Annotated in this window: 106 protein-coding genes, 1 tRNA gene and 1 riboswitch (1 of these 108 only partly in view); of the genes, 46 read left to right on the top strand and 61 right to left on the bottom strand. The window is 70.4% G+C overall.

From position 1 onward, the window contains the following. Positions 1-1,116 carry the 3' portion of a bifunctional metallophosphatase/5'-nucleotidase gene (locus AC4D2C_RS11555; protein ID WP_490914986.1) on the top strand. Its footprint begins 687 nt before the window's first position, so the window shows 1,116 of its 1,803 coding nt (coding positions 688-1,803); its start codon lies off the left edge, out of view; its stop codon occupies positions 1,114-1,116. 99 nt (positions 1,117-1,215) lie between these two features. Then, positions 1,216-1,779, top strand: coding sequence for a GNAT family N-acetyltransferase (locus tag AC4D2C_RS11550; RefSeq protein WP_490914984.1), 564 nt, complete (start codon positions 1,216-1,218; stop codon positions 1,777-1,779). Positions 1,780-1,798: 19 nt separating this feature from the next. On the opposite strand, the gene AC4D2C_RS11545 is transcribed toward AC4D2C_RS11550, so the two are convergent. The 3 genes from AC4D2C_RS11545 to AC4D2C_RS11535 all read right to left on the bottom strand — a co-directional run bounded on the left by AC4D2C_RS11545 (position 1,799) and on the right by AC4D2C_RS11535 (position 5,401). After that, positions 1,799-2,119, bottom strand: a complete 321-nt coding sequence (locus AC4D2C_RS11545; RefSeq protein ID WP_490914983.1) for a putative quinol monooxygenase — start codon at positions 2,117-2,119, stop codon at positions 1,799-1,801. 96 nt (positions 2,120-2,215) lie between these two features. Continuing rightward, a complete protein-coding gene (locus AC4D2C_RS11540) occupies positions 2,216-4,558 on the bottom strand; it encodes a YhgE/Pip family protein (protein WP_490914982.1) in 2,343 nt (780 codons plus the stop codon). A gap of 3 nt (positions 4,559-4,561) precedes the next feature. Further along, entirely contained in the window at positions 4,562-5,401 is an 840-nt protein-coding gene (locus AC4D2C_RS11535; RefSeq protein WP_490914980.1) for an ATP-binding cassette domain-containing protein, read from the bottom strand. 64 nt (positions 5,402-5,465) lie between these two features. Between AC4D2C_RS11535 and AC4D2C_RS11530 the strand changes: the two genes are divergently transcribed. Continuing rightward, positions 5,466-6,107, top strand: coding sequence for a TetR/AcrR family transcriptional regulator (locus AC4D2C_RS11530; protein ID WP_490914979.1), 642 nt, complete (start codon positions 5,466-5,468; stop codon positions 6,105-6,107). 109 nt (positions 6,108-6,216) lie between these two features. Beyond that, complete coding sequence (locus AC4D2C_RS11525; protein WP_490914977.1) at positions 6,217-7,245, top strand: isopenicillin N synthase family dioxygenase; 1,029 nt, start codon at positions 6,217-6,219, stop codon at positions 7,243-7,245. A gap of 90 nt (positions 7,246-7,335) precedes the next feature. Here AC4D2C_RS11525 and AC4D2C_RS11520 read toward each other — a convergent pair whose 3' ends face one another. Both AC4D2C_RS11520 and AC4D2C_RS11515 read right to left on the bottom strand, forming a co-directional pair. Beyond that, positions 7,336-9,192 carry a glycoside hydrolase family 2 protein gene (locus tag AC4D2C_RS11520; RefSeq protein WP_490914975.1) on the bottom strand — a complete coding sequence of 619 codons (1,857 nt, stop codon included), beginning with the start codon at positions 9,190-9,192 and terminating at the stop codon, positions 7,336-7,338. Positions 9,193-9,264: 72 nt separating this feature from the next. Continuing rightward, positions 9,265-10,347 carry a LacI family DNA-binding transcriptional regulator gene (locus tag AC4D2C_RS11515; RefSeq protein ID WP_490914973.1) on the bottom strand — a complete coding sequence of 361 codons (1,083 nt, stop codon included), beginning with the start codon at positions 10,345-10,347 and terminating at the stop codon, positions 9,265-9,267. 190 nt (positions 10,348-10,537) lie between these two features. On the opposite strand from AC4D2C_RS11515, the gene AC4D2C_RS11510 reads away from it, so the two are divergent. The 3 genes from AC4D2C_RS11510 to AC4D2C_RS11500 are packed head-to-tail and all read left to right on the top strand — an operon-like array spanning position 10,538 to position 13,775. Then, a complete protein-coding gene (locus AC4D2C_RS11510; protein ID WP_490914971.1) occupies positions 10,538-11,866 on the top strand; it encodes an extracellular solute-binding protein in 1,329 nt (442 codons plus the stop codon). A 15-nt stretch (positions 11,867-11,881) separates the two neighbouring features. After that, complete coding sequence (locus AC4D2C_RS11505) at positions 11,882-12,847, top strand: carbohydrate ABC transporter permease (RefSeq protein ID WP_490914969.1); 966 nt, start codon at positions 11,882-11,884, stop codon at positions 12,845-12,847. A 1-nt stretch (position 12,848) separates the two neighbouring features. Next, positions 12,849-13,775 (top strand): carbohydrate ABC transporter permease, encoded by a 927-nt coding sequence (locus AC4D2C_RS11500; RefSeq protein WP_490914967.1) that lies wholly within the window; start codon positions 12,849-12,851, stop codon positions 13,773-13,775. A 79-nt stretch (positions 13,776-13,854) separates the two neighbouring features. Here AC4D2C_RS11500 and AC4D2C_RS11495 read toward each other — a convergent pair whose 3' ends face one another. The 5 genes from AC4D2C_RS11495 to AC4D2C_RS11475 form a co-directional block, all read right to left on the bottom strand. After that, complete coding sequence (locus AC4D2C_RS11495; RefSeq protein WP_490914965.1) at positions 13,855-14,364, bottom strand: DUF3253 domain-containing protein; 510 nt, start codon at positions 14,362-14,364, stop codon at positions 13,855-13,857. Beyond that, the gene (locus tag AC4D2C_RS11490; RefSeq protein WP_490914963.1) at positions 14,357-14,761 is read right to left on the bottom strand and encodes a 2-polyprenylphenol hydroxylase; all 405 of its coding nucleotides are present in this window, start codon (positions 14,759-14,761) and stop codon (positions 14,357-14,359) included. Before AC4D2C_RS11490 ends, AC4D2C_RS11495 begins: the two co-directional genes overlap by 8 nt. 6 nt (positions 14,762-14,767) lie before the next feature. Then, positions 14,768-15,226, bottom strand: a complete 459-nt coding sequence (locus tag AC4D2C_RS11485) for a DUF3817 domain-containing protein (protein WP_490905290.1) — start codon at positions 15,224-15,226, stop codon at positions 14,768-14,770. An 88-nt stretch (positions 15,227-15,314) separates the two neighbouring features. After that, positions 15,315-15,518: a cold-shock protein gene (locus tag AC4D2C_RS11480; protein ID WP_026533290.1), complete on the bottom strand. Its 204-nt coding sequence runs from the start codon at positions 15,516-15,518 to the stop codon at positions 15,315-15,317. A gap of 211 nt (positions 15,519-15,729) precedes the next feature. Then, positions 15,730-16,719, bottom strand: a complete 990-nt coding sequence (locus tag AC4D2C_RS11475; protein ID WP_490905289.1) for an LLM class flavin-dependent oxidoreductase — start codon at positions 16,717-16,719, stop codon at positions 15,730-15,732. A gap of 150 nt (positions 16,720-16,869) precedes the next feature. Between AC4D2C_RS11475 and AC4D2C_RS11470 the strand changes: the two genes are divergently transcribed. Continuing rightward, complete coding sequence (locus tag AC4D2C_RS11470; protein ID WP_490914961.1) at positions 16,870-17,031, top strand: hypothetical protein; 162 nt, start codon at positions 16,870-16,872, stop codon at positions 17,029-17,031. Beyond that, complete coding sequence (locus tag AC4D2C_RS11465) at positions 17,028-18,206, top strand: benzoate/H(+) symporter BenE family transporter (RefSeq protein WP_490915271.1); 1,179 nt, start codon at positions 17,028-17,030, stop codon at positions 18,204-18,206. The genes AC4D2C_RS11470 and AC4D2C_RS11465 overlap by 4 nt, the downstream gene beginning before the upstream one ends. 40 nt (positions 18,207-18,246) lie before the next feature. On the opposite strand, the gene AC4D2C_RS11460 is transcribed toward AC4D2C_RS11465, so the two are convergent. Then, positions 18,247-19,548: a cation:proton antiporter gene (locus tag AC4D2C_RS11460; RefSeq protein WP_490914959.1), complete on the bottom strand. Its 1,302-nt coding sequence runs from the start codon at positions 19,546-19,548 to the stop codon at positions 18,247-18,249. Between the two features lie 166 nt (positions 19,549-19,714). Between AC4D2C_RS11460 and AC4D2C_RS11455 the strand changes: the two genes are divergently transcribed. Continuing rightward, positions 19,715-23,008, top strand: coding sequence for a DEAD/DEAH box helicase (locus AC4D2C_RS11455; protein WP_490914957.1), 3,294 nt, complete (start codon positions 19,715-19,717; stop codon positions 23,006-23,008). Between the two features lie 30 nt (positions 23,009-23,038). On the opposite strand, the gene AC4D2C_RS11450 is transcribed toward AC4D2C_RS11455, so the two are convergent. The 8 genes from AC4D2C_RS11450 to AC4D2C_RS11415 form a co-directional block, all read right to left on the bottom strand. After that, positions 23,039-23,977 carry an alpha/beta fold hydrolase gene (locus tag AC4D2C_RS11450; RefSeq protein ID WP_490914956.1) on the bottom strand — a complete coding sequence of 313 codons (939 nt, stop codon included), beginning with the start codon at positions 23,975-23,977 and terminating at the stop codon, positions 23,039-23,041. A gap of 10 nt (positions 23,978-23,987) precedes the next feature. Next, positions 23,988-25,487, bottom strand: coding sequence for an ABC transporter ATP-binding protein (locus AC4D2C_RS11445; RefSeq protein WP_490914954.1), 1,500 nt, complete (start codon positions 25,485-25,487; stop codon positions 23,988-23,990). Continuing rightward, entirely contained in the window at positions 25,484-26,233 is a 750-nt protein-coding gene (locus tag AC4D2C_RS11440; RefSeq protein ID WP_490914952.1) for an energy-coupling factor transporter transmembrane component T, read from the bottom strand. Before AC4D2C_RS11440 ends, AC4D2C_RS11445 begins: the two co-directional genes overlap by 4 nt. Positions 26,234-26,236: 3 nt before the next feature. After that, positions 26,237-27,088, bottom strand: coding sequence for an ECF transporter S component (locus AC4D2C_RS11435; RefSeq protein ID WP_490914951.1), 852 nt, complete (start codon positions 27,086-27,088; stop codon positions 26,237-26,239). Between the two features lie 136 nt (positions 27,089-27,224). Then, entirely contained in the window at positions 27,225-28,265 is a 1,041-nt protein-coding gene (locus tag AC4D2C_RS11430; RefSeq protein ID WP_490914949.1) for a nucleoside hydrolase, read from the bottom strand. 2 nt (positions 28,266-28,267) lie between these two features. Then, the gene (locus tag AC4D2C_RS11425; protein ID WP_490905274.1) at positions 28,268-28,933 is read right to left on the bottom strand and encodes a GntR family transcriptional regulator; all 666 of its coding nucleotides are present in this window, start codon (positions 28,931-28,933) and stop codon (positions 28,268-28,270) included. Positions 28,934-29,028: 95 nt separating this feature from the next. Beyond that, positions 29,029-31,869: an aconitate hydratase gene (locus AC4D2C_RS11420; protein WP_490914948.1), complete on the bottom strand. Its 2,841-nt coding sequence runs from the start codon at positions 31,867-31,869 to the stop codon at positions 29,029-29,031. Positions 31,870-31,990: 121 nt separating this feature from the next. Further along, positions 31,991-32,251: a YegP family protein gene (locus AC4D2C_RS11415; RefSeq protein WP_490905272.1), complete on the bottom strand. Its 261-nt coding sequence runs from the start codon at positions 32,249-32,251 to the stop codon at positions 31,991-31,993. Positions 32,252-32,457: 206 nt separating this feature from the next. On the opposite strand from AC4D2C_RS11415, the gene AC4D2C_RS11410 reads away from it, so the two are divergent. Then, positions 32,458-32,901 (top strand): hypothetical protein, encoded by a 444-nt coding sequence (locus AC4D2C_RS11410; protein WP_490914947.1) that lies wholly within the window; start codon positions 32,458-32,460, stop codon positions 32,899-32,901. 130 nt (positions 32,902-33,031) lie between these two features. Here the strand turns inward: AC4D2C_RS11410 and AC4D2C_RS11405 are convergent, their stop codons facing one another. Further along, positions 33,032-33,859: an SDR family NAD(P)-dependent oxidoreductase gene (locus AC4D2C_RS11405; RefSeq protein WP_490914946.1), complete on the bottom strand. Its 828-nt coding sequence runs from the start codon at positions 33,857-33,859 to the stop codon at positions 33,032-33,034. Between the two features lie 188 nt (positions 33,860-34,047). Here AC4D2C_RS11405 and fdhA point away from each other — a divergent pair, with 188 nt between their 5' ends. After that, positions 34,048-35,271, top strand: coding sequence for a formaldehyde dehydrogenase, glutathione-independent (gene fdhA, locus AC4D2C_RS11400; RefSeq protein ID WP_490914944.1), 1,224 nt, complete (start codon positions 34,048-34,050; stop codon positions 35,269-35,271). 389 nt (positions 35,272-35,660) lie between these two features. Next, positions 35,661-36,359: a transglycosylase family protein gene (locus tag AC4D2C_RS11395; protein ID WP_490914943.1), complete on the top strand. Its 699-nt coding sequence runs from the start codon at positions 35,661-35,663 to the stop codon at positions 36,357-36,359. 107 nt (positions 36,360-36,466) lie between these two features. Here AC4D2C_RS11395 and AC4D2C_RS11390 read toward each other — a convergent pair whose 3' ends face one another. Together AC4D2C_RS11390 and AC4D2C_RS11385 are read right to left on the bottom strand one after the other, a co-directional pair. Continuing rightward, positions 36,467-37,153, bottom strand: a complete 687-nt coding sequence (locus AC4D2C_RS11390) for a hypothetical protein (protein WP_490914942.1) — start codon at positions 37,151-37,153, stop codon at positions 36,467-36,469. 117 nt (positions 37,154-37,270) lie between these two features. Beyond that, on the bottom strand, positions 37,271-38,170 hold the full coding sequence (locus AC4D2C_RS11385) for an SDR family oxidoreductase (RefSeq protein WP_490905266.1): 900 nt from the start codon (positions 38,168-38,170) through the stop codon (positions 37,271-37,273). 91 nt (positions 38,171-38,261) lie between these two features. Here AC4D2C_RS11385 and AC4D2C_RS11380 point away from each other — a divergent pair, with 91 nt between their 5' ends. From AC4D2C_RS11380 to AC4D2C_RS11370, 3 genes are read left to right on the top strand one after another with little or no spacing between them, the layout of a single operon-like run. Further along, positions 38,262-39,506 carry a type III polyketide synthase gene (locus AC4D2C_RS11380; RefSeq protein ID WP_490914941.1) on the top strand — a complete coding sequence of 415 codons (1,245 nt, stop codon included), beginning with the start codon at positions 38,262-38,264 and terminating at the stop codon, positions 39,504-39,506. Further along, positions 39,503-40,234: a class I SAM-dependent methyltransferase gene (locus AC4D2C_RS11375; RefSeq protein WP_490914939.1), complete on the top strand. Its 732-nt coding sequence runs from the start codon at positions 39,503-39,505 to the stop codon at positions 40,232-40,234. The genes AC4D2C_RS11380 and AC4D2C_RS11375 overlap by 4 nt, the downstream gene beginning before the upstream one ends. Beyond that, on the top strand, positions 40,227-41,363 hold the full coding sequence (locus AC4D2C_RS11370; RefSeq protein WP_490914937.1) for an FAD-dependent oxidoreductase: 1,137 nt from the start codon (positions 40,227-40,229) through the stop codon (positions 41,361-41,363). Before AC4D2C_RS11375 ends, AC4D2C_RS11370 begins: the two co-directional genes overlap by 8 nt. A gap of 121 nt (positions 41,364-41,484) precedes the next feature. Here the strand turns inward: AC4D2C_RS11370 and AC4D2C_RS11365 are convergent, their stop codons facing one another. Further along, positions 41,485-42,024, bottom strand: a complete 540-nt coding sequence (locus AC4D2C_RS11365; protein ID WP_490914935.1) for a hypothetical protein — start codon at positions 42,022-42,024, stop codon at positions 41,485-41,487. Between the two features lie 135 nt (positions 42,025-42,159). Between AC4D2C_RS11365 and AC4D2C_RS11360 the strand changes: the two genes are divergently transcribed. Then, positions 42,160-42,504 carry a DUF3140 domain-containing protein gene (locus tag AC4D2C_RS11360; protein WP_490914934.1) on the top strand — a complete coding sequence of 115 codons (345 nt, stop codon included), beginning with the start codon at positions 42,160-42,162 and terminating at the stop codon, positions 42,502-42,504. A gap of 73 nt (positions 42,505-42,577) precedes the next feature. Here AC4D2C_RS11360 and AC4D2C_RS11355 read toward each other — a convergent pair whose 3' ends face one another. From AC4D2C_RS11355 to speB, 3 genes are all read right to left on the bottom strand, one after another. Continuing rightward, entirely contained in the window at positions 42,578-42,781 is a 204-nt protein-coding gene (locus AC4D2C_RS11355; RefSeq protein ID WP_490914932.1) for a hypervirulence associated TUDOR domain-containing protein, read from the bottom strand. A 63-nt stretch (positions 42,782-42,844) separates the two neighbouring features. Further along, positions 42,845-44,536, bottom strand: a complete 1,692-nt coding sequence (locus AC4D2C_RS11350) for a thiamine pyrophosphate-binding protein (RefSeq protein ID WP_490914930.1) — start codon at positions 44,534-44,536, stop codon at positions 42,845-42,847. Beyond that, complete coding sequence (gene speB, locus AC4D2C_RS11345) at positions 44,536-45,537, bottom strand: agmatinase (protein ID WP_490915270.1); 1,002 nt, start codon at positions 45,535-45,537, stop codon at positions 44,536-44,538. The genes AC4D2C_RS11350 and speB overlap by 1 nt, the downstream gene beginning before the upstream one ends. Positions 45,538-45,901: 364 nt before the next feature. Between speB and AC4D2C_RS11340 the strand changes: the two genes are divergently transcribed. Then, a complete protein-coding gene (locus AC4D2C_RS11340) occupies positions 45,902-47,710 on the top strand; it encodes an APC family permease (protein ID WP_490915269.1) in 1,809 nt (602 codons plus the stop codon). Between the two features lie 6 nt (positions 47,711-47,716). On the opposite strand, the gene AC4D2C_RS11335 is transcribed toward AC4D2C_RS11340, so the two are convergent. Then, positions 47,717-48,295: a cupin domain-containing protein gene (locus AC4D2C_RS11335; protein ID WP_490905259.1), complete on the bottom strand. Its 579-nt coding sequence runs from the start codon at positions 48,293-48,295 to the stop codon at positions 47,717-47,719. A 169-nt stretch (positions 48,296-48,464) separates the two neighbouring features. Between AC4D2C_RS11335 and AC4D2C_RS11330 the strand changes: the two genes are divergently transcribed. After that, entirely contained in the window at positions 48,465-49,964 is a 1,500-nt protein-coding gene (locus AC4D2C_RS11330) for a sodium:solute symporter family protein (RefSeq protein WP_490914928.1), read from the top strand. A gap of 113 nt (positions 49,965-50,077) precedes the next feature. Here AC4D2C_RS11330 and AC4D2C_RS11325 read toward each other — a convergent pair whose 3' ends face one another. Both AC4D2C_RS11325 and AC4D2C_RS11320 read right to left on the bottom strand, forming a co-directional pair. Next, positions 50,078-51,559 carry an AI-2E family transporter gene (locus tag AC4D2C_RS11325; RefSeq protein WP_490914926.1) on the bottom strand — a complete coding sequence of 494 codons (1,482 nt, stop codon included), beginning with the start codon at positions 51,557-51,559 and terminating at the stop codon, positions 50,078-50,080. Next, the gene (locus AC4D2C_RS11320; RefSeq protein ID WP_490914925.1) at positions 51,556-53,286 is read right to left on the bottom strand and encodes a long-chain-fatty-acid--CoA ligase; all 1,731 of its coding nucleotides are present in this window, start codon (positions 53,284-53,286) and stop codon (positions 51,556-51,558) included. Before AC4D2C_RS11320 ends, AC4D2C_RS11325 begins: the two co-directional genes overlap by 4 nt. Positions 53,287-53,558: 272 nt before the next feature. Here AC4D2C_RS11320 and AC4D2C_RS11315 point away from each other — a divergent pair, with 272 nt between their 5' ends. Together AC4D2C_RS11315 and AC4D2C_RS11310 are read left to right on the top strand one after the other, a co-directional pair. Beyond that, positions 53,559-54,689, top strand: a complete 1,131-nt coding sequence (locus tag AC4D2C_RS11315; RefSeq protein WP_490914923.1) for a VIT1/CCC1 transporter family protein — start codon at positions 53,559-53,561, stop codon at positions 54,687-54,689. A 74-nt stretch (positions 54,690-54,763) separates the two neighbouring features. Then, positions 54,764-55,687, top strand: coding sequence for a S1C family serine protease (locus AC4D2C_RS11310; protein ID WP_490914921.1), 924 nt, complete (start codon positions 54,764-54,766; stop codon positions 55,685-55,687). A 30-nt stretch (positions 55,688-55,717) separates the two neighbouring features. On the opposite strand, the gene AC4D2C_RS11305 is transcribed toward AC4D2C_RS11310, so the two are convergent. The 6 genes from AC4D2C_RS11305 to pcrA form a co-directional block, all read right to left on the bottom strand. Then, a complete protein-coding gene (locus AC4D2C_RS11305) occupies positions 55,718-56,185 on the bottom strand; it encodes an SRPBCC family protein (protein ID WP_490905252.1) in 468 nt (155 codons plus the stop codon). A 76-nt stretch (positions 56,186-56,261) separates the two neighbouring features. Beyond that, the gene (locus AC4D2C_RS11300; RefSeq protein ID WP_490905251.1) at positions 56,262-57,317 is read right to left on the bottom strand and encodes a zinc-dependent alcohol dehydrogenase family protein; all 1,056 of its coding nucleotides are present in this window, start codon (positions 57,315-57,317) and stop codon (positions 56,262-56,264) included. Between the two features lie 74 nt (positions 57,318-57,391). Further along, positions 57,392-58,813, bottom strand: coding sequence for a sugar porter family MFS transporter (locus AC4D2C_RS11295; protein WP_490914920.1), 1,422 nt, complete (start codon positions 58,811-58,813; stop codon positions 57,392-57,394). A 272-nt stretch (positions 58,814-59,085) separates the two neighbouring features. Then, positions 59,086-59,988 (bottom strand): succinate--CoA ligase subunit alpha, encoded by a 903-nt coding sequence (gene sucD / locus AC4D2C_RS11290; protein WP_490914919.1) that lies wholly within the window; start codon positions 59,986-59,988, stop codon positions 59,086-59,088. Between the two features lie 10 nt (positions 59,989-59,998). Then, positions 59,999-61,165, bottom strand: coding sequence for an ADP-forming succinate--CoA ligase subunit beta (sucC, locus tag AC4D2C_RS11285; protein ID WP_490914918.1), 1,167 nt, complete (start codon positions 61,163-61,165; stop codon positions 59,999-60,001). A 233-nt stretch (positions 61,166-61,398) separates the two neighbouring features. Continuing rightward, positions 61,399-63,858 (bottom strand): DNA helicase PcrA, encoded by a 2,460-nt coding sequence (pcrA, locus tag AC4D2C_RS11280; RefSeq protein ID WP_490915268.1) that lies wholly within the window; start codon positions 63,856-63,858, stop codon positions 61,399-61,401. 84 nt (positions 63,859-63,942) lie between these two features. Between pcrA and AC4D2C_RS11275 the strand changes: the two genes are divergently transcribed. The 3 genes from AC4D2C_RS11275 (at position 63,943) to AC4D2C_RS11265 (ending at position 65,209) form a co-directional block, all read left to right on the top strand. Then, on the top strand, positions 63,943-64,581 hold the full coding sequence (locus AC4D2C_RS11275; protein ID WP_490914917.1) for a hypothetical protein: 639 nt from the start codon (positions 63,943-63,945) through the stop codon (positions 64,579-64,581). 31 nt (positions 64,582-64,612) lie between these two features. Next, positions 64,613-64,686: transfer RNA gene (locus tag AC4D2C_RS11270), tRNA-Arg, on the top strand. A gap of 109 nt (positions 64,687-64,795) precedes the next feature. Beyond that, complete coding sequence (locus tag AC4D2C_RS11265; protein ID WP_490914915.1) at positions 64,796-65,209, top strand: NUDIX hydrolase; 414 nt, start codon at positions 64,796-64,798, stop codon at positions 65,207-65,209. 3 nt (positions 65,210-65,212) lie between these two features. On the opposite strand, the gene AC4D2C_RS11260 is transcribed toward AC4D2C_RS11265, so the two are convergent. Continuing rightward, the gene (locus tag AC4D2C_RS11260) at positions 65,213-67,120 is read right to left on the bottom strand and encodes an ABC transporter ATP-binding protein (protein ID WP_490914913.1); all 1,908 of its coding nucleotides are present in this window, start codon (positions 67,118-67,120) and stop codon (positions 65,213-65,215) included. Between the two features lie 220 nt (positions 67,121-67,340). Between AC4D2C_RS11260 and AC4D2C_RS11255 the strand changes: the two genes are divergently transcribed. The 3 genes from AC4D2C_RS11255 to AC4D2C_RS11245 are packed head-to-tail and all read left to right on the top strand — an operon-like array spanning position 67,341 to position 69,610. Then, on the top strand, positions 67,341-68,156 hold the full coding sequence (locus AC4D2C_RS11255) for an amino acid ABC transporter substrate-binding protein (protein WP_490914912.1): 816 nt from the start codon (positions 67,341-67,343) through the stop codon (positions 68,154-68,156). 43 nt (positions 68,157-68,199) lie between these two features. Beyond that, entirely contained in the window at positions 68,200-68,859 is a 660-nt protein-coding gene (locus tag AC4D2C_RS11250; protein ID WP_490914910.1) for an amino acid ABC transporter permease, read from the top strand. Then, positions 68,846-69,610 carry an amino acid ABC transporter ATP-binding protein gene (locus AC4D2C_RS11245; protein ID WP_490914909.1) on the top strand — a complete coding sequence of 255 codons (765 nt, stop codon included), beginning with the start codon at positions 68,846-68,848 and terminating at the stop codon, positions 69,608-69,610. Before AC4D2C_RS11250 ends, AC4D2C_RS11245 begins: the two co-directional genes overlap by 14 nt. A 4-nt stretch (positions 69,611-69,614) precedes the next feature. On the opposite strand, the gene fdhD is transcribed toward AC4D2C_RS11245, so the two are convergent. The 8 genes from fdhD to AC4D2C_RS11205 all read right to left on the bottom strand — a co-directional run bounded on the left by fdhD (position 69,615) and on the right by AC4D2C_RS11205 (position 76,280). Beyond that, positions 69,615-70,442 (bottom strand): formate dehydrogenase accessory sulfurtransferase FdhD, encoded by an 828-nt coding sequence (fdhD, locus tag AC4D2C_RS11240; protein ID WP_490914907.1) that lies wholly within the window; start codon positions 70,440-70,442, stop codon positions 69,615-69,617. Positions 70,443-70,549: 107 nt separating this feature from the next. Then, on the bottom strand, positions 70,550-71,818 hold the full coding sequence (locus AC4D2C_RS11235) for a molybdopterin molybdotransferase MoeA (RefSeq protein ID WP_490914906.1): 1,269 nt from the start codon (positions 71,816-71,818) through the stop codon (positions 70,550-70,552). Beyond that, positions 71,815-72,099, bottom strand: a complete 285-nt coding sequence (locus AC4D2C_RS11230) for a DUF6457 domain-containing protein (protein ID WP_490914904.1) — start codon at positions 72,097-72,099, stop codon at positions 71,815-71,817. The genes AC4D2C_RS11235 and AC4D2C_RS11230 overlap by 4 nt, the downstream gene beginning before the upstream one ends. Positions 72,100-72,116: 17 nt before the next feature. After that, positions 72,117-72,737, bottom strand: coding sequence for a molybdenum cofactor guanylyltransferase (mobA, locus tag AC4D2C_RS11225; RefSeq protein WP_490914903.1), 621 nt, complete (start codon positions 72,735-72,737; stop codon positions 72,117-72,119). Further along, the gene (locus AC4D2C_RS11220) at positions 72,734-73,231 is read right to left on the bottom strand and encodes an HNH endonuclease (protein WP_490905236.1); all 498 of its coding nucleotides are present in this window, start codon (positions 73,229-73,231) and stop codon (positions 72,734-72,736) included. The genes mobA and AC4D2C_RS11220 overlap by 4 nt, the downstream gene beginning before the upstream one ends. A gap of 224 nt (positions 73,232-73,455) precedes the next feature. Beyond that, positions 73,456-74,325, bottom strand: a complete 870-nt coding sequence (locus AC4D2C_RS11215; protein ID WP_490914901.1) for an NlpC/P60 family protein — start codon at positions 74,323-74,325, stop codon at positions 73,456-73,458. Between the two features lie 25 nt (positions 74,326-74,350). Further along, complete coding sequence (locus AC4D2C_RS11210; protein ID WP_490914900.1) at positions 74,351-75,241, bottom strand: NlpC/P60 family protein; 891 nt, start codon at positions 75,239-75,241, stop codon at positions 74,351-74,353. Between the two features lie 5 nt (positions 75,242-75,246). Continuing rightward, positions 75,247-75,399, bottom strand: a riboswitch (cyclic di-AMP (ydaO/yuaA leader). 182 nt (positions 75,400-75,581) lie between these two features. Next, positions 75,582-76,280, bottom strand: coding sequence for an iron-dependent transcriptional repressor DtxR (locus AC4D2C_RS11205; RefSeq protein ID WP_490905233.1), 699 nt, complete (start codon positions 76,278-76,280; stop codon positions 75,582-75,584). A gap of 248 nt (positions 76,281-76,528) precedes the next feature. Between AC4D2C_RS11205 and serC the strand changes: the two genes are divergently transcribed. Further along, positions 76,529-77,653: a phosphoserine transaminase gene (gene serC / locus AC4D2C_RS11200; protein WP_490914898.1), complete on the top strand. Its 1,125-nt coding sequence runs from the start codon at positions 76,529-76,531 to the stop codon at positions 77,651-77,653. Between the two features lie 107 nt (positions 77,654-77,760). Next, positions 77,761-78,552, top strand: coding sequence for an HNH endonuclease signature motif containing protein (locus tag AC4D2C_RS11195; protein WP_490914896.1), 792 nt, complete (start codon positions 77,761-77,763; stop codon positions 78,550-78,552). A 60-nt stretch (positions 78,553-78,612) separates the two neighbouring features. On the opposite strand, the gene AC4D2C_RS11190 is transcribed toward AC4D2C_RS11195, so the two are convergent. From AC4D2C_RS11190 to AC4D2C_RS11180, 3 genes are read right to left on the bottom strand one after another with little or no spacing between them, the layout of a single operon-like run. Then, positions 78,613-79,890: an MFS transporter gene (locus AC4D2C_RS11190; RefSeq protein ID WP_490914894.1), complete on the bottom strand. Its 1,278-nt coding sequence runs from the start codon at positions 79,888-79,890 to the stop codon at positions 78,613-78,615. 34 nt (positions 79,891-79,924) lie between these two features. Next, positions 79,925-80,476: a DUF3027 domain-containing protein gene (locus tag AC4D2C_RS11185; protein ID WP_490914892.1), complete on the bottom strand. Its 552-nt coding sequence runs from the start codon at positions 80,474-80,476 to the stop codon at positions 79,925-79,927. Positions 80,477-80,485: 9 nt separating this feature from the next. Continuing rightward, a complete protein-coding gene (locus tag AC4D2C_RS11180; RefSeq protein ID WP_104051854.1) occupies positions 80,486-80,869 on the bottom strand; it encodes a cold-shock protein in 384 nt (127 codons plus the stop codon). A gap of 187 nt (positions 80,870-81,056) precedes the next feature. Between AC4D2C_RS11180 and AC4D2C_RS11175 the strand changes: the two genes are divergently transcribed. The 6 genes from AC4D2C_RS11175 (at position 81,057) to AC4D2C_RS11150 (ending at position 88,244) form a co-directional block, all read left to right on the top strand. Beyond that, positions 81,057-81,341, top strand: a complete 285-nt coding sequence (locus AC4D2C_RS11175; protein ID WP_490914890.1) for a hypothetical protein — start codon at positions 81,057-81,059, stop codon at positions 81,339-81,341. Between the two features lie 79 nt (positions 81,342-81,420). Continuing rightward, complete coding sequence (locus tag AC4D2C_RS11170) at positions 81,421-83,862, top strand: helicase-associated domain-containing protein (protein WP_490914888.1); 2,442 nt, start codon at positions 81,421-81,423, stop codon at positions 83,860-83,862. Next, positions 83,855-85,537, top strand: a complete 1,683-nt coding sequence (locus AC4D2C_RS11165; RefSeq protein WP_490914886.1) for a DNA repair helicase XPB — start codon at positions 83,855-83,857, stop codon at positions 85,535-85,537. The genes AC4D2C_RS11170 and AC4D2C_RS11165 overlap by 8 nt, the downstream gene beginning before the upstream one ends. Before the next feature lie 71 nt (positions 85,538-85,608). Then, positions 85,609-86,319 (top strand): response regulator transcription factor, encoded by a 711-nt coding sequence (locus AC4D2C_RS11160; protein ID WP_490905225.1) that lies wholly within the window; start codon positions 85,609-85,611, stop codon positions 86,317-86,319. Between the two features lie 9 nt (positions 86,320-86,328). After that, entirely contained in the window at positions 86,329-87,891 is a 1,563-nt protein-coding gene (locus AC4D2C_RS11155; protein WP_490914884.1) for a sensor histidine kinase, read from the top strand. A 62-nt stretch (positions 87,892-87,953) separates the two neighbouring features. Then, complete coding sequence (locus AC4D2C_RS11150) at positions 87,954-88,244, top strand: WXG100 family type VII secretion target (RefSeq protein WP_490914882.1); 291 nt, start codon at positions 87,954-87,956, stop codon at positions 88,242-88,244. 150 nt (positions 88,245-88,394) lie between these two features. Here AC4D2C_RS11150 and groL read toward each other — a convergent pair whose 3' ends face one another. After that, positions 88,395-90,029 carry a chaperonin GroEL gene (gene groL / locus AC4D2C_RS11145; RefSeq protein WP_490914880.1) on the bottom strand — a complete coding sequence of 545 codons (1,635 nt, stop codon included), beginning with the start codon at positions 90,027-90,029 and terminating at the stop codon, positions 88,395-88,397. A 337-nt stretch (positions 90,030-90,366) separates the two neighbouring features. Between groL and AC4D2C_RS11140 the strand changes: the two genes are divergently transcribed. After that, a complete protein-coding gene (locus tag AC4D2C_RS11140; protein WP_490914879.1) occupies positions 90,367-91,011 on the top strand; it encodes a TM2 domain-containing protein in 645 nt (214 codons plus the stop codon). A gap of 55 nt (positions 91,012-91,066) precedes the next feature. Here AC4D2C_RS11140 and AC4D2C_RS11135 read toward each other — a convergent pair whose 3' ends face one another. Continuing rightward, entirely contained in the window at positions 91,067-91,696 is a 630-nt protein-coding gene (locus AC4D2C_RS11135; RefSeq protein WP_490914878.1) for a LytR C-terminal domain-containing protein, read from the bottom strand. 40 nt (positions 91,697-91,736) lie between these two features. Continuing rightward, positions 91,737-92,036, bottom strand: coding sequence for a DUF3263 domain-containing protein (locus tag AC4D2C_RS11130; RefSeq protein ID WP_104051863.1), 300 nt, complete (start codon positions 92,034-92,036; stop codon positions 91,737-91,739). Between the two features lie 109 nt (positions 92,037-92,145). Between AC4D2C_RS11130 and AC4D2C_RS11125 the strand changes: the two genes are divergently transcribed. Then, the gene (locus AC4D2C_RS11125; protein WP_490914876.1) at positions 92,146-93,006 is read left to right on the top strand and encodes a uracil-DNA glycosylase; all 861 of its coding nucleotides are present in this window, start codon (positions 92,146-92,148) and stop codon (positions 93,004-93,006) included. On the opposite strand, the gene AC4D2C_RS11120 is transcribed toward AC4D2C_RS11125, so the two are convergent. From AC4D2C_RS11120 to AC4D2C_RS11110, 3 genes are read right to left on the bottom strand one after another with little or no spacing between them, the layout of a single operon-like run. Beyond that, entirely contained in the window at positions 93,003-94,694 is a 1,692-nt protein-coding gene (locus AC4D2C_RS11120) for a threonine/serine exporter family protein (RefSeq protein WP_490914874.1), read from the bottom strand. The two genes, AC4D2C_RS11125 and AC4D2C_RS11120, sit on opposite strands and share 4 nt — an antisense overlap. 51 nt (positions 94,695-94,745) lie before the next feature. Next, a complete protein-coding gene (locus AC4D2C_RS11115; RefSeq protein WP_490914872.1) occupies positions 94,746-95,819 on the bottom strand; it encodes a lipid II:glycine glycyltransferase FemX in 1,074 nt (357 codons plus the stop codon). Positions 95,820-95,821: 2 nt separating this feature from the next. Beyond that, positions 95,822-96,862: a lipid II:glycine glycyltransferase FemX gene (locus tag AC4D2C_RS11110; protein WP_490914870.1), complete on the bottom strand. Its 1,041-nt coding sequence runs from the start codon at positions 96,860-96,862 to the stop codon at positions 95,822-95,824. A 111-nt stretch (positions 96,863-96,973) separates the two neighbouring features. Here AC4D2C_RS11110 and AC4D2C_RS11105 point away from each other — a divergent pair, with 111 nt between their 5' ends. The 3 genes from AC4D2C_RS11105 to AC4D2C_RS11095 all read left to right on the top strand — a co-directional run bounded on the left by AC4D2C_RS11105 (position 96,974) and on the right by AC4D2C_RS11095 (position 99,394). After that, complete coding sequence (locus AC4D2C_RS11105) at positions 96,974-97,978, top strand: aldo/keto reductase family protein (RefSeq protein WP_490914868.1); 1,005 nt, start codon at positions 96,974-96,976, stop codon at positions 97,976-97,978. 17 nt (positions 97,979-97,995) lie between these two features. After that, entirely contained in the window at positions 97,996-98,841 is an 846-nt protein-coding gene (locus tag AC4D2C_RS11100; protein ID WP_490915267.1) for an NAD-dependent epimerase/dehydratase family protein, read from the top strand. Positions 98,842-98,941: 100 nt separating this feature from the next. Next, positions 98,942-99,394 carry a hypothetical protein gene (locus AC4D2C_RS11095; protein ID WP_490914867.1) on the top strand — a complete coding sequence of 151 codons (453 nt, stop codon included), beginning with the start codon at positions 98,942-98,944 and terminating at the stop codon, positions 99,392-99,394. A 69-nt stretch (positions 99,395-99,463) separates the two neighbouring features. On the opposite strand, the gene AC4D2C_RS11090 is transcribed toward AC4D2C_RS11095, so the two are convergent. Further along, a complete protein-coding gene (locus AC4D2C_RS11090; RefSeq protein WP_490914865.1) occupies positions 99,464-100,960 on the bottom strand; it encodes an MFS transporter in 1,497 nt (498 codons plus the stop codon). Positions 100,961-101,151: 191 nt separating this feature from the next. On the opposite strand from AC4D2C_RS11090, the gene AC4D2C_RS11085 reads away from it, so the two are divergent. Continuing rightward, a complete protein-coding gene (locus tag AC4D2C_RS11085) occupies positions 101,152-102,243 on the top strand; it encodes an alkene reductase (protein WP_490914864.1) in 1,092 nt (363 codons plus the stop codon). Positions 102,244-102,310: 67 nt separating this feature from the next. Here the strand turns inward: AC4D2C_RS11085 and AC4D2C_RS11080 are convergent, their stop codons facing one another. Beyond that, the gene (locus AC4D2C_RS11080; protein WP_490914862.1) at positions 102,311-102,835 is read right to left on the bottom strand and encodes a hypothetical protein; all 525 of its coding nucleotides are present in this window, start codon (positions 102,833-102,835) and stop codon (positions 102,311-102,313) included. 124 nt (positions 102,836-102,959) lie between these two features. Here AC4D2C_RS11080 and AC4D2C_RS11075 point away from each other — a divergent pair, with 124 nt between their 5' ends. Further along, positions 102,960-103,091, top strand: coding sequence for a hypothetical protein (locus tag AC4D2C_RS11075; protein WP_490914860.1), 132 nt, complete (start codon positions 102,960-102,962; stop codon positions 103,089-103,091). A 103-nt stretch (positions 103,092-103,194) separates the two neighbouring features. Here the strand turns inward: AC4D2C_RS11075 and AC4D2C_RS11070 are convergent, their stop codons facing one another. Continuing rightward, a complete protein-coding gene (locus tag AC4D2C_RS11070; protein ID WP_334208751.1) occupies positions 103,195-103,404 on the bottom strand; it encodes a hypothetical protein in 210 nt (69 codons plus the stop codon). Between the two features lie 170 nt (positions 103,405-103,574). On the opposite strand from AC4D2C_RS11070, the gene AC4D2C_RS11065 reads away from it, so the two are divergent. Further along, positions 103,575-104,729: a baeRF2 domain-containing protein gene (locus tag AC4D2C_RS11065; protein WP_490914858.1), complete on the top strand. Its 1,155-nt coding sequence runs from the start codon at positions 103,575-103,577 to the stop codon at positions 104,727-104,729. A 3-nt stretch (positions 104,730-104,732) separates the two neighbouring features. Continuing rightward, entirely contained in the window at positions 104,733-106,535 is a 1,803-nt protein-coding gene (locus AC4D2C_RS11060; RefSeq protein ID WP_490914856.1) for a thiamine pyrophosphate-requiring protein, read from the top strand. A 58-nt stretch (positions 106,536-106,593) separates the two neighbouring features. Here AC4D2C_RS11060 and AC4D2C_RS11055 read toward each other — a convergent pair whose 3' ends face one another. The 4 genes from AC4D2C_RS11055 to AC4D2C_RS11040 all read right to left on the bottom strand — a co-directional run bounded on the left by AC4D2C_RS11055 (position 106,594) and on the right by AC4D2C_RS11040 (position 108,693). Continuing rightward, entirely contained in the window at positions 106,594-106,866 is a 273-nt protein-coding gene (locus AC4D2C_RS11055; RefSeq protein ID WP_490905207.1) for a hypothetical protein, read from the bottom strand. Positions 106,867-106,985: 119 nt separating this feature from the next. Continuing rightward, positions 106,986-107,903, bottom strand: coding sequence for an SDR family NAD(P)-dependent oxidoreductase (locus AC4D2C_RS11050; RefSeq protein WP_490914854.1), 918 nt, complete (start codon positions 107,901-107,903; stop codon positions 106,986-106,988). A 176-nt stretch (positions 107,904-108,079) separates the two neighbouring features. Beyond that, entirely contained in the window at positions 108,080-108,460 is a 381-nt protein-coding gene (locus tag AC4D2C_RS11045) for a hypothetical protein (protein ID WP_490914852.1), read from the bottom strand. Between the two features lie 41 nt (positions 108,461-108,501). Then, on the bottom strand, positions 108,502-108,693 hold the full coding sequence (locus tag AC4D2C_RS11040) for a hypothetical protein (RefSeq protein WP_490905204.1): 192 nt from the start codon (positions 108,691-108,693) through the stop codon (positions 108,502-108,504). A gap of 130 nt (positions 108,694-108,823) precedes the next feature. On the opposite strand from AC4D2C_RS11040, the gene AC4D2C_RS11035 reads away from it, so the two are divergent. After that, a complete protein-coding gene (locus AC4D2C_RS11035; RefSeq protein ID WP_490914851.1) occupies positions 108,824-109,327 on the top strand; it encodes a metallophosphoesterase family protein in 504 nt (167 codons plus the stop codon). A 93-nt stretch (positions 109,328-109,420) separates the two neighbouring features. Beyond that, a complete protein-coding gene (locus tag AC4D2C_RS11030) occupies positions 109,421-110,746 on the top strand; it encodes a multidrug effflux MFS transporter (RefSeq protein ID WP_490914849.1) in 1,326 nt (441 codons plus the stop codon). 21 nt (positions 110,747-110,767) lie between these two features. Here the strand turns inward: AC4D2C_RS11030 and AC4D2C_RS11025 are convergent. Next, on the bottom strand, positions 110,768-111,715 hold a 948-nt coding region (locus AC4D2C_RS11025), incomplete at its 5' end, for a universal stress protein (protein ID WP_490914847.1).

Genomic DNA, 111,715 nt, shown 5'->3' with positions numbered 1-111,715 from the left:
GTGGAGCAGGCGCGCACGTACGTCCCCGAGATGAGGTCCGCCGGCGCCGACGTCGTCGTCGTCAGCTCGCACTCGGGCCCCTCCGGCACGTCATCCTACGGCGGGGCGCTGCCGGTCGAGAACGCCTCCACGCTGATCGCCGAGCAGGTCCCCGGGATCGACGCGATCCTCGCGGGCCACGAGCACCAGGAGATCCCGGAGCGCTTCGTCACGAACAAGCAGACCGGCGAGCAGGTGCTCCTCACGGAGCCCAAGAACTGGGGCATGCGCCTGTCCGTCATGGACTTCGAGCTCACGAAGGTCCGCGGCCAGTGGGACGTCACGTCGGCGAACTCGGAGCTGCTCAACACCAACACCGTGCCTGCGGACCCGAAGATCTCGGCGATCGCGGCCGACCAGCACCAGCGCACCATCGATTACGTGAACACCCCGATCGGCATTGCGACCGAGACGATGTCCGCCGCCGAAGCGCGCATCCGCGACACGGCCGTCATGGACTTCGTCAACGAGGTCCAGGCCGGCGCCGTGGACAGTGCGCTCGACGGGACACCGAACGCGGACCTCCCGGTCCTGTCGATCGTGGCGCCCTTCAACCGGGCGGCCGTGATCCCGCAGGGTCCCGTGACCATCCGCGACATGGCGGGACTGTACGTCTTCCCGAACACGCTCTTCGGCGTCGAACTGACCGGCTCACAGGTCAAGGACTACCTCGAGTACTCGGCGAAGTACTTCACGCAGACCGCTCCGGGAGCACCCGTCGATCCCGCCGCGCTGACCAACGCCGGGGGGACCCCCGACTACAACTACGACATGATGTCCGGTGTCTCCTACGACATCGACATCAGCAAGCCCGTGGGCGAGCGCATCGTGAACCTCAGCTATGCCGGTGCGCCGATCGACCCGGCCCAGCGCTTCGCCGTGGCCACGAACAACTACCGGCAGTCCGGCGGCGGCAACTTCCCGCACATCGCGACGGCCCCCGTGCTCGTGAACCAGACCACCGAGATCCGGCAGCTCCTCATCGACTACCTGATCGCGAAGGGCACCATCGACCCGGCCACGTTCTTCGAGGAGAACTGGAAGCTCACCCGCAACGGCGAGCCGGTCTTCGGCTAGTCCCCCATCGGCGCGGGTCCCTGCCCGTTCCGACGCCTTCCGACAGCAGGACGCGGACCCCGGTCCGCGTCCTGCTCTCGTTCGTCCTAGATTGGAAGCATGACCATCGACATATCGACGGCGACGGCCGACGACGCCGCAGCGCTCGCCGCCTGCGCAGCCGTCACCTTCCCCCTCGCCTGCCCCGCGGATTCACGGCCCGAGGACATCCGGCAGCACATCGAGACGCATCTGTCGGCCGAACGGTTCGCGGCCCTCGCCGACCTCCCCGGGCACACCATCCTCTGCCTGCGCGAGCAGGGCGGGATCGCCGGCTGGAGCATGATCGTCCTGGACCAGCCCACGGACGCCGACGTCCTGTCCGCGCTGTCGATCTCGCCCGTCGTCGAGCTCAGCAAGTTCTACGTCCACCCGGGCCACCACGGCCGGGGCTCGGCCGCGGCCCTGATGACCGCGACCCTCGACCTCGCGGCCGCCTCGGGCCTGTCGGGTGTCTGGCTCGGCGTGAACCAGGAGAACGCCCGTGCCATCCGCTTCTACGGGAAGCACGGCTTCCGGAAGGTCGGCACCAAGCGGTTCCGCCTCGGCGACCGCTTCGAGGACGACTTCATCCTGCAGCAGGCACTGCCCACGGGCGCCACGGGCGCGGGAAGCACCGCCTGACGCCCGTCACGCGGGAGCGTCAGGCGATCGTCAGCTCGCCCATGCGGCCCCAGCCCTCGGCGCCGATGCGTTCGCTGATGATCTCCGGCGTCTCCACGAGGGCCTGCGGCATGTCCCGCATAGCCTGGGAGAAGTGGTCGCTGTTCACGTGGGCCTCCGCGGCATCGTCCTGGAACGCCTCGACGAGGACGAACTGGTTCGGGTCCTCGACGCTGCGCGACCAGTCGAACCACAGGTTGCCCGGTTCCTGGCGCGTGGCCTCCGTGAAGTCCCGCGTGAGGTCGATCCAGCGGTCGCTCCATTCGGGCTTCACGGTGAACTTGACGACGATGAAGATCATGGGATGGTGCCTTCCTGACGGGAACGGGTACCTACCCAACCTAGGCGGTCCTCCCCCGGAACGCATGCGCTCCAGGAGCCTGTGGACGCATGGTTGTCAGATCGCGAGGCTGGGGTGCAGCTTCTCCATGGACCAGGAACGGCGACGGTGGGACGCCAGCACCGAGACCACCGCTGCGAGCACGAAAAAGACCCCCAGCTGCGCGGCGGCGAGCCAGACGACGCCGACGTCACCGCCTGCGATCAGGTGGCGCAACCCCTCGACGGCGTGCGTCATGGGCAGCAGAGGGCTCAGGAACCGGAAGAAGCCCGGCGCGGTCTCCACGGGATACGTGCCGCCCGCGGAGGTGAGCTGCAGCATCAGGAGCACCAGTGCCACGAGGCGGCCGACGCCCCCGAGGAGCGCGACCAGCGCCTGGTGGATCGCCGTGAACACGAGGGCGGTGAGGACGGTGAAGGCCAGTAGCCCCAGCGGATGGGGTGTGGTCAGTCCGACGGCGGCGACCAGGACGCCGAGGAGCACGAGGGCCTGCAGCACCGCGAAGAGCGCACCCTGCAGGTAGCCGGCAGCCGAGACACGCCAGGAGGCGGCCGTCGACGCGAGCGCCCGCGGCGAGACGGCCCGGAGCACGGTGTAGGTGATGATGCCGCCCACCCAGAGCGCCAGCGGGATGAAGTACGGGGCCATGCCCTCGCCGTACGCGTCCACGGCGTTGGCGTGCGTCCGTTCGATCGCGACGGGCGACGCCGCGACGCCGCTCAGCGTGGAGCGCTGCGCCTCGTCGTAGTCCGGGACCTGCCCTGCGCCCTGGTCGAGCTGCCGGGCGAGGTCGGAGGATCCGGTGGACAGCGCCCCGAGCCCGTCCTCGAGTCGGGTGGCGCCGTCGTACGCCTGGGCGGAGCCGTCGGCGAGGCCTGCCACTCCCCCGGCGACCTGCCCGGCACCGCTGCTCAGCGTCGACGCCCCCGCTGCGAGCTGGTCGGCGCCGTCGGACGCGGACACGATGCCGTCCCGCAGTGCGGGTGTGCCGTCGGCGAGTGCTGCCGTCCCGGTCCGTAGCTGCACGAGCCCGTCGGCGAGGCCTGCGGCACCCTCGGACACCTGCGCGGCCCCGCCGGCAGCGGCGCCCGCAGCCTGGGAGAGGTCGGAGGCACCCGCTGCCAGCGACGCGGCGCCGTCGGCTGCGGCGGATGCACCGGCCGCAGCGCTCCCGGCTCCCACGGAGAGGTCGGAGGCCGAGGCGGCGAGGCTCCCGGCGCCGCCTGCGATTCCCTCGCTGCCCGTGACGGCGGCATCGGCGCCCGCGGCCAGCTGCTGGAGGGCGGCGAGCCGCTCGGCGTCGGAGAGGGAGCCGTAGTTCGCGGCAAGCCCGGCGAGGCCGTCGGCGACGGTCCGCGAACCGGCCGCCGCCTCGTCGGCTGCGGCCCGGAGCCCGGTGGCTCCCGCTGCGAGGGCGCCTGCCCCGTTCCCGACCTGCGTGACGCCGTCGGCCGCACGCCGGGTGCCGTCCGCCAGGGTGGTCGCCGAACCCGAGAGCTGCGCGGCGCCGTCGGCCACCGCCCGGGTCCCGGTGGCGAGTCCGGCGGCACCATCACGCAGTGTCGCTGCGCCCGTGCCGGCGGACGCCGTGCCGTCCGCCAGCTGCTGCGACTGCGGCTCGAGGTCCGCCGTCGCCGTGTCGAGTCGGTCCAGGCCGGCGGCGAGATCGCCCGTCCCCGTGGCGAGGTCGGCCGCGCCGGCCGCCACCTGGGCGCTGCCGGAGGAGAGCTGGGAGCTGCCGTCGACGAGGCTCCCGAGCCCCACGACGAGCGACGCGGACCCTTCGTCCGCGCTCCTGGCGCCGTCCGCGATCCTGCCGGCGCCGTCGCCGGCCTCGGTGAGCTTGCCGTGCAGCGAGGAGAAGCCGAGGTAGATGCTGTCCAGATAGTCCTCCGTGGCGCCGGACTGCACCTGCCGCTGCAGGTCGGCGGCGACGGTGTTGCCCACCTGGCCCACGATGTAGCTGTCGGCATCGTCGGTGGTGATGTCGAGCATCGCCCGGGCCGGGGTGTCGCCGCCCACGGAGGCCAGGGTGGACGAGAACCCCGACGGGATGGTGAGCGTGGCGGCGTAGGTGCCGTCGTCGAGGCCCTCCTGAGCCTCGTCCCTGCCGACCTCGACCCAGGTGAAGCCCGCGTCGGCCGAGGAGGTGAGCGACCCGGCGAGGTCGGCGCCGGCCGAGATGGTGCTCTCGGCGCCGCCGGGACCGGCTGCGGTGGCAGGCCGGTCCTCGTTCACGACCGCAGCGGTCAGGTGGTCGAGGTGGCCCGTGGGGTCCCAGTTCGCGGCGAGATAGAGACCTCCGTAGAGGGCGGGGATGATCGCGATGACCAGCAGGGCGGCCTTCGCGGTGAGGGTGATGCGGAAGCGGGAGAGTTCCGTGCGGAGCAGGGAGAACACGCGTTACCTGATTTCGGGTACCGGGGACGGGAGTGCCCCGAGGGTGTGGGCGGTGACGGGGCGCAGGGGCAGCGCACCGAGGTGGTGTCCGGAGTCGAGGACGTCGTCGAGCTCCCGCCGGTCCTGGCAGGTGGCGACGACGGTGAGCGGCTTCCCGTGCCCGCCGGTCCGTCCGAGCGTGAGCAGTGCGGCCCAGGCGGCGCGCCGCTCGTGGACGGTGCGGAGCTGGTCCACGTCGTCCACCACGAGGATGTCCGGGTCGGAGGCGAGTGCGAGGACGAGCCCGAGCGTGAAACGCGCCGCGGGGGCGGCGTCCCGGACGAGCTGGCTCCGGTGGAGCCGGGCCCTGATCAGGGGCGTCACGGCATTCCCGTCCACGTCCTCGAACACGCCCTCGAGCACGCCGAGCAGGTCGTTGGCCGCGGTGATGGTGCGGTCCACGTGCGCGGCGGACGCCGAGGGCCTCCACCACGGGCCGGCCAGCTCCAGCGCCTCGGTCACGTGGTGCTTCACGGTGAGCGTCTCGTCGAGCGGCGTCACCGTGGCGTTGCCGGTGATACCGACCCGGCGGCGTACGGCGCCGGCGTGCCGAGGCAGGGCGAGCCCGAGCACGGTCGCGCGCCCGGCGGTCGCGGTGAGCCGCCCGGCGACCGCGAGCGCCAGTGGGCTCTTGCCGGTTCCGGACGGACCGGCGAGGACGGCGAGGGCACCGGCGGGGACCTCGAAGGTGACGTCCTCGAAGATCGTGCGCTGCCCGGCGCGCAGGCTGAGTCCCTCCACGGCGACGGCGGGCGCGCCGTCAGCCGGCTGGTCGGCGGACGGGACAGGCGGGGAGAGGGTCACGGCATCCTTCATTTCAATACCAAGAGTATTCAGTACCAATGGTATCCTAGCTCGAGGAGGTCGGATGACGACGAGCACGGACAACGGCAGCACGACGGCGGGGCGGCCACGACGGCGCCCCCGCCGCGAGGACGTCCGGGCGGGCCTGCTCGTCGCGGCCCTGGAGGTCTTCGAGGAGATCGGCTACGTCGCCGCACGGCTGGACACCATCGCCGAGCGCGCGGGGTACACGAAGGGCGCCGTCTACTCCAACTTCGGCTCGAAGCAGGAGCTGTTCGCCACGCTGCTGAGCGAGCGCCTCGCCGACACCGCCGCCGACGTACTCAGCCAGGTGGACCACATCAGCTCCCTCGACGAGACCGTCCTGCACACCGCCCGCTACCTCGCCCGCGGCGTCCTGCGGGAGCGTCGCTGGCACGCGCTCGTGGTCGAGTTCGCCCTCCAGGCCGGCCGGGACCCCGAGGTGGGGGCCGTGTTCCGCGAGCACCGGCGCACTCGCCGCACCCTCCTCGCCACCACCCTCGCCGAGCGGGCGGGCGCCTTCGGAGCGCCGTCGGACCCCGAGCACTACACCGTCTTCGCGACCATCCTGCTGGCCACGGTGAACGGCATGGCCGTGGAGTGCGCGGCCGATCCCGAGGCCGTCACGGAGGAACAGGTCACGGGGAGCATCGCGGCGGTCCTCCGCGCAGCGCTCGCACCCTAGGCGACGGACGCCGGACGACCCCGAGGGGTCGCGACACGCGAGGGGCGAGCCGCAATACTGCGTAACGTAAAGGCGAACGGGCCTTTTCAACGGGCGTAACGTCCTGCGCATGCAGCACTCTCCGGGATCGATCCCCACCCTTGACCTCAGTACCGCACGTTCCGCCGATGGCTCCTTCAACCCCGCGTTCATCGACGAACTGCGCGAAGCAGCCCACACCGTCGGCTTCTTCCATGTCATCAACTACGGCGCCGCCCCCACCCAGGTGGACGACCTGTTCTCCATCACGCGCCGCTTCTTCGACCTCCCGCTCGAGGAGCGACTGAAGCTCCACAACCGCACGAGCCCCCACTTCCGCGGGTACGCAGGCCTCGGCACCGAGATCACGCGCGGACGCCCCGACGCCCGCGAGCAGATCGACTTCTCCCCCGAGCGCGAGCCGGTTGCCGACTACCCGGCCGACGAGCCCTTCTGGCTGCTCCAGGGGCCCAACCTCTGGCCCCGGCAGTCCCTGCCCGGGCTCGAGGAGCAGGCCATGGCGTGGGCGGGCCTGATGTCAACGGTCGGCGCCGAGCTGCTCTCCGCCATCGCCGTCGCCCTCCGCCTGCCCGAGGACTACTTCGCCGAACCCTTCGAGGGGAGCCCGGCCTGGATGGCCAAGCTCGTCCACTACGTGGGCGGCGTCGTCGAGGGTGCCGGCTCCCAGGGCGTCGGCGCGCACGCCGACTACGGGTTCGTGACCCTCCTGCTGCAGGACGAGGTCGGCGGCCTCGAGGTCCTCCCCCACAGTGCGAGCGAATGGGTACCCGTCACGCCGATCCCCGGCGCGCTCGTGGTCAACCTGGGCGAGATGCTCGAGGTCGCCACCGAGGGCTACCTCGCGGCGACCATCCACCGCGTCACCGCGCCTGCGCCCGGAGTGGACCGTTACGCCGTCCCGTTCTTCTGGTCGCCCCGTCTCGATGCCGTGATCAAGCCGGTGCCCCTCGCCGAGGACCTGAAGGCTGCAGCCCGCGGCCTGTCGGACGACCCCGACAACCCCATGCTGTCCTCCTACGGCTCGAACATGCTCAAGGGCCGCCTCCGCGCCCACCCGGACGTCACCGAGATCCACTACCCGGAGCTGGCCCGGAAGTAGGCACCCGGGCGTCGGCCCCTCGAAGCACAGACGACGGCGGCACCCATCCGGGTGCCGCCGTCGTCTCCGTACGGGTCTTCTCGGGTACTGCTAGGCGTCGGCCTTCTGGGCGGCGAGCTCGATGGCGGCCACCCGGTCCTGGATCGCACGGATCCGGGGGATGTCGAGCTTGGAGGTCCGGTCGAAGTTGTAGATGCCGTTCTTCTCCTGGAACGTGTCGGTCAGCTGCGTGTAGCAGTAACCGAACATGTCGGGGTTGTCGAGCAGCACCGTGCAGAGGCCCTCGAACCGGTGGTAGAGGTCCTCCTCGTTCGCCACCCGCTGGCCGTAGCCCCACGACTCGGACTCGTCGTCGCCGGAGACCGCGGCGGCGGCCTCCTCGGCGTTCCACCAGATGCCGCCGAACTCGGAGATGAAGAAGGGCTGCCCGTTGTAGGGCACCGAGTAGTCCTCGTCGGCGTGGTTCCGGTTCACGTAGGGCCTGCCCTCCCCGAGCCCGCCCTGCTCGAGGGCGAATGCCGCGGCGTCCTGCTCGTAGGAGTGCGAGTCGTAGATGTCCGTGGTGGCGACGCGGTGCGAGTAGCCGCTGGCGTCGATCACGGGCCGGGTGGGGTCCGCGAGCTTGGTCGCGAGGAACATGCCGTGGGTGACGTCGTCGAGCACCGTGATGCGGTCGTGCAGCTTCTGGTGCGTCTCGTTCAGCGGGCACCACCCGATGATCGCCGGGTGGTTGAAGTCGCGCTGCAGGGCCTCGAGCCACTGCGTGATGAAGCTCGCCGTCGGCGCCTGGTTGTGGCCCACGGTGCCGGCACCGGAGACGCCCCAGTCGCCGAACTCGCCCCACACCAGGTAGCCGAGACGGTCCGCGTGGTAGAGGAAGCGCTCCTCGAACACCTTCTCATGCAGGCGTGCACCGTTGAAGCCCGCCTCCATGGACAGCTGGATGTCCTTGAGCAGCGCGGCCTCGTCGGGGGCCGTCATGAGGGAGTCCTCCCAGTAGCCCTGGTCGAGGATGAGCTTCTGGAACACCACCTCGCCGTTGATGAGCACCTTCTTCCCGTCGAGCGCCACCGAGCGCACCGCAGCGTAACTGAGCACGGTGTCGACGGGCGCGCCGTCGGCGTCGAGCAACTCCACCGTGAGGTCGTAGAGATGCGGCGTCCCGATGGACCAGGGCACGAATCGGTCCTCCGGGATCACGAGCTGCAGTTCGGGCGCGAGGTCCAGGTCGGCGGCGATGCCCGCGACGACGACGGTGCCCTGGGCGTCCGCGAGCGTGGCCCGGACCGTCTGTCCGGGGCGGTTGTTGGTCACGGGGACGGTGAGGCGGATGCTGCGCGCGGCCAGGTTGGGCACCATCTGCAGGCGCCGGATGCTCACCTCGGGTACGGCCTCGAGCCAGACGGTCTGCCAGATGCCCGTGGTGCGGGTGTACTGGCAGTGCGTGTTGTCGTACCAGGTGGCCTGCTTGCCGCGGGCCTGCATGCCGTGGCGTGAATCCCTCGCACGGACCACGATGAGGGCTTCCTCCCCGGGGGCCGCCACGCCCGAGAGGTCGGCCGTGAAGGGGGTGAACCCGCCGCGGTGTCGGGCCACCTCGACGCCGTTCACCCACACGGTCGCGTCGTGGTCCACGGCACCGAAGTGCAGCAGCGCCTTCCTGCCGGCCCATGCCGCCGGGATGGTGACGGTGCGCCGGTACCAGACGGCCTCCATGAAGTCGACGTGCTCGATGCCGGACAGGCGACTCTCGGGCGCGAACGGCACGAGGATCTCGCCGCCGAGCTCGCGGCCGGCGACGCCTCGCTCGAGGCCGGAATCCCCGGCGTCGATCTCGAACTGCCACATACCGTTCAGGTTCAGCCAGTCCTGGCGCACGAACTGGGGCCGGGGGTGCTCGGGCCTGGGCACCGTGGACGGGATGACGGCGGGATCGCTGTGCGGCATCGGAACTCCTGGATCGAAAAGCGTGGTACTTCCAGTGAAGCCCAGAAGACCCAGAAATGCAACGTTGTAAAACTAGGGCGCCGACTCCCGCACACGGAGTACGTAGCCCGCCTCGGTCTCGGCGTCGCCGTCGCGCGTCCCCTCGATCTCGGCGACCAGCAACGCGCTGGCGACGGCGGCGATCTGCGCTATGTCCGGCGCGATCGTGGTCAGCGACGGGAAGCCGAAGGACGCCTCCGGGATGTCGTCCCACCCCGCGACAGCGATGTCCCCGGGCACCGAGATGCCACGCGACCGGAAGGCGCGCAGTGCACCGACGGCCAGGAGGTCGTTGCCGCAGACCACGCCGTCGCACGGCAGGCCCAGGTCGAGGAGTCGGTGGGCGAGACGCTCCCCCTCCTCCCGCGTGAAGTCGACCGCCGCCAGCCGCAGCTCGGCGGGCGCCTCGAGCGACGCCTCGGCGAGCGCATCGAGGAAACCGTGCACGCGCAACTGGGCCGCGCCCTCCCCGAACGAGGTCTGCGAACCGAAGAAGGCCAGGTGCCGTCGCCCGCTGTCGATGAGGTGGCGCGTGAGCACGTTCCCGGACCCGCGGTTGTCGATCGCGACGTGCGGCAGGCCCGAGTCGACGAGGCGCTCCCCCAGCAGGACCAGCGGCGTCGTGTCACGACGCGCCAACACCTCTTCCGGGGCCACCCTCTGGGGACTGTAGATGATGCCGTCGATCAGTCTGTCCCGGTAGCCCTCCAGGACGCGGCGCTCGTCGGCGACGTCCATACCGATCTCCTCCACCGTGGTGGAGTAGCCGAGGGCGCGGCAACTCCGGATGACCTCGTGCGCGAGGGTGCTGAAGTACGGCGAGCGGATGTCCGGCAGGGCGAGGACGAGGGCCTTGCTCGAGCCCTGACGCAACTGCCGTCCCGCGAGGTTCGGCCGGTAGTCGAGCTCGATGATGGCCTGCTCCACGCGCTCGCGGAGGGCCGGCTTCACGTGCGCCTTCCGGTGCACCACGTTGGAGACGGTCTTCCAGGAGACACCGGCGCGTGCGGCGACGTCCTTCACGCTGACGGGGCGACGGCGCGACGGCGCCTGGACCGCCCCCGCCGCCCCCGCTTCCTCGGGCACGCCCTGCTCCATCTCCGGCGAATTGTCCATCCCGGATTTCCCCCTCGTCGTCGTCGTTCTCCGATCATGCCACCGGAGCCACGTGGGACCATAAGGGTGTTGACAAGGTCGGCGCTAGCGCCCATATTTTTTACAACGTTAGATTTTTAATGTGGTACCTCCGCAGGAACAATGAAGTTCGGCCCATCGCTCCGTGCCGGGCTGACGGGAAGGACACTCGATGGGACACGATCCCACTTTCAGGACACCGGTATCCCGGCGCTCCATCCTCCAGGGATTCCTCGGCGCGGGAGGGCTTCTGGCCGCCGGCGGATCCCTGGCGGGCTGCTCCACCTCCGCGACCGCCCCCGGCGGGGTGCAGCTCTGGGACCTGTTCCAGGGTGCGGACGGCGTCAAGATGCGCTCGATGATCGATGAGGTGAGGACCTCGGTCTCCGGCCTCTCGGTCAGGGCCGTCACACTCGCCTGGGGTTCGCCCTACTACACCAAGCTCGCCATGTCCTCGGCGAGCGGCAAGGCGCCGCAGACAGCGATCATGCACGTCTCGCGGCTCGCAGGGTACGCGCCCGGCGGCCTGTTGGAGCCCTTCGACCTCGACCTGCTCGCCGAGCAGGGCATCCGGGAAGATGACTTCGCTCCCGCGGTGTGGGAGAGCTGCCAGTACGACGGGAAGCTGTACGCGGTGCCGCTGGACACGCACCCGTTCATCCTCTTCTACAACAAGGACCTCGCGAAGACCGCGGGCCTGCTCGGCGCCGACGGCAACCTCACACCGATCGAGACCCCGGACGCGATGATCGATGCCGGCACCAGGATGGCCGAGGCCACCGGCGCCCAGGGCATCTCCTTCGGCCACGTCACCGACACCGGGCAGTCCTGGCGCCTCTTCTGGGGACTCTACGGCCAGACCGGCGGCGACTACACGATCAGCGTGGGCAGCCCGGCGTCGATCGACCGGGACAAGGCCCGCGAGGTCATCGAGTTCGTCGTCCGCCTCATGGACGGCAAGGCGATGGCGGCCACGCAGAACTACCCCGGCGCCATCTCGGCCTTCACCTCCGGGCAGACCGGCATGATCTTCTCCGGCGAGTGGGAGCTCCCGGCTTTCGCGGAGGCCATCCCGAACCTGGGTGCGGTGCCGATGCCGACGATGTTCGGCACCCCGGCCTCCTACGCCGACTCGCACGCGTGGGTCCTCCCCCGGCAGCTCGAGCGCGATCCGGAGACCACCCGGCGGACGTACGAGCTGGTGGCAGGGATCCTCAAGCAGAGCGGCACCTGGGCCGGGGCCGGTCACATCCCGGCCTATGCACCCATCCGGGACACCCCGGAGTACGCCGCGCTCACCCCGCAGACCGAATACGCCAGCGCCGGCGACAACCCGGTGTTCGACCCCGCCGTGTGGTTCGCGGGGGCGGGCACCGAGTTCCAGAACCAGATGAGCCAGGTGCTCACCGGCGCTTTCACCGGGGACGTGACCCCCGACGCAGCCATCGACTCCCTGCTCAGCCGCATCGACGCGATGCTGCTCGCTCCGAACCCGACGTAGGACTGAGGCACCGCCATGAGTTCCCTGACCAGCAGCAACCAGGCGCAGGCACCCGCCACCACGAGTGGCGCCTCGTCCGGCCCGCCTTCCCCTTCCCGCAGCAAGAGCGCCCGTGAGCGCAGCATCCAGGGCCGCAGCGGCGTCTGGTTCGTGCTGCCCTTCACGGCCGCGTTCGCGATATTCCTGATCTGGCCGATCCTCTCCGGCCTGTGGATGTCCTTCACCAACCAGAGCCTCACCGGCAGCGGGTCCGAGTTCGCCGGTTTCGACAACTACTCCGAGGCCCTGGGAGACGCCGCCCTGTGGCAGGCGCTCGGCAACACCGTGATCTTCACGCTCCTCACCGTCGTGCCGCTCGTGGTGCTGTCCTTCGTCCTCGCCTATCTCGTGTACATCGGGCTGCCGGGTCAGTGGCTGTGGCGCCTGTCCTTCTTCGCGCCCTACCTGCTGCCCGTCTCCGTGGCGGTCGCGATCTGGCAGTGGATGTTCCAGCCGGACTTCGGCCTCTTCAACGGACTCCTGCTGCGCGCCGGATTCGCGCAGATCCCGTTCCTCAGCGAGCCGAGCCTGGCAATGTTCTCCGTGGTCATCCTCACCGTCTGGTGGACCCTCGGGTTCAACTTCCTGCTGTACCTGAGCGCGCTCAACAACATCCCGGACCACCTGTACGAGGCCGCGTCGATCGACGGTGCCGGACCCTGGCGCCGGCTGTTCTCCATCACCATCCCGATGATCAACCGCACCACCATCATGATCATCGCCCTCCAGGTCCTGGCGTCGCTGAAGGTCTTCGAACAGATCTTCCTGCTCACCAACGGCGGGCCCAACGGTGCCACGCGGTCGGTGCTCGAGTACATCTACGACGTCGGCTTCACCGGCTACCGCCTCGGCTACGCCTCGGCGATCTCGTACCTGTTCTTCGCCCTCATCATCGTCATCTCCATCGTCCAGCTCCGCGTCATGAACAGAAAGTCGGCCTGACATGTCCTCGACCGTGACTCCGACCCCGACGTCGGCCCGACCCCTCGCGAAGGCCGACGAGACGCGCAACGAGCGCAACAAGACGCTCGCCGCGACCGTCGGCAAGAACAAGGGTGTCCTGGCCGCCGGCATCATCGCCCTCGTCATCGCCGCAGCCCTCTGGCTCATCCCCCTCTTCTGGGCCATCCTGACCTCGCTCAAGAAGGAGTCGGACGCGTCCAACGCGGATTTCGCGATCCTCCCGCGGGAGGGCCTGACGCTCGAGTCCTACAGTGCCGTCATCGCCGCGGGCGACGTCCCCATCTGGATGATGAACTCGTTCCTCGTCTCCGTGGCGGTCACGGTGCTGACCGTGACCATCTCGGCCCTCGCGGCATACGGCTTCTCGCGCACCACCTTCCGTGGCCGCAAGTGGCTCTACGCCGTCACGATCGCCTCGATCATGGTGCCCGGCCAGATCCTGATCGTGCCCCTGTTCCAGCAGATGAACGCCCTGCGGCTCATCGACACGTACCCGGGCATCATCCTCCCCCAGATCGTGGCGCCCATGATGGTGTTCATCCTCAAGAACTTCTTCGACACGGTGCCCATCGAACTCGAGGAGGCCGCGCGGCTCGACGGCGCCTCACGGTTCCGGACGTTCCTGACGATCGTGCTGCCGCTCTCGCGCCCCATCCTGATCGCGGTCTCGATCTTCGTGTTCATCGGCGCCTGGAACAACTTCCTGTGGCCGTTCATCGTCATCAACAACCCGGATCTGCTGACGCTGCCCGTGGGCCTTGCCACGATCCGGAACGCGTTCGGCGTGCAGTACGCGCAGACCATGGCGAGCGCCATCCTCGCGGCCCTGCCGCTGCTGATCGTGTTCATGATCTTCCAGCGCCAGATCGTCAAGGGCTTCGCCACCTCGGGCCTCGGCGGCCAGTAACGCCGGGCCTCCCCGCACAGCACTGAACGACGGCGCCTCCTCCGGGGGGGGGGGGGGGCGCCGTCGTTCGTCGTCGTGATCACCGGGGATCTCCCGGCGCCGGTGGGTTCCTGCGCTCGTGTTCCTCGCGGAGGAGCCGCACGGCCTTCGGACCGACGCCGTGCAGATCCGCCGGGTCCTCCTCCGGGATCCCCTCGAGGTCCGCCATTGTGCGGTAGCCCGCCTCGTGCAGGGCACGCAGCGCCGGGGCGCCCACGGCGGGCAGGTCCTCGGCGTCGCTCGCGGACCGGCCGATCCGGCCGATGCGGATGGGGCCGCGGACGCCGGGCTCCACGCGGTCGCCGTGCTGGGTCACGTCCACCAGCCCTTCGGCTGCGAGCTCGAACGCGATGCGGCGTGCCGCCGGCATGAGGTTCCGCCAGGCGTCTCCGCCGATGCTGCGGGCGGCATCGGACGGGCACAGCGTCTTGCCGCTTCCCCGGAGCTCCGCGATGCGAAGGATCTCGGTGCGCAGCTCGGCGTCGGACGGCCTGCGGTCCGCGGGCGGCGCGTCGTTGCCGCCGCGCAGCTCCTCGGGCCGCTCAGACACCGTCGGAGTGCGGGCCGGCCGCGTCGTGGGACGGAGCGCCTGTCGGGGGCCGGCCGGTGTCGTCCTGCCGTGGCGCCGACCGCTTCGCCTGCAGCGCGTCGAGTTCCTCGAGGGCGGCACTCCACCGCGCCGTGCGTTCCGCCGCCGACTGCTCCCACCACGGAGTCCCCCGTTCGCCGAGGCCCTCCTTCGCCAGCTGCACGGTGCGCCGGGCGCGCGGGAGTGCTGCGCCGTCGTCGCCCCTGGCGCTGTTGCGCACGCCCGAGCGGCCGCGCCCGAGGTGGGACATCAGGCGCTTCCTGACGTCCTCGGGCAGCGAGGGGTCGGTCTTCCGCCAGCGGCGCCCGCTGTGGAGGAAGAACCGCTCGTCGTCGCCGGTGTCCGCGAGGTCAGCCACGACGCCTCAGCTCGAGGATCCGGGAGGCCCGACGAGCAGCAGGACGGAGAAGACCACGGAGATCCCGACGACCGCGACGAGCAGGGCCGCGATCGGGCTCCGCAGCACCCACGCCTGCACCCTCTCGAGGGGGTTGCGGGGTGTCTCCGCGCCGGGGGCGAGCCGCCACGCGCCGGCGAGCTGTCCGCGGCGCTCGATCCACCACTCGTACGGGACCGTGGCGAACGGCACGATCGCGGAGGCCAGCCCGAGCAGGCCCGTGGCCGGCGACCAGCGCTGGTTGATCCAGACGAACACGAGGGTCACGACGAAGCAGAGGAACACGAACCCGTGGACGGCGCCGGCCGGCGGCACGAGCGCCTCGGTGGAGCGTGTGACGTACTTGAGGAACATGCCCAGCAGCAGGAAGGCCCAGGTCACCGCCTCTGCGACGGCGACGAGGCGGAACAGCGTGCGGGGATTCATGGGGAGCTCCTGGTCGGAGAAAGAAGAAGCAGGCCGGACCGGGGTCCGACCTGCTTCGTCAAGGAAGATCTAGTAGAAGATCCGAACCCTAGAGGGGCTGGATGTTCGACGCCTGAGGACCCTTGGGGCCCTGCTCGGTGTCGAAGCTGACCTTCTGGTTCTCATCAAGCGAGCGGTAGCCGCTTGCGTTGATGGCGGAGAAGTGTGCGAACACGTCTGCGCTTCCGTCGTCGGGAGCAATGAATCCAAAGCCCTTTTCAGCGTTGAACCACTTCACGGTACCTGTTGCCATTATTTTTCATCCTTCTGAAAATCAGACGCACTCCGACTTTCGGAATGCCCCAGTCGCGGCGTGCTTGTCCGCTCTTTCAGAGACGCGGCCTACCCCGCAAGGGCCAGGCCGTGCGAAATACAAATGCGCAACACTACAACTGCGTCCCACTAAACCAAACCCGGGAGGGTAATGGCAAGCAGGAGTTCCAACTCTCTTCGTTCCGTGACCTTCAGACCGTCACGGGGAGCATGGCGCCGGCCAGCAGTTCGAAGGACCGGAGCCACGTCTCGGTGGAGCCTGCCTGGGTCGCCACGATGAGTTCGTCCGCCCCGATCTGGGCCGCGAAGCGCTCCAGGTAGTCCCGGACCACCTCGGGCGTCCCCACGGCGCTGTAGCGCGCCATGTCCGCCATCTGCTGGCCTCCGGGGGATGCGAGGATCGCCTCGGACTCTTCCCGGGTGAAGGTCTGGCCACGCCCGAGGAGCAGGGTCACGCGGCGCAGCATGGCCTCGTGGAACTCGTGGTGCGCATCGCTCGCGGTGTCGGACGCGATGACGTTGACCCCGGCGATGAAATGCGGCTTCTCCGACTGCGCGGAGGGCCTGAACTCGCGACGGTAGATCGAGGCGGCGTCCTGCAGTGCCTGCGGGGCGAAGTGGGACGCGAAGGCGAACGGGAGGCCGAGGGCCGCGGCGAGCCGGGCGCCGAAGAGCGACGAGCCGAGGATGTACAGCGGCACGTTGGTGCCCTTGCCGGGGGTGGCCTGGACGCCGGGGACGCGCGTGTCGCCGGTCAGGTAGCCCTGCAGTTCCAGGACGTCCTGCGGGAAGCTGTCGGCGGACATGGGGTCGCGCCGCAGCGCGCGCGCCGTGGTCTGGTCGCTGCCGGGGGCCCGGCCGAGCCCGAGGTCGATCCTGCCGGGGTGCAGGCTCTCGAGGGTGCCGAACTGCTCGGCGATGGTCAGCGGCGAGTGGTTGGGGAGCATGACGCCGCCCGAGCCGAGCCGGATGGTCGAGGTGTGCGCGGCGACGTGGGCGATGAGCACACTGGTGGCCGAGGACGCGATGCTGCCCATGTTGTGGTGCTCGGCATACCAGATGCGGCGGTATCCCCAGGTCTCGGCGTGCTGCGCCAGCGAAACGCTGGACGCGAACGTCTCAGCCGGCGTCGAGCCCTCGGCGACCTGCGCGAGATCCAGGATGGACAGGGGGACGGACATGGGTGCACCTTCCGATCGAGCACCGCGGCGGGATATGCCGTGGGTCTTCTGAGGGAACGGTTGCCCGGGCCCATCTATTTCCCGGAGCGGCGGGAACGGTGCCGCGCGTGGTGCGGCTCACGCCGCGCGGCGCTCTGCCAGACTGTGCGTATGCCGAACAGCGACCAGCCCGTCTCCGAAGCCGAACTCCGCGAACGCCAGGACGTGCTCGTCCGGCAACTCGCCGTGGAGCAGAACACGGCCCGGCTGCAGTCCCTCAGTGACGAGCTCGAGGCCGTGCAGCGCATCCTCGAGCAGGGCCGCGGCGCCTGAACCGGCAGTCCGGCCTGCAGGAGCCGATCCTCGCGGGCATCGTCACCGCGCTCGTCGGGTTCACGTCGTCGTTCGCCGTGGTCCTCGCGGGGCTGCGGGCCACCGGGGCGACGCCCGAGCAGGCGGCGTCGGGCCTGCTGGCCCTGACGGCCGTCGTCGGGCTCGGGATCGTGCTGCTGGCCGTCCGCTACCGCATCCCGGTCACCCTGTCCTGGTCCACGCCCGGCGCCGCCCTGCTCGCGGGGGCGGCCATGCCTGCCGGCGGGTGGCCGGCGGCGGTGGGGGCGTTCCTCGTGACAGGCCTGCTGATCGTGCTGACGGCCGCCGTGCCGTGGCTCGGTGGTCTCGTGGCGCGGATCCCCCAGCACCTCGCGCAGGCCATGCTCGCCGGAGTGCTGCTGCCGCTCTGCCTGGCACCCTTCCAGTCGCTCGGCACCATCCCGCTCCTCGTGCTGCCGGTCATCCTCGTGTGGCTGGCCGCGTCCGCGCTCCTGCCCCGCTGGGCCGTGCCGCTCGCCCTCGTCACGGCGCTGGCCGTGATCGGGGTCCGGCTCGCCGTCGACGGGACCGTGATCGCCGCCTCCTCGCTCGCCCCGTCCGTCGCGGTCACCGTCCCGGTGCTCGATCCCGCGGCCGTGGTGGGCATCGCCCTGCCGCTCTACGTGGTGACCATGGCGTCACAGAATCTTCCCGGGGTCGCCGTCCTGTCGTCCTTCGGCTACACCGCGCCCTGGCGGCCGGCGCTCGCTGTGACGGGACTGGGCACGGCCGTCGTCGCGCCGTTCGGCGGTCATGCCGTCAACCTCGCGGCCCTGTCCGCCGCCCTGGCCGCCGGTGAGGGTGCCGGCGAGGACAGGGACCGACGCTGGGTCGCCGCCCTTACGGCAGGGATCTCCTACCTGGTGCTGGCAGCGGGGTCGGGCGCGCTCGTCGTCGTGGTCGGTGCCGCACCGGCGGGTCTCGTGGAGGCGGTCGCAGGGCTCGCCCTCATCGGCACCATGGCCACGGCAGTGACGGCGTCCTTCAGCGATGCAAGGGGCCGCATGAGCGGAGCGGTGACGTTCCTCCTGGCGGCATCCGGCCTGTCCGTCCTCGGCATCGGCGGGGCATTCTGGGCGCTGGTCGGCGGACTGCTGGTCCGGGCGACCCTCGAGCGGCCGACGGCGCATCCCTGATCCGCTGCCTGACCCGCCGGCCATGGCTCGCCCATCCGGACTAGACCGGCGTCGACGGCGCCTGCGTCTCGTCGCCCTCCGCACGCGCCTTCCGCTGCCGGGCACGGTCCAGGGCATTGATGACCGGCGCGGCGGTGATGCCGTGCACCACGATCGACAGGACGATCACGAGGCCGCCGATACGCCACAGCGCCGACTCGTCGCCCGTGAACTCGCCCTTCGACAGGGCGTAGGCGAGGTAGTAGACCGTGCCGATCCCGCGCACACCGAAGAACGCCAGGACGCTGCGCTCCCACGGTCCGGTCTTGCCGCGGGCGAGACTCAGCCAGGCCGTGACCGGGCGGACCAGGAGGATGAACGCGACGGCCACCACGACCTCGAGGGGGCGCAGCCCCTCGAACAGGCCGCGTGCCACGGCGCCGCCCAGCAGGACCAGCACGACCACGGTCAGGAGCCGCTCGAGCTGCTCGATGTAGCTGTGGAGGACGCCGTGGTAGCCGTGGGTCTGCTCGCCGGCCCGGATGGTGACGGCGCATACGAACACGGCGATGAAGCCGTAGCCCTCCACAGCCTCGGTGACGCCGTAGGTCAGGAACGTGGCGGCGAGCGCCACGAAGCCTTCGGAGTGGTTGGCGAGGCGGACACTCCTGACGGGTGCCCGGAAGAAGATGCGGCCCAGCAGCGCACCTATGCCGTATCCGAAGGCGCACCCGATGATGATGCGCCACAGGACGTCGAGCAGGGCCCACTCGGGGAACCAGGCGGAGGGGGACGTGCCGACGGTGCTGATGAGGATCGCCAGGTAGACGAAGGGGAACGCAAGGCCGTCGTTGAGGCCGGCCTCCGAGGTCAGGCCGAAGCGCACCTCGTCCTCGGCCTCGAGGTCCTCCTCCGATTCGGACGGTTCGCCCACCTGCACCTCGGAGGCCAGGACGGGGTCGGTCGGGGCCAGCGCGGCGGCGACCAGCAGCGCCGAGGCCAGTCCGAGCCCGAGCAGCCACATCCCCATCAGGGTCAGCACGAGGATGCACAGCGGCATCGCGATGCCCAGCAGCCGCCAGGTCGTCGACCAGCGGCGCCAGCCCACCCTGCGGTCCAGGGCGAGCCCCGCTCCCATGAGCGAGACGATGACGCAGACCTCGCTGAGGTGGATCGTGACGTCGCTGTACTGCATCGGATCGGGGTCGGGCAGGCCGGGCGAGAAGCTGAACACCAGGATTCCGGCGGCCAGGAACACCATGGGCATGGAGACCGGGGCGCGCATGAGCAGCCGGGGCAGGAGTGCCGCGGCGAACACCGCGAGCCCTGCCGCCGCATAGGTGATGCTTGCTGCTTCGAACACGCGTGCCCTCTTCCGTCTCCGCCGGCCCCCTGCCGATCATCAGTGCCCTTTCCAACAGTAGGGCAGGGATCGCGGGCATACGGCGCGACGGCGGAAACCGGTCCGCCGTCGGAGAATGCGGCGGTCTGTGCAGGAGAGCGTCGCCGTTGCGTGAGAGCATGGAATTATGCCCAATTCCAGCCACCCCATGGTCGATGTCACCGACATCATCAGGATCGTGGGCGGGGCCGCGTTCCAGCGCGGGCAGACCTACGCCAAGGACGGCGCCGTCAGCTCCCTCGCCTGGGACGCCGACGCGAAGCTCCTGACCGGCCACGTCCGCGGCAGCGCGCCCTCCGAGTACAGGACCAAGCTCCGCCTGGGGTTGAAGGGTGACGGGCGGTTCCGCCCGCTCGAGAACTTCTGCAGCTGCCCGGTGGGCGCGGACTGCAAGCACGTCGCGGCGACCGCCCTGCAGAGCAACACCGAAAGCCTCCTGGCGCAGCACGAACGCGAGCTCGGCGCGCGCCCGGCCCCGCGGCCGTCGGCGCCGGAGGGGTGGCAGGCGTCCCTCCTGGACCTCCTCGGGTCGGACGACACCCCGCACGCCACCGCTCCGCTGACGCCCCTCGGGCTGCAGTTCGAGCTGCGCACCCCCGAGGTCGCCGTCCAGCGGTGGGGGTCCGCAGCCGAGCGCCAGGGCCAGCGCACGCTCAACACGCGCCTCGGCGTGCGGCCGGTCAGCCAGAACGGCAAGGGCAAGTGGATCAAGAACAACCTGTCCTGGGGCAGCATCAGCTACCAGACGTACGGGCTGAAGCTCGACCCCGAGCAGCACCGCTGGTTCTCCCAGTTCCCCGCGCTGCACCGCGGCACCGGGGTGAACTACTTCGGCAACAACGACTCCTGGCTGTACCTCGACGACTTCAGCAACCCGCTCCTGTGGCAGCTGCTGGACGAGGCGCAGCGTCTCGGGATCGCCTTCGTGGGATCCAAGAAATCCGTGACCATCGAGCTCGCCGATCAGGCCACCCTGAAGCTCGACGCGACCGAGACCGACGACGGCTCCCTCCGGCTGCGCCCGGCTCTCGACATCGACGGACGGCCCCACCCCTCGGACACGGCCCACGTCATCAGCACCCACGGCCTCTACACCGTGGCGCCCGATGACACCATCACGCTCGCCCCGACCGCCCGGAAGCTGACGCCCAAGGACATCGAACTGCTGCAGCGCGGCCGCTCCGTCGTCGTGCCCGAGGAGGAGAGATCCCTCTTCCTGCAGGAGTACTACCCGAAGCTGCGGCAGTCCATCGAGGTGGACAGCAGCGACGGCAGCGTGGAGCTGCCCGAGATCCAGCCGCCGGTCCTCGTGGTGACCACCGCCTACGGCACCGACGGCTCCGTGTCCCTCGACTGGCACTTCGACTACCCCCTCGGCGAGACCGTGCAGCGCCGGCCCTTCCGCAGGGGCGGACCCGGCAGCGACGACGGTTACCGGGATGCCGACGCCGAGGACGCACTGGCGTCCGCAGCCCGCGCGGTCCTCGGACCCGTGCCGCTGAAGTCCCTGAAGCTCGAGGACATGCAGGCCGTGGAGTTCGTGGAGGACGTCCTGCCGAAGCTCGCGGAGCTCGACGGCGTGAGCGTCCACGTCGTGGGCGAGAAGCCCGACTACCGCGAACTGACGGAGACGCCCACACTGCGCATCAGCACCGTGGAGACGGACAATCGTGACTGGTTCGACCTCGGCGTGATGGTGACCGTGAGCGGGCGCACCATCCCGTTCGACTCGATCTTCCGGGCCCTCGCCCAGGGTCGGAAGAAGCTGAAGCTCGTCGACAACACCTACCTGTCCCTCGAGCAGCCCGTCTTCGACCAGCTGCGCGAGCTCATCGAGGAGGCCCGGTCGCTGAGCGAGTGGGACCCCGAGTCCGGCCTGCAGATCAGCCGCTACCAGGCGGGCCTCTGGGCGGAGTTCGAGGACCTCGCGGAGGAGACCGAGCAGGCGCAGTCGTGGCGGGATGCCGTGAGCGGGCTGCTCGAGCTCAAGGACGTCGAGGCGACCCCGGCACCGAAGGGCCTCATCGCGGACATGCGCCCGTACCAGGCCGAGGGGTTCAGCTGGCTGGCGTTCCTGTGGCGGCACCAGCTCGGCGGGGTCCTCGCCGACGACATGGGCCTCGGCAAGACCCTGCAGGCCCTGGCCCTGATGACCTACGCGAAGGAGAGCACCGGTCTCGACGCGCCGTTCCTCGTCGTCGCCCCCACCTCCGTGGTGCCCAACTGGTCCAACGAGGCACGCCGCTTCGCCCCGGGCCTGGACGTCGTCTCCATCGGCGACACGCAGGGCGCCTCCGGGATCCCCGTCCGCGACCAGGTGCGGGGCGCGGACATCGTCATCACGTCCTACACGCTCTTCCGGCTCGATTTCGCCGCCTACCAGGACCTTCCGTGGTCGGGTCTCGTGCTCGACGAGGCGCAGTTCGTGAAGAACCGCGCCTCCAAGGTGCATCAGGCCGCCAAGGACTTCGACGCGCCCTTCAAGCTCGCGATCACCGGCACGCCCATGGAGAACAACCTCATGGAGCTGTGGTCGATGTTCAACATCGTGGCGCCGGGGCTCTTCCCCTCTGCGAGGAAGTTCACCGATGACTACCGCACGCCGATCGAGAAGATCGGCGACAACCGGCCGCTCGTCCGGCTGCGCAAGCGCATCCGGCCCCTCATGATGCGGCGCACCAAGGAGGCCGTGGCCTCCGATCTCCCGCCCAAGCAGGAGCAGGTCCTGGAGGTAGAGCTGCACCCGGAGCACCGGCACATCTACGAGACGTACCTCCAGCGCGAGCGGCAGAAGCTCCTCGGGCTGATCGAGGACATGAACCGCAACCGGATGATCGTCTTCCGCTCCCTGACGCTCCTGCGCATGCTCAGCCTCGACGCCTCGCTCGTCGACCCGGAGCACGAGGGTGTGCCCTCCGCCAAGCTCGAGGTGCTCTTCGAGAACCTCGACGGCATCATCGCCGAGGGCCACCGGGCGCTCGTCTTCAGCCAGTTCACGTCCTACCTCAGGAAGGCGGCCGAGCAGCTCGATGCCCGCGGCATCCCGTACGCCTACCTGGACGGCTCGACGCGCAGCCGCGGGGAGGTCATCGACTCCTTCAAGGACGGCGACGCGCCCGTCTTCCTCATCAGCCTCAAGGCCGGCGGGTTCGGCCTCAACCTGACCGAGGCGGACTACTGCTTCCTGCTGGACCCGTGGTGGAACCCGGCGTCCGAGGCGCAGGCCGTGGACCGCACCCACCGGATCGGGCAGACGAAGAACGTCATGGTCTACCGCATGGTGTCCAAGGGCACCATCGAGGAGAAGGTCATGAAGCTCAAGGAGCAGAAGGCCAAGCTGTTCACGTCCGTCATGGACGACGACGCCGTCTTCAGCTCGGCGCTCACGGCGGAGGATATCCGGGGCCTGCTGGAGGCGTAGCCGGCCCCACGGGGCGTCGGGCTTCTCCGCTCAGGCGTCGCTGGTACGCAGCGCGGGTGCGAGCAGTTCCGCGAAGGCCCGGGGCTCCCTGGCGATCCACCAGTGCCCGCCGGGCACCGTGGTCACCGTCAGGTCCTCCACCCACTCCTCCAGGCCCTCGACGAGGTGCGGGGAGAGGAACGGGTCCTTCAACGGCACGATGACGTGCACGGGCACGGTCACCCGTCGTCGCCGGGGCGGCGCGGCGTCCGAGGCCATGTTCGTCCGGTACAGCGCCAGGCCCCGGACGGGGTCCGAGCCGACATTGCGCCGCACCGTCAGTTCGTAGCGGCGGGTGAGGCCGTACCTCCAGACCAGTTCCGGGAGGACCGGCAGCTGGAAGGCCCCGACGTACGAGCTGCGCAGTACCTGTCCCACCCCCTGCAGTGCGCGTCGGGGGTTCTGGAACCGGCTCCTCAGCCAGCGGGAGAAGTGGCGGAGGTCCGGTCCCGAGATGCTGGTGTAGTCCGTGACCAGGCCGTCGGAGCGCTCGTCCTGGACCGCCGCCCAGCCCTGGATGGATCCCCAGTCATGGCCCACGAGCCGCACGCCGCCCGGCGCGCGCGCATCGGACGCGGGACCGGATGCCACGCCCGAGGAGGCATCGCCGACCGCAGGGCCGACCGCAGGGCCGACGGCGGAGGTCACGGCGGAGGTCACGGCGAAGATGTCGTCCACGAGTTCTGCGAGGGTGAAGCCGGCGCCGTCGCGGGGGTGTGAGCGGCCGGCGTTCCGGGTGTCGAAGGCCACGAGGTGGTGGGTTCCGGCGAGCTCGCGGAGGACGGGGTGGAAGACACGGTGATCGTCGGGATAGCCGTGGACGAACACCACGGTGGGCACCTCCGGGCCTGGCTCCAGGCCGTACTCGAACACGGCGAGGTCGGCGCCCTCCGAGCGGATGGTCCTGTGCCTCTGCCGCAATACGTCCATGGGACCCACCCTAGGGGCTGGAACCACTCCCGGGGAGGCCGACGTCGTCCGCCATGACCCTGCCCGCGTCCAGCCGGACGGTGCGGTGCGCCACCGCGTCGGCGAACGCGGCGTCGTGCGTGGCCAGCACCACGGCGCCGCCCTCCCGGGCGTGCCGGGCGAGCAGGCCGGCGAGCAGGGAGCGGGTCGGTTCGTCGAGGCCGGCCGTCGGCTCGTCGAGTGCCCACACGCGGGGGCCCGTGGCGATGAGGCAGGCCAGGGCGACGAGTCGCCGCTGGACGAAGCCCAGCTCGTACGGGTGGGCCTGCTTCGATCCGCCGAGCCCCAGCCGGTCGAGCACTTCGGCGGCCCGCAGGGCGGCGTCGTCCTTCGCGATACCGGCGGCCCGCGGACCGTAGGACACCTCGCGGAGGACGGTGCGCTCGAACAGCTGCTGGTCGGTGTCCTGGAACAGGTAGCCCGCGGTGGCGGCGAGCGCGCCGGTCGGCTGGCGGAGGATCGGCACACCGCCCACGGTGACCCGGCCGGTGTCCGCCCGATGCAGCCCGTTGAGGTGCTGGAGAAGCGTGGACTTGCCGGATCCGTTGGGTCCGCGCACCGCGACGATCTCCCCGGCGCGGACGGACAGGTCGACGGCGGTCAGCCCGGCACCGCCCGTCTGCCCGTCGGGTGCGTGGCGGAAGCCGACGCCCTCCATCCGGACGAGCACGGGAGCCGAGGGGTCCAACGGATCGGGAGCGGCTGAACGCGGCGGATCACCGCCGATGCCGATCCCGTAGCGCCCGAGGCCCGCCCGGTGCGCTTCGGCCAGCGGACCGTCGAACACGCACCGCCCGTCGGCGAGCGCGAGGACGCGGGCGCCCCGCGGCGCGGTCCGGGGCATCAGCGGTTCGCAGACGACGACGCCCGTACCGTCGCGGCGCAGATCCTCGAGCACCGTCGCGACGCCCCGCGCTGCGTGCTCGTCGAGTCCCTGGAACGGCTCGTCGAGGACGAGGATCCTCGGCCGCTGGATCACGGCCGCGGCGATCACCGTCCGTTGCAGCTGGCCGCCGGAGAGCCGCCGCGGGTCCCGGTGCAGCAGGTCCCCGAGCCCGAGGGCCGCGGCCACGTCCCCGACGAGCCGACGCAGGTCATCGGCCGGCACGCCGCGGTTGGCGGGGCCGAACGCGATCTCCTCGCCGACCGTCGCGGACATCATGGACAGCTGGCCCCACGCGCCCTGCGCCACGTGGGCCACCTTCGCGCTCCACGCGGACGGGTCGATCCGCGGGTCGGTGGGCACGCCGTCGAACCGCACGGTCTCCCCGTCGAGCGTGATCGCGCCCCGGAAGGAAGACCCGGCGTCGCCCCCGGTCTGCCCAGCCAGGAGCCTGGCGAGCGTCGTCTTGCCCGAGCCGGACGCGCCGGCGACGATCACGTACTCCCCCGGCGCGATCCCCAGGGTGAGGTCCGTGAGGAGCGTCGTGCCGTCGTCGTAGGCGAAGGATCCGCTCTCGAGGGTGATCACGGCGCCACCGCGAGCCAGACGACCGAGAAGGCGGCCACCGCGACGACCATGCCGCGACGCACCAGCCGCTGCCGGTGGGAGTCCGTGTCCGGCAGGTAGCTGGTGCGGGCCGCGGAGGACGAGAAGCCCCGCGCCTCGAGCATGCGGTTGCGTTCGGAGGCGTCCACGAGCAACCCGATGACCAGCGGGATCATGACGGTGAGCAGGGCCCGGAACCGGGAGAGCGGGCTGCGCCCGACCACCAGGCCGCGTGCCTGCTGGGCCCGGGTGATCTGCTGTCCGCGCAGCGCGACGTGCGGTACGAGCCCGACGGCGGAACCCACGATGAAGACGAGCTTCCTGTTCCAGCCGCGGTGCGTCATGCTCGCCAGGAGGTCGGGCAGGTCCAGCGTCATGGCGGCGGTCAGCAGGACCCCCGTGAAGACGCTCATGCGCAGCCCCATGAGGGCCGCGAAGGCGAGTCCCTCGGCCGTCACGCGCGCGACCCCGAGGTCCGCCAGGACGGTGCGCCCCTCGGGATAGAACAGGCCGTGGAGGAGCAGCGAGGAGATCAGCAGCGGCCCGGCGACCAGGGTGATCGCGAGGCCGATCTGTCGGGCCCTGCCGGAGAGGAGCACGGCGGGCAGCACCACGAGCACGAGGACCGCGAGGGAGAACTGCCAGCGGTCCACCACGAGGACGATCACCACCAGCAGCGCTGCGGCGAGCAGCTCTGTCAGCGGATTGTAGATCCTGCGGCGCGGCATGGCTCAGGCGGCGCCGTCTCCGTGGGAGGTCTTCATCGGGCTCGGGGCGCCCGGTGCGCCGGTGCGCCTGCCGAGCACGCGGTGGGTCCGGGCGAAGGGGAACCGGCGGACGGCGCGGGGCGGCAGTGCGTACACGATCAGCGCGACGACGACGAACACCACGACCTTGTCCAGCGAGTCCGACAGCAGTCCCTGCTTCGTGGCGGCGACCAGGAGCTTGTCGCCCATCGACCGGAAGACGGCGATGATCGCGTTGGTGCCGAACGTGCCGGCCGCGCCGAACATGAACACCGCCACCGGGGCCGCGACCAGCCCGCCGATCGCGCCGACCACGAGCCCTGCGACGGGCGCGAGGTACACGCGGCGGAACGCGCCGTACCGGGCGGCGAGACCCGCGAGCAGTCCGATCAGCGCGGCACCGGCAGCGAAGGGCAGCGCGAACGGGTTGAACAGGCCCCAGATGGCGTTGCTGAGCGCGCCGGTCGCGGCCCCTGCTGCGGGGCCGGCGAGGACGGCGACGAGCACGGTCCCGATCGCGTCGAGGTAGATCTGCATGCCCAGCGATCCGGCGATCTGCCCGATGGCGATGTTCAGGGCGATACCGAGCGGCATCACCACCAGGGAGGCGGTGCTGAGCATCGGCAGGATCCCGGCGACCAGCAGGGCGCCTCCCCCGAGGAACCCGAAGAGCGTGACGAGCGAGGCGACGCTGGCCATCCCACCGGCGATCTCCGCGGGCTGCACGGTCACCAGGAACACGTACGTGGCGATGATCAGTGCTCCGCCGAGGACGATGAGCAGGCGGCGGGGCCGCTGCGCGGTGGTGGCGGGTGCGAGGGTCAGGGGTGAACTCACGATAGTCCTAGGGCGCGATCGAGGGAGGAGGACGCACCTCATGTCACCTCGGCGCCGGCCGCGCAGCAGTGCGGGCACGTCCAGTGTACCGGGGGTCCGGACCACCGCGGCGGGCATGCGCCCGGCGCGTGCAGGGTCAGCCGTGCATCCTCGCGAGGTCCGACAGTCGGCGGACCATCAGCTCGAACACCGCCGCGGGGTCGTTGCCCGTCACGATCCGCGCGTTGGGCGCCCGCTTCCACATCCCCGCGGTGTCGGCGACCGTCTGCCCGACGGTCAGCGGCGACCCCGTCTCCACGTCGACGGTGGCGAGGCGCTCCTCGACGTCGGCCTCCCCCGTCGCGACCATCGCCGCGAAGAGGTCGTGCAGGTGCGCGATGTAGCCCTGGTCGTACAGGCGGTGGAACTCCATGTAGAAGCGCAGCGCGTCCGAGACACAGGCGACGACGGCGTTGTCGCTGCGGCTGCGGGTCCCCACGGGGTCGTCGGGCGAGAGCAGTTCCGGCCCGGCACCGGCGGCACGCGCGACCGCGTCGACGTGGGCGGGTGTGCACTCGATCCGCTCCGTGGTCTCGAGCGCGCACACGACGGGCAGCTTCTCGACCGGCAGCCCCTCGTACGCGGCGAACACCTCCTTCGCGGCGTGCGGGTCCACGTGGATGTTCCACTCGGCCACCGGTGTCGTGTTCCCGGGGTGGTGGAACGCGCCACCCATGATGACGAGCCCCTTCAGGAGCATCGGCAGCTCCGGCTCGGCGCGCAGGGCCAGCGCGAGGTTGGTGAGCGGCCCGGTCACCACAGCGGTGATCTGCCCGGGATGACAGCGGACGGCCTCGAGCCAGACGTCGACGGCGTGCCGTCCCGAGACGCGTCCGCGCGGCGGGGGCAGGACGGCGTAGCCGATGCCCTGGTCGCCGTGCGTCTCCTCGGTGGTCACGAGGGGCACCTCCAGCGGCACCTCGCTGCCGATCGCGACCTCCACACCGGCGTGGCCGCACAGCTCCAGCAGCGCCAGGTTGTTGACGGCGACCTGCCGTGCCCCGACGTTGCCGGCCGTGCAGGTGATCCCCTCGAGGGAGACCCCGGGCGTCGCGAGCAGGTACAGCAGGGCGACGGCGTCGTCGATCCCGGTGTCGACGTCGAGCAGGAGGCGGTGCCTGCCGCCCTCGGGGGCCACGGTCAGTCCGCCGCGGTGGTGCGGAGCAGCTGGAGGCGGAGGGTGCGGGCCGTCTCCATGTGGGTGCGGGCGATGGCGCGGGCGTCGTCACTGCGCCGCTCGGTGATGGCGGAGATCAGCGCCTCGTGTTCGAGGAGCACCTCCTGCCACCGGTCCCCCACGGACAGGGTGGAGCGCGGTGTGTGGATGAGGTGCGTGGAGAGCCGCTGCAGGAGGTCCATGAGGATGGGGTTCCGCGCGGAGGCCCACAGCGACGTGTGGAATTCGAGGTTGTTGGTGACCTTCGTGGTGTCGTCGGGATCGACGACGGCGCGGTCGCGTTCCAGCAGCGCCTCGAGACGCATGATGTCCGCGGTCCCCCGGTTGAGGGCGGCCTGGCCGGCGGCCTCCTCCTCGAGCATGACGCGGAGGTCGTAGATCTGGATGACTTCCTGCGGGTCGATCTGAGGGACCTGCAGGCCGCGGGCCGCCCGTTCGAGCAGGCGTTCGTGCTGCAGCCTGCTGAGGGCCTCCCGCACCGGGGTCCGCGAGACGCCGAAACGCTCCGAGATCACCACTTCCCGCAGGGCGGTGCCCGGCGGATGGACGCCCGCGAGGATCTCGCCGCGGAGGACGCGGAAGATGGCGTCGCCGTCCACGCGCGCCGACAGTTCCGTTGACTCGGTCATGGCGCCCCCTCGGTGTCGCGGTTCGGGTGGCAGGGCGCAGGCCCTGCGTACGGTCCGGGCCGGGAGGTGCGCTCCCGGCCCGGAATCTCGTGGCGCTAGCCGACGAGCTGGCGCAGCACGTACTGCAGGATGCCGCCGTTGCGGTAGTAGTCCGCCTCGCCCGGGGTGTCGATGCGCAGGACGGCGTCGAACTCGACCGGCGAGCCGCCGTCGGCCGGGGTGGCCGTGACCTTCACCGTACGGGGGGTGCGGCCCTCGTTGAGTTCGGTGACACCGCTGACCGCGAACGTCTCCTTGCCCGTGAGCCCGAGGGACTCCGCGTTCTCGCCCGCGGGGTACTGCAGCGGCAGGACGCCCATGCCGATGAGGTTCGAGCGGTGGATCCGCTCGTAGCTCTCGGCGATGACGGCCTTCACGCCGAGCAGCGCGGTGCCCTTGGCCGCCCAGTCACGCGACGAGCCGGAACCGTACTCCTTGCCCGCGAGGACCACCAGCGGCGTTCCCGCGGCACGGTAGTTCTCGGCGGCGTCGTACACGGCTGCCTGCGGTGCGTCCGGCTGCGAGAAGTCCCTCGTGAACCCACCCTCGACGCCGTCGAGCAGCTGGTTCTTGATGCGGATGTTCGCGAAGGTGCCGCGGATCATGACCTCGTGGTTGCCACGGCGTGAGCCGTAGGAGTTGAAGTCCTTCCGCTGCACACCCTTCTCGGTGAGGTAGCGGCCGGCCGGGGTGTCCGACTTGAACGATCCCGCGGGCGAGATGTGGTCGGTGGTCACCGAATCGCCGAGCTTCAGCAGCACGCGTGCGCCGTCGATGTCCTCGACCGGGCTCGCCTCGCGCTGCATGCCCTCGAAGTACGGGGGCTTCCGCACGTACGTGGACTCCGGATCCCAGGCGAACGTGGCGCCGGCGGGCGTCGGCAGGGACTGCCAGCGCTCGTCGCCCTCGAAGATCGTGGCGTAGCTCGAGGTGAACATGCCCTCGTCGATCGACGCGTCGATGACCTGCTGGACCTCCACCGGGTTGGGCCAGATGTCCTTCAGGAAGACGTCGGTGCCGGCCTCGTCCTGGCCCAGGGGCTCGGTGTCGAAGTCGAAGTCCATGGTCCCGGCCAGTGCGTAGGCGACCACCAGCGGCGGCGAGGCCAGGTAGTTCATCTTCACGTCGGGGTTGATCCGGCCCTCGAAGTTGCGGTTACCGGACAGGACGGCGGTGACGGCCAGGTCGTTGTCCTGGATGGCCTGCGAGATCTCGTCCTCCAGCGGGCCGGAGTTGCCGATGCACGTGGCGCAGCCGTAGCCGACGGTGAAGAAGCCGAGCTTCTCGAGGTACGGGATCAGGCCGGACTTCTCGTAGTAGTCGGTGACGACCTTGGAGCCCGGGGCCACGGAGGTCTTCACCCACGGCTTGGACACGAGGCCCTTCTCGACGGCGTTGCGGGCCAGCACGGCGGCGGCGAGCATCACGGACGGGTTGGACGTGTTGGTGCAGGACGTGATGGACGCGATGCTGACGGCGCCGTGATCGAGTTCGAACTCGCGGCCGTCCTTCATGCTCACGCTGACCTTCTTCGACGGACGCGAATCCGGCGCTCCGGCGCCGACCGTCTCGCGGGGCTTCGCGTTCTCCTCGATGTTCGAGGACGCCGTGCCGGGGGTGAAGGTCGGGGCGTCGGAGGCCGGGAAGCTCTCCTGCGACGCCTCGTCGACGGTGCCGCCGGGCGCGAAGTCCAGGTCGGGGTCGTCGGAGTAGTTTCGGAGGTCCTCGCGGAACTGGCTCTTCGACTTGGTGAGCTCCACACGGTCCTGCGGACGCTTCGGTCCGGCGATCGAGGGCACCACGGTGGACAGGTCCAGTTCGAGGTACTCGGAGAAGCGGATCTCGCGCGAGGGATCGTGCCAGAGGCCCTGCTCCTTGGCGTACGCCTCGACGAGCGCCACGTTCTCGGCCGGACGGCCTGTGAGGCGCAGGTAGTCGAGCGTGACGCCGTCGATCGGGAACATCGCGGCCGTGGAGCCGAACTCGGGGCTCATGTTGCCGATGGTGGCGCGGTTGGCGAGCGGCACGGAGGCGACGCCCTCGCCGTAGAACTCCACGAACTTGCCGACCACGCCGTGCTGGCGCAGTATCTGCGTGATGGTGAGCACGACGTCGGTGGCGGTGGCACCGGCGGGGATGTCACCGGTGAGCTTGAAGCCGACGACGCGCGGGATGAGCATCGAGACGGGCTGGCCGAGCATGGCCGCCTCGGCCTCGATGCCGCCGACGCCCCAGCCGAGGACCCCGAGGCCGTTGACCATGGTGGTGTGCGAGTCGGTACCCACGCACGTGTCGGGGTAGGCGCGCAGGACGCCGCCCACCTCGCGGGTCATGACGGTGCGCGCCAGGTACTCGAGGTTGACCTGGTGGACGATGCCCATGCCCGGGGGCACGACCTTGAAGTCGTCGAACGCGGTCTGGCCCCAGCGCAGGAACTGGTACCGCTCGCCGTTGCGCTGGTACTCGATCTCCATGTTGCGCTCGAGCGCGCCGGCGTTGCCGAAGGCGTCGATCTGCACCGAGTGGTCGATGACCATCTCGGCGGGTGCGAGCGGGTTGACGCGCTTCGGATCGCCGCCGAGGTCGGCCACGGCCTCGCGCATCGTCGCCAGGTCGACGACGCAGGGTACGCCCGTGAAGTCCTGCATGATCACGCGCGCCGGGGTGAACTGGATCTCGGTGTCGGGCTGGGCGTCCGCATCCCACCCGGCCAGGGCACGGACGTGGTCCGCCGTGATGTTCGCCCCGTCCTCGGTGCGCAGCAGGTTCTCCAGGAGCACCTTGAGGCTGAACGGAAGGTTCTCGGAGCCTTCGACCGCACTGAGCCTGAAAATTTCGTATTCGGCGCCGGCGACATCGAGTACGCCCTTCGCGCCGAATGAGTCCGCAGTCGTCATGACGTCGGCTCCCTTCAGAGAGATTCGTGGAATAACCCCAGTCTATTCCACCTCCCGCGTCACTGTATACAGTGGTACACCGTGTCGCGGGATCTCTCGCCCCGGCCCGCCGGCGGCGCCCTCAGGCGTCGCGGCGCCCGCCGTCCCTGCCGGAAGTGCCCTGCAGCCCGAAGAACAGCTCGTCCTGCTCGGGGGACTCCACCCGGCTGTGGTCCACCACGGGACCTGTTCCGGCGATCTCACGGATCAGCTCGATGCCTGCGATCGCCTCCTCCTTCGAGGCATAGAAGGTGGAGACGGCGACGAGCGTTCCATCGGGAGCGGTCAGTTTCACGCGGAAACCCTCGTCGTGAGCGTCCACCAGTTTGAAGTAACCTGCCATCGTCCTACCTCCTTGTAAGGGGCGATCTCCACAAACCTGCGGTCTCCTATGATAAGCATACTTATCGACCGGTTTAACCCCTGGCGGCATCCCGTCCGGACAGGTAGGCGGACGGCCACCGGGAGGTCTATCGGTGGCCGGGGCCCGCAGTACCCTGGGGCCGCCCGGGGCGACCCTCCAGCACCACGCGACCACGAAGGAGCACGATGACCGAGCCGAGCAGCGCAGGCAATCCCGATGGTGCGGCCCTTCCGTCGGACCACCCGCTCGGCCCCGCAGTGCCCGTCCCGCCGCGCGAGAAGGAACGCGGGACGGAAGCGGTGCACGCCGGCCGGGAGGCGACGCCCGACGGCGACGCCCGGACTGATGGACGAACGGATGAGCGAGCCGACGTAGCGGGCGGCGACGCGGTCCCCCGACACACCGGGGACGGCCACCCCGGCGGCGATCGGCGCGAGAACGTCCTCGACCCCTCGGCCGGGTCGGCAGGGCACTCCGCGGCCGGCATCCGGGAGGAACAGGGTACGCACGAGGCGGGCGCCGTGCCCGCAGCCTTCGAGGGCGACGGTGCGCCGGGCCCCGAGCACCGCCACCCGGAGGACGCCGCGGACCAGCCTGATGCTTGGGACGGCGGCGGAGTGGCGCAGTAGGCCCGGCACGGAGCGGTCCGGCCGGCGGAAGCGCCGGCGGGAGAGCCGGCGGAAGAAGGGTTCGGCCGCGCGCACGGGCATGCGACGCTGCGCGTCCGCGGCGCCCGGACAGGCTTCCGGAGCAGCCCCGTCAGCGGCCCCGCGCCGCGAGGCGGGCCACGAGCGACGACGGCGCCACCCGCGCGAGCGCCGTGAGCACCTTGTAGCGGCGGCTCGGGACGGACACGGCCTTCCCGGCAGCGGTGTCCCGCAGGCCTTCCCGGACCACGAGCCCGGCATCGAGCCACAGGAGGGCGGGCACGCTCCCCTTGTCCGCGCCCATGCGCTGGTGGAAGTCGGTGTGCACGAAGCCGGGGCAGACCGCCGTCACCCGGATGCCCTCGCGCCCGTAGGTGAGGTTCGCCCAGCGGCTGAAGCTGATCATCGCCGCCTTGGCCGCTCCGTAGGTCCCCCTCGGCGTGAAGCCGGCGACGCTCGCCACATTGATGATGGTGCCCGAGCCGCGTGGGCGCATCGATTGCAGGGCTGCGTGCGCCAGCGACAGCGGCACCTCGACGTGGATCCGGAGGTGGCGGACCTCGTCGTCGAGCGCGTTGTCCGCGAACGGCCGCAGCAGCCCGTAGCCCGCGTTGTTCACGAGGACCGTGACCGGCGCGCGCCCTGTGGGCTCGCCTGCACCGGCCCCCGCCACACCCGCTGCACCCGCCGCCGCCACGCCGCCCGGTGCGGCAGCGCGCAGGCGGGCGAGCACCCGCGCCAGGCCGCCGTCGTCGAGCAGGTCCGCAGCGATCGTCTCCACGTCGACGCCCCACCGGGCGCGGAGGGCTGCCGCGGTCTCCTCGAGCGGGGCGGCGGCGCGTGCCACGAGCACCAGGGCGCACCCGCGCTCGGCGAACTGGCGGGCGAACTCCGCTCCGATGCCGGAGGTCGCCCCGGTGATGAGGACCGTTTCAGTCATGGGGCCACCCTCCCCCGCCCCGGCGGGTACCGCAAGACTGCGCCGACGGGCATGCAACGTCCATGCGACCCCCCGGGCGGTAGGTTCTGCGCTACCGGCGGGCGGCGGGCACTTCTGTACCGCCTCCATCGGTTCCAGCGTCCGGGAAGCCGGACGCACCACGAACGGACTGACGAAGAGGAAGTTCCATGAGCGGAAACAGAGCTGTTGCGTACAAGGGACCGGGCAAGGTCGAGGTCATCGACACCGACTACCCCACGTTCGAACTGAAGGACGGACCGGGCGTCAATCCGGCGAACATCGGCCGGAAACTGAATCACGGCGTCATCCTGAAGACCGTCGCCACGAACATCTGCGGGTCGGACCAGCACATGGTCCGCGGCCGCACCACGGCACCGGCCGACCTGGTGCTCGGGCACGAGATCACCGGCGAGGTCGTCGAGGTGGGCTCCGACGTCGAGTTCATCAAGGAGGGCGACATCTGTTCGGTCCCCTTCAACATCTCGTGCGGGCGGTGCCGCAACTGCAAGGAGCGCAAGACCGGCATCTGCCTGAACGTGAATCCCGCCCGGCCCGGAGCCGCCTACGGCTACGTGGACATGGGGGGCTGGGTGGGTGGCCAGGCCGAGTACGTCCTCGTGCCGTACGCGGACTGGAACCTGCTGAAGTTCCCGGACCGGGATCAGGCGCTGGAGAAGATCCTCGATCTGACGATGCTGTCGGACATCTTCCCCACCGGCTATCACGGTGCGGTGACGGCCGGGGTCGGCGTGGGCTCCACCGTCTACATCGCGGGCGCCGGCCCTGTGGGCCTCGCCGCTGCGGCGTCGGCCCAGCTGCTGGGTGCGGCCGTCGTGATCGTGGGCGACCTCAACGAGGGCCGGCTGGCACAGGCGCGCAGCTTCGGCTGCGAGACCGTCGACGTGTCCAAGGGCGATCCGCGCGACCAGATCGAGCAGCTGCTGGGCGTGCCGGAGGTGGACTGTGGTGTCGACGCCGTCGGGTTCGAGGCGCGCGGCCATGGCGAGGGTGCGGGCAAGGAGGCGCCGGCGACGGTCCTCAACTCGCTCATGGACGTCACGGCGGCCGGCGGCGCGCTGGGCATCCCCGGCCTGTACGTCACGGGCGATCCGGGAGGCATCGACGAGGCCGCGAAGGTCGGCTCCCTGTCGCTCAGTCTGGGCACCGGCTGGGCGAAGTCGCTGTCCTTCACCACCGGCCAGTGTCCGGTGATGAGGTACAACCGCGGGCTGATGATGGCGATCCTGCACGATCGCGTGCAGATCGCCAAGGCCGTGAATGCGAAGTCGATCGCGCTCGACGACGCACCGCGCGGCTACGAGGAGTTCGACGCCGGCGCGGCGACGAAGTACGTGCTGGACCCGAACGGCTACCTCGCCAAGGCCGCCTGACACCGGCCCCGGGGGCGTGTCAAAGAGAGGGTCCGGGCGTGCCGCCCGGGCCCTCTCCGGGCCGTTTCCGGGACGTGCGGCGCCCAGTGTGCCAGACAATCCTCAAATGAGCCAGCTCTGAATCCCTGTTTTTACTCAATGTCAAGCACGGCGCTGTACCGGTTTGGCAACGAATGAAAAATGCCCTACGGTGGAGGCAGTTCCCCGTCCGGGGAAGCGAATAGCTGCCGATGATCGAGCAGCAATGAATGCCCGGCACCGCTCTCCACCGCTCGTTGCTCAACAGGCGGCTGCCGAACCATGACCTCTAAACCGTCAAGGTGAGCAACGGCGCGAAGAAGTCCGGGGACGGACCTAGTGCGGGTGGCCTTTCGGAGCATCGTACCCCCATGAACACACACAAATTCAGCACCAGCGCGCGTCGCGGACTTGCCGCAGTAGCACTCACCGGCCTCGGCCTCGGCGCAGCGGCCGGTGCGGCCAACGCAGCCCCCGCCAGCGACTGGGACGCACTCGCCCAGTGCGAGAGCGGCGGAAACTGGGGCATCAACACCGGTAACGGCTTCTCCGGTGGACTGCAGTTCCAGCCCTCCACCTGGGCAGGCTTCGGCGGCCAGGGCAACCCACAGGACGCCTCCCGTGAGCAGCAGATCGCCGTCGCCGAGAAGGTCCTCGCCGGCCAGGGCTGGGGCGCATGGCCCGCCTGCTCCGCCAAGCTCGGCCTGAGCAGCGGCGCCAACCCGGGTGCCGTCCCGGCCCAGGCGGCTCCGGCTCCCGTCCAGTACCAGTACCAGACGACGGCGCCGGCTCCCGTGCAGTACCAGGCACCGGTCCAGGCTCCCGTGGAGTACCAGGCACCGGTCCAGGCCCCCGTAGCCGTCGCTCCTGTCGCCGAGGCGCCTGTCGCCGTGGCTCCCGTCGCCCTGAGCGGCGAGACGTACACCATCCAGTCGGGCGATACCCTTGGCTCCATCGCGACGAAGCTCGGCGTCACGGGCGGCTGGCAGGCACTCTTCGCCGCCAACGCCGACACCGTCATCCACGCCGACCTGATCTTCACCGGTCACGTCCTGCAGCTCCCGGCCTAGTCCGGGTTCGGATCCGCACTCGGATTCGAGCTGAACCACAGCTGAACCACTGAGCCCCCGCCTCCTCGAGGCGGGGGCTCAGTGGTTTAACGCCTGAACCGGTACGGTCACCCGCAGGACGTGGCGTCGACGTCGATCTTCAGATCATGAGCCACCGAGTAGTCGCGCTCGGGCGTGGAGAAGGCGACGAGGATGTTCTCGGCGCTGCCGTGCGTGACACCCTCGGCGAGCTCGACGGTGACGATGATGTTGACGTGCGCATCGGGCGCCAACCGGTAGCCCTCGGCCGGGACCGGCGGGCCGATCGGCTCGGGCGGCCCGCTGGGTGTCGGCGCCGGGGTCGCACTGTGACCCCCGTGGGCCCCCGCATCGGCGCCCGTGTGGTTGTGCCCCTCGCGGTTGGCCGTCTGGACCATGGACGAGAGGATGTTCAGGCCCTCCGGATCCCCCAGCGTCATCGCGCCGAAGGTGAAGGTCTCAAGCGTGGGGTTATGGAGCATCACGGTGTAGCGCAGGCGGCTGTCGTCGGGCTGCACCCCGCAGAGCTCCGCGCCGTCGATCCCGACGTTCAGCGGATCGTCGCCGAGATCGCCGAGGCCCTCCGTCACGGACGCTGCCCGGTTGCCGGCCTCCGGAGCGCCCGGTGTGGTCGACAGTGTCTGCCCGTCCGCCGTGTTGACGCCGAGGGGATTCTCCTCGACGGCACCGCAACCCGCCAGGGCCAGCGCACTCGCGAGCGCGACGGCGGCCAGGGTGGTGCGCGGTGTCGAGGGCAGTGCACTCAGGAGGTTCACGATCAGCCTGTCCGTGTCAGCCGGCCGCCGGATGGCGAGCCTTCGGCGCTGGTGAACGTGATTCGTCGCACAGCACCGCCCGGCTTGGTCCGGGCCCCGGCGCACCGGGGCGTCCGGTCAGGCGAGGGGCTTGCCACCGGTCACGCCCAGCACCTCGCCGGAGACGTAGCGTGCATCGTTCGAGGCGAGGAAGACGTATGCCCCCGCCAGTTCCGCCGGCTGCCCCATCCGGCCGAGCGGCGTGCCCTCACCGAAGGAGTCCAGCTTCTCGCTCGTGGTCGTGGCCGGCTGCAGGGGCGTCCAGATGGGTCCCGGTGCGACGGCGTTGACCCGGATGCCGCGCTCGCCCAGCAGTTCGGCGAGACTGAACGTCAGGTTGTTGAGTGCAGCCTTCGTGGCCGCGTAGTCCATGAGGCTCGTGGACGGGTGGTAGCCCTGGATCGAGGTGGTGTTGATGATCGAGGCGCCCTCGTCCAGGTGGGGCAGTGCTGCCTGCGTGAGCCAGATGGTGCCGTACACGTTCGTCTCGAACGTCCGGCGCAGCTGACCGGCGTCGATGTCCGGCAGCCCGTTCGGCTGCGCGATGTGGAACCCTGCGTTGTTCACGAGGATGTCCAGCCCGCCGAGCCCGTCGAGCACCTGCCGGATGGCCGAGGGCGCGTAGTCCTCCTCCCGCAGGTCGCCGGGGACGGCGAGCGCGGTTCGGCCCTCGGCGCGGATGAGCTCGAGGCAACTGGCGCCGTCCTCCTCCTCCTCCGGCAGGTACCCGATAGCGACGTCGGCTCCCTCACGGGCGAAGGCGAGCGCCACGGCCCTGCCGATCCCCGAGTCGCCGCCCGTGATGAAGGCGCGCCGCCCGGTCAGCCGTCCGTGGCCCGTATAGCTGTCCTCGCCGTGGTCCGGCCGCGGATCCATGCGCTCGGTGAAGCCCGGGTACTCCTGCAGTTCGGTGGAGGCATCGACGTCTGGACCGCGCGGATCCTCCTGGTCGAGGGTGCCTGAGGGGTCGTTGCCCATGGTGCTCCTGCCGTCGGACGAGCGGTGTGCTGCGTGGACACTAAGCCTACTGTCATTGTGTTTGGGGCGTTAGTCCTCTAGTAATGGATCTATGACAGTGATCCTGAGGTCCCTCGAGACCGCCGTGCCCGCGACAGTCATGGTGCAGTCCCAGGTCCGTGATGTGTTCGCGGCTCAGCCCGGTCTCACCCGGCTCGGCCAGCGTCTCGTCGGAGCGGCCTTCGACTCCTCCGGCATCGAGACCCGCTACACGGTCCTCGAGGAACTGACGCTCGACCGGTCCTTCGACGACCCCCTCTTCTTCGACCGGGAGGAGCTGCGGATCCTGTCCCCCAGTACCAAGGTCCGCAACGAGGTGTACGCGGAGGAGGGCACCAAGCTCTTCGTCGAGGCCGCCCGGAAGGCGCTCGCCGCGGCGCCGGGCATCGAGGCGTCGGACATCACGCACGTCGTCACGGCGTCCTGCACGGGGTTCTTCGCACCCGGCCCCGACTACAAGGTGGTCCGCGCCCTGGGGCTCGACCCCTCGGTGCAGCGCTACCACCTCGGCTTCATGGGCTGCTACGCCGCCTTCCCGGCGCTCCGGTCCGCGAAGGCGTTCTGCGATGCCGACCCGGACGCCGTCGTCCTCGTGATCGCCGCCGAGCTGTGCTCGCTGCACGTGCGCTCCTCCAACAACCCCGACACCATCGTGGGGTCGTCGCTGTTCGCCGACGGCGCCGCCGCGGCCGTGGTCTCCGCGCGGGAGATCCCTTTGACTGCTCCCGCGCTCAGCCTCGACCACTTCGAGACGGTGCTGACACCGGTGGGTGAGGAGGCCATGGCCTGGAACATCGGCGACGAGGGCTTCGAGATGGTCCTCGGCACGTATGTCCCCCACATCATCGACGACCACATCGTCGGGGCGCTCGAACCGCTGCTGGCGCGGGACGCCTCCCTGCAGGGCCTCGACTACTCCGAGATCGAGCACTGGGCCATCCACCCGGGCGGCCGCAGCATCCTGGACAAGGTCGAGGCCAAGCTCGGGCTCACGGAGCAGCAGCTCGTCCCCGCGCGCGAGACGCTGCGCGACTACGGGAACATGAGCAGCGCGACGGTCATGTTCGTGCTGAAGAACATCCTCGACCAGCCGGCCTCCCCGGGGAACGACCGCATCTGCTCGATGGCGTTCGGTCCCGGGCTCACGGTCGAGACCGCCCTCTTCACCCGGATCGGCGCGATCCCCGCCGGTGCCGGGAATGCCGCGCCCGGCGGGGCCGCCGTCGAGGTCGCCGACGAGGTCGACGACGCCGTTCCCGCGGATCTCGAACCCATCCTCACCGAAGCGGGCGCATGAGCCGACCGGGGTTCCTCGCCGTACGGGACCTGGACGCCATCGAGGAGATGGACCGGCCCGACTGCGATCCCGGGCGGCTGACGCGCACCTATGCGCAGTTCGGCATCGTCAACGCCGCGGTGTCCGGGCTGCGCCGCACCTACACGAGCCTGCTGCGACCCGCGTTCTCACCGGACCGCATCAACACCCTGCTGGACATCGGCTCGGGCGGCGGCGACGTGCCGCGCGCGCTGGCACGCTGGGCGCAACTCGACGGCCTGGCCCTCGAGGTGACGGCGATCGATCCCGACGAGCGGGCGCACGCCTACGCGACCTCGCGTCCCGCCCTGCCCGGGCTCTCGTTCCGCCGCGCCCTGAGCTCGGAGCTCGTGGCGCAGGGCGAGGCGTTCGACGCCGTCGTCTCCAACCATGTGCTGCATCACCTGGACCGCGCCACGTTCGCCGCCCTGCTCGACGACTCGGACCGGCTGACCCGGCGCGTGGCCGTGCACAGCGACATCGCACGCCATCCCGTCGGCTACGCCCTGTTCTCGGTGGGCACGCTGCCGCTGCCCGGGTCCTACATCCGCCGCGACGGCCTGACCTCCATCCGTCGCAGCTACACCCCGGCCGAACTGCGGGCCGCGGTCGCCGACCGGCCGGACTGGCAGGTGCGCACGGCGATGCCGTTCATCAACCACCTGGTGCTCGACCGTCGGGACGGACACGGGGACGCCGGCCGTGCATGACGTGATCGTCGTCGGCGGCGGGCCCGTCGGACTGTACACGGCGCTGCTCCTGCGGCAGGCGGGCCTCGACGCCGTCGTGCTGGAACGCCGCGTCGCGCGCAGCGACCATTCACGGGCCATCGGCGTCCATCCGCCCGCGCTGCGCGCGCTCGAGGCCGGAGGGATCGCCGACGAGCTCCGCGCCCGCGGCGTGCTCATCCGCGACGGCGTGGCCCGCAGCGCCGGGCGGCACGTGGGCACGGTGTCCTTCTCCACGCTGCCCGGCGGCGAGAAGTACGTCCTGGCCGTGCCGCAGGCCGTCACCGAGGAGATCCTCGAGCGCCGGCTCGAGGAGCAGTTCCCCGGCACGGTGCGGCGGGGCGTCGCGGTACTCTCCACGCGCGACGACGGCGACCATGTGCTCGCTGTGACGAGGATGCCCGGCGGCGATGCCGCGCTCGAGGCGAGGCTCCTCGTCGCCGCCGACGGTGCCCGCAGCTCCGTCCGCGACGATGCGGGTATCCGCGCTCCCCTGCGCCGCTATCCGGACTGCTACGTCATGGGCGACTTCCAGGACTCCACCGACGACGGCGATGACGCCGTCCTCTACCTCGAGACCGGCGGCATCGTCGAGTCCTTCCCCCTGCCCGGCGGCATCCGCCGGTGGGTGGTGCGCGTCGGCTGTCCGGTGGACCGGCCGACAGCGGAGGACCTGACCCGGCTCATCCGCGACCGGACGGGCGTCGACGTCGATCCCGGCACCAACTCCATGCTGAGCGCGTTCGAGGTCCAGTCGCGCCTGGCCGAACGGTTCGTCGCCGGCCGCATCGTCCTGGTGGGCGACGCCGCCCACGAGGTGTCCCCGATCGGCGGGCAGGGCATGAACCTGGGCTGGCTCGACGCCGTCCGGCTCGTCCCCATCATGACGGCATCGCTGCGCGACGGCCACGACGTCGCCGCCCGGTTGGCCACCTATGAGAGGGAACGCCGGGCGCAGGCGGCGCTCGCCCGCCGGAAGGCGCACCTCAACATGACACTCGGGCGGCCCCTGCCGGCGCCGCTCATGCGCCCGCGCAACGCCGTGCTGGGCGCGCTCATCCGGAACGACGCCGTGCACGGCGGAGTGGCCCGGGCCTTCACCATGCAGTGATCCGCCTCCCCCTTTCAACGACAGGACCCCCGCGGCGTCCGTGTGCCGGCCGACACTTTCGGGTGTCGGCCGGCACACGGATGCCGCGGGGGTCGCCCGAGACCTGCGAGGGTCCGAGGGTCTACTTCCTGAGCAGGCCCTTCTTGACGTTCTCGGGACGCTGCATCTCGCCCTGCTTGGATCCCATCACCACGACGATGCCGCTGATGACGGGCAGGAGCCACTGGGTGGCCTTGAGCTGCGACTGCGCTTTGGCCAGTTCGTCGCTGGCACCGGGACGGGGCTCGGTCGCGCCCTCTCCACCCTGCTCGGCGAGCTCGCCGACCTTCTTGCCGAGCATTCCGGAGTACAGCGAGAGTGCCATGCCCGCGACCGTGACGACGGACTTCCAGACGGTGTTCGAGCCGACCGAGTCCTGGGCCGCGACACGGCCCTTGTTGCCGAGGATCAGGCCGATGCCGCCGATGGCGTGGACGGCGAACGCCGCGATCTGGACCGGGGTCCACTTGGCCCAGCCGAGCGCGGACAGGCGCGTGCGCTCCTTGGGGTCCTTCGCCTTGCCGGTTGCACCGTTGAGTCCGACTGCGCCCATCAGGGTACCGCCGAACCACGCTGCAGCGCCGAGATCGTGGGCTGATCGTGCCAAAAGGTTTCCTGCCATGATGTGAGCTCCTTAGACGTGGTTCCACCTACCCCTCTACATTTATCAGCCTGCTTAGGATTAAGCTATTGCCAGCTTCAAATAGTGAGCGGATGGGATCCCGTCCGCGGAACTGCTACGAAAGGTCCGGGACGGATGGCGGAGGATACGAACGATCTCGACGGCGTATGGGCCCAGTGGAAGGACGCGGTCAACATGAGCGCCTCCGAGCTGGAGAAATGGCTTGACACCGAGGAATCGCAGGCGGTGGGGCAGAAGGAGTCGGGGTCGGGCGAGTCCGTGGGCCACGAATCGGGTCGGCGCATCGTGAAGATCCTCGGTACCAGGCGTGACGATCTCGAGGACGACGACGTCCGGCACATGCACAAGGTGGTGGGCTACGTGCACCGGCATCTCGCCCAGCGGCCGTCCAAGGAGGACATCGGGTCCTCGAAGTGGCGCTACTCGCTGATGAACTGGGGTCACGACCCCCTGAAGTAGGCGGTCTTCCCTGGAAGGATGAAGGGCGCCCCGCCGATGCGGGGCGCCCTTCGTGTCGTCCTGTGCTACTTCGCTACTTCCTCGACAGCGCGCTCTCTCTGTGCGCCGCCTGCTTGCCCGACTTCGCGCTCTCCACGGTGTAGTAGGGCTCGTCCTTGGACGCCTTGAACGTCTGGTCGTCGAAGGTGAACTCCTTGTCGTGCTTCTCCACGACCTTCCCCTCGGTGGCGCCCTGCGACGTGTTCCAGGTGACCTTGTCGCCCTTGCTGAATGACATTGCGTTCCCTCCTCGAGGCAGTGGTGCTTCCGACCCTGTCACCCCGCGGAGGAAAAGGGAACCCTAGGAATCGAGGTGCGTGGGTGCGAAGAGCCGCACGAGCGTCTCCACGACGACGACGTTGGGGCCGTCCGCCGCGAGGCTCTCGCGCAGGGCGTCGCCGACGTCCTCCGGGGCCACCCGGCGCGCCGGGACGCCGAAGGATTCGGCGAGCGCCACGAAGTCGGGCCGGGCGAGCTCGGTCGCCGTCGCCTTGCCGAACGCGCCCTCCATGTACTCGCGGAGGATGCCGTAGCCGCCGTCGTCGACGATCAGCCAGGTGACGGGGATGTCGTGCTGGCGGGCCGTGGCGAGCTCGGCGATGGAGTACATCGCGGAACCGTCACCCGAGACGGCGAGGACCCGTGCGGGCAGTCCGCGCGACTCGAGGCCGATCGAGCCGCCGATGGCACCGGGGAAGCCGAAGCCGAGGCCCCCGGCGCCCTGCGCGGAGTGGAACTGGCCCTCGCGGGCGTCCCAGCAGCTCCAGGCCCAGTAGGCGGAGATGGTCATGTCCCAGAACGTCTGCATGTCCGCCGGGACGGCGTCGCGGAGGTCCTGCATGAACGCGCGCTCCTTGGCGAGGTCCTGCGCATCGAGCCGCGCACCGACGCGTGCCAGGGTCGTGGCGACGAGGGCGACGGCGTCGTAGCCCGGCTCGCGGGACCGGTCGAGCGGCTCGAGGGCCTCGTCGAGGGCGGCGAGGGCCTGACCGGCGTCGGCACGGATCCCCAGGGCGGGCCGGTTGGACTCGAGGACCCGCGGTTCGGCGTCGATCTGGATGATGCGGCCGCGCGGTTCGAGGGTGAAGTAGTTGGACGTGACCTCGCCCAGCGACGAGCCGACCACGAGCAGCACGTCGGCGTCCTCGAGCACCTCGGTGACGTGCCGGTCCTCCACCCATGACTGCAGCGAGAGCTCGTGCGTCCAGGGGAAGGCGCCGTTGCCGCCCGGCGAGCAAACCACCGGCGCACCGAGCTTCTCGGCGATGGAGAGCAGCCACTTCTCGGCCCTGCCGCGCCGTGTGCCGCCGCCGGCGACGATCGCCGGGCGCTTCGAATCGCGGAGCCAGGCCACGGCCTCGCGGGTGAGCTCGATCCGCGGGGGGTTGTCGAAGGGCTCGGCGAGTGCGTCCTCGACCTCGGGCACCATCACGGGATCCAGCAGCACGTTCTGCGGCACCTCGATCCACACCGGCCCCTGGGGCGAGGACACGGCCTCGGTCCAGGCGTCCTGGATGGCCGACGGGATGCCCGAGGCGTGCTGGATGAGGCGCTGGCTCTTGGTGACGTTCGCAGCCGACGCCTTCTGGTCGTCGAGCTGGTGCAGCATGCCCTTGCGGCGCGCACCGAGGCCCTCCAGAGGGATCTGGCTCGCGACGACCACCATGGGGACGCCGGTCGCGTAGGCCTCCTGCAGGCCGGCGAGCGAGGTCAGCGCGCCCGGCCCGGTGGAGAGGAACAGGACGCCGACGTCGCCGGTCGCGCGGGAGAAGCCGTCGGCGGCGAACGCGGAGTTGTTCTCCACGCGTGAGGAGACGAAGCGCAGGTCGGAGCGGGACAGCGCGTCGAACAGACCGAGCGCGTGCTGCCCGGGGATGCCGAAGACCGTCGTCGCGCCGAGGGCGGAGAGGGTCTCGACCACGAGGTCGCCGCCGTTGCGCTGGCCGGTGACGGGGGCGGGGGGCGCGGACGCGGCGCCGTCGGTGATCTCCATCAGTGGTCCTCGGTCATCGGGGCGGCGGGTGCGGGTGTGAGGGTGTCGGCCATCAGCGTCACGAGATCGTAGGCGACGTGGGAGGCCGCCACGCCGGTCATCTCGGCGTGGTCGTAGGCGGGGGCCACCTCGACGACGTCGGCGCCGACGAGGTTCAGGCCGCGGAGGCCGCGGAGGATCTCGAGCAGTTCGCGGCTCGTGATGCCGCCGGCCTCGGGCGTGCCGGTGCCGGGGGCGTGTGCGGGGTCGAGGACGTCGATGTCCACCGAGACGTAGAGCGGCCGGTCGCCGATGCGCGTACGGAGCCGGTCGACCACCTCGTCGACGCCCTGGCGGTAGACGTCCGAGGACGTCACGATGCCGAAGCCGAAGCGACGGTCGTCCTCGAGGTCCCGCACGCCGTAGAGCGGGCCGCGCGTGCCGACGTGGGAGATGGCCTCGGTGTCGAGGATCCCCTCCTCCACCGCACGGCGGAAGGGCGTGCCGTGCGTGTACTCGGCGCCGAAGTAGGTGTCCCAGGTGTCGAGGTGGGCGTCGAAGTGCAGCATGGCCACGGGCGATCCCGCCCGTTCGGCCGCCGCCCGCAGGAGGGGCAGCGCGATGGTGTGGTCGCCGCCGAGCGTGACCAGGCGCGCGCCGTCGGCGGTCAGGTCCAGTGCGTTCTGCTGCACGGTCTCGATGGCCTCGTGGATGTTGAAGGGGTTGACCGCCATGTCGCCGGCGTCTGCCACCTGCACGCGTTCGAAGGGCGAGACGTCGAGGGCCGGGTTGTACGGCCGGAGGAGTCGTGAGGCCTCGCGGATGTGGTTGCCGCCGAACCGGGCGCCGGGCCGGTAGGAGACGCCGGAGTCGAAGGGGACCCCGACGACGGCGATGTCCGCGCGGTCCACCTGGTCGAGGCGCGGCAGGCGCGCGAAGTTGGCCGCCCCTGCGTAGCGGGGGATGCGGGAGGAGTCGATCGGGCCCACATGCCCGCCTCCCGTGACGCGCAGTTCTTCCACAGCTTCCATCCCGTCCGGGCTCCCCTCGCCCATGCGGAGTTGCCCAATATGCATCAAAGGTTTTGCACAAGGCTATTGCCGCGGGGAAAGGGGGTCAACACCCGGCGCGACCCAGGCGCGGCCGCACGCTGGGACCCACACCATGCGGCCTGCCTGTTAAGGAAGCGTCAAGACGGGCCGACGGCGACCGGGCGGGACCTACGGTGATCGAGTGAGTTCCTCCGTACGCATCCCACCGGCACAGGCAAAGACACAGGCACAGGCGCAGCGCGGCAAGCGCCTCGGGCGCTGGCTGCTCGACGAGCCTGCGCAGCCCAGTATCCACCAGCCCGAGCCGGAGCGGACCCAGCCGTGGTGGAAGGTCATGTGCCTCACGGGCGTCGACTACTTCTCGACCCTCGGCTACCAGCCCGCCATCGCCGCTGCCGCCGCCGGCGTCCTGTCCCCGCTCGCGACCCTCATCCTCGTCGCCGTCACGCTCTTCGGTGCGCTCCCGGTGTACAAGCGCGTCGCGTCGGAGAGCCCGCGCGGCGAGGGCTCGATCGCCATGCTCGAGAAGCTGCTGCCCAAGTGGCGCGGCAAGGTCTTCGTGCTGGTGCTGCTCGGCTTCGCCGCCACGAGCTTCCTCATCACCATGACGCTCTCCGCCGCCGATGCGAGTGCGCACCTCATCGAGAACCCCTTCGCCCCGGCCTGGCTGCAGGGCCAGGAGGTCCTCATCACCGTGGTGTTCCTCGGGCTGCTGTCCGGAGTCTTCCTCCGCGGCTTCCGCGAGGCCATCGGCATCGCCGTCGCGCTCGTCGCCGCGTTCCTCGTGCTGAACCTGTGCGTGGTCGTCGTCTCGGTCGTGCAGATCGTGCAGCAGGGCGGCCTCGTGGGGAACTGGTGGACAGCACTGACCACGCAACACGGCAACCCGCTGATCATGCTCGGCCTGGCCGTCCTGATCTTCCCGCGCCTGGCCCTCGGCCTCTCGGGCTTCGAGACCGGCGTGGTCGTCATGCCGCAGATCGACGGCAGGCCCGGCGACACCGAGGAGGACCCGGCCGGCCGGATCGCCGGCGCCCACAAGCTCCTCACCTCGGCCGCGCTCATCATGAGCGGCTTCCTCATCGCCTCGAGCCTCGTCACCACGCTGCTGATCCCCGCCGAGGCCTTCGAGGAGGGCGGCCCGGCCAACGGCCGCGCCCTGGCCTACCTCGCGCACCTCTACCTCGGCGACGGCTTCGGCACCGCGTACGACATCTCGACGATCGGCATCCTCTGGTTCGCCGGCGCATCCGCGATGACCGGCCTGCTGAACCTCGTGCCGCGCTACCTCCCCCGCTACGGCATGGCCCCGGCCTGGGCGAAGGCCGTGCGCCCGCTCGTGCTGGTCATCACGCTCATCGCCATCCTCGTCACCTTCTTCTTCAGGGCCGACGTCGAGGCCCAGGGCGGCGCGTACGCCACGGGTGTCCTGGCCCTCATCACGTCCGCCTCGGTCGCGGTCACGCTCTCGGCACGCCGCAAGCGCCAGCGCGGCCTGACCATCGGCTTCGGCATCGCGACGGTGGTGTTCGTCCTGACGACGGCCGTCAACATGATCGAACGCCCCGACGGCCTGAAGATCGCCACCTGCTTCATCCTCGGCATCATCGTGATCTCGTTCGTCTCCCGCTTGCGCCGCGCGTTCGAGCTGCGGGCCACGGACATCCGCATGGACGAGGCGGCCGTGTCCTTCGTCAGCTCGCAGGACGACGGCGACATCCTGCTGATCGCGCACGAACCCAAGCGCCTCAGCAGCTCCGCCTACCGGCACAAGCTCCAGCACGCCTGCGCCGTCTCGCACTTCCCGGGCACCGCCCGCCCGCTGTTCATCGAGGTGACGGTGGACGACTCGTCCGAGTTCGAGACCGAACTGCGCGTGCGCGGCGTGGTGCGGCACGGCTACCGCATCCTCGAGGTCCACAGTTCCAACGTGCCGAACACCATCGCCGCCGTCATGCTGCACATCCGCGACATCACGGGGCTTATGCCCCACGTCTACTTCCGCTGGACGGAGGGCGACCCGGTGTCCAACCTGTTCAGGTTCCTCTTCACCGGCGAGGGCGAGATCGCACCTGTCACGCGCGAGGTCCTGCGCGCGGCCGAGCCGGACGTGACGAAGCGCCCCTGGGTGCACGTGGGCTGAGGCGAGCTACTTCCCGGAGGCTGCGGGAACGAGCGTCCACAGCACGACGGCCTCGCGGTCGTCCGGGTTGAGCCACGTGTGGGGCTCACGGCCAGGGAAGGTGACGGTGTCCCCGGCCTCGAGCTCGTAGCGGGTGTTGGAGAAGATCAGGACGAAGCGGCCCTCGACCACGTGGAGGGTCTCCACCTCGCAGTCCACCGAGTAGAGCTCGTCCTCCCCCTTGCCGCGGGGCTCGACGACGGCGCGGATCATCTGGAGCCGGCGTTCCGAGCGGGCGGTCATGAGCCGCTCGGTGATACCCTGCCCGCCCAGACTGATCCGGGGTGCCTCAGCTGACCGGGTCAGGTGTGTCTCGGGCACCTGGAACAGGTCCCCGATCGAGATGGAGAGCACCTGGCACAGGGTCACGAGCGAGGCGACGGACGGCGACGTGAGGTCCCGCTCCACCCTGCTGAGGAATCCCTTCGTCAGGCCGGTGGAATCGGCCACCTGCTCGATCGTCATGCGCTGCGCCTGCCGCGCGGCACGGATCCGCGAGCCGATCGCGACCGGGACGTTGGTGGGCTCGACGGGCAGTGCCTTCATGCGTGTCCTCTCCTCCGGCGCTCCGGGAAGGTCCCTCGTCCCCGGGAGGACGGCGGCCTTCGACGGGCATGCCATGGTTGACGCGTGACCCGCGTCACGAGTAGCTTACTAGGCAACATTAGTTGCTCACAGGGCATCGACGCGGGAATCTCGACCGGAAGGCTCGTCCATGCAAGCACTCAATATAGCCATCGTGGTGGCCTATCTCGTCGCCATGCTGGGCTTCGGCTGGTGGGGCAAGTCCCGCACGCGCAACGCCAGCGACTACCTCGTGGCCGGCCGGCGTCTCGGCCCGCTGCTCTACACGGGCACCATGGCCGCCGTCGTCCTCGGCGGGGCCTCCACGGTGGGCGGTGTGGGCCTCGGGTACCAGTACGGCATCTCCGGCATGTGGCTGGTGGTGGCCATCGGCACCGGCGTGCTGCTGCTCAGCCTCCTGTTCGCCCCCACCATCCAGCGGCTCAAGATCTACACCGTCTCGCAGATGCTCACCCTGCGCTACGGGCACCGCGCCACGCGCGTGTCGGGCATCGTGATGCTCGCGTACACGCTCATGCTCTGCGCCACATCCACGGGCGCCTACGCCACCATCTTCGTGGTGCTCTTCGGCTGGGACCGCGCCCTCTCCATCGCCGTCGGCGGCGCGATCGTCCTCGTCTACTCGACCATCGGCGGCATGTGGTCGATCACGCTCGCCGACATGGCCCAGTTCGTCATCAAGACCATCGGCGTCTTCGCCCTCATGCTGCCCTTCTCCCTCGCTGCGGCGGGCGGCTTCTCCGGCATCGCCGAACGCGCCGGGGACGAGTTCTTCAGCATCACCGGCATCGGCGCGCAGAGCATCATCACCTACTTCGTGGTCTACACGCTGGGACTCCTCATCGGCCAGGACATCTGGCAGCGCGTCTTCACGTCCCGGACCCCGGAGATCGCCCGCTGGGGCGGGTCCGCCGCCGGCATCTACTGCATCCTCTACGGGGTCGCGGGTGCCGTCATCGGCATGAGCGCCAGCGTCATCCTGCCGGACATCGAGTCGAGGGACGACGTCTATGCGGACATCGCCCTGAACGTCCTGCCGATCGGTATCGGCGGGCTCGTCCTCGCCGCGGCCGTCGCGGCCATGATGTCCACTGCGTCCGGTGCGCTGATCGCGGCCGCCACGGTGGCGAGGACCGACGTCGTGCCGTTCGTGGCCGGCTGGTTCGGCAGGGGTGGCACGGGCGGCACCGAGCGTGCGACGTCGGAGCACGACGTCGCCTCCAGCCGCTGGTGGGTCCTCGGCCTGGGGCTCGTGACGATCGCCCTCGCCGTGATCGTGCAGGACGTCGTGGCGGCCCTCACCATCGCCTACGACATCCTCGTGGGCGGACTCCTCGTCGCGATCCTCGGCGGCCTCGTCTGGCGTCGCGGCAACGGTGTGGGCGCCGGCGCGTCGATGGCGGCGGGCACCCTCGTGACGCTCGGCGTCATGACGTACCTGGAGGTCACCGCCGAGGCCCGGTACGACGGCATCTATGCCAACGAGCCGATCTACTTCGGACTGGGCGCATCGCTCCTCGTGTACACGGTCGTGTCCGTCCTGACGCGGCCGACGGACCCGGAGGTCATGGCCGCCTGGGACCGGCGGGTCGCCGGCGAGGTGCCCGAGGACGTCCCCGCCGTCCGCTGACCATGTTCCGTCTGGACCGGAGAACGGACGAGGAAGGCCTCCCGGTCATCGCCGGGAGGCCTTCCTCGTCCACAGACTGCTGCGCGCTCCCGCTCGCCGCGGGAAGCCGCCGGTCAGCCCTTCGGGGCGGACGAGCTTCCCCCGCGCCCGCGGCGTCCGCGCAGGCCCTTGCCGCTCCCCTCGACCGGTTCCGCGGCAGCAGCCTCGCCGGTTGCGCCGTCGGGGGTCCCGGTGGCGTCGGCTGATCCTGCGGTCGGGGTGCTGCTCGGAGAACTGCCCGATGAGCCCGCGTGCGCGGACGGATCGCCGGCCATGCGGCCGGTGGGGTTGTCGTCGTCGTCGTGCCCTTCGATCCTGCGCTCCTGCGTCCCGGGCCTCTCGTGTGCCTCGTGGACGGCGATCCCCGCCTCCGCCTTCCTCTGGGCGTGCTCCTCCTTCGGTGTGGAGCTGAGACCGTGGCCCGTCTCGTCGAGGGCCGTCAGCTTCTCGGCCTCCGCGACCTCGTCCTCGGTGATCTCCCCGTCCTTCTCCTTGTTCCAGGCCTTGATGGCGGCCCAGCTGACCGCGGCCACGGGCACCGAGAGGATGGCGCCGATGATCCCGGCGAGGATGGTGCCGGCCGTGAGGGCGACCAGGATGACGAGGGCATGCACCTGCAGCGTGCGGCCCATGACCACGGGCTGCAGGAAATTGCCCTCCAGCTGGTTGACCACGATGACCGCGACGATGACCATGAGGGCCACGAACGGCCCGTTGGCGACGAGGGCGATCAGCGCCGCGAGGACGCCCGCGAGGGTCGCACCGACGAGCGGGATGAACGCGCCGACGAACACGATCACTGCCAGCGGCAGGGCGAGTGGGACGCCGAGGAAGAACAGCGCGAGACCGATGAAGACGGAGTCGACGAGCGCGACGATCGCCGTACCGCGGACGTACCCGCCGAGCACGGCCATGCTGCTGTAGCCCACACGGCGGGCCTTGACCAGACGGCGACCCTTGAACGCGCGGAGCATGAAGGCCCAGATCTTCTCGCCGTCCTTGAGGAAGAAGAACAGGATCACCACCATGAGCAGGGCCCCGGCGAAGAAGTTGCCGGCCGCACTCAGACCGGAGATGGCTCCCGCTCCCACGGTGCTCGAGGTCGCGAAATCGACGGCCCAGTCACGCGCCTGCTGGATCTGCGCGTCGTCGACGGGAATGGGTCCGTTCTGCACGAAGGCATAGAGCTTGTCGAAGCCCTCCACGGCGCTCGAGGCCAGCTCGTCGGCCTGACCGACGACGGCGAACACGATGCCCGTGATCAGTGCGCCGAACAGGACCAGGAGCAGCAGGAACGACACGGCGGTCGCCGCCGATGCCCCCCAGCCCTTCCGTCGGAGCCAGTTGACGAACGGCCCGATGGCAGCGGCGAGGATGAGCGCCAGCAGCATCGGGATGACGACGAGCCTGACCTGGATCAACGCGTACACGGCCACCACGCCGAGGACCAGGAGCAGCAGGACCTGCGCAGCCCTGATGCTGGCATTGCCGAGGCTGTCCCGCCAGGGCCCCTTCGGTCCCGGGATTCCCGCCCGTGTTTCTGCGGATTGTGTCATCGAGTGTCTCTTTCTCCTTCGGCGCGATGGCCATCGTCGAGCAGTTGGGTGCGTACCTCGCGGCGGAGCACCTTGCCGATCAGGGATCGAGGCAGGTCCTCGGCCCGGGAGATGGTGCGCGGGACCTTGTAGGCCGCGAGCGCCCCGCGGCAGTGGGCGCGGAGGGCCTCCGGGTCGAAGTCCGCCCCGGTCGCCGGGACCACGACGGCGGCGACGTCCTCGCCGCCACCACTGCGCGGGAGTCCGACGACGGCGGCATCGGCGACATCCGGATGGGCCCGCAGGGTGTCCTCGACCTCGGACGGCGCGACATTGAAGCCTCCCGTGATGATGAGCTCCTTGATGCGGTCCACGATCGTGATGAAGCCGTCCTCGTCCATCCGGACGATGTCTCCCGTCCGGAACCAGCCGCCGTCGAGCAGGGCGGCGTGGGTCTCGTCAGGTTTGCGCCAGTAGCCCTGGAACACCTGCGGACCGCGAATCAGCAGCTCGCCCGTCTCCCCGGCAGCGCGGTCGGTGCCGGGCTCCTCCGGATCGACGATGCGCACGTCCGTCCCGGGGAAGGGCACGCCGACGGTCCCGGGGCGCCGCGTGGGCCCGATGGGGTTGCCGGCGGCGACGGGCGAGGTCTCGGTGAGGCCGTAACCCTCGATGAGGTAGCCGTCGGTGGCGGTTTCCCACGTCTCCACGGTGGATTGCGGCAGGTTCATGGCCCCGGAGATGGCGAAGCGGATACTGCGCAGGTCCGCACCCCGGGCGGCTGCCCCTGCCGCCAGCCGCTCGTAGATCGGCGGCACGGCAGGCAGGAAGGTGGGTGGGCTCTTCCTCGCGGCATCGAGGACCAGGTCGACGTCGAACCTGGGGAACAGCACGAGCTTCGCGCCGATGCTCATGGCGAAGGTCAGGCAGAGCGTCAGGCCGTAGGCGTGGAACATGGGCAGGACGGCGTAGACCGTCTCCCGCCCGGCCTCGAGGCCGGGCACCCAGGCCCGGCCCTGCGCCGCGTTGGCGAGCAGGTTCCGGTGCGTGAGGATCGCGCCCTTGGGCACCCCGGTGGTGCCGCTCGTGTACTGGAGCACCGCGGTGTCCTCCGCGGTCGGGCGCGGGTGCTTCGCCGACAGCGGCCGGTGACGCAGCAGGTCCCGCCACCGCACGAGCGTCCGCGGCCCGGTGAGCTTCTCCGTCGTGGTGAGCGCGTCCCTGGCCTCACGGGCCCGGCGCATGGGCAGTGCCAGGGCGAGGCGGCGCGAGGCGGGCATCGCGCTGACGAGGTCCACCGATACCACGGTGGTGACGGCGATGTCGGCGGGCAGCTGCTGGATGCGGGGCACCACGCGGTCCCAGGCGATCGCCACCGTGGCCCCGTGGTCCTCGAACTGGTGCCGCAGCTCGCGGTCGGTGTACAGGGGGTTGTGCTCGACGACGATCGCCCCGAGCCGCAGGACGGCATAGAACGCGACGATGTGCTGCGGGCAGTTCGGCAGCACGAGGGCCACGCGGTCACCGGCGCCCACCCCGAGGGAGGACAGGCCCGCGGCGGCCCGGGCGACGGCCTTCCCCAGATCCCCGTACGTGGTCGGGGCGCCGAAGAATTCGAGGGCCGGTGCCGTCCGGTACTCCCGCACCGATGCGTCGAGCAGGTCCGGGAGGGTGCCGTCGGGTACGTCGAACACACGCGGCACGTCCGGTGCATAGCTTGCGACCCACGGTCGGGCTGCCAAATCCATAAGCCTGCTTTCTGTTATCCGTTCGAGGATATCGCGGGTGGCCGGGCCACGGTACCCGCACGCCGCCCATCCTCGCCCGCCCCGGCCGGGACACATGGTCGGGTAGACTGGTGGGTCGAAGGGGAGTAGCTCCACGTCGTCAGGACGTGCGGCCTGTCGACATACTGGCACCGATGGTGCCCGGCAATCCACCGGTCAACCCGGCGAGCGAGACCTTCGGCCGAACCGACGCACCTGAGTCCACCGGCCGGAGCTTCCCGCTTCGGTGCCGGATGCGCAGGCGCACGACACCCATCGGAGCACCCGTGACACCCCCCGAACAGTCCCCCTCCCGCGACGACATCCGCCGGTGGCGCCAGTACCTCGCCGACGAGCGCGCGGAGGCCGCCACCTACCGGGACCTCGCCCGCCGCCGGACCGGTGAGGAGCGGGAGATCCTCCTCGGCCTCGCCGAAGCCGAGCGCCGCCACGAGGCGCACTGGCTCGCCCTTCTCGGCGATCACGTCGGACGCCCCCAGCGGCCTTCCTTCCGCAACCGGCTCCTCGGCCTGCTCGCGCGGCGCTTCGGGTCCGTCTTCATCCTGGCGCTCGCGCAGCGCGCCGAAGGGCGCTCCCCCTACGGGACGGACCCCTCCGCCACGAGCGCCATGGTGGCCGACGAGCAGATCCACGAGGAGGTGGTGCGCGGCCTCGCCACCCGTGGCCGCAACCGGCTCTCCGGCAACTTCAGGGCCGCCGTCTTCGGAGCGAACGACGGCCTCGTCAGCAACCTCGCACTCGTCATGGGTATCGGTGCCACGGGTGTCTCCACCTCGTTCATCCTGTTCAGTGGCCTGGCCGGGCTGCTTGCGGGCGCCCTGTCGATGGGCGCCGGCGAGTACGTCTCGGTCCGCTCGCAGCGCGAGCTGCTCTCGGCGACGCGCCCCACGCAGATCACCCTCACCGCGGCCAAGGAACTGGACATCGACTCCAACGAGCTGGTGCTCGTCTACCGGGCGCGCGGCATGACGCCGGCGGCGGCGGAGCACCGGGCGGCGGAGCGGCTCGGCCTGTACAGCTGCGACTGCGACCCGAGCTTCTCGCTGCAGCCCGAGCAGGAGGAGGACGTCGACCAGCACGAGGCGGTCGGGACAGGCCTCGGTGCCGCCGCCTCCAGCTTCTGCTTCTTCGCCTCGGGCGCCATCATCCCGGTGCTGCCGTACATCCTCGGCCTCGGCGGCCTGACCGCCGTCGTTGCGGCCTGCGTGCTCGTGGGGCTGGCCCTGATGGCCACCGGCGCGGTGGTCGCCCTGCTCTCCGGCGCGTCGCCGCTGCGCCTGGCGCTGCGGCAGCTCGCCATCGGGCTCGGTGCCGCCGGCGTCACCTACCTGCTCGGCCTGCTCTTCGGCACCTCGGTGGCCTGACCGGGCGGCCTCCGCGTGCGCCCTGCGCGAACGTGCCTCCCCCCGGCCACCCGTGCGGTGCTGCAATGGTCCCTATGGACGAGCAGGAGGCTCTCGACGCGTACTCGGCGGCGGTCGTACGGATCGCCGAGTCCACCCTGCCGTCGGTCGCGGCGGTGTCGGTGCGTACCGCGCGCGGGACCGGGGCGGGCAGCGCGTCGGTCATCTCGACCAGCGGGCACCTGCTCACGAGCGCCCACGTGGTCGCCGGCGCACAGCGCACCGAGGTCGCGTTCGGTGACGGGTCCGTCCTCGGGGCGCGCGTGGCGGGCAGGGACCCGCTGTCGGACCTCGCCGTCCTCGAGGCCGACGGCAGCACGCCGCCGCCGGTGCCGTGGGGGGATGCCGCGAAGCTCCGCGTCGGGCAGCTCGTGGTCGCGCTCGGCAACCCGCTGGGCATGGCAGGCAGCGTCACCGCCGGGATCGTGTCCGCGCTCGGCCGGTCGCTGCCCACGCTCTCCGGGCGCGTGGTGGACGAGGTCATCCAGACCGACGCGAGCCTGAACCCGGGCAGCAGCGGAGGAGTGCTCGTCGACAGTGCGGGACGCATGGTCGGCGTGAACACCGCCGTCGCCGGGATCGGACTCGGTCTCGCCGTGCCGATCAATGCGACCACCCGGGAGATCATCGACGCGCTCATCACCCGTGGCCGCGTCCGGCGCGCGTGGCTGGGAGTGGTGGGAGCCCAGCTCACCCTCGGCCCCGAACTCGCGGCCCGCGTAGGATCGCGCACCGGCATGCAGGTGGCCTCCGTCGTCGCGGGCAGTCCTGCCGCAGGCGCCGGGGCCCGCGCCGGCGACATCGTCATCTCCCTGGACCATCTCCCCGTCCGCAGCGCGACAGGGATCCAGCGGCTGATGGTCGAGACGGCGATCGGACGGCGCATGGAGATGACGGTCTGGCGCAATGGAGCCCTGGTGGACATCGTCGTCCAGCCCGAGGAACTGCGCGTGCCCTGAGGTGTGGAGGCCGGCCCTCCGCCGCGCCGCCTAGGCTGCGTCGCGCTGCTGCAGGACGTGGTCCTCGAGCTTGCCGAGCGTCGCCTCGATGCTCGCGGGGTGCCTGCGGGTGAACCCGGTCAGTCGGAAGACGAACCTCCACGGCACGGCACGGCCGTCCCATTCCTCCCGCACCAGGGTCGCGTCACCGCGGGGTTCGAGCGTGTAGCGCCAGACGTGGGCCGAGAAGTGCCGCCAGGCGATGCGGCGGCCCTCCTCGAACTCGACCACCCGGTTCAGGATCCTGTAGGGCGCGCCCATCTTCATGTCCATACCGAACCTCGCTCCCAGGGACAGGCGCGCCGGGCCGTCGGGCTGCTCGCCGCGCACGGTCCCGGACCCGTCGATCACGCTGTGGAGGGCCGGGGTCGCGAGGACCTCGAAGATCCGTCCGGCGGGCGCATGGATGATCCGTTCGCGCGCGATGAGATAGGGGTCCGTGCCGGGCGTCGTCGTCATGTCCCCATTCTGCCCGGTCGTCGGACCCGGGTCCGAGGGCCGGACCCCTCCGTGCGGAAGGGCCCGGCTCCGCCGGTCAGGGCTTGAGCAGCACCTTGATGGCGCGGCGCTCGTCCATGGCCCGGTACGCCTCGGCGGCGTCCTCGAGGGGCATCTCGACGTCGAACACGCGTCCGGGGTTGATCGTCCCGTCGAGGACGTCCTTCAGCAGTTCGGGGATGTAGGTGTGGGCGGGGGCCATGCCGCCGCCCACCGTGATGTTCTTCGCGAACAGGACGCCGATGGGCAGTTCCGGTCCGCCTGCCGGCACACCCACGAAGCCGAGGTGGCCGCCGGGTCGCGTGCTGCGCAGCGCCTGGTCCATGGACTCCTTGGTGCCCACGCACTCGAGCACCGAGTCGGCGAGCACTCCACCGAGCAGCTCGCGCACCTTCGCCACGCCCTCGTCGCCGCGCTCGGCCACGATGTCGGTCGCCCCGAACTCGCGGGCGAGGGCCTGGCGGTCCTCGTGGCGGGACATCGCGATGATGCGCGCAGCACCGAGACGCTTGGCCGCGAGGACGCCACAGAGACCCACGGCCCCGTCACCGACCACGACGACGGTGCTGCCCGGGCCCACGTTCGCGGACACGGCGGCGTGGTGTCCGGTGGACATGACGTCGGAGAGGGTCAGGAGGCTGGCCGTCAGGGCGGCGTCGGGCTCGGAGACACCCTCGACCTTGCGCAGTGTGCCGTCGGCCTGCGGGACGCGCACGGCTTCGCCCTGGCCGCCCTGCAGGAAGTCGCCGTGCTCGTCGGTGCTGCCCCAGCCGGCGAGATGGTCGCACGCGACCGTCACGCCGTTGAGGCACTGCGGGCACTTCCCGCAGCTGTCCACGAACGGCGCGATCACGAAGTCGCCGACCGCGAGGTCCGCCACGTCGTCGCCGACGGACTCCACCACGCCGACGAACTCGTGCCCGATCGCCTTGGGTTCCTTGGTGGGCCGGACCCCCCGGTAGGGCCAGAGGTCCGAGCCGCAGACACACGTGGCGGTGACCCGGACGACGGCGTCGGTGGGACGGATGATGGTCGGGTAGTCACGGTCCTCGACGCGGATATCGCCCGGTCCGTGGATGATGGTGGCGCGCATGTGATCTCCTGGAAGTTGCCTGACGCAAGTAATGGTTCCCCTGCCGCCACTGTACAAGCAGCGCGAAGGCGGCCCTACCGTCGGGGTGTCCCCGTGGCGGACTTGAACTCGTGCTCCAGTTCCTCGAGACTCCTCCCCCGGGTCTCGGGGATGTAGCGACGGGCGAAGACGATCGCCGCGACCCCGAGGACCACGAACACGAAGAACGTGCTCGAGATGCCGATCACGTCCATGAGGATCGGGAAGCTGAGGCTCACGGCGAAGTTGACCATCCACAGGACGAACACGGCGGCGCCCATGCCGAGGCCGCGCAGGCGCATGGGGAAGATCTCCGACAGCATCAGCCAGGTCACGGGCGAGATGGCGCCCTGCTGGAAGGCGAGGAACGTCACCGTCAGTGACAGGACGAGGAAGCCCCGGACCGTGCCTTCGGGGACCAGCAGCGAGACGACCCCGATGGTGAGCAGCGCGGACGTCGTCCCCATCTGGCCCACCAGCAGCATGGGACGGCGCCCCACCTTGCCCAGCAGCCAGATCCCGACGAAGGTGGCACCCACGGAGATGACCCCGTTCGCGATGTTCGCCGTCAGCGCGGCCTGCGTCCCGAAGCCCGCGACGACGAGGATCTGCGTGCCGTAGTACATGATCGAGTTCACGCCGGTGATCTGCTGGATGACCGCGAGGCCGAGGCCCACCACGACGATCCGGCGGAGCCACGGCACGCGCAGGTCGCGGAAGCCCACGTCCTCGCGTTCGCGGTCCTCGATGGCCGTCGACCTGACTTCTTCGTACTCCTGCCGTGCCACGGCCGGCGGACGGAGCCGCTGCAGCACGCGGAGGGCGGAGCCGAAGGCTCCCTGGCCGGCCAGCCAGCGGGGACTCTCCGGCACGAAGTGCATCCCGATCCACAGGCCGATTGCCGGGAGGGTCGCCAGGACGAGCATCCAGCGCCAGATGCCGTGGCTGTCACCGAACACGTTCCCGAGGAAGGCGCTGGTACTGAAGGCGAGCAGCTGTCCGGTCACGATCATCAGTTCGTTGCGCGTCACCACCTGTCCGCGCCGTCCGGCGGGCGACAGCTCCGCGAGGAAGATCGGCACCATCACGGACGCGCCGCCCACGGCGAGTCCGAGGACGAGCCGCGACACCACCATGACGGTGACATCCGGGGCGAGGGCCGTGCCGAGGGTCCCGATCAGGAAGACGATCGCGAGCACGATGATCATCTTCTTCCGCCCGTAGGCGTCGGTGAGCCGCCCACCGGCGAGGGCCCCGAACGCCGCACCGAACACCAGCGAGCTCGCCACGAGTCCTTCCGTGAAGGCCGTGAGCCGGAGGTCGTCCACCATGAACGGCAGGGCCCCGTTGATCACCCCGGTGTCGAAGCCGAAGAGCAGGCCGCCCAGGGTTGCCACCCAGGTGACGCGCCGCAGGTACCTGCTCTGCGTCGCGCCGTCGGCGGCTGCCGCCGTGCCGTGCCTGGTCGTACTGCTCATGGTCCGCTCATCTTCCGCTGCTGCTCCTCCGACTCCGCCGTTCCGCCGACTCCGCCGTTCCGCCGACTCCGCCGTTCCGCGCCACCGGTCCGCGGCACCGTTCCGCTTCAGGCGGCGCACTCCTCACGCTACGTCGCCCCGCGAGGACTCTCGCGGGGTGCCGATGGGTCGACGCGGGTTGACACGGCCGGACCGCCCGCGCCTGCAGGGTCCCGGGAAACGGAACAGCCTCCCCCGCGCGAGCGGAGGAGGCTGTTGCCGAGGAACCAGGATCAGAGCGTGGCGTAGACCTCGCGGAGCAGCGTCGCGGTCTCGGACGGCGTCTTGCCGACCTTGACGCCCGCGGCCTCGAGGGCTTCCTTCTTGGCCTGCGCGGTCCCCGCGGACCCGGAGACGATGGCGCCGGCGTGGCCCATGGTCTTCCCTTCGGGGGCCGTGAAGCCTGCCACGTAGCCGACGACCGGCTTGGTGACGTTCGCCTTGATGAACTCGGCGGCACGCTCTTCGGCGTCTCCGCCGATCTCGCCGATCATCACGATGGCCTTGGTCTCGGGGTCGGCTTCGAATGCCGCGAGGGCGTCGATGTGCGTGGTGCCGATGACCGGGTCACCGCCGATGCCGATCGCGGTGGAGAAACCGAGGTCGCGGAGTTCGTACATCATCTGGTAGGTCAGGGTGCCGGACTTGGACACGAGGCCCACGCCGCCCTTGCCGGTGATGTTCGCCGGCGTGATGCCGACGAGCGCCTCACCGGGCGTGATGATGCCGGGGCAGTTCGGGCCGATGATGCGCGTGATCTGCTTCCCGTCGGCGTCGATCTTCGACTGGGCGAGGGCCCAGAAGGCGGCCGAGTCCTGTACGGGCACGCCTTCGGTGATGACGACGACGAGGCCGATGCCGGCCTCGATGGCCTCCACGACGGCGTCCTTGGTGAAGGCCGGCGGGACGAAGACGATCGACACGTCGGCGCCGGTCTCCTTGACGGCTTCCTCGACGGTGCCGTACACGGGCAGCGTGACGTCGCCGTGGGTGACGGTGGTGCCGGCCTTGCGGGCGTTGACGCCGCCGACCACCTGGGTGCCGGCCTTCAGCATGAGGGCTGTGTGCTTGGTGCCCTCACCGCCCGTGATGCCCTGGACGATGACCTTGGAGTCCTTGGTGAGGTAGATAGACATAGGGGTTCTCTTACTTTCCGTAGGCCAGAGCGGCGGCCTTGTCGGCGCCTTCGTCCATGGTGTCGGCGAGGGTGACCAGCGGGTGGTTCGCCTCGGCGAGGATGCGGCGGCCCTCTTCGACGTTGTTGCCGTCGAGGCGCACCACGAGGGGCTTGTTGGCCTCGTCACCGAGGATCTCGAGTGCCTTGACGATCCCGTTGGCGACGGCGTCGCAGGCGGTGATGCCGCCGAAGACGTTCACGAAGACGCTCTTGACCTGGCTGTCGCCGAGGATGACGTCGAGGCCGGCGGCCATGACCTCGGCGGACGCTCCGCCGCCGATGTCGAGGAAGTTGGCGGGCAGCACGCCGCCGTGGGCCTCGCCGGCGTAGGCGACGACGTCGAGGGTGGACATGACCAGACCGGCGCCGTTGCCGATGATGCCTACCTGGCCGTCGAGCTTGACGTAGTTGAGGTCGTGCTCCTTGGCCTTGGCCTCGAGCGGATCGGCGGCGTCCTTGTCCTCGAGCGCGGCGTGGCCGGCGTGGCGGAACCCGGCGTTCTCGTCGATGGTGACCTTGCCGTCGAGGGCGAGGATGTCGCCGCTGCCGGTCTTCACGAGCGGGTTGACCTCCACGAGCGTGGCGTCCTCCTTCACGAAGACGTCCCAGAGCTTGAGGATGGTGTTGATGACGCCGCTCCGGAGTTCGGGGGCGAAGCCTGCGGTGTCGACGATCTCCTCGGCCTTCGCCTGGTCGATCCCGGTGCCGGGGTCGACGGCGATGCGCGCGAGCGCTTCGGGGCGTTCGACGGCGAGCTGTTCGATCTCCACGCCGCCCTCCACCGAGCACATGGCCAGGTAGTTGCGGTTGGAGCGGTCGAGCAGGACGGAGAAGTAGTACTCCTCGGCGATGTCCGCGCCCTGCGCGATCATGACCGTGTGGACGGTGTGTCCCTTGATGTCCATCCCGAGGATGTCCGAGGCGTAGGCGAAGGCCTCGTCGGGGTTCTTGGCCACCTTGACGCCGCCGGCCTTGCCGCGGCCGCCGACCTTGACCTGAGCCTTGACGACGACGACGCCGCCGATCTTCTCGGCCGCTGCTTTAGCTTCTTCCGGGGTGTGCGCCACGATACCGGCGAGCACGGGAACTCCGTGTGCCTCGAAAAGATCGCGCGCCTGGTATTCGAACAGGTCCACTGAGTTGAAGTCCTTCTACGTCGAAGCAGGTGTACAAGAGGGAACTGTAGCCTCTCGGGCCCGAGGCCCTCCCCAGAGTACCGGTTTAGTGAGTAAGGCCACAGTTCTATCCTTTGTAGAAAACGGTCTGCCGTTCGTTGGGGTTTTTCACCCGGATCCCGTCACCGTCCCGCGGCCGGCGACGGAGCCACTGCCGGTCGCGAGGTTCCCGCGGATCATGCCGTCCCCGGGGCTCAGGCCACCTTGGTGAGCGGCGCGTAGCGCAGCAGCAGCCGCTTCTCCCCGACGTCGAACCGGACCTTGGCGACCGTCTTGTCGCCGGCGCCCTCGACGGACAGCACCGTGCCGTTACCGAAACTCGCGTGATTGACCTTGTCCCCGGCCGTGACAGAGACGACCTCCTTCTGGGGCTGCACACGCCCCACCGCCTTCGACGGCGAGGTGGTACCGCCGTCGAAGCCGCCACCGCTCGCACCCCAGTAGGAGCCGCTGAACCGCGGACCACCGATACTGCCGCCCGTGGCCCACGCGGGCTTCGCGGCGCCCTCGCGCTTCCACTGGATGAGCTCCTCCGGGATCTCGCTGACGAACTGGCTCTCGGGGTTGTACTGGCTCTGCCCCCACATGCTGCGCACCTCGGAACGGGTGACGTAGAGGCGCTGCCGCGCGCGCGTGAGCCCCACGTAGGCCAGCCGCCGTTCCTCGGCGAGCTCCTTGGGGTCGGTGGCGGAGCGCTGGTGCGGGAAGATGCCCTGCTCCATGCCCGTCAGGAACACCACGGGGAACTCGAGGCCCTTGGCGGTATGGAGGGTCATGAGAGTGACGACGCCCTGGCGCCGCGCCTCCTCCACCGCGCGCTGCACATCGGCGGCGGAACCCTCGAGGGCGTCGGGGATCTGGTCGGCGTCGGCCACGAGGGACACCTGCTCCAGGAAGTCCCCCAGCGTGCCCTCGGGGTTGTCACGCTCGAACTCACGGACGACGGCGACGAGCTCCGCGAGGTTCTCCACGCGGGACTCGTCCTGCGGGTCGTTGCTGGTCCGCAGCTGCTCGAGGTACCCGGTCTGCTCCAGCACCGCCTCGACGGCGGCGGACGCGCCGGAGCCGCCGGCCACCTCCGCGAGGTCGTCGATCAGCTTGACGAACCCCGCCACGGAGTTGACCGAGCGCGTGGCCATGCCCGGTGCCTGGTCCGCCCGGCGCAGGGCCTCCATGAAGCTGACCCGCTCGCGCTCGCTCAGGGCCGCGATGGCGTATTCGGCGCGGTCGCCGATGCCGCGCTTGGGCTCGTTGAGGATGCGGCGGAGATTGACGACGTCGTCCTGGTTCACGAGGACCCGCAGGTACGCCAGGGTGTCCTTGATCTCCTTGCGCTCGTAGAACCGCGTGCCGCCGACCACCTTGTAGGGCAGGCCGACGCGCAGCAGGATCTCCTCGATGGACCGTGACTGTGCGTTGGTGCGGTAGAAGATGGCGACGTCGCCGGGACGGATGCCGTCCTCGTCCTGCAGCCGGTCGATCTCCTCCGCGATGAAGCGGGCCTCCTCGTGCTCGTTCTCGCCGACGTACCCGATGATCTTCTCGCCGCTGCCCTCTGCGGTCCACAGCCGCTTCTCAGGCCGGTTCGGGTTGCGGGAGATCACGGCGTTGGCGGCGCTGAGGATGTTCTGGGTCGAGCGGTAGTTCTGCTCGAGCAGGATGGTGCGGGCGCTCGGGTAGTCGTTCTCGAACTCGACGATGTTCCGGACGTCGGCGCCGCGGAAGGCATAGATGGACTGGTCCGAATCGCCGACGACCGTGAGCTCGGCCGGGTCGTCCGAGGATTCGCCCGGGACGCCGACGATCTCCCGGACCAGGGCGTACTGGGCGTGGTTGGTGTCCTGGTACTCGTCGACGAGGACGTGCCGGAAGCGGCGCCGGTAGTAGTCGGCCACGCCGGGGAAGGCACGGAACATGAACACCGTCTGCGCGATCAGGTCGTCGAAGTCCATCGCATTGGCCTGGCGCATGCGCTGCGCATAGCCCGAGTAGACCTCGGCGACGGCCTGCTCGAAGGGATCGGAGGGGTCCACGTCGGAGGCGAAGGCCTCCTCGTCGATCAGCTCGTTCTTGAGCGCGGAGATCTTGTGCTGCATGGCCTTCGGGGCGAACTTCTTGGGGTCGAGGTCCAGTCCCTTGGCGACGAGCGTGATCAGGCGCAGCGTGTCGGCGGAGTCGTAGATGGAGAAGTTGGAGTTGAGGCCCACGGAGGCTGCCTCCCGGCGCAGGATCCGCACGCAGGAGGAGTGGAACGTCGAGATCCACATGCGCTTGGCGACGTCGCCGATCAGCCCTTCGATGCGCTCGCGCATCTCGGCGGCTGCCTTGTTGGTGAACGTGATGGCGAGGATCTGCCCCGGGTGGGAGCGGCCGGTGGCGAGCAGGTACGCGATGCGATGGCTCAGCACGCGGGTCTTGCCGGAGCCGGCTCCCGCGACGATCAGCAGCGGCGACCCGCCGTGCTTCACGGCCTCCTCCTGCTGGGGGTTCAGCCCCACCAGGAGTTCCTGCGCGCGGTGCTCGTCGACGCCGACACGCGACGGCACGTGCTCGGTGGCGGGGTCCGCAGGCTCCGCCGTCCCCGCCATCGCCGCCTCGCGTGCTCGCTTCTTCTCGGCGGGCGTGGGCGGGGAGACGTAGGGATCGAAGAGCATGTCCATGGTGCATCAAGTCTAGGCCGTGCCCCCGACACTCGCCCTTCCGGGGATGGGTGGGGCACTCTCACCCATACTGGAGGAGTGGGAAAGACAAGGGCTCAGATAGCACGCAAGCACGCGACGGGCGCGACACCCGCTCCATCCCCCCTGACTGCCGCGCCCGCGCGGAACAGGCAGGGCAACGGGACGCTCGTGATCGTCCCCGCCGCCATCGCGTCCCTGCTCCTCTTCTGGTACTTCCACCTGCTCACCCTCGGCCAGATGACGCAGCTGTCGGGCGGCCTCACCATGCCGGACATGATGATCGGCGGGTACGACACCGCGTACGTGCAGCGCCTGCACGGGGAGATGGACGACGACGCCCGCGGCCAGCTGAGCTACCTCCACCGCACGGCGGGTACGCTCTTCCCCCTGATCTTCGCGTTCGCCTGGCTCCTGCTGATCCAGCTCAACGCAGGCCGCCGCTGGTTGCGCTGGCTCCTGTGGTGCCCGGTGATCCTGTTCGTCGTCGTCGATCTGTGGGAGAACATCGCGATCGACACCGCGCTGGCGCAGGCGACCGCCGATCCGGGCGCCGTGATGCTCGCATCGACCCTGACGGTGCTGCGATGGGTGCTGCTCGCCCTGAGCCTGGTGGCGGGCGCGACGGCCGTCTTCCTGCCCTCACGTCTGCGGGGTACGGACGGGGCAGGGAAACCGCGCGGCGAGCGGGTAAGCTAGGACCGCCGGATCGGTGCACTGCACCATCCCGGCCTCTGTAGCTCAGTAGGATAGAGCGTCCCTCTCCTAAAGGGAAGGTCGTCGGTTCGATTCCGGCCAGGGGCACAGGCAGCCGACGAGGGGGAGGACGGGCGGAACCGCCCATCCTCCCCCTCGTCGCGTGCGCGGTAGGTTGGACGTCATGGGGAATGACGGAGGGACGTCGCCGAGGCCGATGGCTGACGCTCCGGTCATCACGGTCACCGCCCTGTGCCTGCTGGACGACCGCGGCCGCCTGCTCCTGGTCCGCAAACGCGGGACGACGCTCTTCATGCAGCCCGGCGGCAAACCGGAGGAGGGCGAGACGCCGGCAGAGACCGGTGTACGGGAGCTGGCCGAGGAACTGGGCCTGGCTGTCCGGCCCGGCGACCTCACGCTCCTGGACACCTGGCGGGGACCGGCGGCCAACGAGGCGGACACGCTCCTCGTCGCCACCGTCTTCCTGTGCCCCCTGACGGCCGAGCCGCTCCCCGCTGCGGAGATCGAGGAGATCGACTGGCTCGACCTCGGGCACGCGACGGGGCGCCGGGACCTCGCCCCGCTGCTGACCGACTTCGTGATCCCCGCACTGCTGTCGCTGCGCGGCTGAGCCCTAGACGCCGCTGAGCGCCTCGGGCTCCTCGTCAACCGCCACGTTCTTCTGCATGGCGAACTGGGTGCGGTGCAGTTCCTCGTAGCGGCCGCCGAACGCCAGCAGCTCGTCGTGCGAGCCGCGTTCCACGATCTGGCCGTCCTCGACCACGAGGATCATGTCGGCGCTGCGGATGGTGGACAGGCGGTGGGCGATCACCATGGCGGTGCGTCCCGCGAGCGCCTCACTGAGTGCGGCCTGCACGGCCGCCTCCGACGTCGAGTCGAGCGCCGCCGTCGCCTCGTCGAGGATGACCACGCGCGGGTGGGCGAGCAGCAGCCGCGCGATGGTCATGCGCTGGCGCTCACCGCCGGAGAGCCGGTAGCCGCGCTCGCCGACCATCGTGTCCAGCTGGTCGGGCAGCGACCGGACGAGCGGTTCCAGCCGCGCCCGCCGGACGGCGTCCCACACCTCGTCCTCGGTGGCCTCCGGACGCGCGAGCCGGAGGTTGGCGAGGATCGTCTCGTGGAACAGGTGGCCGTCCTGCGTCACCATGCCGAGCGTCTCCCGCATCGAGGCGAAGGTCACGTCCCGCACGTCGGTCCCCGACAGCCGCACCGCACCGCTGTCGACGTCGTACAGGCGCGCCAGGAGCTGCGCGATGGTCGACTTCCCGGCACCCGAGGTGCCCACGAGGGCGACCGTCTGCCCGGCCTCGATCCGGAAGGACACCCCGTGCAGTACCTCCTCGCCGCCGCGCGTGTCGAGCGTGGAGACCTCCTCGAGGGACGCGAGCGAGACCTTGTCCGCGGACGGGTAGGCGAAGCGGACGTCGTCGAACTCCACCGCGACCGGGCCCGCGGGGACGGTGGCGGCGTCGGGCTTCTCCTGGATGAGGGGCTGCAGGTCGAGCACCTCGAAGACGCGCTCGAAGCTGACGATGGCGCTCATGATCTCCACGCGCGCATTCGCGAGGCTCGTCAGGGGCGCGTAGAGCCGCGTCAGCAGGAGGGCGAGGGTGACCACCTCACCCGTGTCGAGCTGTCCCTGGAGGGCGAGGAAGCCGCCCAGCCCGTAGACCAGGGCCAGGGCCAGCGCGGAGACGAGCATGAGGGCCGTGAAGAACACGAACTGCAGCATCGCGGTCCGCACACCGATGTCCCGGACGCGCGCGGCGCGGACGCGGAACTCCTCGGACTCCTCGTCCGGCCGGCCGAAGAGCTTCACCAGGGTGGCTCCGGGGGCGGAGAAGCGCTCGGTCATCTGCGTGCTCATGGCCGAGTTGTGGTCCGCCGCCTCGCGGCGCAGGGCGGCCAGGCGGCTGCCCATGCGGCGGGCGGGCACGAGGAAGACGGGCAGCATGACGACGGCGAGCACCGTGACCAGCCAGGACGTGCTCAGCATCACCGCGAGCGTGAGGATCAGGGCCACGAGGTTGGTGACCACGCCGGAGAGCGTGCCGCTGAAGGCCTGCTGCGCGCCGATGACGTCGTTGTTGAGGCGGCTCACCAGGGCGCCCGTCCGGGTGCGGGTGAAGAAGGCGATGGGCATCTTCTGCACGTGGTTGAACACGGCGGTGCGGAGATCCAGGATCACGCCCTCGCCGATGCGCGCCGAGTACCAGCGCGTCACGAGGGACACCGCGGCGTCCGCGACCGCCACGAGCGCGATGACGACGGCGAGCCGGATGACCGTGCCCGTCTCGCCGTCCGCGACGATGACGTCGACCACCTGGCCGGCGAGCACCGGCGTCGCGACCGCGAGGAACGCGCCGACCACGGACAGCAGGATGAACAGCACGAGCTTGGACCGGTAGGGCACGGCGAACGTGAGGATCCGGCGGACCGACTCCCGGGAGAACCCGTGCTTCGTGTCCTTCGCGGTCGAGATCCTGTACAGCGAGCTCCAGGCCGCGCCTTCCATGCTCATTGCGATTCCTTCCAGGGATGCCAGTCCCACCGTGGGGTTGCCGGTGTCTGGACCCGTGACGCAACACTTCGGAACAATAAGTGGATGCTCCGGTGTTCACGTCAGTAGTGTTCGACTCCGGTCCCGGCCGGGGCGGAGGTACGTAGGGTTCAAGCCGTTCCCCGCGTCTTCTATTTCCCCGCCAGCCGTGTCCGCCCCATGCAACCGAAGGAAGCCCCCCATGAAGTATCGCCTGTCCGTCCTCGGAACCGCCGCAGCCCTCACCCTCGCGCTCGCCGGCTGCTCGTCGTCCCCGGCGGGTGACGGCGGATCGTCGGAGTCGGCGGCGTCGTCGTCGCTGCAGGAGATCCAGGATTCCGGCGTCCTGACCGTCGGCACCGAGGGCACCTACCAGCCCTTCAGCTTCCACGAGGGCGGCAGCGGGGAGCTCACCGGGTACGACGTCGAGGTCATCACCGCCGTCGCGGAGAAGATGGGCGTCGAGGCCGAGTTCCAGGAGACGCAGTGGGACGCGATCTTCGCGGGCCTCGAGGCCGGCCGCTTCGACGTGATCGCCAACCAGGTCTCGATCACGGACCAGCGCAAGGAGACCTACGACTTCTCCGAGCCGTACACCGTCAGCTCGGGCGTGATCGTCACGACGGCCGACAACACCGAGATCACCTCGTTCGAGGACCTCTCCGGCAAGACGACCGCGCAGTCCCTGACCAGCAACTGGTACGAGCTCGCCACGGAGAGCGGCGCGAACGTGGAGCCCGTCGAGGGCTGGGCGCAGTCCGTCACGCTCCTCGAGCAGGGCCGCGTGGACGCCACCATCAACGACGAGCTCACCTACCTCGACTACCAGAAGTCCAACAACAACGAGGGCATCAAGATCGCGGCCACCACGGAGGAGTCGTCCCAGAGCGCCGTCGCGGTCCGCAAGGGCAGCACCGAGCTCGTGGACGCCATCAACACGGCCCTCGCCGAGCTGCGCGCCGACGGCACGCTCGCGGAGATCTCCGAGAAGTACTTCGGTACCGACGTCAGCGAGTGATGCCGGCGTGGAGGTACCCGACGGGCCGCGGAGGGTCTGACTGATGGACTGGGAACTGCTGCGCACCTCCTTCTGGCCCATGCTCTCCGGCGGTCTGACGGGCACCATCCCGCTCTCGCTCGCCTCCTTCGCGATCGGCCTGGCGCTGGCTCTGGTCATCGCGCTCATGCGGATCAGCGGCAATGCGGTGCTCTCAGGGATCGCCCGCTTCTACGTCTCGGTGATCCGCGGCACCCCCCTGCTGGTGCAGCTGTTCGTCATCTTCTACGGGCTGCCGTCCATCGGCCTGACCATCGATCCGTGGCCGAGCGCGATCATCGCGTTCTCGCTCAACGTCGCGGGCTACGCCGCGGAGATCCTGCGCGCCGCGATCCTCTCCGTTCCGAAGGGCCAGTGGGAGGCGGGCTACACCATCGGCATGTCCCGTGCGCTCACCCTGCGCCGCGTCATCCTGCCGCAGGCCGCCCGCGTCTCGGTGCCGCCGCTCTCCAACACGTTCATCAGCCTCGTCAAGGACACGTCCCTGGCGTCGCTGATCCTCGTGACGGAGCTGTTCCGTGAGGCCCAGCAGATCGCCGCGTTCTCGCAGCAGTTCATGCTGCTCTACGTCGAGGCCGCCGCCATCTACTGGGTGTTCTGCCTCGTCCTGTCCAGCGGCCAGTCCGCACTCGAGAAGAGATTGGACCGCTATGTCGCCCACTGAGCCCCTCCTGACCGTCACCGGCCTGCAGAAGTCGTTCGGCGACACCCGGGTGCTGAAGTCCATCGACCTGCGCATCGGCAGCGGTCAGGTGGTCGCGCTCGTCGGTCCGTCCGGCTCCGGCAAGACCACCGTGCTGCGGTGCCTCAACGGCCTCGAGACGCCCGACGGCGGGACCGTGGCCTTCAGCGGCGGCCCGTCCGTGGAGTTCGGCGGCAAGGCCACCAGGAAGGAGGCGCTGTCGCTGCGGGACCGCAGCGCCATGGTCTTCCAGAACTACAACCTCTTCCCCCACATGACGGTCCTGGAGAACATCATCGAGGGCCCCGTCCGGGTGCGGAAGCGGCCCCGCAAGGACGCCGTCGCGGACGCCGAGCGGCTCCTCGGGCGGGTGGGCCTCGCTGCGAAGCGGGACGACTATCCGTTCAACCTCTCCGGCGGCCAGCAGCAGCGTGTCGGGATCGTCCGTGCGCTGGCGCTGCAACCGGATCTGCTGCTGTTCGACGAGCCGACGTCGGCCCTCGACCCCGAGCTCGTCGGCGAGGTGCTCACCGTCATCAAGGAACTCGCCGAGGAGCAGTGGACCATGGTGATCGTGACACACGAGCTGGCCTTCGCCCGCGAGGTCGCCGACGAGGTCGTCTTCATGGACGGCGGCGTCGTCGTGGAGCACGGCCACCCCGACCGGGTGCTGCGCAATCCGCGTGAGGAACGGACGCGCCGGTTCGTCCAGCGCCTGCTCAACCCGTTCTAGGCCCTCAGGCCACGATCCGGTCGGGGTGGGAGTAGCAGTTCAGCGTCGTGCCGCGGCTGAAGCCCACGAGCGTGAGTCCGGCATCGTCGGCGAGGTCCGCCGCGAGCGACGAGGGCGCGCTGACGGCCGCCAGCACGGGGATGCCGGCGAGCTGCGCCTTCTGGACGAGTTCGAAGGACGCGCGGCCCGAGACCTGCAGGATGGTCCCGCGCAGCGGCAGCATCCCCTCGCGCAGTGCCCAGCCCACCACCTTGTCGACGGCGTTGTGCCGCCCCACGTCCTCCCGCAGGCACAGGAGCTCGCCCTCGGCGGTGAAGAGACCCGCGGCGTGGACGCCTCCCGTGCGGTCGAACAGCTTCTGGCTCTCGCGTAGCCGGTCGGGCAGGGACGCGAGGATCCCGAGGTCCACGGGCGCGGCGTCCTCGTGCAGGTCGAACCGCGAGGACTTCCGCACCGCGTCGATCGACGCGGTGCCGCAGATGCCGCACGAGCTCGAGGTGTACACGTGGCGTTCCATCGCGGTGTCCGGCAGCTCGACGCCGGGCCGGAGCTGGGCCTCCACCACGTTGAAGGTCTGCTGGCCGTTGTCGTCCACGCCGGCGCAGTACCGCAGGCTCGGCAGCTGGCCGGGCTCCCAGACCACGCCCTCCGAGACGAGGAACCCGGCCACGAGGTCGAAGTCGTCGCCCGGGGTGCGCATGGTCACGGTGAAGGCGCTCCCGCCGAGACGGATCTCCAGCGGCTCCTCCCCCGCCAGCACGTCCTCGCGGCGCCCCGTCTGTGCCCCCACACGGAACTTGGTGATGCGGCGTCGCTGGGTGACCCGGTTCATGCTGTGCTCCTTGCATCGGTCCGTGCCTCGGTCCTAGAACGAGGTTAGTCGACCCCGGGCGGTTACCCGGCCCGCCCGTGTCCCCGCAGGGAGGTGGACAGGAAGCCTCAGGCCCCGGGGGCGGGCCAGGGCAGGGACAGTGCGGGGACGTCGTCGCCCGCCGCGCAGCCCTCGGGCGGGACCACCAGGACACCGTCCGCGGCGGCGAGGCCGCGCAGCATGCCCGAGCGCTGGTGGGTGCTCGGCACCGCCCGCCCGGCCTCGACCCGGTAGGGCACGAGGCGGCTCCTGCCGGGCAGCGGCTCGAAGGCGTCGGCGCTGGCCACCGTCCGGGGCTCGTCGAGCGCGGAGCCGCGCAGTCCGGCGAGCAGCGGCGCGGCGACCGTGAGCATGGCCATCATGGCGGCGAGCGGATTGCCGGGGAGCCCCACGAGGAAACGTCCGTCGGGCAGGCGTGCCAGCAGGGTCGGGTGTCCGGGCCGCATGGCGATGCCGTCGATGATCAGCTCCGCCCCCAGTTCCGTGAGCGCGCGGCGGATGTGGTCCGCGGAGGAGCTGCCGGTGCCGCCGGTCGTGATCAGCACGTCGCCGGAGGCACGCGCCAGCGAGAACTCGTCGGTCGGTTCCGCGCTGATGGCCGCCACGACGTCGTCGAGGTCGTCCTTCGCGCGGCCGGCGACGTCGACATGGCCGCCCAGCATCGCCACGAACCCGGGCAGCTGGGGGCCGAAGGTGTCCCGCACCTGGCCGGGGTGCGGCAGGCCGTGGTCGATCACCTCGTCGCCCGTCATGAGCAGCGACACGCGCGGTGCCCTGAGGACGGCGAGCGTGTCGTGCCCGCACACCGCGGCCAGGGCGATCTGCGCGGGGTTCAGGACGACTCCGGCGGGGATGGCCTCGGAGCCCTCCTCGGCCTCCTCCCCTGCGGGCCGGACGTGCTCGTGGAGCGAGGGCTCGTCGGGTCGTGCGGACTCGTTCCGCTCGAGCGTGTCGCCGCGGACGGCGCCGTGCTCGGTCCGGAGGATGCCGTGAGCGTTCTGCGGGACCACTCCTCCGGTGAGGATGAACGTCGCCTCCCCGGGCGCGAGCGACACCTCCCCGGAATCGGCGTGCGGTGAGGGCCTGCCCCGCAGGTGCTCCTCCGGCTCCGCGTGGCTCACCAGCGTCCAGGGCGGCTCGCCGCTGACCGCCCAGCCGTCCATTGCCGACGACGCGTAGTGCGGGATGGCCTGCAGTGCGTGGACGGGTTCGGCGAGTGTCTGCCCGAGGGCGTCGGCCAGGGTGACGGTCTGGAACGGCAGGGGGCGTCCCGCCGTGTGCGCGAGCGTGCGGGCGGTCGCCCAGTCGACGCCGCGTCCTGCGGCTGCCCCGCTCATGCGGTGCCTCGCTCCGCCGCGGCCTGCGCGCAGAGGGCATCGGCCACCGCCGACGCTGACCGCATGGCCACCTGCTCGTCCGCCTGCCCGCTGCCGACGGCGAGACCGGCGGCGTAGCCGACGACGAACGTGGTGAGGGGCGCCGCCGGCCGTACGACGCCGTGGGCGGCCCGTCCGGCCAGCCCGAGGACGGCGTCGATGTCGACGTCCGTCCCTTCGATCTCGAAGGCGGCGAGCAGCTTCTCGGTCCACTCCTGCAGCAGTTTCTCGCGGTCGTCCATGGGCCCTCCGGGCGGTGTCAGGGGACGTCGACACCCAGCTCTCGTGCGTCCTGCCAGGTGTCGACGTCGTGCGTCGTGCCCGGCGGAACCGGGACGTATCTGGTGCTCACACTAGCAAGGAGGCTTCGCATCGAGAGGTTGTCGGCGGGTCCGCGGGCCAGGACGGCGTCGACGGCGGCGGAGAGGTCATCGGTGCGGTACAGCGCCGCCAGCGGCTGGTCGCGGCCGCCGTCGACCGCCACCAGGGAGGTGTCGCCGCCCTTCGCGGCCTCGGCGAGGAGGACTGCGACCAGCTCCCCGACCCGGGGCATGTCGCAGGCGACGACGGCGCACCACGGCGCCGTGGGCTGCGTCACGGCGCGGGAGGACGATGCGCGGAATCCGGCGACGACGGCGGCCGCCGGACCGGCGAAGGCAGGTTCCTCCCGGACGAACGACGCGGTGCCCGTCCCGGGGCGGCCGTCGTCGGGCACGGGCCCCACGACGGTCAGGTGCAGGGCCGAGGAGAGGGCGGCGCAGGTGCGCTCGAGCAGGGTCTCGCCGTCGAGCACCAGACCGGCCTTCGGGACGCCGCCCAGTCGCGAGGAACGTCCCCCGGCCAGGACGATGGCGTCGAACGGCGGCGCGCCCGGGCTCACGCGGCGTTCTCCGCGAGGAACTCGCTCCACTGCGGTGCCGGCTTCTCGAGTTCGCGGATCTGCCACTGCGGCCCGCGGGGCGGGAGCGGGACCACCCGGAGCTTCCAGCCGAGGCTGCTGAGTGTCTTGTCGCCCTTGGCGTTGTTGCACCTGAGGCAGCACGCCACGAGGTTCTCCCAGGTGTCGGCGCCGCCCTTGGAGCGCGGCTGCACGTGGTCGATGGTCGAGGCGGTCTTCCCGCAGTAGGCGCACAGGTGGTTGTCGCGGCGCAGGACCCCGCGTCGCGTGGCGGTCACGTCGTGCCGGTACGGGATCTTCACGTACCGGTTGAGGAGGATCACCGACGGCCGGCCCAGCACTTCCGTCGGTCCGACGACCGGATCGTCGTCCTCGGCGACGACGCTGGCCTTCCCCGTGAGCACAAGCACCAGTGCCCGGCGGAAGGTGACCACCGCCAGTGGTTCATACCCTGCATTCAGAACAAGAGTGCGCATGAACAAAGCCTCGATGCTGACCTGTTCCCGCAACCGGTTGCCATCCCGGGGTTCGGGAGACGTGCTTCGGATTGACACTGCAAGGGTAAGCAAAACACACGCAGGCGGCTAATCGTCGGGATTCCGCGGCGTCCGTGTGGCGCACTGCAGAATCTGCTACCTGCTCACGCACGGGAGGACCGGCACATCGTGCCGGTCCTCCCGTGATCGTATGCGTCCGCCGATCAGCCGCCGACGCGGATGTAGACGCCGCCCGAACCGAGCTCGGCGGGGGCGATGACCGTGGAGTTGCCGTTGAATCCACCGTGGACGGCCTGGCCGCCACCGATGTACACCGCGATGTGGGCCATGCCCATGCCGCCGTCGGCGTAGTAGATGAGGTCTCCGGGGATGGCCTCGCCGGCGCTGACGGTGCGCCCCAGGGAGAGGTAGCCTGCCGGCCAGCCGTGGAAGTTGATGCCTGCGGCGGCGAGCGAGTTGCTGGCCAGGCGGGTGCAGTCCTGCGTGACGCCCAGCTGGCCCTTGGCCGCTGCGGCGATCGTCGCGGCGACGCCCGACGACGCGGCGGGAGCAGCGGGGGCTGCCGGTGCCGGGGCGACCGGAGCGGCGGCTGCCGCCGGGGCGGCGACGGGTGCCGGAGCCTTCGTGGCCACGGGAGCTGCGGCCTGGACGGCCGCGGGGACCTCGACGGCGGTCACGGGCGCTGCGGCCACGGGGGCCACGACGACGGGGGCTTCGACGACGGGAGCCGGGGCGACGGGGGCCTCGACGACGGGGGCCGGGGCGACGACGGGCTTCGCGTTGACCTTGACCGCGGTCCTGTTGAAGGACACGACGGGCCCGGCGGGTGCGACGACGGCCGCCCGGGCCGAGGCGAGGGAGACGCTGGACGCGGCGACGTCGCGCTGGGGCTGGAGGTCGGCCGCGTTGGCGGCGACACCGCTGGACAGGACGAGGCCCGAAGCGGCGACGATGACGGCGGCCTGGCGGCCCATCCCGGTCGCGTTCGAGGTGACTGCTTTGGCGAGTTCGGAGAAGCCGGCGGCGGACCGTGCTTCTGCTCTATGGCGTGCGGGCATGACGGATGAAGGCATGGGGGATAACTCCAGGTGTGTGTTTCTAGCGGACGCGGACGAAGCTGGCGCCGGGCAGGTCGGCCAGGAAGTGGAGGCCGGTGTTCATACCGTTCAGGCCGCCACTGATGACCTGGCCGTTGCCGACGTAGATGGCCACGTGGCCGCCGGTGATCACGAGATCGCCGGGGGCGGGGCTGCTGACGACGTCGCCGAACTGGAAGAACTGGCCCGGGGCGAGATCGCCCACGGACTTGCCGACCGAGCGCAGTGCCTTCTCGACCATGGCGGTGCAGTCCTGGGCGACGCCGATCTGGGCGTACGCCGAGCCGACCAGGCCGGCAGCGACGCCGGAGGACGGGGCGGGAGCAGGAGTGGGCTTGGGAGCGGGAGCCGGTGCGACGGCGGCGGGCGCTGCGGCCGGTGCCACGGGAGCCGGTGCGGCGACGGGAGCCGGTGCGACGGCGGCGGCCACGGGAGCCGGTGCGGCGACGGGAGCCGGTGCGGCGACGGCAGCCACGGCGGGAGCGGCCGGCGCTGCGACCGGAACGACGGCGACGGGCGCTGCGGCCGGGGCCGGCGCGGCGGGTGCCTGCTCCTCGACCACGGGAGCGGGCGCCTCGACGACGGGCTCGGGGGCGGCGGTGACCTCGACGGCCACGCGGTCGAAGGAGACCGTGGCGGTGGCGGGGACGGTGACCTCGGCCGAGACGACCCGGCTCACGGTCAACGCCGTGGAGGACGTTACTTCGCGCTCTGCGGGGGTGGCCCCGTGGGCCGGGAGACCGGCGGTGAGGACGAGGCCCGAGGCGGCCACGATGACGGCTGCCTGGCGGCCGACCGATCCGGCGTTGGAGGTGACTGCAGTGGACAGGTTCGTCAGCGCACTGACGTTCCGGGCCGCACGGTGGCGGCCCAGTGAAGAGCTATTGGACACGTTGGATTGCCTCTCCCAACGCCTGCGAGGTGAGCTGTCGGATTCGGATGGGAGTCACCCGGCCGCTGCGTGAAGCAGCGACTTAACCCCAAGGATTTCGGTTACGAAACCCAGAAATTGGTTCCCCCGCCTCTGCCATGCGATGGTGCGGACGGACCTCGAGCAATGGCAGAGCTAGGCGATTTGCAGGAGGGTGCCGGATCTAGAGCGAATTTGGCACGAGATGAAAGCTACCTCACAAACACCCGTTTGTCACGTTACGATCACGAAATGGTGTGTTCTTGGTGACGACGCCGGTTCGGAGGACCGTCTGCACACCCGCGCGGCGGCGGCCGAGTCCTCAGGCGGCGACGGAGACGAACACGTGCGAGGCCACCTCGGGCGGCAGTTCCAGGGCTCCCTCGACCCCCGGGACACGGACGGACACGTAGTCACCCACGGATTCGAGATTGAGCTGCGCTCCGGGACGGAGGCCGCCCTCGTCGAGCTGCGTGAGCAGTTCAGGATCCACCTGGATCGGCTCGGCGAGGCGCACCAGGGTTACCTGCTTCCCGGGTGCATACGTGCCCATGGCGGACAGCAGGGTCACCACGCCGTCGGTGAACCGCTCGGACTCGATGCCACCGATGGCCGCAAGTCCGGGGATGGGATTGCCGTACGGCGATTCGGAGGGCTTGCCGAGGAGCTCGTAGAGCCGCCGCTCCACCCGCTCGCTCATCACGTGCTCCCAGCGGCAGGCCTCGTCGTGGACGTAGGCCCAGTCGAGGCCGATGACGTCGCTGAGCAGCCGTTCCGCCAGGCGGTGCTTCCTCATGACGCCCGTGGCCCTGTGGCGGCCCAGCTCGGTGAGCTCGAGATGCCGGTCACCGGAGACGACCACGAGACCGTCACGCTCCATGCGGCCGATGGTCTGGGAGACGGTCGGACCCGAGTGGCGGAGGCGCTCGGCGATGCGCGCGCGGAGGGCGACGATGTTCTCTTCCTCGAGTTCAAGGATGGTCCGCAGGTACATCTCGGTGGTGTCGATGAGGTCCGTCATGCGGTTCAGCTCCTTGGTGCGGTGCGGTGCGGGTGCGCGGCTGGAATGCCTCACGCCGGTGAGGCAGGCCAAAGCCGCCACGGACTGCTCCGCCCCACGCCCCCCAAGGTTAACCCATGGCGCAACGGCCCCGGCAATCGGGCGGAGCGCGGTCAGGGCGGCTTCCCGCAGCCGGTTAACAAATGGAGGGCCCGGGACCGCTGGGGCAGAATGAGGCCGTACCTGCCGCCCAACAGCTGGAGCATCGCATGAGTGACTCGCCCCGTATTCCCGACCACCTCCTGCCCTCGGACGGCCGTTTCGGCGCGGGCCCGTCGAAGGTCAGGAGCGGCCAGGTGGACGCGCTCGTGGCGGCGGGGCGGTCGCTGCTCGGGACCTCGCACCGGCAGGCTCCTGTCCGGGACCTCGTCGGCCGGGTCCGGACGGGTCTCAGCACGTTCTTCGGCGCCCCCGACGGGTACGAGGTGGTCCTCGGCGTCGGCGGCTCCACCGCGTTCTGGGACGTCGCCACGTTCGGGCTCGTCGAGCGGAAGGCGCAGCACCTGTCCTTCGGCGAGTTCGGCTCGAAGTTCGCCTCCGCGACGACGAAGGCGCCGTTCCTGGAGGCGTCCTCCGTCATCACGTCGGCACCCGGCACACGCCCGGATCCTGTCGCGGAGGCCGGCGTGGACACCTACGCCTGGCCGCAGAACGAGACGTCCACCGGTGTCGCCGCTCCGGTCCGGAGGATCGACGGCGCCGACGACGGCGCACTCGTGATCGTCGACGCGACCTCCGCAGCAGGCGGGCTCGACGTGGACGTGGCGCAGGCCGATGTCTACTACTTCGCGCCGCAGAAGAACTTCGCGTCCGACGGCGGCCTGTGGCTGGGGCTCTTCTCCCCCGCGGCACTCGAACGCGCCGCGCGGATCGATGCCGGCGACCGATGGATCCCGGATTTCCTGAACCTCCAGACCGCCATCGACAACTCGCGCCTGAACCAGACCTACAACACGCCGTCGCTGTCCACGCTCGTGACGCTCGATGCCCAGGTGCAGTGGCTCAACGCGCAGGGCGGACTGCCCTTCGCCACCGCACGGACGGCGGATTCGGCGGGGCGCCTGTACCGCTGGGCCGAGGCGTCCGCCGTCGCCCGCCCGTATGTCGCCCGTCCCGAAGACCGCTCGAACGTGATCGTGACCGTGGATTTCGACGACGCCGTGGATGCAGCACGTATCGCCGCGATCCTCCGGGCCAACGGGATCGTCGACGTGGAGCCCTATCGCAAGCTGGGCCGCAACCAGCTCAGGGTCGCCACGTTCGTGGCGATCGAGCCCGACGACGTCTCGGCCCTGATCGCCTGCATCGATCACGTCGTCGAGAACCTGCTCTAGGGCCGGTCGCCCACAGGCCCGCACCATGGGGACGACATCGCGCGACTGGTCCTCCACATTCACGTCCTGCTCCGCGGAATAGAACATGTGTTCCATAAAGTGGAGCCATGGCCATCGCACCGACCGAACCGCTGACGCGGGCAGGCAGTTCGCTGGATTCGGCGCGCACAGCCCTTGCCGACTGTGCGCGTGCCATCAGCTGTCGGCACCATGGCCTCTCCAGGACCAAGGCCCGCGACCTCGTCGTCGAGGTCGAGAACGTGTCCAGGATCGTCGATCGCCTGCAGATCCGCCCTGGCTGCGGTCGTACTGCCCGCCCTGTCCGGCCCCGGCCTCCCGGCGACTGGCGGACACCGCCCACATGTCATGGTGACGATCGCCTACCAGGATCTCGTCGACATGACCGAGTAGGCCGGCTCCGCTGTGTTCTCGGTACAGGCCAGTGCCCGCACCATCAGGAAACTCGCCTGCGACGCCGGCCTCATCCCGGTGGTCCTGGGAGGAAGCGGCCAGGTGCTGGATCTCGGGCTCAGCGGCTCTTTCCTCCCCACCTCCGCCGTGCCCTGGTCGCACGTGACGGGGGCTGCGCCTTCCCCGACTGCTCGATCCCCGCCAGCTGGTGCGAAGCCCATCACCTGACACCCTGGTGCCGTGGCGGATCCACCAGCATCGACAACGGCGTCCTGCTGTGCTCGCACCACCATCACACCGTTCATCAGGGCACCCGGGACGTCCGCTCACGGGCCGGCATCCCGTGGTTCACTCCGCGCACCCTCAGGGGACGCCCGGGCGGACCACGGCGAAACCTGGTCCGGCAGGCAGGGCAGGTCATCGATGCGGAGGTCGCGCATCGACGAATCCTGCCCGTTCCGACCTACCCGGACCAACCGAACCGGTAGGTCCCTGTGGTGGGCGTCGATGATGGATCATCGACGGGCCCGGCTCAGCCGCCGGAAACCCTACGGCGCGTTGTCGCCGGCTCCGGCTTCATGGTCGAGACGCAGGCGGCGCGGTGCGGACCGGTCGTAGCGCAACCGCACCTCGTGATAACGCCACGCCCAGAAGATCCCTGCCGCCGCCGCGATGAGTCCTGAGGCCGCAGCGACCCCGAGGCTCCACCGCGGACCGAAGGCGTCGGAGACCCAGCCGACCACCGGCGCACCCAGCGGCGTCCCGCCGAGGAAGATGGCGAAGTAGAGGGCCATGACACGACCACGCATCATCGGATCGGTCGTGGTCTGCACGTAGGCGTTGGCGCTCGTCATCAGGGTCAGCGCGAACAGGCCCACCGGCACGAGCGCCAGCCCGAACAGCCAGAGGGTCGGTGCAAGAGCAGCAAGGATGCACGCGAGACCGAAGGCGGCCGACGCCCCGAAGACGAAGCGCAGGCGCGGACGGTCGCGCCGCGCGGACAGCAGGGCTCCTGCGACCGATCCGATGGCCATCACGGAGGAGAGGACGCCGAAGACCCCCGCGTCCTGCCCGAACTCGGTGCGCGCCATGGAGGCGATGAAGACGGCGAAGTTCAGGCCGAACGTTCCGACGATGAAGATCGCGAGCAGCACCATCATGAGGTCGGGCCGGTGCCGTACATAGGCGAACCCGGCACGGATCCTGCCCTTGCCCGGCGCCTGCCGCGGCTGCCTGTTCAGCTCGGAACTGCGCATCGCGAGGAGGACGTAGACCATCGCGCCGAAGGTCAGGGCGTTGATCAGGAACACCCACCCGGGCCCGACCGCGGCGGTCAGGAGGCCCGCGATCGCCGGACCGATCAGGCGTGCGCCGTTGAAGGAGGCACTGTTGAGGGCCACGGCGTTGGGCAGGTACTCGTCACGCACGAGTTCGGACACGAAGGCCTGCCGCGCCGGGGCGTCGAAGGCCGAGACGATACCGAGCGCCAGGGCGAAGGCGTAGACGTGCCACAGGACGGCGACGTCGAGCAGGACCAGCACGCCGAGCCCTACGCCGAGGAGCGCCATGCCCACCTGCGTGACGGCGAGCAGACGCCGCCGGTCGACGCTGTCGGCGATGAGGCCTGCCCAGGGGGCGATGACGAGCTGCGGCCCCAGCTGCAGGGCCATGACGATCCCGAGGGCCGAGGCGCTCTGCGGCGTCAGGATGTCGTAGACCAGCCAGTCCTGGGCTGTCCGCTGCATCCAGGTGCCGATGTTGGAGATCAGGGCCCCGACGAACCAGAGCCTGTAGTTGTGGATACCGAGCGAACGGAAGGTACTCATGTTCCTCACCTTCCGCTACGGCGCCACGACGCGGTCACCCGGCGTCGGGGGCTTCCGCGGCGTCGTCGCCCGACGCGGTTTCGTCCGAGGCTGCAGCGGAGGGCGCCTCGTCGTCCTGGACCTGCGCCACGCCGTCGGCCGGCACCGGCCCGTCCGTCTGGGAGTCCTCGGGACGCACACGCTCGGACCATGGCAGCCACTCGGGCGCGATGAGGGACGCCGCGGAGGGCAGGAGACCCACCTCGCACACCGTCACGTCCTTGCTGCGCGCCACACGGGCGACACTCGCGTACCAGTGCCATCCTCCATAGCCCGGCACGAACGCCTCGAACCGGTGCGTGACGAGCCGTTCGCCTTCGACGACCGCGGACACGTGGCGGCCGACCTGCTCCTCGGGAGCGACCTCGAGGATGCCGAGGCGGGCTCGGTCCACGGCGGACTCGAGCACGACGTCGGACTTGGGGATGCGACGCGATGCCCGGGGCTTGCGCGGCGCCTCGCCCGGAGCGGTCGTCGAAGCCTCGGCCGACGTCCCGGCATCGGCGGAAGCAGCGGCGTCGGCAGTCTCAAGGTTGCTCGAGGTCATGATCGAAGCCTACGCGTCGAGGTCGTCGGCGACGGCGCGCAGCACGGCCGCGACCTTCGAGGCATGCGCCTTCTCGGGGTAACGGCCCTTGCGGAGTCCGTTGGACACCCCGTCGAGGAGCTTGATGAGGTCCTCGGTGATGACGGCCATGTCATCGGCGCTCTTGCGCGTGGCCTTGACCACCGACGGTGCCTGCTCGAGAATGCGCGCGGAGAGCGCCTGGGGTCCGCGCCGCCCGTCGGCCACGCCGAACTCGAGCTTTGTCCCGACCTTCACCTCGCTCACCCCGGCGGGCAGCGCCGAGGCGTGCAGGAACACTTCCTTGCCGTCGTCGGTGGACAGGAACCCGAAGCCCTTGTCCGCGTCGAACCACTTCACTTTGCCGATGGGCACGTCGTCTACCTCTTCTTAGCTGTACCGGGCGGCGAGCGCCTGCGGTCCTGGCCCCGATCCGTGAGCGCTCGGGTGTCCCGATGCCCGGGCGCACTGCCGCTCGGTCCGGCCGGGGAAGTCTGTACCCCCTAGGATATAGCGTCGCCCGGGGCCGCCGTCGCCGTGGTTCTTGTAGTCTGGGACAGCTATGATCCCCGACGAACCGGCACCGGCCCGCTCCACCGACCCCCTGCACGGCGCCGCCGATGACGCACAGGACGAGAGATCCCGCGGCCGGTCGGTCGTGCTGATCCTCGCGGTGGCCTTCGCGGCCGTCGGGCTCGTCTCGCTCGCAGCGATCCTCGCCACCGCCTTTCTCCAGGGGACGGTGTGGCCCGGTTTCGTGCTCGCCACTTACTTCTGCCTGCCGATCGCCTTCCTCCTGATGGCGGCGCTCGTCGTCTGGTCGGTTGTCTCCCGCCGCAGATCCTGACCTCACGCCGTTCCGCGAGGACGGGTGAGGCACGCGGACGGCCGGGCCCGTGTCGGAGGCGGCGGGTACCCTTGAAGGAATGTCCGCCATCCGAGCACTGGCCGAAGACCTGGCCCGCAGGAGCGACGACGACCTGCGCGGCCTGCTCGCCGTCCGGCCCGATCTCATCCTCCCCCCGGTGCCCGACTTCGCCGCGCTCGCGGCACGGGCGTCCACCCGCGCCAGTCTGCAGCGCGCCCTCGAGAACGTGTCCCGACCGCACCTGCAGGTCATCGAGGCGATCGTCGTCCTGAGCGACGACGACGGCGGCCCCGTCCCACGCGAACGCCTCACCAGCGCCTTCGCCGATTCGGATCCCGAAGCCATCGACGCCGTCCTCACGGGCCTCCTCGGGCGTGCCCTGATCGTGGGATCCGCGACGGAGGGCTTCCTGCCCGTCGGCGCGCTGCCCGACGCCGTCGGCCCCTACCCCGCCGGCCTCGGCAGGCCCTTCCGCGCGCTCACCCGGTCGATCCCACGCTTCGGCCAGGCGCTGATCCAGGCCGTCCCGCTCCTCGACCCTGCTGCGGCGGACGACACGATGACGAGCGCGTCCGCCGCGCAGGCCCTCACCCTCCTGACGTCGGACCAGGTGGCCTGGGACCGCGTCCTGGCCGACGCCCCCGAGGCCGCCGCGATCCTCCTCCGCCGGTTGAGGGACGCCCCGGTCGGATCCACTGCGGCGGGAGGCGACGGTGGCGCCCAGCCTGCCGTGCGCTGGCTGCAGGACCGGTGCCTGCTCGCACCGCTGGACGCCCTGCACGTGGAGCTGCCACGCAGCGTCGGGATGGCGCTGCGCGGGCACGCGGTCTTCGCGTCCCTCGAGGTCGCACCGCCCACCGCCACGGGAAGCACCACCCGGGCGAGCCTGCGCGACAATGCGGCGTTCGGCGCCATCGCGGAGACACTCCGACTCATGACCGCCCTCCTCGGTTCCGTCGCGTCGACGCCCGTCGCAACCCTGCGGTCCGGGGGCATCGGGGTGCGTGAACTCCGGCGCGTCCGCGAGGCGCTGCGCATCGACGACGGCACAACGGCCTGGCTGCTGGAACTGGCAGCCGCCGTCGGACTCCTCACCCTCGATCCGGACGACTCGCGCTGGAAGACGTCACGTCTCGACGCCTGGGAGGCCCTGGACCGGGACGCCCAGTGGCTCCTGCTCGTCGAGGGGTGGCTGGCCGTGGACCGCGCACCGGCACTCGTGGGCTCCCGGATGCCCGACGGCACTGCGATCAACGCCCTCGCCGCAGAGGCTTCCCGGCCCGACGCCCCGATGGTGCGCCAGCGGCTGCTGGCCGTCGCCGTCGAACTCTCGGGGGCCGCGAGCGGCGACCGGGCAACCGGCGCGGACCCCGCCACCCCCAGGGAGGACACCACCGACCGCCCCGCCGCCGTACCGGTCCTCGACGAGTCCTCCGTCGTGGGCCTCGCCTCCTGGCACCAGCCTCGCCTGCACCGACGGTTCGCCCGCCTGCTGCCCGGCATGCTCACCGAAGCCGCGTCCCTCGGGCTGACCGGCAGCGACGCCCTCACCGGGGCCGGCCGGCTGGTTGCCGAGGGCCGCTTCGAGGATGCCGCGCTCGCCGTGCGCGGCGCCCTGCCCGAGCCGGTCTCCCAGGTGGTGCTGCAGGCGGACCTCACCGCCGTGGCACCCGGGTACCTGCGGCCGGAGGTCGCTCGCGGCCTGCTGCGCATGGCCACGCCCGAGGGCCAGGGCCCGGCCACCACCTACCGCTTCTCCGCGGACTCCATCCGTGCCGCGCTCGACGCCGGCGAGGACGCATCGTCGATCCTCGCCTTCCTGCGCTCCTCGTCGATCACCGAGATCCCGCAGGCCCTGGCGTATCTCGTTGAGGACACGGCGTCGCGGTACGGCAGGCTCCGTGTCGGTCGCGCCGGGAGCTATCTCCGCACCGAGGACGACGCCGTGGCCGCCGCTGTGCTGGCCGATCCGCGGGCCGCGGTGCTCGGCGTCGTCCGGATCGCACCGACCGTCCTGGTCTCACCCGCCTCCGCGCCGGAGCTGACCGCACTCCTGCGGGATCTCGGGTTCTCCCCCGCATCGGACGCCGACGCCGTCGGGCCCTCCCCTGCACCGGGCGATCCGGTCACGGCGGCCCGTGTACCGGCCGACCAGCTGAGATCACGGCTGAACCCCTGGTCGGTGGCCGAGGAGGAGATCGCCACGCAGGTCGAAGCCCTGCGCTCGGCGAAGCCGGTCGCCGCAGACCCTGCGGGCGGCTCCGACAGCGAGACGCTCCTCGGGCTGGAGACACTGCGTGCGGCCATCCGGTCCCGCAGCCGCATCCGCCTCGGCACCGCCGACAGCGAGGGGAATCACGTACGCCAGGTCCTTGTTCCACTCTCGGTGTCGGGTGGCCGCCTGCGCGTGGTCGATCCCGAGACGCAGGTGGAGAAAGTCGTGTCCGTGCATCGTGTCATGGACGTCGAGATCCTCGAAGGGAGCATCGCAGATGGCTGACGGGCCGTTGATCGTCCAGAGTGACAAGACCATCCTGCTCGAGGTGGACCACGAGCAGGCCACCGAGGCGCGGCATGCGATCGCCGCGTTCGCGGAGCTCGAACGTGCCCCCGAGCACGTGCACAGCTACCGCCTCACGCCGTTGGGCCTGTGGAACGCACGCGCTGCAGGGCTCGACGCCGAGCGCGTCCTCGACACGCTCCTGAAGTACTCGCGCTTCCCGGTGCCGCATGCCCTCCTGATCGACATCGAGGACACCATGTCCCGGTACGGCCGACTCCGCCTCGAGAAGGACCCGCAGCACGGACTCGTGCTGCGCACCACCGACTACCCCGTGCTCGAGGAGGTCCTGCACGCCAAGAAGATCCAGCCGCTGCTCGGCCCGAGGATCGACGGCGAGACCGTCGTCGTCCACTCCTCGCAGCGCGGCCAGCTCAAGCAGCTGCTGCTCAAGCTCGGCTGGCCCGCCGAGGATCTCGCGGGTTACGTGGACGGCACACCGCACCCCATCGTGCTCGACGAGGACGGGTGGGCGCTCCGCCCGTACCAGCAGCTCGCCGTCGAGAACTTCTGGTCGGGCGGCTCCGGGGTCGTCGTCCTGCCCTGCGGCGCGGGGAAGACACTCGTGGGAGCGGCCGCGATGGCGACGAGCCAGACCACCACGCTGATCCTCGTGACCAATACGGTGTCGGCACGGCAGTGGAAGGACGAGCTGCTCAAGCGCACCTCGCTCACCGAGGAGGAGATCGGCGAGTACTCCGGCGCCGTGAAGCAGGTGCGGCCCGTGACCATCGCGACCTATCAGGTCCTCACGACCAAGCGCGGCGGACTCTACCCGCACCTCGAACTGCTCGACGCCAACGACTGGGGCCTGATCGTCTACGACGAGGTCCACCTCCTGCCGGCCCCCATCTTCAAGATGACCGCCGATCTCCAGGCGCGCCGCCGGCTCGGCCTCACGGCCACCCTCGTCCGCGAGGACGGCCGCGAGGGCGAGGTGTTCTCGCTGATCGGCCCGAAGCGGTACGACGCACCGTGGAAGGACATCGAGGCACAGGGCTACATCGCCCCGGCCGACTGCGTGGAGGTGCGGGTTGACCTGCCGCGCGACGAGCGTGTCGCCTACGCCATGGCCGAGGACGCCGACAAGTACCGCCTGTGCTCGACGTCGGACACGAAGTCGGACGTGGTGGAGAAACTCGTCGCGGCGCACAAGGGCGAGCAGCTCCTCGTCATCGGCCAGTACATCGACCAGCTCGACGACCTCGCGGCACGGCTCGACGCCCCGGTGATCAAGGGTGAGACGACGGTCAAGGAGCGGCAGCGGCTCTTCGACGCCTTCCGGGCGGGCGACGTGCACGTACTCGTGGTGTCGAAGGTCGCGAACTTCTCGATCGACCTGCCCGAGGCATCCGTGGCGATCCAGGTCTCCGGTTCGTTCGGGTCACGGCAGGAGGAGGCCCAGCGCCTGGGACGCCTGCTGCGGCCCAAGGCCGATGGCCGCGCCGCCCGCTTCTACACCGTGGTCGCACGGGATACCCTGGATCAGGACTTCGCGGCGAAGCGCCAGCGGTTCCTCGCCGAGCAGGGCTACGCATACCGGATCCTCGATGCCGCATCGATCGGGGACGCGCCCGACAAGGAGCGCGGGGACGCCCCGACCGGGGAGAACTAGCCCAGCGTCCAGAGAGCAACCCAACAGGAATGGTCCAGCCAATTCACAGCCAACCTGCGGATACTGGTGGGGTGAAGAAATCAGCCCCCGAAGCGAAACTGCTGGTCGTCGACGACGAACCGAACATCCGCGAGCTCCTGTCGACCTCGCTCCGGTTCGCCGGTTTCGACGTCGTCGCCGCGGCGAACGGGCGTGACGCCCTCGCCGCCGCCGAGACGCACAATCCCGATCTCGCCGTACTCGACGTCATGCTCCCCGACATGGACGGCTTCACGGTCACGCGGCGGCTGCGTGCTGCCGGTCGTCACTTCCCCGTGGTCTTCCTGACCGCCCGCGACGACACCGACGACAAGGTCACCGGCCTGACGGTCGGCGGCGACGACTACGTCACGAAGCCGTTCAGCCTCGACGAGGTCGTGGCCCGCATCCGGGCCGTCCTGCGCCGCACACATCCCCTGGAGGACGACGACGCCGTGATCCGCGTCGACGACCTCGAACTCGACGACGATGCCCACGAGGTCCGGCGCGGCGGGGAGACGATCGACCTCTCGCCCACCGAGTTCAAGCTCCTGCGCTACCTCATGATGAATCCGAACCGCGTGCTCTCGAAGGCGCAGATCCTCGACCACGTCTGGGAGTACGACTTCAACGGCGACGCCTCGATCGTGGAGTCCTACATCTCGTACCTGCGCCGGAAGATCGACCGGAACCCCGATGCGGTGGCGCTGATCCAGACCAAGCGCGGCGTGGGTTACCTGCTCCGCACCGCCGACAAGCGGTAGCGCCACCCCTTGATCAAGCGCTGGAACGCGGCGTCGCTCCGCTCGCAGCTCGTGGCGATCATCATGCTCCTCATGATCGTCACGGTGGGCATCACGGGCCTCGCCACGGTCTCCCTCCTGCGCGACGGCCTGATCGACCGGGTGGACGCCGACCTCCAGAGCAACGCACGCGCCGTCGCCGCCGAGATCTACACCGCGGAACCGCAGGCGGACGGCGCCGTCCTGCGGTACTACGCGGCCGTGCTGGACCGGAACGGCACCAAGCTCGTGGCGAACCAGTCCGATGACGCCGAGGACATCCCCGACCTCGAGGGCATCACGCCGGAACGCATCATCGCCCTCGACGGTGCCGGCTTCGACGTCGCCAGCACCGGTGACGACAGCCAGGGCTGGCGCGTACGGATCTTCCGGTTCGCGAACACCGAGGGCTACCTCGCCATCGCCTCCCGGCTCAACACCGTCAACGAGTCGCTGCAGGAAGCCGGGGAGATCATCTTCACCTCGGGCCTGATCACCACGGCACTGGCCTCCCTCATCGCCTTCGTCGCCGTGACCCGGCAGTTCGCACCCCTCGCCCGGGTGGAGCGCACCGCTGCCGCCATCGCCGCCGGCGATCTCTCCCGCCGCGTCGCCGTCGAGCGTCCCTCCACCGAGATCGGCCGATTGTCCCGGTCCCTCAACGCGATGCTGGCGCACATCGAGCGTGCGTTCGCCGCCCGGACGATGTCGGAGACCAAGATGCGACGCTTCGTCGCGGACGCGTCTCACGAGCTGAGGACACCGCTCGTCACCATCCGCGGCTACTCGGAGCTCTACCGGCACGGCGCCCTGCAGAAGGAGGAGGATGTCGCTGCTGCCATGGGGCGCATCGAGAGCGAGGCGATCCGCATGGGCCAACTGGTCGAGGACCTCCTGACCCTCGCGAGGATCGACGAGCAGCGCCCCCTCGAGGTGAAGCCCGTGGACCTCATGGTGCTCGGCCACGACGCCGCGTTCGACGCCCGCGCCACGGCGCCCGATCGGACCATCACGGTCATCGGGCTCGACGGCGGCCACCCGCGCTCCGCGCCCACCAGGGGTGACGAGGCCCGCCTGCGCCAGGTGGTCGCGAACCTCATGACCAATGCCCTCCGCTACACGCCCGAGGGCTCACCGATCGAGCTCGCGGTCGGCGTCGCACCCGTGCTCCACGGCCACAGCGACGCCGTGCTGGAGGTGCGGGACCACGGCCCCGGGATCTCCGAGGACGACGCCGCCAAGGTCTTCGAGCGCTTCTACCGCGCCGACACGTCCCGTCATCGGGAGACGGGTGGCACAGGGCTCGGCCTCGCGATCGTGGCGGCGCTGGTCGCGCAGCACGACGGCTCCGTACGGCTGGAGGAGACCCCCGGCGGTGGGGCGACGCTGTCGATCCGCCTGCCGTATGCGCCCGGCGAGGGTCAGGGCGACGACGCCGATCCCTCGGAGCAGTCCGCCCCGCGCGAGGGGGAACACGCCTACTCGAACGGGGCCACTCCTCCACAGTCACCGTCCGCGAAGCCGGTTGTCCACAAACCCCGCGAGGACCGCTGATCGCTCTCCGCCGTGCCCTAGCGTCGGGGCATCATGCAAGCGCGAGGACAGGGAGCACAGCAATGGCATTCTTCAACGTGGACACCGACGGCCTCGCCGCCAGGAGCAGCCAGGTGCAGGGCACCATCACGAGGCTGCGTGCGGAGGTCGATTCGATGCAGGCCGGGCTGCGCGAGCTCGAAGGCCTCTGGACGGGTCAGGCGGCCACCAACTTCCAGCAGCTGATCCTGCAGTGGAGGGCCACGCAGCAGCAGGTCGAGGAGTCCCTGACCGGCATCAACGAGGCGCTCACCGTCGCCACCCGGCAGTACGCCGATGCCGAGCAGAGCAACGCCCGCATGTTCATGAGCTGACCCGGCCGGGTCGCGCCGGGTCCGCGCCCCTCCCCGGACAGGACGACGCCCCTGCGGCTTCCGTCCGGGTCGCGGACAAGGGAAGGGCGGCACCCCCTCTTCAGGGAGTGCCGCCCTTCTCGAACTGCGTCGGCGGGTAGCCGATGGGGGCTAGAAGCCGCCCATACCGCCCATGCCGCCCATGTCGTCGCCGCCGCCGGCAGGAGCTGCCTTCTCCGGCTTGTCGGCCACGACGGCCTCGGTGGTGAGGAACAGGCCCGCGATCGAGGCCGCGTTCTGCAGCGCCGAACGGGTGACCTTCACGGGGTCGTTGACACCGGCTGCGAGGAGGTCCTCGTACACGCCGGTCGCCGCGTTGAGGCCGTGACCCGCAGGCAGGCCACGGACCTTGTCGACGACGACGCCGGGCTCGAGGCCTGCGTTGAAGGCGATCTGCTTCAGCGGTGCGTCGATGGCGACCCGGACGATGTTGGCGCCCGTGGCCTCGTCACCCGTGAGCTCCAGGTTGGCGAATGCCTTGGCACCGGCCTGGATGAGGGCAACGCCACCACCGGCGACGATGCCTTCCTCGACGGCTGCCTTCGCGTTGCGGACGGCGTCCTCGATACGGTGCTTGCGCTCCTTGAGCTCGACCTCCGTGGCTGCGCCGGCCTTGATGACTGCGACACCGCCGGCCAGCTTGGCCAGGCGCTCCTGCAGCTTCTCGCGGTCGTAGTCGGAGTCGGAGTTCTCGATCTCGGCACGGATCTGGGCCACGCGACCGGCGATGGCGTCGGCGTCGCCGGCTCCCTCGACGATCGTGGTCTCGTCCTTGGTCACGACGACCTTGCGTGCGGTACCGAGCAGGTCGAGGGTGGCGGTCTCGAGCTTGAGACCCACTTCCTCGGCGATGACCTGGCCGCCGGTGAGGATGGCGATGTCGGCGAGCTGCGCCTTGCGGCGGTCACCGAAGCCCGGAGCCTTCACGGCGACGGACTTGAAGGTGCCGCGGATCTTGTTGACCACGAGGGTCGCGAGGGCTTCGCCTTCGATGTCCTCGGCGATGATCAGCAGCGGCTTGCCGGACTGCATGACCTTCTCGAGGACTGCGACGAGGTCCTTCACGTTGCTGATCTTCGAGTTGACGATCAGGATGTAGGGATCCTCGAGCACCGTCTCCTGGCGCTCGGCGTCGGTGACGAAGTAGCCCGAGATGTAGCCCTTGTCGAAGCGCATGCCCTCGGTGAGTTCCAGTTCGAGGCCGAACGTGTTCGACTCCTCGACGGTGATGACGCCTTCCTTGCCCACCTTGTCGAGGGCTTCGGCGATCAGGTCACCGATCTGCGTGTCACCGGCGGAGATGGACGCCGTGGCAGCGATCTGCTCCTTGGTCTCGATCTCCTTGGCGGAGGCGAGCAGCTCATCGGTGACGGCCTTGACGGCCTTCTCGATGCCGCGCTTCAGGCTCAGCGGGTCCGCACCGGCAGCGACGTTGCGCAGGCCTTCCTTGACGAGGGCCTGGGCGAGCACGGTGGCGGTGGTGGTGCCGTCGCCTGCGACGTCGTCCGTCTTCTTGGCGACTTCCTTGACGAGCTCGGCGCCGATCTTCTCGAACGGGTCGTCGAGTTCGATCTCCTTGGCGATGGACACGCCGTCGTTCGTGATGGTGGGGGCGCCCCACTTCTTCTCGAGCACGACGTTACGGCCACGGGGGCCGAGCGTTACCTTGACGGCATCAGCGAGGATGTTGAGGCCTCGCTCGAGGCCGCGGCGGGCCTCTTCATCAAAAGAAATGATCTTGGCCATAACGGCTTAGGTCCTTTCGGGACGGTTGCATCTGAAGCACTTGAATGCTCTGCCTGTGTGCGGTGCCCGCGACGGCCGGACGACGCCTGAACGATCTCTTTCACGTTCCGGGCGCCATCCCCACCACAGAGGTTTTCCTGCCTCTCCACCCGCAGATTTAGCAGTCTGCGCGCGTGAGTGCCAACTCAATAATTAGCACTCTCACCACGTGAGTGCAACCTGCCGCAGCCCGGGACGGCGACCTTGCGGCGGCTCGGGCAACGGCCGCGACGGAGGCGTAGCGCGGAGAGCATCGAGCGCATAGGTTGGGCGTACAACGAGCAGAAGGGGAGACACGGTGTCGTCGTCAGCAAACGGTTCGGACAGGCAGTCCGACGGGTCATCGCATGAGCACTCCGGCGCGCAGGAACGGGACGGCGGGGCTCCGGGAAGCACTCCACAGGGAACGGGGCAGGGCCCCACCGCCGCGGAGAGCACCTCCCCGCATCGTTCGAGCGCGAGCGACGCCGACCCATCGCCGCTGAAGCCCGTCCCCCGGCCCTACACGCCGGAGAGCGAGGACCCGTCCACGCACCGGTCACCCGCCCAGAACCCCCACGCCCAGGGGTATTCGCAGGGGCCCTACGGACAGCCCTCCCCCGCACAGGGCGGGTACAACCAGGGCGGGTACAACCAGGGCGGGTACAACCAGGGGCAGTACGGCCAGGGGCAGTACGGCCAGGGGCAGTACGCGCCCCAGAAGTCCCGCGTGGTCGCCGGAGTCCTCGGGATCCTGCTGGGCTCCCTCGGCATCCACAGGTTCTATCTCGGCTACACCACGATCGGCGTCGTCCTGGTCCTCATGTCCACCGTCGGGGTGTTCCTGACGTTCGGGCTCAGCGCCATCGCGGCGGGCATCTGGGGACTCGTCGAAGGCATCCTGATCCTGGTCGGATCCGGATCGTTCCGGACGGATGCACGCGGCATACCGCTGAGGGACTGACAGCCCACGGGCCGACCGGCCCGGAGTGACCGGCCCGCGGGACGGGCCGGGGTACTTACTGGAACTCCGGCCCGAGCACCACGGAGATGTACGGCGAGATCCCGGGGCTGTCGGCGAGATCGCCGATGCCCAGGTCTGCCGCCACCGACTCGGCAGCGGAGCGCTGCTCCTCGCCGTTGTAGAAGACCACGGAGGTGTCGAGCGGTGCCCCCGCCCAGTTGCCGGGGAGCACCGACACCCAGCCCTCGGACGCCAGACGGGCGGCGGCCACCGAGGCGAGCCCGGGAGAACCGGTGCCGTTGAGCACGTTGACCGTCTGCGCCAGGTCGGGTTCCTCCCCGTCCGTGCCCGCGGTCGGGGTGGTCTCCGGGCCTGGCGCATCGGTCGCCTCGGCGTCCTGTGTGGCCGATGCCGATGGAGCGTCGGATGCCTCGTCGTCCTGCGCCGCGGCCTCGCTCGGGGCGCTGGTGGGCAGCACTGCCGTCGCGCCGTCGCCGCCCCCGGTGAGGCCCAGCCGGGGAAGGAGGAAGTACGCTCCCAGACCGATCACGAGGGCAAGCACTCCCACCGTGATCTTGAGCCCCAGACCGCCCGCACGCGCCGGGATGAGCCGCTCGCGGTGGACGCCCTGGCGCGCCGAAGCCTCCGGGACCTTGTCGAACTCGTCCCGTGGGTGATCAGTCATGGATGAGGATGTCCTTCGCTCGTGGCCGTCGCGGGCTGGATCAGATGTCCGCGCCGAGGCGGCGGGCGGAGCGTGCCTTCTGGCGAGTGGACCTCAGGCGCCTCAGTCGCTTCACGAGCATGGGGTCGTGGGCGAGGGCTGCCTCGGTGTCGATCAGGGCGTTGAGCACCTGGTAGTAGTGCGTCGCGGACATGTTGAACAGGTCGCGGATGGCCTGCTCCTTCGCGCCCGAATACTTCCACCACTCGCGCTCGAGGGCGAGCATGCGCTGTTCGCGGTCGCCCAGGGCCGGCTTCGGGTCCTGCCCGGAGGTGTCCGAGTGCCTCTGCGGATCGGCCATCGCGCCACCGCCTTCCATCTGCCGGCACAACTGTCACCCCATGGTAGAGGGGAATTACACCGGTGTCATTCCGGACACGGCTGTGGGAGGAGCACGCAAGAATGGGCCCATGACCCACGACGACGGAGCACTCTTCGACCTTCCCGAGGCTCTTCCCCGGGACGGGACCACGCGTGGTCGCGGGCCCGGCAGGAACGCGAAACCCTCCGTCCCCTCGCCCAACGCCTCGGTCTTCCCCTTCGCGGCACCCGCGGACGTCGGCGACCTCCTGCCCGCGGACTGGGCAGCGGCCCTGAAGCCCGTGGAGCCCGTGCTCCACCAGCTCGCCGAGTCCCTCGGCGCCGACCTCGACAAGGGCGGGCGGGTGCTGCCCGAGGCCCACTCCATCCTGCGCGCCTTCACCACGCCCCTGGATCGCGTGCGGGTCGTCATCGTGGGGCAGGACCCCTACCCGACGGTGGGCCACGCCGTCGGACTCAGCTTCGCCGTCGACCCCGCCACGCGCCCCATCCCGCGCAGCCTGGCGAACATCTACCGGGAGCTCGCCTCGGACACAGGGTCCGCACCACCCGCCACGGGCGACCTGTCGGGCTGGGCCGCGCAGGGCGTCCTCCTGCTCAACCGGGTGCTGACGGTCCGCGCAGGAGAAACCGCCTCGCATCGCGGGATCGGCTGGGAACTGGTGACGGACGCGGCCATCCGGGCGCTCGTGGCCAGGGGCGGACCGCTCGTGGCGATCCTGTGGGGCAAGGACGCCCTGCGCCTCAAGCCGATGCTCGGCCCGACGCCCACCGTCGAATCGGCGCACCCCAGCCCGCTCTCCGCCTCCCGGGGGTTCTTCGGCTCACGACCGTTCAGCCGCGTGAACGAACTCCTGACCCAGCAGGGCGCCGACCCGATCGACTGGTCGCACACGTCGGCGGCCCCGGGCGCACAGGACAGGCCGTTCCCGACGGCGCCGCGCAGCTAGCGCCGTCGGTTCCTCTGCCGCTCGTCGGAACTGAGCTTCCTCGTGAACGGTCGGGCCAGGTTGTCACCCAGTACCACCCCGGCCGCCACAGCCAGAACGATGGTCAGGGCGTTGAACAGGCCGAACGCGCCGTCGCTCGCCACCCCGGAGTCGATGGTGAGCATGTACATCGAGCGGAAGATGGTCAGCCCCGGGTACAGGAACAGCACGGCCGGTACGGCCACGACCAGCTGCGGGGCGCCGAGCCGGAGGGCGACGACGCGGGAGAGCGCACCGATGAGGATCGCCGCGAGGGCCGGCGCGAGCCGGTACCCCGCCCCGGCGGCCATGGCGCTGATCATCAGGAGGTAGCCGGCCACGGCGACGAGCGACGTCGGGACGACCAGCCTCACGTCCGTCTGCTCGGCGACGCAGATCATGGCCACGGCCACGAACGTGAGCAGGGCGACCACCGGCCACGGGTACTGGCTGCCCGAGGACTCGAGCACCTCGAGCTCGGGGATCCCCAGGGCCGCTCCCGCCACCAGCGCGACGGCGATACCCGCCACCAGCGCTGCGAAGATGAGGATCGCCGAGAGGAAGCGCCCTGCGGCAGTGACCGGGAAGCCGTTGATGGCGTCCTGGGTCGCGGAGACCAGCCGTCCGGTCGGCAGGAGCAGCAGGATCCCTCCCACCACCACGAGCGCCGGGGAGATCGGCACCTGCAGCCACCAGAACAGCATGGCGATCAGCGTGACCAGTGCGGACGACGTGGCGACCGAGAAGAACTCCGGCACGCGCCACTCACCGAGCTTGCGGCTCACCAGGTCGACCAGGATGCAGCTGACGAACCCGATGAGGGATCCGAGCGGGGTCCCGCCGACGAATCCGACGATGGCCGCCGAGAAGATCCCGAAGGCCGCGGTCACCATCCAGCGGGGGAAGGGCTTGGGGCGGTGGATGATCTCGTCGAGCCGCTGTGCTGCCTCGGTCCGCGAGACCCCGCCGTCGGCGATGTCGGAGACGAGCTGGTGGATGGCCGTGAGACCGGCATAGTTGTTGGTCCACGAGCGCACCACCCGCAGCACCGTCGTCGGTGTCTGGTCCTTCGCGGAGTAGTTGATCACCACCGACTGGTTGGTGATGTCCACCTCGATGTGGTCCAGTCCGAACGCAGCCGTGACGGCGATGATGCTGGTCTCGACCTCGAGGGCCCCGGCACCGTAACGGAACATGGTCTCGGCCAGGTTGAGGGCGAAGTCGAGGGCCTTGCGCGCACTGGCATCCGGGCCGCCCACGTGGATCATCGGGTTCGCGTAGGGGCTGCCGGCCAGTCGCTCGACGATGCTCATGGCCTGGGTCGGCGGCGCCTCGCCCTGCACGAGCCGCCGGAGCACCGTGCGGGCGGCGGCATTGGGCCGGCTCGACGCCGGGACGCTCCTGGGGGTGGTGGGCAGGGCGTCGGTCGGCCGCGGCTGTCGCTGGCGACCCGGACGCGGAACCTTCGGTTCCGATGCGGGACGCCGCGGAGGCGTGGTGGCTTTCGGAGGTTTCCTTCCGCCGCTGCCTTGACCCGCCGTGAGCCTGCTCTTCTCGTCGTCGCTCGGATCGAAGGGACGCCGGATGACGGGCAGTGCTTCGGCGACGGGCGACGGGTTGTTGGGGGGCGAGTGGGTTTCCACCGGTTTCTCACGGTTGCCGTCTGTCATGGGAGCACCTCTTGAATCGTCCATCCAGGTGGTTCGGGCGGCCTGGGGGGCCTAGTAGAAAGGCTGCCGGTGACGGCGCCAGTGGATCTGGCGGGCTACGCGTTCGCCCACCGAGTGCCACACCCGGTAGGTGCGAGGCCGGACGACGGCGTCGTAGCATCCCGCGAAGTCGGTCACCGTCTTCGTGAAGCTCGTCTTGAACATCCCGAGTCCGTACTGCGGGTGGTCCTTGTCCTTGAGCCGGCTGGCTGGAGGGGTGCCGCAGAAGTCGTACTCGCGGGCGCCGAGGCGCTTCATATCAAGGATCGCCTCCCACTGGACGAGGTGCGAGTCCCCGTACTGGTTGCGTTTCGGCAGGGAGCCGCCGTCCTTGTAGGTGGCCTTCCGGCCGTAGAGGATGACGAACGCACCGACCGAGGGCTTCCCGTCCTCGAAGACGAAATAGAAGCGTCCCATACCGGCGTCGACGAACTCCTGCCAGAAGCCGCGGTAGTACTCGTACGGCCTCGGCACGGCGGAGAGGCGGCCTTGCTGGGCCTGGCCGATCAGCGCGTACATGGTCCTGTACGTCTCCTCGGTCGGATCGACGCGCTGCGCCTGGACGCCGTCGCGCAGAGCCCGACGCACGGCGTTCCGCCCGCGCGAGGAGAGGTTCCGCAGGAGCTGGTTCTCGTCCGGGGTGAGATCCAGGATCGCGGTGCTGTCATTGGCCTGGATGTTGAACGTCTTGACGAGCCCGGCGCCCGTGAAGAGGGCGCGCAGCTCCTCGGTGTCGGGGAAGTCGGGTTCGATCTTCACCGCGAACACTCGGCCCGGCCGGCTCCGGGCATAGGCGACCACGGCGTCGACGAACGGCGGGACCTCCTCGGGGACAGCAGTGTCGGGGCCCTTGATCAGGTACCAGAGGGCGCCGAGGGCGGGGATGCTGCGCTGGTGGGCGATGACGTAGCTGGTGTAGTCCGCGGACTCGACGGCGAGGTGGACCGGCACCCAGCCCTGGCGCTGCTTCACACGGCTGAACGGACCCGACTGGAGGACGTTGCCGCCCAGCGGGTTCGCGGGGATGAGCTCGTCCCAGCGCGCCACCTCGTCCGCCGTGGCGGCACGGGCGGTGAACTTCGTCATTCTCAGTACCAGCTCTCGTGGTGGCGCATGCGGTGGATCTTCAGGGCGGCCCGTTCTCCGACCCGCAGCCAGGCGCGGTGCTGGAGGGGTCTGACCGGAAGGTCGAAGGTCCCCACGAAGTCGGTGATGGTGGAGTTGAACCCGGTCTTGAACATGCCGATGCCGAAGTGCTCGTGGTCCTTGTTCTTCGCCTGGCTCGACGGCGGCGCCCCGCAGAGGTCGTACTCCGTGACCCCGCGGGCCTTGAGCCATTCGATCGCCGCCACCTCGAGCAGGGCGCTGGCTCCGCGGACCGTCCGCTTGCGCGTGCTGGCGGCGTCCTTGCGGCTGGCCTTCGCACCGAGCACCATGACGAAGTCCGCGGACACCACTTCGCCGTCGACGTACGCGAACAGGAAGGTCCCTGCCTGGGCGCGGGCGTGGCGCTGCCAGAAAGCGGTGTAGTACTCCTCGCTGCGGATCGAGAAGCTGCCCTCCGCCGTCTCGTCGAGCAGGCGGTAGAAGATGCGGCAGTTCTCGTCGTCGACCTCCACCACGCGCGTCTCGACGCCGGCCTTGCGGGCAGCGCGGATGTTGTACCGGGTCTTCGACCCGAAGGACGCCTCGATGCTCTCGAGGTCACCGGAGATGTCGAGGATCACCGTCGAGACGTTGGGCTGGACGTTGACGGTGCGCACCAGGCCCGCGGCCTCGAGTGTTCCCGCCACGGCGGGATCGGCGGGGAGTTCCGGGTCCACCTTGACGCCGAACACGCCGCGGCGGGCCGCGAAGGCCTTCAGTTCGGGCAGCAGCGCGACGAGGGCTGCGGCGTCACCGACGCCCGGGCCCTTGGGGACGTACCAGTAGCGGCCGAGCGGGAGAACGGTCTTCTGCAGGACCGTGAGCGCTGTCCCACCCACCATCAGGTAGACCGGCATCCATCCCGTCGCACGCTTCTGCTCGGCGAATTCCCGCCCCTGCATCACGTTCCCGCCGTCCGGATTATCGCTGATGATGGTGTTCCAACGGGCTATCTCGTCGGGCGTCGCGAAGCGGGTAGTCATGATGATCGAGTCTACGGTAGGGCCCGAATCCCCTCCAAAGCACTCCCCCCGCCCCGGTGGTTGCCCGGGCGACCTACCGCAGCGTGTGCCGGCAGGGCTAGCATCGGCGATATGGACTTCAGACACCTCGGAAACAGCGGCTTCAAGATCTCGGAGATCACCTACGGCAACTGGCTCACCCACGGCTCGCAGGTCGAGAACGACGTGGCGACGCAGTGCGTCCGCGCCGCGCTCGACGTCGGCATCACCACCTTCGACACGGCGGACGTCTATGCGAACACGGCGGCGGAGACCGTCCTCGGCGAGGCACTGAAGGGCGAGCGCCGCCAGTCGCTCGAGATCTTCACGAAGGTCTGGGGACCCACGGGCCCCAAGGGCCACAACGATGTCGGGCTGTCGCGCAAGCACATCATGGAGTCGATCGACGGCTCCCTCCAGCGCCTGCAGACCGACTACGTGGACCTGTACCAGGCGCACCGGTACGACTACGCGACGCCGCTCGAGGAGACGATGCAGGCGTTCGCGGACATCGTGCGGCAGGGCAAGGCCCTCTACATCGGCGTCAGCGAGTGGACGGCCCAGCAGATCCGCGACGGTCACGCCCTCGCGAAGGACCTCGGCTTCCAGCTCATCTCCAACCAGCCGCAGTACTCCATGCTGTGGCGGGTCATCGAGGGCGAGGTCGTCCCCACCTCCGAGGAGCTCGGGCTGTCCCAGATCGTCTGGTCGCCCGTCGCGCAGGGTGTCCTGACCGGCAAGTACGCGCCGGGCCGGCAGCCCGAGCAGGGCACGCGTGCCTCGGACGACAAGGGCGGCGCGGACATGATCAAGCGCTGGATGGGCGACGACGTCCTCACCGGCGTCCAGAAGCTCGCACCCATCGCCGACGGCGTGGGCCTCACCATGGCGCAACTCGCCATCGCCTGGGTGCTGCAGAACAGCAATGTCGCCTCCGCGATCATCGGCGCCTCGCGCCCCGAGCAGGTCGAGTCGAACGCGGCCGCCGCCGGCGTGAAGCTCGAGGACGACGTCCTGAAGGCGATCGACGACGCCATCGGGGACCTCGCCGAGACGGACGTCACGAAGACCGTCTCCCCCGAAAAGCGGCCCGTCTGATGGCGGGTCCGACACCGCTGAACGTCGCGGTCACCGGATCCAACGGCAAGCTGGGCCGCAGCGTGGTGCGCGGCCTGCGCGAGGCAGGGCACACCGTCCTCGAACTGGACCAGTACGGCGAGCGCAGCCCCGGGTTCCTGCGGATCGACCTGCGGGACTACGGCCAGGTGATCGACGCCCTCCTCGGCGTGGACGACAGGCACAGCGGGTTCGACGCCGTCGTGCACCTGGGCGCCATCCCCGCCCCGGGCCTGCAGGCGGACGTGGCCACGTTCCACAACAACATGACGGCCACCTACAACGTGTTCCAGGCGTGCCGGCGTACGGGTATCAAGCGGGTCGTCTACGCATCCAGTGAGACCGTCCTCGGGCTGCCGTTCGACACCCCTCCCCCGTACATCCCGGTGGACGAGGACTACGCGGCCCGGCCCGAGAGCACCTATTCGCTGGTCAAGCACCTCGAGGAGCAGCTGGCCGTCGAGCTGACGCGCTGGGACCCGCAGCTGAGCATCACGGCGCTGCGGTTCTCGAACGTGATGGATCCGGAGGACTACGCGGAGTTCCCGTCCTTCGACGCGGATGCCACCGCCCGCAAGTGGAACCTCTGGGGCTACATCGACGGACGCGACGGCGCGCAGGCCGTCGCGAAGGCACTGGAGAACGCGGCTCCGGGATTCGACCGCTTCATCATCGCCGCCGCCGACACCGTCATGACGCGCCCGAGCACCGACCTCACGGCGGAGGTGTTCCCCGACGTCGAGCTGACGCGGGACGTGACCGGCACCGAGACCCTCCTCTCGATCGACAAGGCCCGCCGCGTCCTCGGGTACGAGCCCCGGCACAGCTGGCGCGACCACGTCTAGCACCTGCGCTCCCGGCCGGGCGGCGGCGTCGACTGTCGCCCGGCGGAGAACATCAGTAGGCTGATGATCAGAGGATGCGCACCGACGAAAGGCAGAGAAGATGACCGAGAACCTTCCCGACGAGGAACTGACCATCGTGGGCGAGGAGCCCGAGACGCCGAACGATTCGCTCGCTCCCGAGGCCTTCGACCCCGTCCTCGAGGGTCAGCCGGACGTGTACGAGGGCGCGGCGGAGGTCGACCCCGACCGCTGGCAGGAGGATCCCCTCCTGCAGGACGAACCGGGTGTGGCCGAGAGCGGCGACGACGAGAACGGCGTCTCCGCGATCGGCGAGGAGGGCTACCTCAGCGACCAGACGCTCCGCGAGGAGACCTCCGAGGTGCGCTTCGCCCACGGTGACGAGCAGATCCCGCCGGCTGAGCCCATGATGGGCGAGGCGGCCGCCGACGTCGACTTCGGCATGATGGAGGACGACGAGGTCGACGCGAGCGACGATCCCGCGAACCGCGGTGGCTCGCCGCTCAGCGCGATGGACGAGCAGGACGTCAGATAGCCCGGCACCTGCCGTGAACCACCGAACCCCCCGGGCCTCCGCCCGGGGGGTTCGTTCTGTCCGGATCCGTCACGGACGCGCCCCTCGACCTGCCCCGTGGAGGGCACCCGGGGCGGCCGGTGGTCCTTCGATCGCACAGTGGGCAGGATGCTCGCTCGCCGCGACGGCCGTCGCCCGGACCGCGGGGTTCCGGATGGTGACGGCCGCGAGGACGGCACCCAGTACGAGCACCCCGGCGCCGATGAGGCACGCGCCGTCGAACCCTGCCCGGAAGACCGCCGGATCGCTGTAGGCGTCGCCGGTGAGTCCCACGGCGGCCGGCAGCACGGCGATGGCGACGAGGCCTGCCGCGCGGGCCACGGCGTTGTTGACCCCCGAGGCCAGGCCCGCCTGGCGTTCGGGCACCGCGGACAGGGCCGCCGACGTGAGGGGGGCGACGAGCAGCGAGAGTCCCAGACCCAGCACGATCACGGCCGGCAGCACGTCAGGGACGTAGGACGCCCCCGGCCCGATCCGGAGCATGAGGACCAGCGAGACGGCACACAGCAGCGGCCCCACCGCCATGGGGAGCCTCGGCCCGATCCGCGCACCGAGCGCTCCCGCGCGCGGCGACAGGACGAGCATGAGGGCCGTGACGGGCAGCATCGCGGTCCCCGCCCCGACCGGGCTGAAGCCCGCCACCACCTGCAGGTGGAGGACGAGCAGGAAGAAGATGCCGGAGAAGACCGCGTAGATGAGGAAGGTGACGGCATTCGCCGCGCTGAACTGGCGGTTGGTGAAGATCTGCAGCGGGAGCATCGGATGCGCCGTACGCCACTCCACGAGGAGGAACGCCACAGCTGCGAGAAGACCCAGGAGAGCGCTCACCAGGACGGACGGCGTGCCGAGGCCCCGGCCTGGCGCCTCGATCAGTGCATAGGTGGTGCCGGCGAGGGCGAGGGCGCCCAGGACGGCCCCGGCGACGTCGGGCCGGCCCGTCGCATCCGTATCGCGGCTCTCCGGGACGTGCCGCACGGCGATCAGGACGACGACGGCGGCCAGGGGCACGTTGATGAGGAACACCCACCGCCAGGAGACGCTCTCGACGAGCCAGCCGCCGAGGAAGGGCCCGATGGCCGTGGCCACTCCGCCGAGGCCGGACCACGCACCGATGGCCCGCGCACGGTCCTCTCCCGAGAACGCGGCCTGGATGATGGCGAGACTCCCCGGCATGAGGAGCGCCCCGCCCACGCCCTGCAGCGCGCGCGCGGCGATGAGCAGGCCGGCATCGGGAGCGAGCCCGCACAGCAGGGAGGCGACGGCGAACCAGACGACCCCGATGACGAAGACCCGCCTCCGCCCGAACCTGTCCCCGAGGGAACCCCCCAGCAGGATGAACGACGCGAGCGTGAGGGTGTAGCCGGTCACCATCCACTGCAGGGCGGCGAAGTCCGTGCCGAGCTCGGATCCGATGGTCGGCAGGGCGACGTTCACCACCGTGGCGTCGATCCCCGCGAGGCCGGAACCCAGCACCGTGGCCAGCAGGATCCACCTCCCGGGCGCCGTGCCCATCCTGATCCGACCCATGAGTTCCCCGTCCGCCCGGCCCGCCACGCCGCGGGATCACGCACAGTGTCGCACCGGTATCGTCCGTGCGTCATCCCCGCCCGGCGGGCCGGGGAGCAGGGGGAGGCGGGCGTGAGACGGGCCACACCCGGAATAGCACTTCACCCTGCCCGGTTACCGCCCGGTAGTAAACCAACCCGGAAGTAGGCCTCGTGAAGCTGTTCTCCCCCCTGACCCTCGGCACGCTCGAACTCCCCAACCGCGTCGTCATGGCACCGCTCACCCGGGTCCGCTCGGGCGAGGCGGGCGTACCGGGCGACATGGTCGTCGAGCACTACCGCCAGCGCGCCTCCCTCGGCCTGATCATCAGCGAGGGGACGTACCCGAGCCATGCGGGCCAGGGTTTCCCGGGCCAGCCGGGCCTGGTCGAGGACGAGCAGCTCGCGGGCTGGAAGCGCGTCACGGACGCCGTCCACACCGACGGCGGACGTATCGTGGCGCAGGTCATGCACGCCGGACGCGTCACCCACCCCGACACCAACGGCGGCCACGAGGTCGTGGCTCCGAGCGCCATCGCCATCACCGGCACCACGCGGACGAGCACCGGGAAGCAGCCCTACCCCGTGCCCCACGCCCTCACCACCGAGGAGCTTCCCGGCATCATCGACGAGTTCGTCACGGCCTCGCGCAGGGCGATCGACGAGGCCGGCTTCGACGGCGTGGAACTCCACGGCGCCAACGGCTACCTGCTGCACGAGTTCCTCTCACCGGAATCGAACCAGCGGACGGACGCCTACGGAGGCACCCCCGAGAAGCGCGCACGGTTCGTCATCGAGCTCGTCACCGCCGTCGTGGCGGAGGTGGGCGCCGAGAAGGTGGGGCTGCGTATCTCACCCGCGCACAACATCCAGGACGCCCTCGAGACGGAGGCCTCCGAGGTCTCCGCCACGTACGGCACGCTCGTCGACGCGCTCGCGCCCCTGGGCCTCGCGTACCTCAGCGTGCTGCATGCGGAACCGACGGGTGACCTGATCCAGGATCTCCGGAAGCGCTTCCACGGACCCGTGCTGATCAACAGTGGTTTCGGCGTGATCACCAACCGCGAGGAGGCCATCGCCATCCTCGAGGACGGTGTGGGCGACGCGGTCGTCGTCGGCCGTCCCGCGATCGCGAACCCGGACCTGGCACGCCGCTGGCGCGAGAACCTCCCGGAGAACGAGCCGAACCCCGCGACGTTCTACTCGACCGGGCCCGAGGGCTACACCGATTACCCGTTCTACGACGGATCGGTCAGCGCCAACTAGTCCGGCCGGTGCCCGGCCGGTTCCGCGCCGGACCGGTCGGCGCGGCACCGGCGGAAAGGCGCTCCCGTCACCTGACGGGGGCGCCTTCCTGCATCTGCGGCGCCTGCAGGGCGTTGCTGCTCCGGTCGGGCCGGGACAGCCGGCCCTTCAGCCGGTGGGACTGCGCGGCCGCCCAGGCGATCAGGAGCGCGGCCGCGAGGTGGGTGTGGAGCATCAGCATGATCTCCGGCGAGTGCCCCTGACTCCCGCCGGCCCCGACCGGGACCTCGCCGCCGTGGTGCACACCCGTGACGGACACGGTCGACGACGCCCCTGCGCCGAGGCCGCCGAGCAGCCAGTGCAGCACCTGCTGCGCGGCCCCGAGCAGCAGCAGCACCGCCCAGCCCGGCGGCCGGAACTGCGCCACGAGGGTGGCCGCCAGGACGGCGAGTGCCGCGAGGCAGCCGAGGATCGGGATGCTCGGCAGCGAGCCTCCGGACAGGGCGTGCGCGCCCAGCCCGAGGCCGACGGACAGGATCCCTGCACCGGCGGACCGCAGGAGCATCGGGGTGCGATCGTCAGGGCGGGACGCGGTGTCCGCGGCGGGTTCCATGCCCTGATGGTAAGCATGCTGACGACCCCGCGTCACGCGGAAGGTGCGGGTTATGTTCAGGCCACACCGTCCGTAGACTGACCGTAAGGGGGCTTACCTTCCCCGCAACCGAAAGGACGAACACATGTCAGAGAATCCCGGCGACAACGGTTCTGCGGACAGCGCCTCGGACGACTACCCCGAGACCGTACGTGCCCGCCCCGACGAGCCCGCGGAAGGCGCGGACTCCGAGGAGAAGACGGGCGACGGCTCGTAAGCAGCCCCTACCGCACGAGAGACACGAACGCCGGCCCCAGGGCCGGCGTTCGTGCGCTCGGGCCCGATCGCCCTCGGCCGGCGGGCCGGACTCCTCCGCCGGGTCAGCGCGTGCCCTCGACGACCTCGCCGAACGGGACCTCCTGCGACAACTCCGCCTGCCGGTCGAGGGCGTGGCTGCTGACGAGGACGCCGTACTTGCCCTCGGCGACGGACTGCTTCATGACCATCAGCACGGTCTCTGCGAAGCCCTCGTCCTGGGCTTCGAGGAACGCGACATAGGCGGGCGGGAGGTTCTCGGGAACGGTGAGCATGACCTCACGCTACCTGCCGCCGCCCACGCCTGCCGAGCGATTTTCAAGCCAGGGCGCAGATGCATCGCGACTTCTCGCCTCCCGTCCGGAGTGGTAGACCATAAGGGTCCTTAGTGTTCCGGCGCAGGACCACGCCGGACGAACCACCACCGACACGACAGGGGATCTTCGTGACGCACGTACTCAAAGACCACGCCGGGCTGTTCGAGCTGCCCGGCCCATGGACCACCATCTACGCCGACGGCAGCACCGGCACCGTGGACGGCCTGGCCAGTGATGAGATCCTCCCCCGCAGCATCGCGCAGGAACTGCAGGTCGCCGGCGCCCCCGAGAAGGACATCGAGGCCGTCGTCACCGCGCTCGGCACCACCGCCAAGGGGCTGCCCGACCCGGTGACGCGCTACATCCTCGTGAACGACGGGAAGGCCGTCGTCGACGAGTTCCTCCCCGGCGGCCTCGTAGGCCTCGCCGTGACCGCCACGGGACCGATCCCCGACCTCACCCCCCTGGTCCGACACACTCCCGAAGACTTCGCCTACATCGTCGCCGAGGTGGGCCACCACGGCGGAGAGGTGTACCTGCGCTACGCGAACGGCGACGAGGAGCACCCCAGGGCCGGTGGCGCGGACGCGGTGATCGAAGGGGACACGGACCACACCCGCAAGCTGCCCGGCGGCGGCTGGGGACACCGCCGCATGCAGGGACACGCCGAGAAGGTATGGAAGATGAACGCCGGAGAGGTGGCCTCGGAGATCGACCGCATCTCGGCGGAGCACCGCGCGCAGCTCATCGTGCTCGCCGGGGACATCCGCGCGCGGCAGCTGGTCGCCGACCAGGTGTCGCAGGAGTCCCGTGCCAAGCTCGCCATCATCGAGGCCAACACGCGCGCCGCGGGGGCGGACGAGGAGACCTTCCTCGAGGAGGTCCAGCTGCTCGTGGCGCGAACCATCGCCGACCAGCAGCACGCACTGCTGGAACGCCTCTCCGAGAAGGAGGGGCAGGGGACGCGCACGTCCGCCGTGGGCCGCGGACCCGTGATCACTGCGCTGCAGCAGGCGCAGGTCGAGTCCCTGCTCCTCGAGACCACCGCATGGGACGGCGAGACGCTCCTCGCGCTCGACGCGGTGCCCTGGGTCGCGACGTCCGAGGGCGAGACCGCGGGCGCCGGCGTGCTGGGCGAGGTCCCGGCCGTGGCCGCCCTGCTCCGGGCCGCGGCCCTCACCGACGCCCAGGTCACCATGTACCCGTCCGGCGCCCTCGAGGCGAAACCCATCGCCGCACTCCTGCGCTGGCCCACGGGCCCCGACGTCCCGGCCGCGGTCTGATCCGTGGCCGACGACGCGGCCCCAGGCACCGTGGCGGACTTCGTCGTCCGCCGCCTCGCCGCATGGCGGGTGGAGAGGATCTTCGGCTACAGCGGTGACGGCATCAATCCCCTGCTCGGCGCGCTGCGCCGGGCAGGGGCGCCCGCGTTCGTCCAGGCGCGCCACGAGGAGGCCGCCGCCTTCATGGCGGTGGCCCACGCCAAGTACACCGGCGGCCTCGGCGTGGTGATGGCGACGCAGGGCCCCGGCGCCGTCCACCTGCTCAACGGGCTGTACGACGCGCGGATGGACAGCGTGCCGGTCGTGGCACTCATCGGGCAGCAGAACCAGACCGTGCTCGGGTCCGCCTACCAGCAGGAGATCGACCTCCTCACCCTGTTCAAGGACGTCGCGTCGGGGTTCCGGCAGCAGGTCTCGAGCCCGGAACAGCTACCCATGGTCCTCGACCGCGCCTTCAGGACGGCGCTCGCCACCCGGTCACCTACCGTCGTGATCCTCCCGCACGACGTCCAGCAGGCACCCGCGCCCGAGGTGCCCCACGAGCACGGCGTGGTTCCGTCGTCGCCGGCGTGGTCCCTGGGATGCCTGTCCCCGCGTGAGGCGGACCTGCACGATGCCGCCGCACTGCTCAACGCGGGCCGGAAGGTCGCGCTGCTGGTGGGGCAGGGCGCGGCGCACGCCCAGCAGGACGTCGTGGCCATCGCCGACCGGCTGGGCGCGGGGATCACCACGAGCCTGCTCGGGAAACCGTTCGTCGACGAGTCCCTGCCCCACGCCACGGGCACCATGGGCCACCTCGGCACGACCGCGAGCGCGTACCTGATGGACCACTGCGACACGCTGCTCATCATCGGCTCCAACGACCCCTGGACCGAGTACTACCCCGCCCCCGGCCAGGCCCGCGCCGTGCAGATCGACATCGATCCGAAGGCCATCGGCAACCGCTTCCCCGTGGAGGTCGCCGTGAACGGTGATGCGGCGACGACGCTCTCCGCACTGGCCCCCCTCCTGCACGGACAGCAGGACCACTCGTGGCGGACGGAGATCGAGGAGCAGGTGCGCCAGTGGCACCGGGTCGCGGCCGAGCGCGCCATGACGCCCGCCGTACCCGTGAACCCGGAGCGTGTCGTGCACGAACTCGACGCCGTGCTCCCGGACGACGCCCAGGTGGCGATCGACGTCGGCAGCTGCGTCTACTGGTACGCACGCCAGCTCCGGCTGCCGCGCGGCGTGCCCGCCCACCTCTCCAGCACGCTCGGCTGCATGGGCGCCGGGGTGCCCTACGGCATCGCCGCGAAACTGGCGCGCCCGGACCGTCCCGTCGTCGTGCTCGCCGGCGACGGCGCCATGCAGATGGCCGGTCTCGCCGAGCTCGTGACGGTCTCGGGGATGTGGCGGGACTGGGCCGATCCCCGCTTCGTCGTGTGTGTCTTCTCGAACGGCGACCTCGCCGAGGTGACGTGGGAGCAGCGCGAGATGGAGGGGGAACCGCGCTTCGGGGCCAGCCAGGCGCTGCCTGCCGTGGACGTCGCGGCGCACGCCCGGCTCCTCGGCCTCGACGGCGTCCGGGTGGAGGACCCCGAGGATCTCGCCGGCGCCTGGCGGCAGGCCTTCGCCGCGGACCGCCCGTTCGTCCTCGACGTCGTGACCGACCCGGACGTGCCGCTGCTGCCGCCCTTCCCCGCGGGCGCGGCGAAGCTCGGATCCATGCGGGGGGCCATCGAGCAGGAACCGGCGGGCAGCGCGGCCGGGCTTCTGCAGCGCTACGCGGAGATCGAGGAGGGCACCGGCTCGAGGTCCTCCTGAGCGGCCGGACCCGGGGGCCGGATCCTGCGGCTCGGGCCGGCAGGAGCGGCCGTCTCGCCTAGCGGCGGCGTCTCTGGGCGGCCTGCCGCCCGAGTTCGGCCACGGCGGCCGCGGCGATGACCAGCGAGAGGGCGACGACGGCGAGCATCACGTACAGGAGCACCAGGGTGGTCATCGGCGATGATGCGGTGTGGAGGACCCGCAGCCCGCCGAACAGTCCGACGGCCCAGAACACCCCGACGCCCAGGAGCGCGTAGGCCGCACGGCGGTGCCCGCGGTCGAAGCCCATGCTCCGGGCGCACTGCGCCAGGAGACCCTGCCATTGATTCATAGGTCAACTATTACCGGGCGGCCCTCCAGGGCTGCGCGCCGCGGATATCGTGTCCCTCACATTGACAGCCCTCCTGGCCCGTGCGAATGAGCCCTTCGCCGGCGTCCGCCGCAGCGGCCTCAAAGCCCCGGCGTCCGCCGCAGCCAGGGCAGGATCCGCCACCCACCCGTGACGCCCGTGGCGTCCCGATCGGGCTGGAACACGTTGCCGGGGGCCTCGGGCATCGAACCGCGCTTCAGGGCGAGCGCCACGTAGGCCCGGGCGACGACGGGTTCGTAGACGGCGGGAGCCAGGGCCCTGGCGTAGACGAACAGGGACTGGATCCGTCCCACCTGCGTGAGCCGCCGGGGCCTGCGGGAGACCCTGACGATCGCCCGTGCCACACGCACGGGGTCCGTGACCGGCGGGAGCGGGCGCACGGGCCGGCCCGTGTAGTTCGCGGCGTGCTGGTGGATCGGGGTGTCGATGGTCGCAGGCAGGACGGCGCAGACGTGGATGCCAGGCGCGCCCCGCAACTCCATGCGCAGCACCTCGAGGAAGCCGAGGAGCCCGAACTTGCTCGTCACGTAGGGGCTCACGAGGGGTGAGGTGATCCTCGAGTAGACGGATGCCACGGAGACCAGGACGCCCCGGCCCTGGCGGCGGAACACCCGCAGGGCTGCACGGGCCCCGTACACCTGGCCCAGGAGATTCACGTCGATGAGCCGGTCGAACACCTCCGACGGGGTCTGCTCGAACGTGCCGAAGCTGTAGAGCGACGCGTTGCCGACCCATACGTCGATGCTGCCGAAGCGCTCGACGGCCGCGTCGGCGAGCCGGTCGACGTCCGCCTCGGAGGACACATCGGTGGGGACGGCGATGGCCACGGCCCCCCGGTCGCGGCATTCGGCCGCGACGGCCTCGAGCGTGCCGGAGTCCCGGCCGGCCAGGACGAGGCGGGCGCCGTCCTCCGCATAGAGGCACGCCGTCGCCCGTCCGATACCGCTCGATGCCCCCGTGATGACCACGGTGATGCCCTCGGTGATGCCCTCACCCATGTGCCTGCCTCCGGTTCCACCGGCCCGGGCGGTGGCACGGGCTCCCCTCCGAGTCTTCGGGGCCGCCCCGGAATTGTCACGCACTTCTGCGCCGCCCGCATCCCCCGAAGGGTCGGACACACGGAAGGGAGCACTCATCGAGTGCCCCCTTCGGTGTGTCCGGATGCCGACAGGGCTCAGGAGCCGCGACGCGGGTCCTTGTCCGTGGTGACGTCGGGGTCCACCTCGTCCGCGGCCTGGACATGGTGGGTCACCTTGTCCCGCAACCCCTGGGCGTCGCCCTGCCGTTCCTGGGCCTGCTGCCGGAGCCGCTCGGCCTCGACCTCGGCCCGCTGTGCCTCGGCCTCCGCCATGGAGGCCTTGGCTTCGCGCTCGCGCGCCTCGAGTTCCGTCGCCTTGGCCTGCTCGCGCATCTCCGCGGCGCGATGCCTGTCCTTCTCCTGCTGGCGCTGCCGCTGGGCGGTGCCGCGCTTCCGGGCCAGGATCGCCACGACGGCGATGATGGCCAGGAGGACGACGATCGCGACGACGATCCACACCACTTGAGTAGTATCCATTGCTGACTCCTCTCCTCGTCGGCGCCTGGGCGCCGGATCGGTTAGCCCCCGAAGCCACCCAGGCCGGGGATCTTGCCCAGCAGGTCCTTGGGGTTGATGCCGAACTTCGCAAGGAGGTCCGAGTGCTGCTCCGGGTCCACCTGATCCGGGAGTTCGGCCTGCGCCTGATCGGCGTGCTCGTGCTTGCCCTGGCTTTTCAGCAGGTCGATGATCTGCGACTTGTCAATCTGCACTGATGCCTCCTCGTAGTCCCGGACGCTATTACTAAGCGTGCTTACGAAAGCATGGCACAGGGTCCCCCCGATGTCACGGGTGCCCGCCCCTGCCGTGCCCACCCGGAACGGACGTCGGAGAATGGGCCTCATGAACCTCACCCTGACGCTCCTCGCCGACACCCACCTGCCGAGACGCGCGAGGGACCTCCCGGATCAGGTGTGGGTCGCGGTCGAGTCCGCAGACGTCGTCGTGCATGCCGGGGATTGGACGGAGGCCTCGCTGCTGGAGGAACTGGAAGCCCGCTCACAACGGCTCATCGCCTGCTACGGCAACAATGACGACCCCGACCTCCGGCGTCGCCTGCCGCTCGTCGCGAGGGCGGAGCTCGACGGCGTCCGCCTCGCCGTCGTGCACGAGACCGGCCAGAAGCAGGGTCGCGAGGCACGCATGGCGGCCCTGTACCCCGACGTCGACGTCCTGGTGTTCGGCCACAGCCACATCCCCTGGGACACGCGGGCCGACTCCGGGCTGCGGCTCCTCAACCCGGGTTCCCCCACCGACCGCCGCCGCCAGCCGCACTGCACCTATATGACGGCCTCCATCATCGAGGGCCGCCTCGAGGTCACCACGCACCGGCTGCCACCGCGCTAGCCCGGGTCCGGTCACGTGTCCAGTGGCTCACCGTCGACGAGACATTCGAAGCGCATCTGTTCGCCCGGTCAACGATCTGCCTAGGGTTTCAGGGTGACTACCGCGAGAACCGCCACGGCCGCGCCCGGCCGCCGCTCCAGCGTCAAGTGGATCCTGATGCTGGGTGCCCTCGCGGCCCTCCCGGCCATCACCACGGACATGTACCTGCCCTCCCTCCCCACGGTCGCCGACGATCTCGGGGCGTCGCAGGCGGCGGCGCAGTTCACTATGTCCGGCATGCTCATCGGTGCCGGAGTGGGCCAGCTCGTCATCGGGCCGTTCTCGGACCGGTTCGGGCGGCGCCTGCCCCTGCTCATCGGGATCTCCCTCCACGTGGTGACGTCGATCCTGTGCTCGATGGCGCCGGATATCGGATCCCTGATCGCGCTGCGCGTCTGCCAGGGGTTCTTCAACGCCGCGGCCTCGGTGGTGGCCATCGCCGTCATCCGGGACCGCTTCGTCGGCTCCGACGCCGCACGGCTGCTCTCGCGCCTCATGCTCGTCATCGGTGTGGCGCCGCTCTTCGCGCCGACCGTCGGGCAGGCCGTCGCGGGCGCCTGGCAGTGGCGGGCGGTCTTCTACGCCCTCGCGCTCATCGGATTCGTTCTGGTCCTGATCGTGTGGCGCTTCATGCCGGAGTCACTGCCCCGCGGGAAGCGGCGCTCGGGTGACCCGCGCCAGGTCGCAGGGGGGTACCTCACCCTGCTCCGCGACCGGCACTTCATGGCCCTCGCGGTGATCCCGGGTCTCGGCCTGGCCGTGATCATGAGCTACGTGGTCGGCTCCCCCTTCGTCTTCCAGGACGAGTACGGCCTCACCCAGGGACAGTTCGCCGCCGTGTTCGCGCTCAACGGTGCGGCGATCGTGGGGTCGGCACAGCTCAACGCGGCCCTGGTCCGGCGCGCCGCACCCATCCGTGTGCTCCGGGTGGCCGTGATCGTGCAGCTGGTGTGTGCGCTGATCCTCCTCGCCCTCGTCCTCACCGGCGCCGGAGGCTTCGTCGGGCTCGTCGCGGGCCTGTGGCTGGTCCTCGGGACCCAGGGCCTCGTCCCCGCGAATGCCTCCGTGCTCGCCCTGCACGACTACGGGCATATGGCCGGTACGGCCGCCGCCGTCATCGGCGCCCTGCAGTCCGGTGTGGCGGGCCTGGTCAGTCCGCTCGTCGGGCTCCTCGGCGGGAACTCGCTGGCGATGGTATGCGTGATGCTCGCCGTCGCCCTCCTCACCCTCGTGATCCTGGCGGTCGGCACGCCCGCCTATCGCAGGGGCGGCTGGCGTGAGCGCGACGGTATTGAGCCAGGACCGACGACGTCGGCCGGGGAGACCGAGGAGCGCGAGGCCGAGCAGGTCGAGGCGCAGGGACCCGACCAGCGCGGCTGAGGCCGACGTCGTCGGGCGACTTCACGGGACGACGCCGACGTTCCCCTTCGCATGGTGGAGGACCGCGTGGATCGTGGAACCGAGCCTCGTCCCCGTCGAGTGACTGCCCCTGGCCCCGAGGAGGACACAGGACGCGTCCGAGGTCCGTTGCACGATGAATCCCGCGGCGGAGGAGCTTGCGGAGGAGTCCTCCGTGATGGCCAGGTCGGTGGTTCCGGCCAGCAGCGTCGCCGCGCGCTCGAGGACGGGATCCCTGCCCTCGGGAAGCGCGCCGGACTGCTTGCGGCGGCGCTGCACGTGCACATGGAGGAGCTGCAGGCGCTTGTGCAGTGTCCGAGCGAGGTCAGCGGCCGTCGCCGCCGCCCTGTCGCTCGCGGGTGACCCGTCGACGGCGACCACGACGGTGTCGTGGGTGGGACGTGCGTCCCGCACGACCATGACCGGGCACGAGGCACTCGCGGCGAGGTGGAGGCTGACCGACCCGATCAGCAGCTCCGCGAAGCCCCCGAGCCCTCGTGTCCCTGTCACCAGGAGGGACGCTTCCGCGGAGAGTCTCACGAGGGCCTCCGACGGGAAACCGACGACGAGGCGTGTGCGGACGAGGAGGTCCGGTTCCGCCCGGGTGGCGAGGTCCTGCCCTTCGGCCATGAGCCTCTCGGCCTCCCTGCGCAGCCCGCTGTCCTGCACGCCCGGCACCGGACCGAGCTCTCGGGTGAAGAACGGCCACGTCCAGCAGTGCACGACGACGAGGGGCAACTGCGCGGCGACCGCGTACCGGGACGCCCACAGGACGGCCCGCTTCGCGCCGTCGGACCCGTCGTAGCCGACGAGGACGGGCCGGCGCGGGGCGGTACCGTCGATCTCGCCGGTCCCGTCCCCGGTCCCGTCCCCGGTCCCGTCCCCGGTCCCGTCCCCGGCCATGTCCCCGGCCATGTCCCCGGCCATGTCCCCGGCCATGTCCCCGGCCAT

It is taken from the genome of Arthrobacter sp. TJ-240 (assembly GCF_058269195.1).
This window is presented reverse-complemented; position numbering and strand designations above follow the sequence as displayed.

Bases quoted from the DNA above. Each gene is read 5' to 3' on its own strand.
- AC4D2C_RS11550 (WP_490914984.1), top strand. From the start codon at position 1,216: ATGACCATCGACATATCGACGGCGACGGCCGACGACGCCGCAGCGCTC.
- AC4D2C_RS11545 (WP_490914983.1), bottom strand. From the start codon at position 2,119: ATGATCTTCATCGTCGTCAAGTTCACCGTGAAGCCCGAATGGAGCGAC.
- AC4D2C_RS11530 (WP_490914979.1), top strand. From the start codon at position 5,466: ATGACGACGAGCACGGACAACGGCAGCACGACGGCGGGGCGGCCACGA.
- AC4D2C_RS11525 (WP_490914977.1), top strand. From the start codon at position 6,217: ATGCAGCACTCTCCGGGATCGATCCCCACCCTTGACCTCAGTACCGCA.
- AC4D2C_RS11520 (WP_490914975.1), bottom strand. From the start codon at position 9,192: ATGCCGCACAGCGATCCCGCCGTCATCCCGTCCACGGTGCCCAGGCCC.
- AC4D2C_RS11515 (WP_490914973.1), bottom strand. From the start codon at position 10,347: ATGGACAATTCGCCGGAGATGGAGCAGGGCGTGCCCGAGGAAGCGGGG.
- AC4D2C_RS11510 (WP_490914971.1), top strand. From the start codon at position 10,538: ATGGGACACGATCCCACTTTCAGGACACCGGTATCCCGGCGCTCCATC.
- AC4D2C_RS11505 (WP_490914969.1), top strand. From the start codon at position 11,882: ATGAGTTCCCTGACCAGCAGCAACCAGGCGCAGGCACCCGCCACCACG.
- AC4D2C_RS11500 (WP_490914967.1), top strand. From the start codon at position 12,849: ATGTCCTCGACCGTGACTCCGACCCCGACGTCGGCCCGACCCCTCGCG.
- AC4D2C_RS11485 (WP_490905290.1), bottom strand. From the start codon at position 15,226: ATGAATCCCCGCACGCTGTTCCGCCTCGTCGCCGTCGCAGAGGCGGTG.
- AC4D2C_RS11480 (WP_026533290.1), bottom strand. From the start codon at position 15,518: ATGGCAACAGGTACCGTGAAGTGGTTCAACGCTGAAAAGGGCTTTGGA.
- AC4D2C_RS11475 (WP_490905289.1), bottom strand. From the start codon at position 16,719: ATGTCCGTCCCCCTGTCCATCCTGGATCTCGCGCAGGTCGCCGAGGGC.
- AC4D2C_RS11470 (WP_490914961.1), top strand. From the start codon at position 16,870: ATGCCGAACAGCGACCAGCCCGTCTCCGAAGCCGAACTCCGCGAACGC.
- AC4D2C_RS11455 (WP_490914957.1), top strand. From the start codon at position 19,715: ATGCCCAATTCCAGCCACCCCATGGTCGATGTCACCGACATCATCAGG.
- AC4D2C_RS11450 (WP_490914956.1), bottom strand. From the start codon at position 23,977: ATGGACGTATTGCGGCAGAGGCACAGGACCATCCGCTCGGAGGGCGCC.
- AC4D2C_RS11440 (WP_490914952.1), bottom strand. From the start codon at position 26,233: ATGCCGCGCCGCAGGATCTACAATCCGCTGACAGAGCTGCTCGCCGCA.
- AC4D2C_RS11425 (WP_490905274.1), bottom strand. From the start codon at position 28,933: ATGACCGAGTCAACGGAACTGTCGGCGCGCGTGGACGGCGACGCCATC.
- AC4D2C_RS11420 (WP_490914948.1), bottom strand. From the start codon at position 31,869: ATGACGACTGCGGACTCATTCGGCGCGAAGGGCGTACTCGATGTCGCC.
- AC4D2C_RS11415 (WP_490905272.1), bottom strand. From the start codon at position 32,251: ATGGCAGGTTACTTCAAACTGGTGGACGCTCACGACGAGGGTTTCCGC.
- AC4D2C_RS11410 (WP_490914947.1), top strand. From the start codon at position 32,458: ATGACCGAGCCGAGCAGCGCAGGCAATCCCGATGGTGCGGCCCTTCCG.
- AC4D2C_RS11405 (WP_490914946.1), bottom strand. From the start codon at position 33,859: ATGACTGAAACGGTCCTCATCACCGGGGCGACCTCCGGCATCGGAGCG.
- fdhA (WP_490914944.1), top strand. From the start codon at position 34,048: ATGAGCGGAAACAGAGCTGTTGCGTACAAGGGACCGGGCAAGGTCGAG.
- AC4D2C_RS11395 (WP_490914943.1), top strand. From the start codon at position 35,661: ATGAACACACACAAATTCAGCACCAGCGCGCGTCGCGGACTTGCCGCA.
- AC4D2C_RS11385 (WP_490905266.1), bottom strand. From the start codon at position 38,170: ATGGGCAACGACCCCTCAGGCACCCTCGACCAGGAGGATCCGCGCGGT.
- AC4D2C_RS11380 (WP_490914941.1), top strand. From the start codon at position 38,262: ATGACAGTGATCCTGAGGTCCCTCGAGACCGCCGTGCCCGCGACAGTC.
- AC4D2C_RS11375 (WP_490914939.1), top strand. From the start codon at position 39,503: ATGAGCCGACCGGGGTTCCTCGCCGTACGGGACCTGGACGCCATCGAG.
- AC4D2C_RS11365 (WP_490914935.1), bottom strand. From the start codon at position 42,024: ATGGCAGGAAACCTTTTGGCACGATCAGCCCACGATCTCGGCGCTGCA.
- AC4D2C_RS11360 (WP_490914934.1), top strand. From the start codon at position 42,160: ATGGCGGAGGATACGAACGATCTCGACGGCGTATGGGCCCAGTGGAAG.
- AC4D2C_RS11355 (WP_490914932.1), bottom strand. From the start codon at position 42,781: ATGTCATTCAGCAAGGGCGACAAGGTCACCTGGAACACGTCGCAGGGC.
- AC4D2C_RS11350 (WP_490914930.1), bottom strand. From the start codon at position 44,536: ATGGAGATCACCGACGGCGCCGCGTCCGCGCCCCCCGCCCCCGTCACC.
- AC4D2C_RS11340 (WP_490915269.1), top strand. From the start codon at position 45,902: ATGTGCCTCACGGGCGTCGACTACTTCTCGACCCTCGGCTACCAGCCC.
- AC4D2C_RS11335 (WP_490905259.1), bottom strand. From the start codon at position 48,295: ATGAAGGCACTGCCCGTCGAGCCCACCAACGTCCCGGTCGCGATCGGC.
- AC4D2C_RS11330 (WP_490914928.1), top strand. From the start codon at position 48,465: ATGCAAGCACTCAATATAGCCATCGTGGTGGCCTATCTCGTCGCCATG.
- AC4D2C_RS11325 (WP_490914926.1), bottom strand. From the start codon at position 51,559: ATGACACAATCCGCAGAAACACGGGCGGGAATCCCGGGACCGAAGGGG.
- AC4D2C_RS11320 (WP_490914925.1), bottom strand. From the start codon at position 53,286: ATGGATTTGGCAGCCCGACCGTGGGTCGCAAGCTATGCACCGGACGTG.
- AC4D2C_RS11315 (WP_490914923.1), top strand. From the start codon at position 53,559: ATGCGCAGGCGCACGACACCCATCGGAGCACCCGTGACACCCCCCGAA.
- AC4D2C_RS11310 (WP_490914921.1), top strand. From the start codon at position 54,764: ATGGACGAGCAGGAGGCTCTCGACGCGTACTCGGCGGCGGTCGTACGG.
- AC4D2C_RS11305 (WP_490905252.1), bottom strand. From the start codon at position 56,185: ATGACGACGACGCCCGGCACGGACCCCTATCTCATCGCGCGCGAACGG.
- AC4D2C_RS11300 (WP_490905251.1), bottom strand. From the start codon at position 57,317: ATGCGCGCCACCATCATCCACGGACCGGGCGATATCCGCGTCGAGGAC.
- AC4D2C_RS11295 (WP_490914920.1), bottom strand. From the start codon at position 58,813: ATGAGCAGTACGACCAGGCACGGCACGGCGGCAGCCGCCGACGGCGCG.
- sucD (WP_490914919.1), bottom strand. From the start codon at position 59,988: ATGTCTATCTACCTCACCAAGGACTCCAAGGTCATCGTCCAGGGCATC.
- pcrA (WP_490915268.1), bottom strand. From the start codon at position 63,858: ATGCTCTTCGATCCCTACGTCTCCCCGCCCACGCCCGCCGAGAAGAAG.
- AC4D2C_RS11265 (WP_490914915.1), top strand. From the start codon at position 64,796: ATGGCTGACGCTCCGGTCATCACGGTCACCGCCCTGTGCCTGCTGGAC.
- AC4D2C_RS11260 (WP_490914913.1), bottom strand. From the start codon at position 67,120: ATGAGCATGGAAGGCGCGGCCTGGAGCTCGCTGTACAGGATCTCGACC.
- AC4D2C_RS11255 (WP_490914912.1), top strand. From the start codon at position 67,341: ATGAAGTATCGCCTGTCCGTCCTCGGAACCGCCGCAGCCCTCACCCTC.
- AC4D2C_RS11250 (WP_490914910.1), top strand. From the start codon at position 68,200: ATGGACTGGGAACTGCTGCGCACCTCCTTCTGGCCCATGCTCTCCGGC.
- AC4D2C_RS11245 (WP_490914909.1), top strand. From the start codon at position 68,846: ATGTCGCCCACTGAGCCCCTCCTGACCGTCACCGGCCTGCAGAAGTCG.
- fdhD (WP_490914907.1), bottom strand. From the start codon at position 70,442: ATGAACCGGGTCACCCAGCGACGCCGCATCACCAAGTTCCGTGTGGGG.
- AC4D2C_RS11235 (WP_490914906.1), bottom strand. From the start codon at position 71,818: ATGAGCGGGGCAGCCGCAGGACGCGGCGTCGACTGGGCGACCGCCCGC.
- AC4D2C_RS11230 (WP_490914904.1), bottom strand. From the start codon at position 72,099: ATGGACGACCGCGAGAAACTGCTGCAGGAGTGGACCGAGAAGCTGCTC.
- AC4D2C_RS11220 (WP_490905236.1), bottom strand. From the start codon at position 73,231: ATGCGCACTCTTGTTCTGAATGCAGGGTATGAACCACTGGCGGTGGTC.
- AC4D2C_RS11215 (WP_490914901.1), bottom strand. From the start codon at position 74,325: ATGCCTTCATCCGTCATGCCCGCACGCCATAGAGCAGAAGCACGGTCC.
- AC4D2C_RS11205 (WP_490905233.1), bottom strand. From the start codon at position 76,280: ATGACGGACCTCATCGACACCACCGAGATGTACCTGCGGACCATCCTT.
- serC (WP_490914898.1), top strand. From the start codon at position 76,529: ATGAGTGACTCGCCCCGTATTCCCGACCACCTCCTGCCCTCGGACGGC.
- AC4D2C_RS11195 (WP_490914896.1), top strand. From the start codon at position 77,761: ATGGCCATCGCACCGACCGAACCGCTGACGCGGGCAGGCAGTTCGCTG.
- AC4D2C_RS11190 (WP_490914894.1), bottom strand. From the start codon at position 79,890: ATGAGTACCTTCCGTTCGCTCGGTATCCACAACTACAGGCTCTGGTTC.
- AC4D2C_RS11185 (WP_490914892.1), bottom strand. From the start codon at position 80,476: ATGACCTCGAGCAACCTTGAGACTGCCGACGCCGCTGCTTCCGCCGAT.
- AC4D2C_RS11175 (WP_490914890.1), top strand. From the start codon at position 81,057: ATGATCCCCGACGAACCGGCACCGGCCCGCTCCACCGACCCCCTGCAC.
- AC4D2C_RS11170 (WP_490914888.1), top strand. From the start codon at position 81,421: ATGTCCGCCATCCGAGCACTGGCCGAAGACCTGGCCCGCAGGAGCGAC.
- AC4D2C_RS11165 (WP_490914886.1), top strand. From the start codon at position 83,855: ATGGCTGACGGGCCGTTGATCGTCCAGAGTGACAAGACCATCCTGCTC.
- AC4D2C_RS11150 (WP_490914882.1), top strand. From the start codon at position 87,954: ATGGCATTCTTCAACGTGGACACCGACGGCCTCGCCGCCAGGAGCAGC.
- groL (WP_490914880.1), bottom strand. From the start codon at position 90,029: ATGGCCAAGATCATTTCTTTTGATGAAGAGGCCCGCCGCGGCCTCGAG.
- AC4D2C_RS11135 (WP_490914878.1), bottom strand. From the start codon at position 91,696: ATGACTGATCACCCACGGGACGAGTTCGACAAGGTCCCGGAGGCTTCG.
- AC4D2C_RS11130 (WP_104051863.1), bottom strand. From the start codon at position 92,036: ATGGCCGATCCGCAGAGGCACTCGGACACCTCCGGGCAGGACCCGAAG.
- AC4D2C_RS11125 (WP_490914876.1), top strand. From the start codon at position 92,146: ATGACCCACGACGACGGAGCACTCTTCGACCTTCCCGAGGCTCTTCCC.
- AC4D2C_RS11120 (WP_490914874.1), bottom strand. From the start codon at position 94,694: ATGACAGACGGCAACCGTGAGAAACCGGTGGAAACCCACTCGCCCCCC.
- AC4D2C_RS11115 (WP_490914872.1), bottom strand. From the start codon at position 95,819: ATGACGAAGTTCACCGCCCGTGCCGCCACGGCGGACGAGGTGGCGCGC.
- AC4D2C_RS11110 (WP_490914870.1), bottom strand. From the start codon at position 96,862: ATGACTACCCGCTTCGCGACGCCCGACGAGATAGCCCGTTGGAACACC.
- AC4D2C_RS11105 (WP_490914868.1), top strand. From the start codon at position 96,974: ATGGACTTCAGACACCTCGGAAACAGCGGCTTCAAGATCTCGGAGATC.
- AC4D2C_RS11095 (WP_490914867.1), top strand. From the start codon at position 98,942: ATGACCGAGAACCTTCCCGACGAGGAACTGACCATCGTGGGCGAGGAG.
- AC4D2C_RS11090 (WP_490914865.1), bottom strand. From the start codon at position 100,960: ATGGGTCGGATCAGGATGGGCACGGCGCCCGGGAGGTGGATCCTGCTG.
- AC4D2C_RS11080 (WP_490914862.1), bottom strand. From the start codon at position 102,835: ATGGAACCCGCCGCGGACACCGCGTCCCGCCCTGACGATCGCACCCCG.
- AC4D2C_RS11075 (WP_490914860.1), top strand. From the start codon at position 102,960: ATGTCAGAGAATCCCGGCGACAACGGTTCTGCGGACAGCGCCTCGGAC.
- AC4D2C_RS11070 (WP_334208751.1), bottom strand. From the start codon at position 103,404: ATGCTCACCGTTCCCGAGAACCTCCCGCCCGCCTATGTCGCGTTCCTC.
- AC4D2C_RS11055 (WP_490905207.1), bottom strand. From the start codon at position 106,866: ATGAATCAATGGCAGGGTCTCCTGGCGCAGTGCGCCCGGAGCATGGGC.
- AC4D2C_RS11050 (WP_490914854.1), bottom strand. From the start codon at position 107,903: ATGGGTGAGGGCATCACCGAGGGCATCACCGTGGTCATCACGGGGGCA.
- AC4D2C_RS11045 (WP_490914852.1), bottom strand. From the start codon at position 108,460: ATGGATACTACTCAAGTGGTGTGGATCGTCGTCGCGATCGTCGTCCTC.
- AC4D2C_RS11035 (WP_490914851.1), top strand. From the start codon at position 108,824: ATGAACCTCACCCTGACGCTCCTCGCCGACACCCACCTGCCGAGACGC.